This is a genomic window from Methanolobus zinderi (assembly GCF_013388255.1).
GTDB lineage: Archaea > Halobacteriota > Methanosarcinia > Methanosarcinales > Methanosarcinaceae > Methanolobus > Methanolobus zinderi.
The window spans coordinates 1,672,024-1,787,366 of the sequence record NZ_CP058215.1 but is presented as its reverse complement, the minus strand read 5'-3'; the positions used below and the strand labels follow the sequence as shown (position 1 = coordinate 1,787,366).

Here is a 115,343-nt window from a genome sequence, read left to right as displayed (position 1 = left end):
TATAGAGCGAGCGTATCTGAAGATCTACCTTATCGTTTGCGATATCAAGTGTAAAAAGTACATCAGGTCTTTCAAACTCTACTTCTTTACCGGTGCGTGCAGCAATGAGTTTTCCGACCTCTCTGTTCAGTTCCGTCTTGAACTGCTCGGCATGTGTGATCCCGCACTCGCTCCAGAGTATTTCCTCGTTCTCGGCAAGCAGGCCACTAATCTTGGTTCCTACCAGAAATGTGGAGTACTCGATATCGCCGACAGCTTCGATCGCACGGTCTGCCCAGGTATCAAGATTGTCATACAGGCCAAGGCATACCCAGCATTTTTCATCATCTGTCTTGATTCCAAGGCTCTTTCTTGCAAAAGCACTGCTTGGAGCAAGTTCTTTTAAGATGCTGTCATCTCCGCTCTCCTTTAAGAGAAGGTCTCCTTCCATGGCAAGGGAGAGCTTTACAGCCTGCCCCCTTTCCACATTTGTAAGACCCGTGGACAACTTGGCAAACTGCCTTCCCATGCAGTTATCACAGATAGGCCCTTCATTTATTATCTTTTTAGCAGTTTCAAGTATGGTCATTTGATCACTTATCTACTAGTATCTATATGATTGGCACGAAATGGTTGACCTGTAATTAATCATTTTTGGGTTGTTCCAGCCGGTCCAGGTCGTTCAGTATGATTGTTATACAGTGATCGGAATGAAGTGACAGGGGGCCGATAGATAACGTTTTACTGGCACCTTTGTTTATTATATCTTCTTCTTCCTCTGTAACACCCATATGGTCCCCAAGCACGAAAACAGCATCATCTGCAAGATCATTCACATCTCTGATGTCTTCTCCGTCCTCTCTAAGATAGTATATATTCCTGTTATCGTCAATAAATTCCTGCATGAGCTTTTCCAGCCCACCACGACGGATCCGGACTCCGGGGGTGGAACGTGTTTCGAAATCCGTTGCAACCTTCTCCAGTGCTTTTTTTATCAGTGAGCCGCTGCTTCTCTCGTCAGGGTTGAGGTACCTGAGTTCTTCTCCGTTGAAACGAACTATTTTACCGGGATCGGGTTCTCCCAGCAGGATCAGATGAACGTTGATGTCTCTCCTCATTCCATGTGAGAGGAACAATGCAGAATTTATGCATCTGCAAAGTATGTCCATGCGTCCTGCGGATCCAGGCAGGTCATTAAGGGAAAAGTCCCCGGTAGTAAGTGCTTTGTGGCCTATTATAACAAAATCTTTCATATTATATGCTCCCGGATATGGGTTTATTTTCCTTCCCTGATCAGTAACTTTGCAAGGGCTGCTGCAATGTCCCTGTAATTGTGTCCTTCCTGTGCAAGTTCTTCAACCCACTCGTCGTATCTTTCAAGGTTTCCTGACCTGATGCTCACTCTGATTGTATCCGCTATCTGTTCTTCTTTTACATTGCGGACATCCTTTTTGGAGGGGATATCTCTTGGAAGGATCTTTGTTTTAGTATGTCTCTGAATGGCTGTCAGTTTTCCGATTTCGTCCTTTGTTACAAAAGAATATGCAGTCCCCGGCCTGCCGGCCCTTGCGGTCCTGCCTATCCTGTGGACATAGGTCTCTATCTCCTGTGGCAGGTCGTAGTTCACAACCGCCTCGATATTATCGATATCAAGACCCCTGGCTGCAAGGTCCGTTGCGATGATTATGTTGATGTTCTCATTGCGAAGGTCGTCAACTGTGTTCTCACGCTTCTTCTGCTTTTTATCGCCGTGCAGGGTTCCGACTGAATGTCCGCGGGATTTCAGTTTAATGTACAGCTTATCAACCTGTTTTATCGTATTACAGAATACAAGGGCAAGCTGAAGGTTCTCTATTTCTATCAGGCGATGCAGGGCTTCAAGTTTCATGTGCTCCTTCATCTCAAAATAATACTGTTTCACTTCAGGCACTGTCATCTCCTTCCCTGTAATCTTCACGTGTTCCGGGCTCTGCATGTATTTATCGGTTATACGAAGTATGGGCTTTGGCATTGTTGCTGAAAAGAGCAGTGTCTGTCTTCTTTGCGGTGTGAGCTCAAGTATTTCCTCTATGGATTCCCGGAACCCCATCTTGAGCATCTCATCGGCCTCATCAAGGATCATTGTTTTGATGCCGTCCAGGTTGATACTCTGGCGTTCGATATGGTCTATGATCCTTCCGGGGGTGCCCACAACTATCTGAGCACCGTTTTCCAGGTCCTGTGTCTGCTGACCCATGGAACGCCCTCCGTAGACGGCTGCGATTTTCAGTCCTTTTCTGTGCTTTGAAATCGATGCAAGTTCGTCTGCCACCTGGTTTGCCAGCTCTCTTGTGGGGCAGAGCACCATTGCCTGTGTGACCCTCTTATCCTGGTCGATCATCTCTGCGAGTGGTATTCCAAAGGCAGCCGTCTTGCCGGTGCCGGTCTTTGCCTGGCCTATTACATCTCTGCCTTCCAGTATTTGCGGAATGACCTTGCTCTGGACTTCTGTCGGTTCCAGATAACCCATTTCTCTTATACTGCTTAGTGTCTCTTTTGAAATCCTGAGATCTTTGAATGTCTTATTTTCCATTTTTCTTCACTCTTTAGTGCAACAGATAATTTGAATCAGTAATTTTTCCGGCATCCGGGATATTCTACTTAGATTCCGGCAGCATATCGTTCGGATATTTCAAGGGCAATCCCGGCGACTTCTTCCGCGTCCTTTCCGAGGATCCTTATCATTGGCTCTTTGCCGGGTCCGCCTTTATCATATACTATGTCCGGCACGGATCCATATCGCTCAATCGCATCGCATGTGCCCCAGTCCATAGTATGGGTCTTTTCAGGCTCATCGGCCCTGTCAAAGGATGATACTCCAAGGTCCATTTTCCTGCAAATTTTTACGATATCTTCCGAATACTTCACGTTCACAGCGGCTCTTATAAGTGAATCATATTTCATGGCTGCCAGTATTATGCGGGCCACATGGCTGCTTGCTCCGAATTCAATATCTCCGACGACTTCAGGCTCACTTTTCAGTCTGACTATTCTTCCTGTTACCGCTGCAATATCGGAGGTCTGCCCGGCATCCGGTAATGCCATTGCAATGTTTGCCCCGACCTCCGGAATAAGTTTTCCAAAACTTGAGGATTCGGTAATATTGCTGACTGCGTTTTTCAGATTTTCCAGTACTGCATACTTCCCGGCATCTGTCAGTGTCCCTGCAAGCGGATTCACAGGTCCTGCTCCCTTGCCCACGTTCCGGCTGCCAAGAATTGCCCTGACGACGAAGTCCTTTGCAGCCTTTGCAGCCTCCGGCAGGCTCATCCCCTGTGCAAGATAACATGTAAGTGCGGAAGAATATGTGCAGCCTGAGCCGTGTGTCCCTCCTTTGACAAACTCTCCGGGAATCACGGTAAACTTCTTGGTCTCACTTTCATAGATTATATCCGAGGCGTCGAGATGTCCGCCTGTTACTATAACAGCTTTGACTCCGGTTTCGGCAATGATCTTTGCAGCCTGCTTTGCTTCTTCGATGTTTGTGATCTTAATACCTGATAACGCTACAGCTTCATTGATATTGGGTGTGACAGCATAACTACCTGGCAGCAGTTTCTCTTTCAGGGTGAATATTGCTTCTTTTCTGAGCAGGTCTCCTCCGGCCTCTGCGGCCATGACGGGGTCTACTACCAGTTTCAGGTCGTACTTGCTGACCATTTCGGAAACTGCCGATGTGATCTCGGGGGAGGAAAGCATTCCTGATTTTGCCCAGCGGACGTCCATATCAGTGCATACGGCATCCACCTGGTTTCTGATCACCTCTTCCGGCAGATCAAAGGCACTCAGCACTCCCTGCGTGTTTTGCGATGTGACTGAAGTGATGGCACATGCTCCGTGCAGGCCAAGAGCCGAGATAGTTTTGATATCTGCCTCTATGCCTGCGCCACCTCCTGAATCCGATCCTGCTATTGTCATTACGATGGTTGTTCCGGTCATGCATATGTCTCCCTGTCGATTTGCTGTTTACTTTGCTTTATATTGGTGCAGGCTTAAAGCATTGTAAGTTAAATAATAGTTGGTCGTATTTGCAGGTAAATATGTGATGATTCTTTTACTGCATGCCTCTTTACGATAGTTTTATATACTGTATTCACACCATTGGAGCATCACAAGACGTATATGTACGCAGACAAATTAGGTACGTGTAATCAGATTTATTCAGATTTATTTAATGAGGGCAAGTAATATGGGAAATAGACCTCTTGATATATTGAACAATGCGTTGAGCACTCCTGTAATCGTGAGATTGAAAGGTGCAAGGGAGTTCAGAGGTAAGCTTCAGGGTTACGATGTTCACATGAACCTTGTACTTGATGAAGCCGAGGAACTCAAAGATGGAGATATTGTAAGAAAGCTGGGTAGTGTTGTGATCAGAGGCGATAACATAGTTTATGTTTCTCCCTGAAGCAAACGTAACCTATAAAAACTAATAAGCATATCAGGGCATTCCAGCCGATATGCAAGCTAACTTATAATCAATTCAAAAGGTGATAATAAATGTCAAAAGGTACTCCCTCAATGGGTAAAAGACAGAAGCGCACGCATGTAACATGCAGGCGCTGTGGTAGTGTCTCACTTAATATTCATACAAAACAGTGTACTTCCTGCGGATTCGGGAAGACACCCCGCATGAGAAGTTACAAGTGGCAGGCAAAGTGCAAATACTAACTGCCTCTTCTCTTTTACACGCCCGGGATCAAAATGCGTGAAGAATGTGGTGTTGTGGGTGTGGTGAAACACGGTGATGAAAGCCATCCCGTACCAGCCGCGCTTCAGATGTACTATGCCCTGTATGCATTGCAGCATCGCGGGCAGGAATCCTCGGGAATAACCGTCCACGACGGCAAAGAGCCCAATACCATTAAGGGTATGGGACTTGTGCCTGAGGTTTTTAAAAAAAATGACCTGATCGAACTCAAAGGCAAAGTCGGTGTAGGTCATGTACGCTATTCTACGTCAGGCGACTCCAGACTTGAGAATTGCCAGCCATTTATCGTCAGATATAAAAGTGGCAGTGTTGCCATAGCTCACAATGGAAATCTTGTAAACAGTTCAGAGCTTCGGAAAAAACTGGAATCAGAAGGTCATCTTTTTGTTGCAAGTTCAGATACCGAGGTCATAGCACACCTTCTTGTGAAGGAGCTTTTGAAGTATGATCCGGTAGATGCTATAAGGCATGTAATGAAGCAGCTTAACGGTTCTTATTCACTTGCCATTCTTATAGACGACACACTCATGGCCGTAAGGGACCCCTTCGGGTTCAAACCTCTCTGTATAGGAACCATAGATTCAGGCTATGTTGTAGCCTCGGAAAGTGTGGCAATTGATACCCTGAACGGTGAACTGCTCAGGGATGTCAAGCCAGGTGAGCTTGTTATCTTCCGTGACGGTGAGATAGAGTCACATCAGCTTTTCAATGAGCCATGTTGTGCACATTGTGTTTTCGAATATGTCTACTTTGCAAGGCCGGACTCAATAATCGATGGTAAGCTTGTTTATAAGGTTCGGGAGCGGATAGGTGAGATACTTTCGAAAGAATATCCGGTACAAGCTGATATGGTCTCTCCGGTTCCCGACTCGGGGATCACTTCTGCAATCGGATATGCCCGTGAGTCGGACATCGATTATGAAGAAAGCCTCATGAAGAACCGTTACATAGGCAGGACTTTCATCTTACCGGGGCAGGCCATGCGTGAGACTGCAGTGCGTCTTAAAATGAATACAATTGACGAGAACATCAAAGGCAAGAGTATAATCCTGATCGATGACAGCGTTGTCAGGGGAACTACCTCAAGACGTATTATTGACATGATCAGAAAAGCAGGCGCAAAGGAAGTACATGCCAGAATTGGCAGTCCTCCTATAGTTGCTCCGTGTTATCTGGGAATAGATATGGCCTCAAGGGACGAGCTGATAGCCGCACACAAGACTATTAAGGGTGTTGAAGCTGTTATTAGTGCCGATTCCCTTGGTTATCTGAGCATTGAAGGCCTGGTTGAATCCATAGGACTTGACAGGGATGACCTCTGTCTTGGTTGTCTGACAGGAGCTTATCCTGTGGACATACCGGGAGAGAAGATGTGCAACCGCAGGCAATTAAAGATCAATGAGTTCCAGTAACTGTCCGCAAATTGTATATACAGTTAAATACTAGAAAAATATACTAATATTCAGACAGATTGTCTGTCTGTTAGTTTGAGATCTTCATTTACAAGGCCTGTACCACCCCTTGTGAATGAGGGGGTGGGGTACCCCAATCTTAAATTTCTCTATTGATCCGTTTTCATCTTTTCATTTTCAATCAATTTGACTTCAATGATTTTAAACTATCAGAGTATAATCTCCAAAAATGATATTATACACTGGTTTTATTGTATTGTCAGAAAAAGGTTTATGGGGCCGGGACCGAGAATCGAACTCGGATCGTAGCCTCCACAGGGCTACAGGATAACCGCTACCCTACCCCGGCTTGAAGAAGGGTTGTTCTTTGAAAGCACCCTATAGATGTCCGTTTCTTACATAAATCTTTCCTTTGAAAAAGATTGTGGGTGGCACGAAAAAGTAAGATTCGTTTAGAATCTCACTTTCCAAGCTTTTCAATTGCAATTTCCGCAGCTTTCTTTCCGGAGAGCATCATGCCGCCAAATATAGGTCCCATCCTCGGGGCACCTGCAACCGCGTTTGCTGCCATTCCAGTGACGATAAGCCCGGGATATACTTCCTTTGTAGTCTCCATGAGTATGCGCTCTCCCACTTCGGCCCACATGGGTTTCTCACCAACAACTCCGAGCTCGCCCAGTTGTGCACCGGGTACCTTGCGCTGAACTGTGCTGCAGACAGCTGCATCATGTCCCGTACCGTCAATGACCACCTTTGCACAAATGGAAAGTGGATCCACATGAAGCCTGTTCATGGATACGGGTCCCCAGTTGATCACCAGGCCGCAGACCGCATCATTTTCACGTATCATCACATCTTCCACATCTATCAGATTGAAGATCTCAGCACCTGCTGATGTGGCACCTGTAATGAGTCTTCCCACGGATTCAATGGAGCTTGCAACATAATATCCCTTTTCGTATTCATGGTAGTTAACACCAAAATCATCCAGAATGTGCTTTGCATCTTCCTGAATCACAATACGCGGGAACATCATTCCTCCGCCCCACATTCCTCCGCCTATCGAGAGTTTCTTCTCAAAAATAACAGTCTTAACTCCTGCATCGGCCAGGTATTTGGCAGCAACCAGGTTTGCAGGTCCTCCGCCGACAAGTGCTACATCAACATCCGTATAGTCAAGAAAGGTTTTTGAATACTCCTCGACTATGGCCCTTGTAATAACGAGCTCATCCAGTTCCATAAAAATGCCTCTTATTTTGTCAGTATTATGGTCTGATGGCAGGCATTTGTCTTAAAGATGTCGGGGACATTGTTTTCAGGCATGCTGTGGTCTGTGAAGTCCGTGCATTTCTTCAGCTTGACCCAGAACCTGCTTCCCTGACCTTCGGGATTGTCCTCCACGCCAACCTCCGCCTCGACGATCTCGGCTATTCTTTTGACTATGGCAAGACCCAGTCCCGTTCCTTTGACACCTTTTTTATTAACACGCTTGAAACGGTCGAATATAAGCTCCTTTACATCATCCGGTATCCCCTCTCCGGAGTCGGTCACTTCCACCTTCCAGTAGTAGTTGGTGTCCACGACATCAACTATAATGGGTGTGCCCTCGGGGCTGTACTTGATCGCATTGGAAATAAAATTGGCAAATATCTCCTCGATTATCGGATTGAGCATGGAATAGTAAGTTCCCTTTGCTCTCATATCAAGTGTCATCTGCCTGTCCTCGAGCTTGTGCTCGAACTGCTCGATGACATTCCTGAGAATTGCACCGATCTCCATTCTCTCAAGCCGGATGTCCTCGGTGGATTCCAGTTTGGCGAACTTGGCAGCGATCTCGATCATTTCGATCAGCTTGTCGTTGTTGCGTTTTATGCTGCTCACCATGTTCTTCTTTTTCCCGTCATCCTCAATTTCCATGAGCAGGTCCGTGAATCCTTTTATATTTCCTGCGGGGTTTAAGAGGTCGTGTCTCATTATGTCTGTGAAGAGGTCCTTGAGTTCATTGGAGTGGCGCAGCTCTTCTTCGAATTTCTTTCTCTCACTGGTGTCCATGGTGGTGCCTGCAAGTCTGGAGGGTTCACAGTCACCGGTCCACTCCACAACCTTGCCACGGCTGAGTATCCACTGCCAGTTCTTGTTCTTGTTCTGCATCCTGAACTCTGATTCAAAGAAGGGAGTTCTGTCATTCAAGTGAAGGTCGATCTCATTCTTTACGGATGGCAGGTCTTCATGGTGTATCATATTCAGCCACGAGTCAAAATTCGGCTTGATATCACGTGCTTCATAGCCAAGCATTTCCGCCCATCTGTCATTATATATCAATTCGTTCGTATGTATGTTCCAGTCCCACATGCCAAGGTCAGCACCTCTGAGTGCGAGCTCCACTCTTTCCTGTGTCTTTTTCAGGATCTCCTCGACTTCCTTGCGTTTTGTCACATCACGTACGATGGCAAGTGCATAACTGTTATTCTCATGATCTGTGAAAGTTACATTGATCTCCGCAGGAATGACTTTGCCATTTTTTGTGCTGATAGTTTTGTCAATATCAAGGAATCTGTTCCCGCATATGTCCTGTATATCCTTTTCCCAGAACCTGCTTCCGAATAACTGCTCATTCCTGTCTCCTGTAAATTGCATAAACTCGTTTCTGGAATATCCCAGCTGCCTGCAGGCAGTTTCATTGACATCAACAACAGTTCCTTTCTCAGAGTCTATCACAAAGATGAAATCATTTGATTCATCGATGAGGCTCTTAAACAGGCTGAGTTCGTTCAGGAAGGATTTATGCTGCATAGCCATTCCCACAAGTTCCGAGAGAATCTTCAGGGTCTGTTTCCACTCATCACTGCAATTCTTCGGTAAATCGGGATTCTCGATCCCTATAATACCTGTTACTTTTTCATCAAGTTCTACCGGGACAAGAATAAGTGAATCAATTCCCCGGCTCTTCATTATGTCCTTTTCTCTTGATGCCTCATCTGATAGTGAATCTGCTTCAGGGATTATGAGTATCTGCTTTTCATATATCTTCTCTGCAATCCATGGTGTACTGGACAGATTCAGGTTCTCGAACATCGCCTTTTTGTTTTCGCAGTTATTGCTGCTCCAGTGATGTGTCATATGAACAGAGTTGCCATCCCTGGCAATCAACACAAGGTAATTACGCTCACAATTACAGAACCGTCCCGTTCTCTGCAATGTCTCTTCTATCGCCCTGTCAACATCCTTGGGTGCTATAAACAGTGAGATAAGTGAGGTGAGCGTGTTCTCTATCTTTGAGTTTTGCTCCATAAGCTTCCCTATCTCTTCTTTTTCGCTTTTGAGCTCACAGATACTGGCTTCGAGTTCCAGGTTCATTCTGTCAATTCTGGAACTTGCATATATTATAGCTGCAAAGGTAACTGCTATCAGGACAGAGCTCAGGATTATCATGTCCATCTGATCCGTCACGATAAATGGCGAGATGATGATTATGCCGAAAACACATACAATAAGAAAGAATACACTATTGGCTAAATTCGGTATTTTCATACTTTCTTTTTCTTCAGAAAGCCGGGAGTCGGATTTACTCATGTTTTCATTAATATATTGACCTTCAATATATTTATATATTATTAAATATTATATTTTTTTGGGAGAATTTAATTCACGGAACCTGGACTGTATTCTTTCTGCTTAAAATTGCTGAACTCTATGTATAATATCCGGATTTAAGGGTTAAGTTTAACATCGCTTCAATTCATTCTAGACATAAATATACCTGAAAGGGATGATATTCATAGTACGGACTGCCCAGAAAGTTAATACCAAAGTAAACAGGGATCTTAGTAAGAATTCTGTTGAAAGTACCGCTGATTTTCTTTTTCTTGAACCCGCAGGCTACCCCATGGCCAGTGTTCTGGAAGAATACCCGATCATTGAGAATCCGGGTGTGTTCGAACACTATGCACGGGAACAGTGGAACGGCATGATAGCCCGTAAGGGAGAATACCTTTTTGACAGACGGATGTATCCGGACTTTGCCTACCGGATCAATGAAGTGGAACCTCCCGAATCTGTGATTGGTTTCAAGACCCGTATAATCGTCAAGGAGATCACGGTCAGCAGTGCACCCACGGTTGAGTTCACAAGTGATGTGTCCTTCGATGACGTTGTGGGACAGGAAGGTGCACGGCGCAAGTGCAAGCTCATCGAGCGTTTCCTGCAGGAGCCCGGGATGTTCGGACGCTGGGCGCCAAGAAATGTGCTCTTTTTCGGACCATCGGGTACCGGTAAGACCATGTTTGCCAAGGCACTTGCGAACAAGACCCATGTGCCTATACTTCCGGTCAAGGCCACAGAACTGATTGGTGAGTTCGTGGGTGAAGGCGCCCGCCAGATACACCAGTTATATGAGCGCGCCCAGGAAATGGCACCATGTATTATCTTCATCGACGAGCTGGATGCCATTGCACTGGACAGGAGATACCAGGAGCTGCGTGGTGACGTTGCTGAGATAGTCAATGCCTTGCTTACGGAAATGGATGGCATTGTCGAGCGTTCCGGTGTATGCACAATTGGTGCCACGAACCGCAACGACACTATTGATTCGGCCGTAAGAAGCAGGTTTGAAGAAGAGATAGAATTTACCCTTCCGGATGAGAAGGAACGACTCAAGATCCTTGAATCTAATATCAAGACATTCCCTCTTCCTGTGGAAGATGTGGATCTCAGAGAGATTGCAAAGATGACAGAAGGGCTTTCAGGAAGGGATCTTGTGAGTAAGGTTCTCAAGACAGCACTCCATAATGTGATCGTTGAGGACCGTGATTACGTAAATCAGGGTGATCTGCTCGATTCTGTCAAAAAACTAAAGGGTGTTCAGAAAATTTCAGACCCTGAAAGACTCTACATTTAAGGATTATCTTTTTAAATCTGACAAATATATCGGAGAGCTATGTCTGAGGTAAACGAATCTGACAGATTTGAATGTGTAGTCATCAATGTAATCGACTCTCTCATGTGGAAAGGAGTCGTAGTCGAGGAAACAAGGTCCGGGGGCCGTGTCTATTTCGGAAAGGTCAAGCCTGATAATTTCAACTATGGACCCGGCGACATCCTGTATCTGGGTGTGAAGAAACTTCCGTACGGGACCGAGGAAATGAGCGCGGAAGTCTCTCTTTACGATTCCGAGGACAGAAAACTTGACTGGACATTCATCTGAAGATCTGTCTTTCTTTTGATCTCATAAATCATTTTTTGTCCGGGTATGGGACTTCGATCTCCATCATATCCTCGGCAACTATGACGTTCCCGAAAACAGCTTTTGCCTCTTCAAGCAGTGGTGTCACATCATCGGAATAGCGGGAGCTGATGTGTGTTAATATCAACTGTTTTACACCTGCCTCTTTTGCAAGCAGGGCTGCTTCTTCTGCGGTCGTATGCATGGATTCGATCGCCCATTCCTGCTGGTCCTTTGACAGGGTTGCGTCGTGGATAAGCAGATCAGCATCCCGGCTTGCCTCCAGTATGCCACTGCAAGGGCGGGTATCTCCGCTGTAGACTATTTTTCTGCCAGGGCGTGCGTCACCCACGACATCTTCCGGCAGAATGGTTCTTCCATCGAGCTCCACGACTTCACCGTTGTGCAGTTTTGAGAACAGGGGTCCGGGGGGTACACCGAGTTCCATCGCCTTTTCACGGTTAAATTTACCCGTACGCTTATCTTCAACCAGGGCATATCCCAGGCTCGGTACGCTGTGTTCTGTTCCTATAACATGTATCGAGTACCCGTCCCGCTTTATTATATCCCCGGCTTCAAGGTCTATGCCTTCTATTTCAAAACGCAGTTTGTAATATCCAAGTGCACTCAGTATTCTTACGAATTCATGCACCCGGTGAGGGCCGTATATCTTCAGGGGCTCTGTCCTGCCATGAAATGACATCGTCTGTATCAGTCCGGGTATGCCAAGTATGTGGTCTGCATGAAAATGAGATATGAATATGGAGGACAGTGCCTTCATTCCGGTCTTGGCCCGCATCATCTGCTGCTGTGTTCCTTCGCCACAGTCAAAGAGCATTAGTTCACCTTCACGGTTGACCATTGTAGCCGAAGTGTTGCGGTCTTTTGTCGGGAGGGAACCGGCTGTACCGAGAAAAATTACACGAAACATGGGTTCTATTTAGTGATTGCAATATTTATCAATTGCTTTGTGGATTCGGTGATTATGATGCTCTGTATTCTCTAACTTCTTCAATTGCTTCAATTCTGCAAGAGGCGTTATGAAACCATTCGAAAAGTTCATATAGAATCTTATTATTAATGGTACGTCCATAAGTCATATTTGTTTAAAGAACAGAATCAAGTTCACTTTTCACACTGATTAAGAGGATATATCATGAAATGGCAAGGCAGATCCAAGAGGACATATACAGGTGCCAAGATCAAGGCAGCACGTGGTAAGAGAAAATACGAATTAGGCCGTGAGTCTGCTGACACACACATAGACGACACCAAGAGGAAGAACATTTCCACAACCGGTGGTAACAGGAAGGTCAGACTTCTGCAGTGTAATGTTGCAAATGTCACCGATTCTCAGGGGAAGTCACAGCAGTCAGCAATTGAGAATGTAATTGACAATGTTGCAAATGAACACTATGTCAGGCGTAACATCCTTACAAAGGGTTCAGTTGTAAAGACCGCTCTCGGCAATGCAAGAATCACAAGCCGTCCTGGTCAGGATGGTGTGGTTAACGCAGTATTGCTCGAGTAAGCGAAAAATCTCTTTATTTTTTCTTTTCTTATTATGGGGTTGCTCAATATGGACGAAAAAACACGTCATATCCTGGAATGTCTCGAAGAAGATGCGAGAATTTCACATGAGAAGATCGCAACCCTCACAGGCATGCCCGTTGGAGAGGTTAGCAGGATCATCAAGGACATGGAAAACAGCGGTGTAATACGTAAGTATAAGACCGTGATCGACTGGGACCTTGCAGGTGATGAGAACGTATACGCTATAATCGAACTGAAGGTAAGTCTTGAACGCAGCCTTGGATATCAGGCCCTTGTGGAACGCCTGTATAAGTTTCCCGAGGTCCGCTCTGTAAGACTGCTCTCAGGTCAGTATGATCTCTCGCTCACGGTTTCCGGCAGTTCCATGAAAGAGGTTGCTTTCTTTGTTGCGGAGAAGATATCAACCCTCGAGCAGGTGCAGCACACAGCCACGCACTTTGTCCTGAAAACCTACAAAGAGGACGGAGTGATCCTTTATGAGCAGGACCATCTCGCACGCCTGCCTGTAACTCCTTAACTCCATTTGATTTTGTTAACAAAGGATGTATGATGTATGAGAAAAACATGCCATCCCTCAAGATTCGTTGCAGATGTAATTAACCGGGTACCTCCTTCCGGTATTCGTCGCTATTTCGACCTTGCGTCCGAGATAGACGATGCTATATCCCTGGGTGTGGGCGAACCTGATTTTGTTACTCCGTGGCATATCCGTGAGGCATGTATACATTCCCTGGAATGCGGGGAGACCTCATATACTTCCAACTACGGTCTCATGGAGCTGCGTGAGGAGATTTCTAAATCATTTTCCGGGAAGTATAATATAAGTTATAATCCCGAGTCTGAAATACTCGTAACATCCGGTGTAAGTGAAGCACTAGATGTTGCCATCCGTTCTATCACAAATCCCGGCGATGAGATTATCATACCTCAACCATCTTATGTTGCCTATGTGCCTTCTGTGATGTTTGCAGGAGGAGTGCCTGTTCCTGTGATGAACAGTATCGAGAACAACTTCAGGTTGCTGCCTGAAGATCTTGAGGCCGCTATCACTGATAAGACCAAGGCTTTGATCCTGAACTATCCGAACAATCCCACCGGTGCCACCATGAGCCGGAAGGACCTTGAGGCCATAGCTGATGTGGTTGCGGAACATGATATAATGGTAATCTCGGATGAGGTCTATGACTGTCTGACCTACAATGGCGGACATACATGTTTTTCCTCTCTGGAAGGAATGCGTGACAGGACGATATTGCTCAATGGTTTTTCCAAGGCGTATGCAATGACGGGTTTCAGACTGGCGTTTGCCATGGCACCTCCGGAGATCATAGCTTCAATGATGCTCATCCACCAGTACTGCATGCTATGTGCGCCTATAATCGCTCAGCTTGGCGCTATCGAAGCCCTGCGCAACGGCCAGACCGAAATGGAAAAGATGGTGCGTGACTATGACAGACGACGCCACCTTATCGTCAGTGGCCTCAACAAGATAGGACTGGACTGCTTCGAGCCCAAGGGTGCGTTCTATGCCTTCCCGTCAGTCAAAAATACCGGCTTAAGCTCCGAGGAATTCGCCGAGCGCCTTCTTTTCGAGCAGAAGGTTGTCACCATTCCCGGCAATGTGTTCGGTGAGGCCGGAAACGGTTTTTTGCGCTGTTCCTATGCAACTTCCATGCAGGAGATAGAAGAGGCACTTGCAAGGATCGAGGCTTTTGTGGATGGATTGTAATATCAGATGACTAATCCGTTCATGCAATTTTTCACCATACTTTTACTGACTATTTTTTGATTTGTTTTTCACCACAAAATCATTTTAAAGAAATGTATATTATTTATATATCATAATATTATTATATGAATAGTCTATACTCTTTGAATATGTGAATTCAGAATAGGCTTTTATATGCCGGTTGGGAAAAACATAAATGCTAAAGGTACTGATTTTCGAGGACAGTGAGAACCGCAGTGTTTTCAGGAAAAAGCTTGAGGATATGGGACATTTGGTATCTGTAGTGTCTCCCGAAAGGGCCGATGTTCCCGGGCAGCTCAGCGCTCACGGACCAGATTTTGTCTGTTTTTTCGCGAAAGGGTATAATGATAAGGTTCTCGATGAATTAATAATATTCAATAAGCAGAATCAGATTCCTTTTATTGTTGCTGTATCAGATCTTGACGATTCATTGTTTGATCGCCTTGACGGCTTGAAGTTTGCTGAGTACATAAAAGAACCTTTCAGTAAAGCTGAACTCAGTTATACTATTAATAAGCTAATTGAGCTTAAGTCAGACCTTACTGAACTCCATGATCAGAAAAAAAGGTATAATGGTGTGGTCGATAATCCGCTCTATGGTTTTGCACGGCATGAGGTCATAACGAATGAACAGCTAGAACCCATTGATTACAGATTCCTTGAAATCAACAAGGTCTTTGAAAACCTAACCGGACTTAAGAGGGCTGAAATAATTGGGAAAAAAGTAACAGAGTTCCTGCCGGGTATAGGGGAAGACACCGATCTGATAGAATCATATGGAAAGGTTGCTCTGGAAGGTACGACAAAACGTTTTTCTCAATATGTCCCTGAACTTGGCCGCCATTATGATATTCATGCCTATTCTCCTGAGGAGGGACAGTTTGTCACTGTTTTCATTGATGTTACTGAAATTAAGACTGTAGAGAAGGCTCTCCGGGAAAGTGAGGAGAAGTTCCGTCTTATAGCTGAAAACTCAAATGATGTAATATGGCTGATGGATAAAAATGGTCAATTCCTTTATCTGAGTCCTTCCGTGGAAAAACTCAGGGGCTATACTCCTGAAGAGATAATCGACCTCCCACTTGATCGGAAACTCACTCCCGAATCCTTTGAATATGCCAGTGGGATACTTGGGACATTTAGCAGAGATTTCAAAAAAGGAATACTTCCGGACACTCCGCGGATAATTGAAGTAGAGCAGCCATGTAAGGATGGGTCTACCGTATGGGTGGAAATCCACATCAATCCGGTTCTTGATGAGGAAGGAAATTTCAGGTTCTTCCTGGGCATCAGCCGCAATATCCATGAGCGTAAGAGGAATGAGCAGAAGCTGGAAAAACAAAGAAATATACTGAATTCAATTTTTGATCTTGCACCTACGCCGATGCTTCTCATCAATCAGATCGGTGTTATTGAGGATATTAATTCTGCGTGTGTTGATGTCACTGGAAAGGATAAGAGCTCAATGCTTGGTCTAAGAGCCGGGGAAGCTTTTTCCTGTCCGAATTCATTTAACGGTTATGGCTGTGGTACCACAGAGGACTGCAATAGTTGTATTTTTAAAAATACTGCCCTGGAGACGATCATGAATCGCACGGGCCTTTCCAGAAGAGAGGGTAGTTTTACTATGGTCCTGCCGGATGGTTCTGAGGATGTAAGGGATGTTCTCATCTCCACTTCTTATCTTGATATGGATAACAGTGCAAGGGTAATGTATTGTATACATGACATTACTGAGAGCAAAAAAGCTGAGAATATATTAAAGGAAAGTGAAGAGCGCCTGCAGACCCTATATGGTAACATGCCCGGAGGAACTCTGATAATCGGGCGGGATTATATTATAGAAGATGTGAACCAGCGTACCTGTGAGATCACCGGATTCAAAAAAGATGAACTCATAGGACAGCCCTGCGATATAATATGTCCCAAGGGCTCTCTTTCAAAGTTGTGTCCCATCTGGGTAGAAGGTCTGGAAGGTTTCCAGGGTATGGATACTGCTGTCAAGCGTAAAGACGGAACTAAAAATCCTGTTCTGAAAAACGCCAAGAGAATTACTATTGATGGAAAACCGTGTATTCTTGAGAATTTCCAGGACATCTCTGGACAAAAGGAAGCAGAAGAGGCTTTGATAAACTCCAAGATGATCGCTGAGATGGAAAGCAGGACAAAGAGCGAGTTCCTTGCCAGTATGAGTCACGAGATCAGAACTCCGCTTAATGCGATTATAGGCTACTCTGATATGTTACTTGAAGGTATGCTGGGAGAAATGAGTGATAAACAGCGAAGGTCACTGGGACATATTTCCACAAGTGGAAAGCATCTTCTTGAACTAATCAATGATATTCTGGACCTGTCCAAAGTGGAATCCGGAAGAATGGAACTGAACTATGAGCGTTTCAATGTGGCTGAGATCATTGAAAACGTAACAGGTATTGTTACTCCCCTGGCGAAAAAGAGCAGAATAGAACTTAAAACCTCTTTTGAGAATGGGGACATGTTCGTGACTGCGGACAGAATACGCTTTAAGCAGATCCTTTACAATCTTGTCAGTAATGCCATCAAGTTCACTCCTGATAACGGAAGCGTGGAAATCAATGTAGTTGAAAGAAATGGCATGCTGGAAGTTTCGGTGATTGATACGGGCATAGGTATATCTCCGGAAGATCAGCAAAAACTGTTTGAACCCTTCAGTCAGGTGGATTCGGATATGTCCCGGCAGCATGATGGGACGGGTCTTGGTCTTTCACTTGTTAAACAGTTCGTTGAACTGCATGGTGGAAGTATTAATGTCGAAAGCGAGGTTGGAAAAGGGAGCAAGTTCTCTTTCAGCATTCCTGTTAGAATCCCGGTTGAAGAAGATAATTAGTACTTTAACTTTGATCGCACAATTCTTTTTTATTTGCTTTTGCCGGATCAAAAGAACTGGTATCCGTATATTGCGAGTTCCGCAAGTATCAGGGTAAGTGCAAAGTTTCCTGCAAGCAGGGGAGGAACCATTTTCTTCAGGGGAAAGCCCAGGATCGCAAGAACAATCGCAAGTATATCACTTGGAAGTGGGGTCAGTGAATAGAAGAAGATCAGCAATATGATCGTCCTGTCACTGACCTTCTCCACAAGCTGCAGGAATCTGTTGATGTATTTCCCATATGTGGGGGTTACACAGCTTCTCCCTTTTTTGCCGACAACGTAAAATACAATATCTCCCAGTGTCAGACCTACACTTGCAAAAATTGCAAGGTATACGGGATTCACTCCGCCGAGAGAAATTGTGACCAGCGCAGTGTAGAAGGATGTTGAAGTGAATGCAGATACTCCGCCGCTTGCTGCAAGAAGGAACACAATGAGGTATGTGTTTTGCACTCCCAGAAACTCGACTACCTTTTCAGGCGGGTAGTATACAAGTAGAACGGACCATGCAATTATGAATAATACCAGTGATATTGCAACTAAAAGATCTTTTCTTTTTGAAGAGCCTGTATTGTTGACAAGTTTACACGAATTTACATGATCGTCTGTATAATCTGTGTCACCGGTCATATTTGCAGATGGCATTACCTGGTATAGAATGACCGGTTCCCATATAATTGCTGTCTTTTATGGATATTTTTTCAGCAGTTCAATAAATTCAGTCGCTTTTTTCGTCAATCGCAGGATTTATGGATTCAGGTAAAAGGTTCTTCGGTGTTAGGTATTCCTCATGAAACATTCTTGCCATGAGCACTACATACGACAACAATAGGGGACCTATGATGATGCCCAGCAGCCCGAACAGGTTAAGACCGATGATCACTCCGATCAGTGATACAAGCGGATGGATCTTACCTACCTTTTCCTGTATTGCGGGACGGAGGAAGTTATCGACAGAACTCAGTATCACACCACCTATCAGTACTCCTGCGGCACTAAAATAATCCTGCTGCAGCAGCTGGAATATGACTGCAGGTATCCAGATGATGGGAGGGCCCACAACAGGCAGGAAAGAAAGGACCGCAGTGATAAAACCCCAGAGTACGGCACCTTCTATATCCAGTAAGTAGAATGTTAGAGCAAGTATCCCTCCCTGTACGACTGCAATTACGCCGGAGCTTATCATGGTGGTCTGTACAAGTAATCTGAATTCGGCAAGAAGACGATCTGTATTCTTTTCATTGAAGGGAAACGCTCTCTGAAGATCCTTTAAAAAAGCTGAATTCTCACCTACGAAAAGGTAGAAAAGCAGGAAATACATGATGATGAACTCAATTGCTCTTCTCCCAACTTCCTGTATGGCATCCAGTACCATTACGCTGAAGTATTTGGCAATTCCCGTAGCCAGCTCCAGCAGCCTTTCCTGCAGGTTAATCTCTACAGGTAGTAGTTCTCTGCTTACCTGAAGTACGTGGATATTGACGGCTTCCGCATAGGCAGTGATCTCATCGATATTTAGAAGGGCGTTCTGTGCCTGGAAGACGACTATTGTGAATAATACATAGAGAGGAATAAGGATTATTATTATCGATAAAATGATCATTGTAATTGCAGCTATGGAAGGCCTGACCTTAAGACGGGACGTGAGAAGATTATACAGTGGCCTGAGTAGCACATATAATATGAAAGCACCAAAAAAAGCATTTATGTAAGGATATAGTGCATAGGCAAGCACGACCGACAGTATGGCCAGTACCAGCAATGCCTGTGACATCTTCCCGAAGCTTTCCATGCTTCTCTTTTACACTATCCTGATATATAAATTAATATCATTGAATAATGAAAATATATTAGTTATATAATCTGTCAGCTGGCATCTGGATTTAGTAGTTAATGCTCATGTATGTTGTCTGTCATACATCTGTATATGCCTGTGCGTCACTGCAATGTATGGGATTTTTCTTTATATACTTGCCTGAACTTTTTCTGACCCACAGTCTTTTAAATAAGAACAACTTTGTTCTATCTTGTCAGCTTAGATCTGCTCGATGGGAGTAAGCAAAAATTGCAAAAAAGGTGCCAGTTGTCATGTCATTAATGAAACACATCAATAGTTTCCAGCGTCTTATTGTCTGGATTATAATACTGCTGATGGTAGTTGTGATCATGAGTGCGACACTTGAGATCGGATGGATTATCCTCTACGACCTTATAACGCCTCCCTTTATGATAGTTGATGTTAATCAGATACTTGATATCTTCAGTCTTATCTTCATTGTGATCATAGGTATAGAATTGCTTGAGACTATCAAAATGGTCCTCGAGGAATCAATAATGAATGTGGATGTCATTATACTGGTAGGTCTTACTGCAGTAGTTCGTAAGATATTGATAATTGATATAAAAGAGACCGAGCCGATGTTCCTTGTCGGGATGGGTGTGCTCATAGTTGCTCTTGCGGCTACATATTATCTGGTTATAGTTTCAGGGAAGCAATTCAAGTGTTCTATTGAATGAGAGGAATCATTCTTTTCTTTTTAATTTTTGACGCATGCACTTCTTTTTCTCTAAACGTATTATGGTATATATTTGATGTAATGTATATTTGATTATCTTCTTTATGCTATATACAAGAAAGTGGATAATACGATTTCGTGATTTATACTCTACTTGTTTTTGATCCAGCTCTAGCAAATATAGGTCCCTGTGATTGGATATTTCGGGCTTTGATGTGCTAGTAGAAGCACTTGTTATGGTCTGTTTGTAGATTTGGAAAAGCTAAAGCATATAGTTTTTACACAGGGTATTATATTCATGGATATTTGTTTATGATTATGTATGAAACAGACACAGTCAGCGGTGTATGATTATTTATGATTTTCTATGAAAATGTAATGTTTATTCATATTATTTCCTATTGTGTATTACGGATTTGTATGCTGCTTATGTTCTAATCACATGTCTGTTATGCTTTATTCATAACATGTTCTAATATCGTCACAATTAAGTGTTAGCTGTTCCTCATTATCATAATTATTATACAAGTTAATATAGATATGTTTATATATAGGTGTGGTATGATATAGGGCTGTACTAACACAAACATGCATGTGTGGTACCCTGTGCGCTGGTGGCATGAATTGCTATCACCGCAGCCGCTGAACCAAGAAGTTTGCTTTCAGAAGGAACGTGGATGCGATTCCTCTCTCCTATCCCCAACATACAATCCACGTTCCATGTTTCAGCTCTGATCTCCTGCAGGAAGCTTCAGTTATTCACCTGACAGTATTATTTTTCTTCAGGATCCTCCAATCACTTAAATAGCACTGCTGCCATAAACTTAAAATGGTGAGTAAGTACGTACTGTCCGAACTGTGGTGAATATAATCCCGAATATCTTGAAGAATGTCGCAATTGCGGAGCTTCTCTGGTGAAAGATCCGGGCTATGCCGGTTTCTGGAAAAGATTTGTTGCCGCGATATTCGATGCTGTGATCGTTGCTTTGATAGGCGGAATCATTGCAGTTTTCCTGGGTGCGATTTTCGGAGGCATTACCGGAAGTGTTGTGGGAGTATTCGCTCGTGAAGGCTTCTTTCCTGCATTCTTTTCCACAATGGTATTCTTTATCATGGCAATCTTTCTGCTGATCCGCTGGCTCTACTTTGCGATCATGGAAAGCTCGTCATACCAGGCGACATTCGGTAAACAGTTGCTGGATATAAAAGTCACTGACATGGAAGGAAAGCGCATCTCTTTCTGGAGAGCAATGGTCAGATACTTCGCAAAGATACTCTCGGGAATGATTTTCTATCTGGGTTATCTGATGATAGGCTTCACTGAAAAAAAGCAGGGTCTGCACGATATAATCGCAGGCACACTTGTTGTCAATGACCGGTAGTTCTTATACAGGCCGTCTGGAATTGTGAATAACTCAAATCATCCCGGAGGGTCCGGCGAAGCCGGCGTTCCCTGTCAACACGAATGAAAATGGTTCGCAGACCGTATTTCAGAATAGTTTTTGCCGGTCTTCATTATGTGTCTACCCTGATGTTTGAAGTCTACTGCTGGAATAAATCCAGCATTCTTCTGTGCATCAGCGGCGAGTCGTGCCGCATGTGACGGATGGTCATGCTGTTATTAGTTTGCTGGCTGTCTTCAGCAGGATCTCTGCAGAGCAGGAAATATTTCACTTAACCAGTTCTTTGTCGAAGTTCTCAATGAGATCGCCCATTTTCCGGTACCATTCGTCAACGGTCTTCCTTATCATCTCTTTGACCCTGGCTGGTTTGATTGCCACATATTCGTAGTAATAACCGCCGATATCTATGGATCTTGTCTCTCTGTAAACGAGGCCTGCCGAGATGAGATTCTGTAAAGAACGGTAGGCTGTGCTGCGTTCCCTTTCCAGAAGATCTCCGAGCTGTTCTGCCGTCATTGGGCCGTTTTCAAGAAGTTTCTTGTAAGTACTTATGTCAAGTTCTTTCAGGCCAAGTACGCATTTAGCCATATCTTCGCATTTACAATCTGCTCTTAACATCTCAGGGATTGAACTTGCCATTCTCTGTCCTCTCTCGAAAATATTTCTTAAAAAGGGCTGATCCTGCGCCCTTGTATGGTTTATGCAAAACCGTATATTGTCTGCGTCAATTATATATATAGTTTGCCGGGATACTTCACTCCCTTGACCCCTATAATACCCGAGAACGAACGATCAGAAAAGCCACTGGACACGGATGAGCTGATCTATCATCCTGATATGATACGTGCCAATGAGTGGGTACTCGATGAATACGAGGCCCCGGAGAGGGACGTCTGTATATTTGTTCCCTGCTCAAAAAAAAAGCCATATCATGAGAGTCCTTCTCATAAGATATTCGATAAAGTCATATTCAGTCTTCTGGATCCAGAAGATGTCCATATTGTTGTCTTCGGGACCTGTGGCATAACTCCCCGGGAGCTGGATACGAAATATCCTTTCATGGATTATAAGTTCATAATGGGAAAATGCAATGTTGCAGCCGTTAAGCGTGATTTTTTAAAGATGGAAAGTGAACGTCTTGCAAGCTATCTGGAAAAAACGCGCAATAAATACAAACATCGCATAGCATATTGCATAGGTGATTTCAGGAAGGCAATGGTAAAAGCCCTTGAAATAACCGATGTTCAGGTGACAATTGTCCCAAAGGAAGAAACCATACAGCAAAACCTACAGCTTGACAAGAAATTTATCTATGGCAGCCTGAACCAGAAAAGCTATCTCAGGGATTTTGCAGATGCAATTGCTGCTGTCACAGGTTCCACTGTGCAGGGGATTGAATTTTCTGATGAAAAGGATACTGAAGATAATGACTGGTTCAGATTATAATATTATGGGTTCTGCAGTTTTAGCTCAAAACTGATTTTTGAATGATTTCAATAAAAAGAGAAATAAGGTGGCTTTGTGCCACTTATTCGAGGTATGGCGATTGTGCGAGTACGGACATACCGTTGTCTGAGATGTTAAGCACGCGGACCTCATTGATAGTTCCGGAACCTCTCATCTTCATAACATAGATCGAGCGCTGGAGATTGTTTCCGGAGATTATGCGTCCTAGTTTGATAACGGAATCAGCTCCGTATTCTACCATCTCGTCAAGATCATACATGGAGCCCACCGTAATAACCGATGTGACATCATGCTTGCGGAACACGCTGAATACATCGTCTATGAGTGTTCTCAGCTTGTAATTGGATTCAATGGCCAGAAAGAGCGCTTCAATGGAATCGATAAATACCCTTGTGGGCTTTTCTTCTTCGATCTTGCTTTCAACAAGTTTCTTGAAACTTTTAATTAACTCTGATGGCGCAATTTCCACACTTTTCTGAAGACGCAGGCTGGGGTCTGTGATATCCACAAAGGTGAGTTTTCCGTCGTTAACATATTCCTCAAGGTCCCAGTTAAAAGATGTCTTCATTTCCCTTACAATTGATTTTGATTCCTCGGAAGTAATGATACACATGACATTCTCGCCGTTCTTTGCTCCCTCGACGATGAACTGTGTTCCGAAGATTGTCTTACCTGTACCGGAGTCTCCGGAAACTACGTTCGCAGTGCCCGCAAAGAAACCTCCGCGAAGCATTTCATCCAGCCCAGGTATTCCCGTCCCTATTCTCTCTGGTAAGTCTGCATCTGACACATATACCACCTAATGAAAAATTCAGTAGATATTGATTTCGTTCCCAAATTTAATAACTGTATTGGCTGCATAAAAGGCTACTCGTAATTGCCTTAAGTTTTGTGGTAACCTTTTTGTCTATCCCTCAATTACTTGAGCATAGTTTATTATGCCATTCTAATATAAAAACGCATGTATTTATTTATAATGAGTAGTAAAAATGTTTTGTCAACAATCAGGAATATATCCTTTGAGCATTAGGTATTCAACCGAAAAGGGCATGTGCTGCGAGCCATTATATTTAACTACTAGTTTCGATTTGCTTTTTGGAGATCAATATGACATTTACAGATGAATTGAACAGTGATGAGAAAGAGCTGCTGGATAAAGTGATCAGGGGAGAGGTATCCTTTCACCGGCTGGATTCGATGACAGATAAAGAAACTGCTATAAAGATCAGGCGAAATGCTGTGGAGGCAGCTTCTGAAACATCCTTTGAACATATACAGGATCATTCATTGAATGTGGAAGAGGTAACAAAACGCAATATCGAAAATATGATAGGTGTGGTGCAGATACCGCTTGGCGTCGCCGGACCTGTGAATGTAAAGGGTGAGTTTGCAGAGGGTTCCTACTATCTTCCGCTGGCAACCACCGAGGGTGCACTGGTTGCCAGTGTGAATCGTGGATGCTCGGTTATCAGAAAATCCGATGGTGCAAGCGTACGTATATTCCAGGATCAGATGACCAGGGCTCCTGTTTTCAAACTTGATGATGTGGTAAAGGCAAAGGAATTCGCAGAATGGATAAAACAGCCCGGTATACTGGAACAGATGAAGGAAAAGGCATCCGAGACCACAAGGTTTGGAGAACTCATTGATGTGGAACCCTATGTAACGGGAAATACTGTCTATCTGCGCTTTTCATATGATACCAAGGATGCCATGGGAATGAACATGGTGACTATCGCCACAGATACTCTGACAACACTGATCGAGGATGAGTTCGGTGCCATACCGGTATCCCTTTCCGGTAATATGTGCATAGATAAGAAACCTGCTGCAGTAAACACCATACTAGGTAGGGGAAAGACCGTTGCCGCAGATGTTATCATTCCTGCAGAACTTGTCAAAGACCGGCTAAAATGTGATCCTGATACAATGGTCGAGGTAAACTACAGAAAGAACCTCCTTGGCTCCGCACGTGCCGGCTCACTTGGTTATAATGCACATGCGGCAAATATCATAGCTGCAATGTTCATCGCATGCGGACAGGACGCAGCCCATGTGGTTGAAGGCAGTACTGCCATCACGACAATGGAAATAACAAAATATGGGGATCTCTACTGTTCCGTAACCCTGCCCGCCTTACCTGTGGGTACTGTGGGTGGAGGTACGGGGCTTGGTCCGCAGACAGACTGCCTCAATATGCTTGGTGTAAAAGGTTCGGGTAACCCGCCAGGAAGCAATTCAAAGAAGTTTGCAGAAATAGTCGCAACTGCAGTGCTGGCTGGTGAGATTTCACTGGTAGGTGCGCAGGCCGCAGGACACCTTGCCAGGGCACATGCCGAGCTGGGTCGTTAGGAGTCTGTTTGAATCAGTACAGGCAGGTTCATATTTTTAAGTTCTTGCCTGTATGGTATGAAATTGAAATAAAAGAGTAGAGAAAAGCGGGTATAGTTTTCGGATCACAACTTTTCCCTGGCTTTCTCCAGAACCGCGGAACACTCATCCATTTTCTTTTCTGCAAGCAGGATGTCTTCCGCAAGTTCGTCATAACCTGCTTCCTTCACTTTTTCAGCCCATTCCTTGAAGCTCTTGCTGTGACTGTGGTTATGCTCTATCCAGTGTTCAAGCAGATGTGTCAGCTTATCCCTGTCAATTTCTGTCGTCATGTACTCACCTGATCTCTAATCAAAGTAGATGCTGAATCTCTAAATATCTGCCGGGCTGGTTATCTCGCCTGTGATCGCAGAAGCTGCGGCAGTTGCCGGAGATGCAAGATAGATGTATCCTCCGGTTCCCATTCTGCCCTTGAAGTTACGGTTGGCGGTTGATATGCATACCTCGCCCTTTCCTATAACTCCCATATGTCCTCCAAGACAGGGTCCGCATCCGGGAGATCCGATAATTGCGCCTGCCTCAAGAAGCGTTTCGATAACACCTTTTCTTACGGCCTCGATCAAAACTTCCCTTGATGCGGGTACAACTATGGTTCTGACCGCGACTTTCTCTCCTCTGAGAATGTCAGCAGCAGCTTCGAGATCCTCAAGTCTGCCGTTTGTGCATGTTCCGATAAAGGCCTGATCTATTCTGGTTGCAGGAATGTCAGAGATATTGTGAACATTATCTACATTATGGGGACAGGCAACCTGGGGCTCCAGCTCCCCGGCATCGAAATGGTATTCCTCTGCATAGGATGCATCTTCGTCTGCGTACAAAGGTTCGTATTCTTCCACAGCACGTTCTTTGAGGTAATCAAAAGTGGTTTTATCAGGTGGTACGATGCCAGTCTTGGCACCCATCTCAATTGCCATATTACACAATGTCATCCTGCCGGCCATGGAAAGGTCTTCGATCGTGTTTCCATAGAACTCAGCAGCTTTGTAGGTAGCACCGGCAACACCAAGTGTCCCGATGATCTTCAGCGTAAGGTCCTTGGCAGAGACATTTTTGTCAAGTTTTCCTTCGGCAGTGATCCTTATGCTTTCAGGAACCCTGAACCAGAGTTTTCCGCTGGCGAATATCTCTGACATATCGGTTGCTCCCACGCCGGTTCCGAATGCTCCGAAAGCGCCATAGGTACAGGTATGCGAATCGGCTCCCACAACAAGTTTTCCCGGCAGGGCAAATCCTTTTTCAGGCATCAGTTGATGGCATATGCCTTCCCCGACATCAAAGAAGTTCTTGATATTCTGCTCTTTTATCCATCCCCGGATATCTGCCTGCAGGGCAGCGGTTGTATCAGTATTGGCAGGAGTGAGATGGTCGAATGGAATAACGATCCTTTCCGGATTCCATACCTTGTCTATCTCCATTTCCTTGAAAGATCGCACGGCAAGTACGCTGGTCCCGTCGTGGGCCATGGCGTAGTCCACATCCGCTATAACAAAGTCATTTGCTTTGACTTCTTTTCCCGCCGCGCGGCTAAAGATCTTTTCACTTATAGTACTCAAAAAAATATCTCCGTTTCTAGTGTTATAGATATGCAAGACTAGATAGCCAGTTATAAAATCTTCGATTAGAATGGCTGCTATCCGGTAAAAAATAGAGAAATTGAGGCCGAAGTCCACAATATGATCGGTGATATCCGACAGATTCAGGCAAGCCTTTTGAGCTTTTCGATGTTCTCAAGCACAGATCTGCTCTCAAGTATCACTTTTTGCTCAATGGTCTGCACAATCTCTTCAAGAGGGGTTGTCAGTCGGTATAACTTGACAGGCCTGCCTTTTCCTTCGGTCTTTTTCTCTTCGCGTATGTTAACCCAGTCGTTCTCTTTGAGATATCTCATAGCGATACTTACTTCGGGTTGTCTCAGGTTTGAAATATATTCGATTTCCCTTGATGTTATCTCATCCCCACTTGACAGGGATGCAAGTGTCAGTGCAACAGGCCTGTTTATTTCGAGTTTCCTGAGCAGTTCGACAATCTCATACTCCTTTTCGCTCATATTGTGGGGCTTTTTCTCTCTCATAATATCACCAAATGGATTTGAAGGTAAACGATTATAGTGGAATTAATTATCAGAATACGCTGCTAATGTTTCACAATTCAGCGTTGATCTGGCGGATGAAGGTGGTGTGTCCTGGACAGCACAACTCTTCAACTATTATAAGTATTTATTATATATTAATCCGTATTATAATACAATAGTGAGGCCGGAACATGTATTTTTCAGAATATATGATTGATTGTATAGCGTTCAATGCTAACGTTACACTCGACCTATCAGCTAAAGAACAGAAATATTTTGTTTCTTGTTCAATGCTTGCTTTTTTCTCATTTGAGACAAAAATCTCCCTGTAACGCCAGTCAACTAATATCGCTACCCTTAAATCCCAATAATAAAAATATTAAATGAGGGTTATTATGAAACTAAAAATGCTGATAGTTCTGGTATTGTTTATAGCTGTGGCTGCCTCCGGCTGTAGTGACAGTGAGACTACGACCTATGAAACCGAAGAAGGAGAGGAAATTGAAGTAACGTCCACTAACGGGGATGACTGGTGCCCTGTAGGCAGTTCATGGACCTCTTCAAATCCAAATACAGGTGAGCAGGTTTCCATGGTAGTTACAGGAAAAGAGATGGTTGACGGTGTGGAAATGTGCCAGGCAGAGTTCAATTCCAACAATCCGGAAGATGAGATTGCCAGGATAGAGTACATGTGGTCGGAAGATGGTGAGATCTTTAGCTGGAAGTACTTTGATGAGAATGAGAATCTCGTAAGTGAGATGAGCATGAAGGACGGAACCATGACCATGGTTGATGAGGAGGGCAATGTCAATACGATAACAACGGGTCAATAAAAGCAGATCGAAATATCGTTTTAATCAAAAAACTCTCTTTATCTTCTTTTATTTTGTTTCTATTATTGAATACAGAAATAACTATCAACTATCTTAATGTTGAATTTGAAAAAAAGTTCTTGTGGTGGGCCCGCTGAGATTCGAACTCAGGACCTCACGGTTATCAGCCGTGCGCTCCACCTAGCTAAGCTACGGGCCCAATGCGATTATAATGTCAGTCGATGATGCTATTCATCACGCGACACTCCAAATACGCATACAGATACTTTAACATTTCGCTTGCATGCATGATCAATTATAATATTATTTTGGACGTTGCTGCACGGGTATTATTCTATAGCGACAGCTTTATTTGAGATAATGGTTTTATGTGCTAAAATACTGATACTGGGCTGGTAGATCAGGGGAAGATCGCTACCTTGGCATGGTAGAGGCCTCGGGTTCAATTCCCGACCAGTCCACCATTCTTTTGCAAGTGAATCTATTATTGAATCTTATTCTTCCGTGTAAATCGGAAATCTCAGGTGAACTGTCGTACCTGAATTCTCTTTACTTTCGATTCTGATGTCTCCTCCGTGGTCCTCACATATTTTCTTACACATGTGGAGACCTATCCCTGTTCCGCTGAATTTGCGTGTTTTTGAACCATCTCCCTGATAGAACACATCAAAGATCTTTTCAAGTTTTTCTTCGCTGATGCCCACACCGTCGTCTGCAATGCTTATGCTGACATGCTTGTTATCAGACTCTGCGGTTATGCTTATTGTTCCACCGTTGTATGTGAATTTGTATGCATTGTTAAGCAAATGTATGAAAAGCTCGCTGATGTAGTCTTTATCGGCATATATCAAAGGGAGTGTTTCGCCTGGCTCGAATACGATTTTCTTCTGTGAATCGCTGTTCTCCATGGATGTGATGGATATTGCCTTATTTATCACATCTGTTAGTTGCAGGAAGTCACGCTCGTAATTGAACTCCTTTGTCTGCAGGGAGCTCAGGTAAAGTAAGGAGTCTATAAGACGTTTCAGGTGTTCACCGTTCTTGATCACAATGCTGAGTATTTCTTTCTGCCTGCCATTCAGCTTCCCGAAATATTCCTCGGACAACAATCCGCTGTATCCCACGATCGGCATAAGCGGGGTTCTTAGCTCGTGGCTTACGTTTGCAAGGAAATTCCTCTTTATCTCTTCCACATATTTCATTTCACTATTTAGCTGCTGCAATTCAACATTGAGTTTTGTAAGTTCCTCTGTGTAACTTCTGAGTTTCTCATCTGCTTTTATGTGCTCAATTATTTCCCACATCCCTTCCATCAGTAGCATGAGCTGGTGTATGTCCGATTGATCGTAATCGTTGTCCTTGTTGGCAACACCTGCAACACCAACCAGTTTCTTTCCATCGAATATGGGTACGTTAAGAGTGCGTTCCAGTTTTATGTGTCCTGGGGGATATCCTTTCTTCATAGGAGACGGAGAATCGTACTCATTGAGAACAATTGGCTTTTCCTGCCTTGCCACCTCTCCCCAGAGACCTGTATTACTCAGCTGGAATACCCTGGGGCGTTCTGCAGTTTTACACTTTTTGCCAACTTCACTTGACCAAGAATCTATAGTAAGTGTGCTTCTGTCCCTGTCCAGGAATGCAATATACCCTACCTTACTACTTGTTAGATGTACACCTTTTTCAAGAGCAAAATCCGCTATTTCTTTTACAGAAAGGTCTTTTTTCCTGTTAAGGTCAAGAAGTGCTTCAAGCCTTGATTCATTAAGGTGCAGCATTTCTTCTGATCTTTTTCTTTCGGTCAGATCGATAAAAATGAAAATACTATCCCTATCTACAATGGTGTGGTTTATGTTGACTATCCGGGTACTTCCATCTTTACATAGGATCTCCCATTCTACTGGATTCGTACCCGGTAATGGGTCTTCCATTTTGGTTTTGCATTCATTGATGGCAACTTTTCTTAATCTGGTGTCCGGTATCGTTAATCTGAAAAAGTGTTCAAGGTCCGGTATGTCTGTAAGTTCATATTTAAAGGTACCAGTGAATCTCCTGTTCAGGTATTTGCTTGTCCCGTCTTCGGATGCGATCAGAATGGGTACTGATGAGAGGTCAAGGATCTTTTTGAGGTGGTTTGCCCGCTGCTCTATTTCCGCTTGCATCCGATTATTCTTCAGGGCCATGGTCATGAGAGTGCTCAAAGTGAACAGGCTGTCTATGTCTTCAGGTTTCCATTCCCCGGTCTCACTGACATTATCAAACCCGATAAACCCCTTCAGCTCTCCGTCTATGAAAACAGGCAATGACAGAACTGACTTTATATCCTGCTCTTCCATGATCTTTTTCTCTGCGGATGCCTCTGTCGGAAGGGATGCAAGATCTTTTATGTGGATCATCTCTCCTTTCTTCAGATTGCTGAGCCACCAGGGAAACATATCTATGGAAAGGTTCCGGAGTTTTTCCTTCTGGGGTTTTACACCCACAGCGCACCATTCATGCGTATTATCCATTGTGGCCTGTTTTTCATGAAAAAGGAAAAGATAACTTCTGCTTGCATTACACAACCGGCCTGTTTCCCTGAGCGCTTCATTAATGGCTTCATCGATATCATCCGGATATGCAAAGATCGAAGCTATTCTGGAAAGGGTTTCCTGTATCTTCTTTTTTCTCTCTGTTTCTTTGTTTATATCTCCATTTTTAATCTCCCGGTTCCCTGATGGATCAAAAGAAGGTGAATGTGAAACTGAGATCAATGCCATGCCGGCGTAAGCTACGACTATCTTGCTCAAAGTCTGGAAAATTCTTTTTCCAAGCATTGGTTTCATCCCTGCGATTAGAGATAATGTTCCATACAGCAAAAAATAAACCTGTATAAAAGCAATTGAATGGATAATTTGCCTGTACCCAATATCCGTGTATATCCTCAATATTGTCTATTGAGTCCATAGTTTAAATTTTTTGTTAAAATTCTTCAGGAAACTTTTGAACAGACTTTTATACCTTCAGATCAAAGTTGCAGCTCATACTAGAAAACTTTACCTTCAGGGGATATGCCAATAAGGCGGTTCCTTCAATATAAATACGGGTGAGTCTATGAAACGAACATTATTATTGCTTTTACTTATTTCAGTTCTTGCAAGCGGTTGTACTTCGCCGGACGGTGGAGATACGGGTAGCAGCGCGGTTGTAGAGTCGGGTGACTTTGTCACTGTCAATTATGTAGGTGAACTTGAGGACGGCACGGTCTTTGATACTTCCATTGAACAGGTGGCACAGGATGAAGGTATTTATAACCCTGGCCGTAGCTATGAACCTCTGGGATTTGTAGTAGGTTCCGGTCAGATGATACCCGGATTCGATGAGGCTGTTATCGGCATGTCCGTGGGAGAAGAAAAGACCGTGGAGATCCCTCCTGAAGAGGCTTATGGAGAATACAGTTCTGAGCTGGTTTTCGATGTTCCAATGGAGCAGTTTGAAAGTGCAAATATAACTCCTGTGGCAGGTGAATCCATTGCTATCCAGGGTCGCCCCTGTACAATTGTCGAGGTCTCTGAAGAGAATGTAACACTTGACTGCAATCACCAGCTGGCCGGTGAGACATTGGTATTCACAATAGAACTTGTGTCTATAGGGGACGCCGAAGGAAACAGTAGTAGTATTGCCTGAAAAAGCAGGGATTGATATGGAAAGGGAAGAAAAGGTCGTGGTAATTCTTCTGATAATGGTCTTTCTTTCACTTTCCATTGCCTATGTATTTTTCTTTTCTGAAAATGTTCCGGATACTGCGGAGTTTTCAAGTTCTTCTCAGATCGGTGATAAGGTCATGCTTGAAGGAACCGTAGTGTCCAAACGCTTTACCTATACCGGTGATCATCTTTTACTTACCGTGGATTCTGGGTCTGATATCGTAAGTGTCTTCATACCTTCTGATAATGGTGCCATGAACGCGGGATCAAGGATAAATGAAGATGATACGGTAAGTCTGTCAGGTGTTGTTGATGAATACAATGGTGAGATCGAGATTGTTATCCGGGATGAAAATGATATCACTGTTGTTTCCGCAGCTACTTGATAACAAAATCAATTAATCGCTAAAGATTTAAACGAACAGTGCGTCATAAACAAGCATGAAAGCCTGTATTATGTGTGGAGGGGAGGGCACAAGGCTGCGTCCTTTAACATTCGCAAGACCAAAGCCCAGTATCCCTATATTGAATAAATCATCGGTTGTGCATCTGATAGAACACCTTTCCAAGGAAGGATTCAACGATATTGTGATAACCCTTGGATATATGGCTGACAAGATCGAAGAGGAGCTTGGGGACGGTCGTATCTTCGGTGTGCATATCGATTATGTTTATGAGGATGAGAAACTAGGTACCGCAGGCGGAGTAAAGAATGCGGAAAAGTATCTCAGGGATGAGCCTTTTATGGTTCTCGGAGGAGACCATGTGCTCAATCTGAACCTCAGGGAAATGTACAGATTCCACGAAATCACAGATTCCCTTGTTACAATCGGTCTTCTTTCGATAGACGACCCCCGGGAATTCGGTATTGCCGATATGGATGTGAATAACAGGATACACCGTTTCCTTGAAAAGCCCGGCTCTGGTGAGATATTCAGCAATCTTGCAAGTACGGGTATATATGTATGTGATCCTTCGATATTCGACATGATACCTGCGGACACTAAATATGATTTTGCCAAGGATCTGTTCCCGGATATGCTCAGCAGGGACATGAAAATAAACGGCCTTCTTGCACGTGGTAAATGGACGGATGTGGGAAATGCCGCTGCTTACAGGCAGGCACAGCGCTGGATGCTTGAGGAACTTCCTGGTACCACTATTGCCGGTCAGTTCAGCGCAAAGGATTCACGTATCACAGGGCCGCTTCAGCTGGGGCACAATGTTTCCGTGGGTTCCAACTCAGCTATTGTCGGTCCCATCGTAATAGGTGAAAATACGGTCATCGGGGACAATGTGCTTATAGGTCCGTACACAACGATCGGTTCCAACTGTGTAATCGAGAATGATTCAAGGATACTTTCATCCTATATTTTCAATGATGTCACCATTGGAAGCAACTGCAATGTTTCCGGTTCGATAATCGATAACGGAGCAAAGATCAGTGACAATTGTAGTCTTGAGAATGGTACCGTGATCGGACCTGCTGCTGTAATAGGCAGGAACTCAACGATCCATTCCGATATACGCATATGGCCTGAGATCAAAGTAGAGGAAGGCACGAGCGTTAAAGAGGATATTCTAAACGAATCCTACGTTTGATTCTTTTTTCCTCATAGGTCGGGTTTTTATGAACAAGGTGAAAAAATGGTTATTCATATCCTTGCTCATAAGTCTTGTTTCAGGGCTCATAGTCGTACTAGTCACCTTTGATGCCGGCACCATCGATGCGCTACTGAGTATCAGGCCGGAGTTCATCCTTGCCGGTATCCTTCTTCATGGCCTCTCCTATCTTGTATGGGGTATGCGGATCAGGGCTCTCTGTCAGTCACTTGGTCACAGGATCGGAGTCCTGAGGTCTGTGGAGATTGTCACCTCCGGTAGTTTTGCAGCCTCAATAACACCTTCTTCTCTTGGAGGAGAGCCTGTCAGGATACATCTTCTGCACCTTGACAGGGTACCCCTTGGAAAGGCATCTGCGGTTGTCATCGGTGAGAGGGTACTGGATGGTATATTCATACTGTCCCTTGCTCCGTTTTCAATGTATGTGTTCAGCAGGATACTGGATAATCCCACTTTTGATGTTCTGGTGTCACTGGCAGAGATATTCCTGCTAGGGATACTTTTCCTGTCACTGTATGCCATATGGCGCCCGGAACAGACAAAAAAGCTTGCTCACCTGGTAGTCAGGAAAATAGCTCCTGTTGTTGGTACAAGGACAGATGCAAAGCTGGAAAGCATACTTGACAGGGTGGACTCGGAGCTTGAGAACTTCCACAATAGTGTTGCCTTTTTTGTAAAAGAGGACAGGAAGGGTCTTCTTATCGGTGTATTCTACACACTCATGTTCTGGCTGGTCGAATTCTCTCTGCTATATGTCATTCTCCTGGGCCTGAACCAGTATCCGGATGTACTGGTCGTCTTTGCTTCCCAGGTACTGGTAATGGTGCTTATGGCAATCCCTGCGACTCCGGGAGCAAGCGGTATGGCAGAATTCGGTGCTACAACCATCTTCTCCGTATTTGTGAGCTCTTCCCTGCTGGGAATCACAGTTGTTGCCTGGAGGGCACTGACGTTCTACATGAATTTGATCGTGGGCAGCTTTGTCAGTTTCAGGATACTCAAGGACACCGAGTTCATGAAAAAATATCTCAGGTAGTCTTGTATCATGTCTGGTCTGCAGGTTCTATCTGCAGATAATCAATCAATTGCTCTGCGTTCTCAATTTTATCCATGAAATCCTTTTTGTCAGCAAAAGGTACCTTACTGAGTATCTTTACTGCCTGCTTTTTCCCGATACCGGGTAATTCCCGTATTAACTGAACCGGTGCTTCATTTATGTACAATGGGTAGGGTATTCCCGTGATCGAACGCTGACCATGTCCTGTTACAGTTATGTCGATGAACTTACCCAGAGACATGTTTGCGGGAATTCCCACAAGCAAGGGATAGGATCCCATCTGTCGGCCGAAGCAGATATTTTTATCATTGACCTCGCAGAGCACATCCTTCAGAACAGTACCCTGTGGCACGAGTTTCCTGAGCATGGGAAGGTCAATGTCCTTTCTTATCCTTTCCTTGTATTTCAGGAACAGTTTCTTGTTCTTTGCAACAAGCTCGTCCTGGCCATACATCCGGGTTCCGGGAAATGCCATGACCTGTCGGATATTTATTCTTCTGACAAGCAGGTCTGCATCGAGTACACTTTTTAGAAAATCATAATTTAGTTCAAAGGTCTTTTTTGTCTCTCCCTTCAGACCATGTACGAAATTGATCCCGGGAAGCAATTCCGGCAGGCCATTAGAACCTCTTTTTCTCCCGACACCATTAATGATCTCTATTGCCTGAAAAACCTCTTCTGGCATGGCCTTGAGGTCGTTGGCTCTGATAACATCCGGGTCAGCACTTTCCATTCCAAGTGCTGCAACATCTCCTGGTGTATGGTACTTTGTTATGGTATTGAATATCTCCCTGCACTCGTCAGGATATGCTGCTATGGTCGCCGGGTTGGCATTATCCATATGAAGTACCTTCAGATCCGGTGCTGCCGTACGTATGCCTTTGTAGAGTTCTGAAATAATATCCGGTTGTGGTATGGGTATGTCGCCACCCGTATCCTTTGCGTGGAAACTCAGTAGGTCTGGCTGTCTGCCTATCCTGAAATATCTTGCTCCGCTCTCATAAAGAGCAGACACCTCCGAGACAACATCTTTGACCGGCCTGTAATCGGAACTTCCGTAGAATGGCTCGGTACAGAAAGAACAGTGCGTTTTACGCCCGCATCCTCTGTATGTCTCAATCTCGCACATCACTTCGGGGTAGTCCGGATGTTTTCTTATGATGAATGCTCCCATTTGACCCCAGCGCCCTATCTCTTCAACGGACCTGTATCTGTGATCAGACTTGCGATCTGTGCCGGCTTTGTTGTTCTCCAGTATGTCGTATACAAAAGCCTCAATATCTGCCCGGGATATCAGGACATCTTCATCCCGGATTCCGATTGCATTTGCAGTCTTTCCACCTTCCTTGCTGAACCCGAGGCGTATGGGTCCTCCCAGTATTTTGATACCAGAAGCTGCACTGAATATACTGTCTATCTCGCCGGGGCTTATGGGTGTTGACCGGAGGTATTTTCCGGGAACTGTCATTCCGGAAACAACAATTACGATTTTCGCTTTTTCTATCAGCCCGGCTACACTGGATGGTGATTCGCGGATCGAGTCAATGGTAGAGTAGTGTATATTATCTTCGGAGAATCCACTTTCTCTGAGTGCTCCTGCAATGTATCTTATGTAGGGTGAGATATATGGCGGAACTCCGAAACATGCGGGCTCATCCACGTATCCGTCAACGATTATGGCGTGTTCATTCATCATGTTGTATTCTTAGTTTTATCTATATTCAGAAACGGCTAATTTATTGTATACATCTCAATATACAGTATATGCTGCATTATTTGTTTATCTGGAAGATTGCCGGTCAGGGAATATCTGATTAAATTGGCTTGCCTTCCAGACGGCGTTTCATGCCCTTTCTTGCTATTGGATAAGCCATATACTTATTCCTGTTTGCTTTGTACCTGGTCCTCTTGGTCGATCAGATATTTGTTCTTTGTGACTACAAATGTATTCTTGAGGCAAAGATAATCACTAAAAGGAAGTTTTCCGCCAAATCGTACAAAATATGATATATTCTTACTCCATTTATCGGTTAATACGTGTATGAGATGTACATACAGTATGTGTGAATTGTAATACCCAGTATGATGTGAGGCTTTCCTACATGTATGCAGAGTATGCGTGCGGAACCGCACACACTTATTATATATTCCCTTTTCTATTACTAGTAGTAGAATTAGGCACAAAGTAAAGAGGTTCTTCAATGAGAAGTGACAAGACCAAAAAAGGATTCGAACGGGCACCGAACCGTTCACTTTTGAAAGCAACCGGATTGACAGATTCTGAAATGGAAAAACCGTTCATAGCAGTCGTAAACTCATGGAATGAGCTAATTCCCGGCCACATTCATCTTGATAAGATCGCAGAGTCGGTAAAGGCCGGCATACGCAGTGCCGGAGGTGTTCCTTTTGAGTTCCATACTATTGGTATCTGTGACGGTATAGCAATGGGTCATGAGGGTATGAAATATTCTCTTCCGAGCCGCGAGGCCATTGAAGATTCCATAGAACTTGTCCTGCAGGGCCATCAGCTTGACGGGATGGTAATGATCACAGCATGTGATAAGATCACACCGGGGCACCTTATGGCTGCAGGAAACCTTGACATCCCAACAGTGGTTGTCACAGGAGGTCCCATGGTACCCGGCTATGTGGATGACGAGTATCGTGACCTGATCTCAGTCTTTGAAGGAGTAGGTGAATGCCAGGCAGAAAAGGTTTCCGCAGATAAACTGAAGATCCTTGAAGATTGCTCATGTACCGGTGCGGGTTCATGTGCAGGGATGTATACTGCAAATACCATGGCCTGCATGACCGAAGCTCTGGGTCTGAGTCTTCCCGGATGTGCCACGGCCCATGCAGTGGATGCCAAGAAGATGCGGATTGCAAAGCATTCAGGTGAACGCATAGTTTCAATGGTGCATGAAGGCCTCAATCCACGTAAGGTTGTCACACTGAAGTCATTCGAGAATGCCATCATGGTTGATATGGCAATAGGTGGCAGTACCAACACGACCCTTCACCTGCCTGCGGTTGCACACGCCTTTGGCCTGGAGCTGACCCTTGACGCCTTTGACAGGCTCAGCAGGAACACTCCTCACATCATCTCCCTGAAACCGGGCGGTACCCATTATATGCTCGATTTCGAAAGATCAGGAGGTATCCCGGCTATAATGGAGCAACTTAAGGACAGTCTTAACCTCGACCAGATAAATGTCAATGGTAAGACAGTTGCCGAGAATCTTGACGAACTTGTGATCATTAACCCTAAACTCAATGCAGAGGTCATAAAGACTGTTGATGCCCCGATCCATGAACAGGGCGGAATTGCCATACTCAAGGGCAGTCTTGCACCCGACGGATCAGTTGTCAAACAGGCGGCTGTTGATGCAAAAATGCTCAAGCACAGCGGTCCTGCTCGTGTATTCAACAGTGAGGAGGACGCAATGCGTGCAATCCTTGACGGCAAGGTAGTTGCCGGGGATGTTGTGGTCATCCGTTATGAAGGTCCCAAAGGTGGTCCGGGCATGCGTGAGATGCTTTCACCCACCTCTGCAATTGCAGGAATGGGTCTGATCGACTCCGTTGCTCTTGTCACCGACGGCAGGTTCTCCGGCGGTACAAGGGGTCCGTGTATCGGACACATATCTCCCGAGGCGCAGGAAGGCGGACCCATCGGTCTTGTAGAAGAAGGGGATATTATCGATATAGATATACCTGCCAGAAAACTTGACCTGAAGGTATCCGAAGAAGAACTCGAAAAGCGCAGGGCTTCATTCGTACCGCTTGAAAAGCCTGTCAGAGGCTATCTTGCAAGATACAGAAGGTTTGTCAGCTCCGCAAGCAAGGGTGCAATTATAGAATAAGTCTATCTTTGGGATATGGTTTCAGATGGCCTTATCCCTTTGTTACTTCTCTTTTTTTATCCTGCTCTTTGGCTTATTTCCTGGTGCATTAACTATTTGAAACTTAAAGCTTACAAGAATTATGTATGGAACGGACAGGTCTTTGCTCTATATGCGGCAGAGCGTCAAAAATGAATACATGTATGTTGTGTGGCAGACTGGTTTGTGAAAGATGCTATGATCTCTCCAGAAATGTCTGCATCAGGTGTTCCGCAACACCCGCACCCTCTGAAAAATCTCCTGATCATCTAACCTTTTAATTCATGGACGTATCAGGTAGCTATTTCCATTCTCCTCAGAAAGCTTCAGCACACCGGCTGAGATCATTTCTGATAACTTTGCTTCTATTTCATTCTCCGTGAACTGCTTTGATATCAGGCTCTTAATGATATCCTTCTTGACCTTTGCACCATGTGGCATGTACATCAGGATATTGCTTCCCAGCTTGTCAGGCTTTAAACTGCTATTTCCGGTGGGTGGTGCCGGTGGTTTTTCGTTGACCGGCTGTGTTGGTGGCTGAGCTGCCGGTGGATTAATATCCTGGCCGGGATTTTCAAATGGTGGAAGCTGTGCATTCTCCTGTGGCTGTGATTCCGGGAAAGCAGGTGCCACAAATGGTGGCTGCTCATCATCTGGCTGGTCCGAGTCTATATTGTGTATTTTGAACAGGGGTTGCTTTTCCTCGGGCTGTCCCTGTTGCATTGTCTCGAATGGTGGCGCAGCTGTCTGTTGCAGGTCAGGTATGCCGGGACTTGTAGCTTCTTCCATTCCTTCCGGTGGTTTCAGATCAGGTATTGCAAATCCCTGATCATTGTTCTCAAAGGGCGGTTTTGTTTCAGACATGAATGGAGGTGTCTGTGCGTCCGGTTCAGGAGAGCTGAGATCAGGCATTGCAAATGATTCTTCACCTGTATTCTCAAAAGGTGGTTCCATGCCAGGCATGCCCGCTGCTTCATTTCCGGTCACTTCTGCAGGAGGTTTCAGGTCAGGTATCTGGAATGGTGGCTCCTGTTGATCGGTTCCCGGTGTTTTCAGATCAGGCATGGTGAATGGAGGCTCTGACTGTGGTTCTGTCGGAGGTTTTAAATCCGGCATCGCCATGCCCTGGTCAGATTTCTCCTCCATCGGAGCTTTGAGTTCCGGCATTGAAAATGCAGGTTCCTGTTGAGCTTTACTTGTATCAATTTCCGGAACTACTGTTTCCTGATTCTGCTTATTCTCTGCAGGGGGTTTTAATTCAGGCATTACAAATCCTGGTTCCTGATGGGTTTCAACAGGTGGTTCAGGATCTGGCATTTTAGCAGTTTCGGCAATCTGTTGAGCATCCGGTGATGGTTTAAGGTCCGGCATCGTCCATTTCTGCTGTTCCTCCTGCCGCGGCCCCACGTCCGGCACTGAGAAAGTATTTTCCTGCAACGCTTCTTTCTGTGGTTTCAGGTCTGGTATTTGTGTTCCTGTATTATGATGAGATTCCTCTGTTTCCTCAAACTCGGGAGTTTTAAAAGTATTTTCCTGCTGGGTTTCAATGTCTGGCCCCATATCGGGGAGCTTAAATCCACTGTCCTCATGGTTTTCAGTATCTGTTTCAAGCTCCGGTAATTTGAATATTGGCTCTTGTTGCTGATTCTGGATTGCCGGAGATTCCGGTTCCGGTGTTTGTTGATTAATGGTCGCTATGTCAGGTGTATTTTTTTCAGGAATGGTTTCAACAGCAGGTGTAAGTTCCGTGTTATCTGCCAAAGGCTGGGTCCAGTTCTCTGCTTGTGCATCTGCGGGAACTTCAGCATGTGTTAAAAATGGTTTTGCATCTTCCTGGACCTTTTCAGAAATCTCCGGCTCCTCTGTTATGGGGAGTTCAGGTTCCTGATTTTCATTAATTATGTATGGGGTCGCCGGTGTACTGCTCTGTTCAGTAGAAAGTGTTTCCTGAAGTTCCTGATTATCTCTTCCTGAAACTGCTGCCTGTTCCCCGGCACCGCTGAGATCTGTTTCCGGTATGGTTTCAGGTTTTGGGATGTCCTGCATTAAACTGGAGTTTAACTGCGCTTCCATGTCTGACAATCTTGTAAAAAGCTCGTCAATATTTCCTTTGAGAGATGCAATGTCCCGTTCCCATGGTGTATTACTGTCAATATCGCTTATGCTGTCAAGCATATCGAGTTCTCTTTCGATCAGTTTTCGTATGAACAGGCTTTTGTTCTCCACACTTTCCAGTTTACTGAAAAGCTCATCGGACATGCTGATAGTCAGGCGTTTCATTGCAATCTCTCACCGGGTATTGAATATGTTCAGGAACATACCTATGTATGCATACATCATACATATATAATTAATGGAAATATATTTTAAAAGATGGCCGACCAAAACCTCGATATATGGCATTTATTATGCAGTTTTAAAAGAATATTTTATAATATATTCATTATAGTATATCTTTAATAAAATAGATGTCGGGGAGTGTAAGTCACATTGACTTTTTACACTCCGGACATGCACGTCCCTTTGTGGTGGGTATGAATGAATGTTTTGGCATGATGCATTTGCAGAGGGGGCAGAGTTCATTGGACTTGAAGATCTTCTCAACAGCCTGCAGATCGGCATCATAGATGTGCGTATCCCAGCCGGTAGCTATGAGGGACTCGATCTCATAGGGCAGATCCTGTTCCCTGAAAACCTTCTTTATCCCTTCCACGATCGCAGGGATATTTGCAGGGAAGCCTCCGAATGCATCCCATGAACGATACAGGATGTAGACCCTTGTCTGCGTATCATTGATAAGTTCTATCTTATATGCTATCCAGCAGGGCTGATCCTCGAACTTCGGGATATGTACTTCATTTTCCCAAAGAACTCCCACATGTCTTCTCGAACCCGGTCGCAGGTTTACCACGTTCTCTTTCAGGGTGTTGTAAGCTGTTTCTCCATACCTGAAGAGTTGTTTTGCATAACAGTAGTCAAACTTCCTTTTATCGTCCTCGGGTAGGGATATATACCAGTCAGCATACTCCTCAGTGAGTTCCTCTTTGTATTTTTTGATGAGATTCTCACCGAAGGGAACCGCAGGATTAACCTGATTCGTATTCACATCCTCTATCTGGATAGTTGCATGAACCCTTTTTGTCATTGTGTTGTAGTCGGGTTTATGCTCTTCTCCTTTTTTGTATATCTCATAGATCAGTTGCGACCATGCCGAAGAAATATTCTTTGCTTTTATCAGTACAGCTTCCATTTCCATCATTCCCTTTTTATCTGGCAGTGCCTTAAGCTGCTTTGCTGGAGCTCCTTTAAAGTCTCGTCATTGAAAATGAACGTATTTTTGCTTAATATAATTAATTAGTATACCTGTATTCATCTGCATCCTTAAACAGGCGTCTTATCGGTGTTGCTGCCGGGTATGCTCTTGTCAACAAGGGCGCTCGCAAGCATTATGGCCTTTGTGTAGTGTCCCCCTACGCGGGAGGTATCTACAAAAACATAGTCATCCATCAGGACAGGTGCACCCATTCCGTCGCCACCACCAAGGAATACAAGCGTTCTGAATATCAGGTTTCCGGATATGCCATCCGGAGCGAGGATGAAGTTTGATTCTCTTATGGCATCCTCTATGAGTATTGTATGGTGCTTTGCCTCGATTCCTATCTCTCTTATACGGTTTACAATGAAATCTCCATCCGCAAGTGTCCTGTCAACACGCCTGTTTCTTCCCAGATCTCCAAGTCTTCCTCCAGAAAGCACTCCTACCACGGGTTCGATCCCGAATCTGCGAATATGTTCGACACCAAGCTTGATGAAGTTTATCTTGTCAGCCAGCTCATCTCCTTCGTCTATGCCCACAGGTGCAATGAAGAATGGTTTTCCCTCGGCTGTTAAAAGCAGAGCAATACGATGAAGCTGATCCTGATTGAGCGCACGTTTGAGATTTGAAAGGGTTCCCGATGCCCTTGCGGTACCTCTTACAGCAGCGTCAACGTACTTGGACCTTAAAAGCTCGCCAAGTACCTTCTCGGGATCATTTGTACCTATCACCTCAAGGTCCGTACCGATTGCTTCGATCTTTTGCTTATCCCCGATCAGGACAACATGGGCGTATCCTGCATCCTGGGCATCCTTTGCACTCTTTAGCATTTTCGGAGTGGGATCCCTGACCCCTATGGCGACCCTTGCTTTGTTTTCCAGTGCTTTTTTCTCTATTATCTCAAGCAGGCCCTCGGTGTTTTTTGATCCCATGTGCTAATACCTACCATTAGTAATATCAATCAGAACAGACAAAGTTGTGCAAACATTAATTACTTTTCCTGAATATCGGATAATGATCTCTTATGACTGTTAGTATGGAATGGGCAGAAAAGTATCGACCAGGGACACTTGCCGATGTGGTGGGTCACAAAAAACCTATTGAACAATTGCGTGAATGGGCTGAGCAGTGGGTACACGGTATGCCTGAGAAGAGGGCAGTTATTCTGCAGGGCCAGGCCGGTATTGGTAAAACATCTTCTGCCCATGCGCTTGCAAGGGATTTCGGATGGGAGGCAATTGAGCTCAATGCGAGTGACCAGCGAACTGCCGGTGTGATCGAAAAGGTTGCGGGTTCAGCTTCCCGGATGCGCACGCTGACCGGGGTAACGGGTAAGCGACTGGTTATTCTCGATGAGGCCGACAACCTGCATGGAAACAGTGATCGAGGTGGTTCACGTGCGATCATCAACGTAATCAAGAATACCAACCAGCCCATTGTGCTGATAGCCAACGATCTCTACGGCATATCCTCATCACTGCGCTCACTATGTCTTGAGATCAAGTTTAACTCCATACAGACCCGTTCCATGGTCCCGGCCCTGAAAGAGATAGCACGCAAAGAAGGTATCATGTGTGGTATTGGTGTTATCGAAAAGATCGCCGAGAATGCCGACGGTGATTTCAGGAGTGCTGTCAACGACCTGCAGGCAGTGGCAATGGGACGCTCGGAGATAAACATCGAGGACATATCCACTGCAGAACGTGATAACAAGGAATCTATTTTCAAGGTGGTAGGGAAGGTATTCAAGGGCAAGAGTGTCAGATCCGCACTTGAGGCAAGCTACAGCCTCGATGAAACTCCCGAGGATTTTATCCACTGGATAGACGAGAACCTGCCGCATCAGTATAGCGGCAAAGATGAGGAGGCTATTACCTCTGATATAGTGGATGCCTATTCATATATTTCAAAAGCTGACAGGTTCCTCGGGCGTGTCCGCAGACGCCAGAACTACCGTATGTGGAGATATGCAAGCACTCTTATGACCGGCGGTACAGTGGTCTCCAAATCAAAGCTCAGGGGCGGTTTTGTAAGATACCAGTCCCCTTCTCTGTGGAGGAGAATGGGCCAGATACGATCAAAAAGGAATATGCGGGATAATATCGCTGCCAAGGTAGGCTCGCATTGTAATGAATCCATGAAGTACTCCCGTATGGGATTGACCCCGATCTATGCAAGTCTTCTTGACGATGATGATTATGCTGTTGATGTGGTCGCAACACTGGATCTTAACGTCGATGAACTTGTGCAGTTAAAGGGAAGTAAGAAGGTCACAAAAAAGATCCAGAAGATCTATGACGCTGCTCAGCAACTTAGACCCGAAATCGTTCCGGGTATTGAGTTCTCAGGCAGGCCAGTGGAAAAGGCTCCTAAAAAGAGACCTGACCAATTAAGTCTGGATTCGATCAAGTCTCCTGAAACGAAAACGGAATCTAAAGCAGAAGTTGAAATTGCCTCCGGTGAGAAACCAGTTTCCGCTCCAGGTCCCGGAGACAGGACTGTGGCTTCCGGGAAAGATGCGCCTGCCAAAAAGCAAATTCAAAAGAAACCTCAGAAGACATTGTTCGACTTCTAGTTTCTTTTGTATTTCAGTTTTTTATTGTTCTGATTAAGACTTATTTTTCCTCTAAACTGTTTCCGGGCTTTCTGGAACGAACTTGCGTTAAATGCTGGTACATTTTAGGTTCTGGATGTGCAAAAAAGACTCAGTATATTTTTATGCTTGCTTTGCGGAAATATCCTTTATGCAATGATATGAACTTTTTGTTGTAACTGTTTTTTATCTGATCTCGGCAAAATAATCATAATTGTGTGAACAAGCCTGATCTGAAATACGGCTACAAGCTCTGCTATTAAAATGTGACTGACTCAGAGGATTTGTATGATTTTATAGTGGAGTATGAGCGGGTTGGGGAGTGGGGGTTATTGTCAAAAAGAGGATAACCCGCTCATCTAATTTATAGATAGTATTGTTGGTATTTAATTGTTTCGCCACTCATCATAATGATGATAATAGTATAACTCGAGTATTGTACAGGTTGATCTTGATTATAGGATGAATCCTATGTTTTTTCCCTGTTCAACTTTATCACAGCCGTTATTCATTATTTTTTCTAAAGAAACTAATAAATATCTTGCATGCCACTACGTGTCGGTGATTAAAATGACAATCGGAGTCACTATGGTGAATGTCCTGCCCGGCCAGGAAAGGGCTGCATATAACGAGCTTAATAAAATTGAAGGAATAAAGGATATATATCATGTTTTTGGAGAGTATGATTTTGTTGTGATAGTTGAAGTCGATGATCTCGGACGTCTTAATAATATAGTTGACAATATCCGTGAAACAGCTAATGTAACCGCTACCCAGACCATTGTCGGGGCGGAACTGAAGTGAACTTTAAAATAAATTTATATTTTCCACGTTATTTATTTATCTAATAACTTTGATGTTCTTAGCAACATTAAAAGGATGATATCTTTATGGCAACCCCCATTGCAGAAGAACTTGCAAAGAGTCAGAAATCCATTAGTGTCGCAGAATTCTTTGAGAAGAACCGACAGATCCTGGGTTTTGATTCCGCACCCCGCAGTCTTATAACCACCGTCAAGGAAGCTGTAGATAACTCCCTTGATGCCTGTGAGGAATCCGAGATACTGCCGGATATCCTGTTACACGTTGAACGTTCCGGAAAGGATAACGTTGTCATCATCATCGAAGACAACGGGCCCGGTATAGTAAAGGAGCAGATCCCCAAGGTATTTGCAAAACTGCTTTATGGCTCAAGGTTCCACGCACTGAAACAGAGCCGTGGGCAGCAGGGTATAGGAATATCCGCATCCGTTCTTTATTCACAGCTGACATCCGGCCACCCGGCAAAGATCATCTCCAAGATCGATCCTTCAAAGCCGGCACACAATTACGAGCTGATGATAAATACCAGTACCAATGAGCCTGAGATCCTGAAGGACGATATTGTGGACTGGGACCGTCCGCACGGCACGCGCATTGAGCTGGAAATGGAAGCATCCTATGTAAAAGGCAGAAGGCAGTCGATATATGAGTATCTAAAGGCAACCGCGATCGTAAATCCGCATGCCAGGATCCGGCTGGTGGAACCTGACGGCAACGAGGAGATATTCGAGAGGGCAACTGACAAGATGCCAGTCCCTGCAAACGAGATTCTTCCGCATCCTCATGGGATCGAGCTTGGTACACTTATGAAGATGCTCAGATATACTGAACGTCAGAAACTATCTCCCTTTTTACGCTATTCTTTTTCCAAGATCGGGCACCTGACTGCAGAAGAGATCTGTAAGGCATCCGGTCTTGACCCGGAACTTGACCCTCATGAGATGAACCGCGACCAGGCAAGAAAACTTCTGGATGCGTTCTCCAGGGTAAAGATAATGGCTCCTCCCACAGACTGCCTTTCTCCCATAAGCGAGGATCTGATCTACAAGGGTCTTGAAAAGGAGTTCAATGTGGATTTCATTGCGACCACGACCCGCTCACCTTCTGTATTTTCCGGCAATCCCTTTGTCGTAGAGGTGGGCATAGCCTACGGTGGTGAACTTCACAAGGAGGAACGCATCGATATCATGCGTTTTGCCAACAGGGTTCCTTTACTATATCAGCAGGGAGGCTGTGTTACCACACATGCCATCGAGTCCATAAAGTGGAAACAGTACGGACTCAACCAGCCTGGTGGCGGAATACCCAGCGGTCCGGCTGTGATCCTTGTACATGTTGCTTCAACAAATGTTCCGTTCACCTCGGAATCAAAGGATGCTATTGCCGAGATTCCGGAAATTAAGGATGAGATAGAGCTTGCCGTAAAGGAGGTTTCCAGAAAGCTCAGCCGTTTCCTGAGCAAGCAGGATTCACTGAAAAAGCGTCGTGAGAAAGAAGTTATTATAAAAAAGGTACTTCCCAAAATGGCCGAAAAACTTGCCATAACGCTCGATAAGGATATTCCTGACATAAACCCTGTTGTTGCAAAGGTCATGGGTAACCTGCTTGTTGACAGGATAATTGAGAGCAATGGCAATGGTGCTGTTAAGGTCTCGATACGTGTGAGGAACTATTCCTCTAAGAAATACGACTTCAATATCCATGACATGCTTCCTTTTAAGATAGAAGGAGCTGTCCCGGAGCCCAAAGTGATATCCATGGGTAACGATTACGATCATGTATGGAAGATGAGCATTTCCGCCGGTTCTTCTAAAGTAATAGAATATTCCGTAGCAAGTACAGAAGAGAATGAGATGTCCCGTCTGCCTTCACTGATAGTTGAAGGGCTTGATGAGGAGCTTGTAACAGGTGCAAAGGCAATAAGGGGATGAGAGATATGGCAGAAAAATTATCACAGCAGAAAAAAGAGCAGGATAGTGCTGCTAAGAATCGTCTTCTTGGAATGGCCGAGAAGCTTTACAACCAATTCCTGGAAGGGTCCGTCCCGTCTGTCAATCTGCCGAGCCGTACAAAGAATAACATCGAATACTGTGACAAGAACGATGTGTGGGTGTATGGTGACCGGGAGACCGAAAGAAGCGCCAAGACCGTAAAAGGTGCCTTCCAGCTTTTAAAGACCACTCACGTTGTGGATTTCATAGTCAATAATCACCTGGGTCAGAACCGCGGATCCACTTTAAGGGAACTGTATTATATATCCGAGAACTGGGATATCGCCAAGTTCCGTGAACAGCCCGAAAGTGACAGGCTTGTTGAGGATCTGGAGATTATCTCGGGTCTGCAGAGGGAGTACTTCCATATGCGTCCGGAAGAGGACGGTGCTACCATGTTCGGACCCATAAAAATACGCGAGGAAACCAACCGTGGAGACAGGATGATGCACTGTCAGGAAGACATCGGTGAAAGCGGATATCAGATACCCTTCAATGTCGAGAACATAGAGTTCCTCGAACATGATGCTGATTTCATTATTGCCGTTGAGACCGGTGGTATGTATGCAAGGCTTATTGAGAACGGTTTTGATGAGAAGTTCAATGCAATTCTTGTTCACCTTAAGGGTCAGCCTGCAAGGTCCACAAGACGCCTGATCAAGCGCATGAACGATGAACTGAACATACCTGTCACGGTATTCACTGACGGTGACCCGTGGTCATATCGTATATTCGCATCGGTTGCCTACGGAGCAATAAAAAGTGCCCATCTTTCCGAGCATATGGCAACACCAGGTGCTCATTTTATAGGTGTCCAGCCATCTGATATCGTGGAATATGAACTCTCCACCGATAAGCTGACAGACAAGGACGTAAGCGCCCTGAGAAGTGAACTCAGTGATCCGAGGTTTGAGAACGATTACTGGAAGGAACAGATAAACCTCCAGCTTGATATCAACAAAAAAGCTGAACAGCAGGCCTTTGCAGGAAAGGGTCTTGACTTTGTGACAGATACTTATCTACCTGACCGTCTGTCGGAACTCGGGGTCATTTAAGTCCCGTTTTGTCAAATTCCCTTAACAGGCCTGAAGTGCCTGCAGATGGCAGTATCCGCAACTGCCATACCTTTTGTTTTTTGATGTTTGCAGACCCTCTTCTGCATAAATTGACATGTTCCGCAGCAATAAATATGCCTTGACAGTTTGTCCCGAATTGCTTTTTCCTTTATCAGGTCCTCTCCAAAGCCCTTTAGGTACTTTATCTCCCGCTGGCTGCGTTTCATGGAATGTGCCAGGAGTGTGCTGACGGCGGGTGGTTGCCATTGTGCATAGACCTGGTTCACAGCAAGCTTACCGGGAGCTGTTTCTGACTTTTTTGCTGCATTTTCTTTATCAGCTCTTCCTCGCTTCTGAAGCTGATCCCTGATCGCTTTTGCTTTTTCATGTTCAGGGTCATGCTTTAGTGTCGCTTTGATGAAATTAAGTGCTGCTTCATGTTTTCCCATGGATCTTAAGGCCAGGCTTTTATTGTATAATACCGGAGCCGGCTTTGACAGGTTTTTGGTTAAAAGTATCCTGTCATAGCATTTGACAGCTTCTTCAAACTCTCCTTTTTTGTGGTGGAGCATACCTTTGTTGTTCAATGCCACGATATCATAGGGATCAAGTTCAAGGGCAAGCCTGAAAAAATGCATTTTTCTTTCAGGATCTGTTTCCTTTATTCCCTGAAGTGTCCATCTCCTGGAGGTGCTTTTCTCTTCTCTGCCCATTATTGCCCTTATCCTTTGATTTTAATTCCATGTTTTACTTGTACTTCTTATTACGATATGTCTTTTAATAAAGAGCTACAAATGTTAAGTTGATTCTGTAGGATACTTGTAATTAGTCTGAACGGGGATACTGACTTTTCTTACAAGAACAGGATCATAAAGAATTAAATCATGGGCTTTTGTTCTTTAGAACTTTGCGGCCCTCTACGACCATTTAGAATGGTTTTTACAGAAATTATTAAGATAAGGTAAAACCTCGAATGAATACACCTGATTATTACAAGACACTGGGCGTATCATCGGATGCTTCTGCAGCTGAGATCAAAAGAAGATACCGTGAACTGATGGTAAAATATCATCCTGACAGGAACCATAGCCTCGGCGCTGAAGAAATGTCCAAGAGAATAAACGAAGCCTACAGTGTACTTTCCGACCCTCTGAAACGCGCCCAGTATGACCGCAGATCTTCTGAACCCTGGTGGTACACACAACAGAGCAACACATATGAGGGTGGAAGCCAGCGGACACGTACTTACCGAACCTACACTTACAGGACATACCAGTATCCTCCACGGGGCAGAAACCGCCGCAAAAGAAATGTAAGTCCGCTGGGTAGTGTTTTAAGCTTCTTTGTGAAGGTAGTCCTGATCGTAGTGGTCCTCTGGATATTGCTGCACTTTGCCATTCTTACCGTTGGAGTGGTCCTGACCCTGCTGGCATTCTACTTGCTCTGGATATTCCTTGCGGAGATATTCTATCTGCTCTATGGAAGAAGGTGATCATTCTGTGGAATCTGCTATCCAGTGAAGGTAGTCGGGATCACCTTCTATCTTTTTCGATACGATTGCAGGAAGGTCGTAGCTGTGCAGTGATCCGATAACTTTTCTTATGGCTTCGAAATTCCGGGACTTGCTCTTTATGGAAAGTGCTATCTCTTCGTCTTCCTCGATTTTTCCTTCCCATGAATATACCGAAACCACCGGATGAATGTTGACACAGGCGGCAAGCCTTTTTTCAACAAGTGTATGTGCTATTTTCTTTGCCTCTTCAAGGTCTGCTGTTGTCGTATGGATCTCTATGAACATATTACTCACCAGTTTGTATCATTGTCTTTTCTAAGGTACGCAATAAATATATACGCCATTGCCATGATTTCAATTCATGGTTACTAATGGTGTTACTTTTTTCAGGGAGGAGCAGAAATTCAGACAATTGTGGATTCGTATATTTGTTTTGTTATTGCTTGTATTTGTATGGTATGGTGCGATACAACAACTAATATTCGGAATTTCTTTTGGCAACAATCCCGCATCCGACCCGGTTATGTTCTTATTGTTGATTGTTTTTGGAATATTGTTTCCGGCTTTCATGTTATCTCTAAAAATGGTTACGGAAGTTAGAAACGATGGACTATACATCCGTTTCTATCCGATTCATCGTTCTTTCAGGAGATTTACTTTTGAAAGCATCAGGTCGTATGAAGTCCGTGATTATAGTCCATTGAAGGATTACGGAGGCTGGGGGATACGCTTCGGACCGAAAGGTCAGGCCTACAATGTCAGTGGCAGTAAAGGCGTGGTTCTGGTACTTGAAGATGGAAAAAGGCTTATGGTAGGTTCTAAGCAGCCCGATGAGCTGGCTGCGGCAATATCTCGCGGGATGGATGCTTCCTGATTTGACTCTTTGTGTCCGAAAACAATTCACTGTTTGATGTTTATTATTTGATATTCCAAACATCAAACATTCTTGAATATATATTCTCTGGTAGAGATTCTCTATATATTCGCTGTTGGCGGCCAGTTATTTATCAGATGCACATAATGAACTGTTATGCAAGAGGATCTGATTGAGTTTCAGGAAGAGGATTTCGAGTTTGCCGCGCCTCCCATGTCAAAGGACTTCTTGATCCGTGTTTTTGAAAAATATGATTTGAAATTCATAGCTTATTTCGGTGGGGACATGTTCTATGCGGAGATGACAGACAAAGAGCCTTTTGTCCCCTTCTACGGTAATACATATTATGTTGATGAGGTCGAGTTTATTATGGATTTCATGGCAAAGGAAAGAATAAGTCTTATTATGTATGAGAATGGGAATATGATGCAAAAGTCTGCTCCTGTACTATCGGATGATGGTGGATCCTGAGAATATTCTATTATGCTTTCATACATGTATGATGCTTTCATAATTATGATGGTCAGTTAATAATCCTGTAATACCTGATTATTCACTGTTCATAAAATTAAGGTACTGTATGCTTCTTTTTAAGCAAAAATAGATTTTTATAACTTGAAATCCTACTAAATCCTGGTGTGGGAATGAATATGCTCTATAGTTTAAGGGAATGGATATGCGACTGTGACAGGTTCCTGTTTCTCGCAGAGGTGCACTATCATAATAAAGACGTTGTACCTTCAAAACATCAGTTCGAACATGAAATTGACGGTCAGGTATTTGAAGAAATCATATCCAGAACGGTTATCCACTGTGAAAGAGATTCACATTGTATCAGTTTTGATTGCTGTCTTGCGACAGATGAATTCTCTCATCTAGTTGAGACCCTTGATAATATTAAATGTGAGAGGTGGGATAAGATGGATGTAGAAAGGATTGTCAGGTCCCAGGAAATACTATGCAAGTTATCCACAGCACTTGACAGGGATATCATGAAGACATATGAATCAAAGGGTTTTCCTTCCCTGTACAATATTTGTGGTGCAGATCATGCTTGATCCGACTGTATTCTCCCTTTTCTGATCTTTGTTGAAGATGTGCCGTCATCTTGGTATTCACTCAGGTCGACCACTTTGAAAATCTGCCTTATGTCATCATCCATGGCAATATCGATGTTCTTTCTATGAAATACCATAAAATGCATTCCCATTGAGCTGAAATGTTCAAGCAGGCTTTCCTTTGTTTCCCCTTCCCTGTAGTATCTCTCATTGAATGTACGGTTCAGGGTATCGGCTCCTATCAGGAAACATGATTCAGGAAACAGTATAGCTTTGTCTGCAAAAAAAGGGGCGTTTGTAAGATATATATCTCCCATGAACTCCTCTGAACTGTATTTTCCGAGTGAATCCATTCTGTCTTGCAGTGAAATAAAGTCAATGGGAGGTTTGTCGACGTTTGCAAGCGAGATCTCAAAACAGACAGGTGATCCATATTTTTTGAACGCTGTTTTTGCAATTTCAACATGTTTACTGTGACATGGGTTAAAAGATCCAGCAAAAACTATTCTTTCCTCTGGATGAGAATTATCTGATGAATTGCTGAGATTGATAGCCCGCTTTTTTGCCTCATCACCCTGCAAAAGCGTATTTACAAGGAGTTCTCCGATCTCTTCACCGACCTCTGCCGATCTGGTAACGGTATTGGCAAGCTCCGGTATCATGGAAAGCGGTAATATATTTCCGGCATCAACTTCACAAAGCTGCGCCAGGAAATGTATAATGAATAAAGAGCTGATCTTTTCTTCGGTCTCCCTGCTTCTGTTTTCGAGAAGTTTCAGATGAGCCGTGCTTGTTCGCGTAGCTGACTGGGAAGCAATGTAGATATCATGCTCTCTTCCCTCTCTCTCATTATCCTTTCTCGCAAGCTTGCAGGTCACACCGATTCCGATCATCCTGTGTGTGTCGGTGTTTTTGTCACAGAGCTTTAAGGCACGTTCAAAAGAGGCCATTGCCATCTCTCGTGCGGTCTCTTCGGAACAGTAGGTTTCGGGCTCCTTCCCTATAAATTCTGCAAGAGCATTTTTACTATATGGTACAATAGCCTCAAGTAATGTCGAAGAACCACTGCCATGCATAAGTAACTCTGAGAAGGCTCCGCTGCCACCGCCGGTAACAGAGAGCACAATTTTGTACCGGGACTTGTGTATTTTCTGTATTATACTGAGAACTTCCCTGTCCGAGAAATCATGATCTTTTTTCAATTAAGCACCTGTTGGAATCGGTTTTATTGTCCGTATATTTACTGTTCCTGTAGTTGTACATTATCTTTAAGATTTTATACCTGCTGCATTTTTGAATTGAATGAAAATTTATATATATTATAAAGTCCAGCATATATTATTGAACCTATAATGATTCCTTTGTGCTTTTTATTTGCAAGGCTTATAAAGATATAAGCTTTCATGTGTAACAATTGAGAATTATTATTGACGTTTTATTTACAGGATCCAGTAAGCATAAAACAATTCGGGAATTGAGAAAATGGTACAGATACTTGTGGTTGAAGACAACCCTGTTAATATGGAACTGACAGTCGACCTTCTCGAATCATATGGCTATGGTGTTGTTCAGGCAGAAGATGGCTTTGTTGCCCTGCAGAAACTTCAGGAAGAGAAGATCGATCTTATTCTCCTGGACATACAACTCCCCCGGATAGACGGTCTTGAGCTGCTTTCCAGAATAAAGAATGAGGATTCAACCAAGGATATCCCCGTCATAGCTCTGACTGCCCACTCCATGCGCGGGGACGATGAGCGTTTTATCTCGGCAGGCTGTATTGATTACATCTCAAAGCCAATAGATATTAAGGGTTTCAAGAAAAAACTCCAGCTCTATCTCGGTGAGCCGGAAGAGTAAAAGTTATTCAGCGGGTACGTTATCTACTGTTAACTCAAAGCTATCTTCAACGCCATTAATATTTACTGTATAGACTCCTCTTTCAAGACCATATACATCAAGGTCGATAGTTTCTTCGAAAGGTACCAGTGCCTGTGTGCAGATCGCATCTTTCGGGCGTATGGTCCTCAGACTTACATTGAATGTGTTCCCGTTTCTTTCTACCGTTGTATTCTCACTGTCTATTTCTGTGCAACCGTCCGGCAGATATCCGCTTGCTACGGCTCTTACCTGCACGGGAAATGATTCGAGGATCAATATCTCAACTTCTCCCACAGCGGCATCATTGTAGATGTATCCATTACCACTGACATTGCTATTGTTTCCCCCTGTACCATTACCTGCCGGATCCTCGGTGCATCCGAGTGAAAAGGTTGCTATGACCACTATTACTATAGTGATCAGAACCATTATGCCCATAAAGGTATTCCCACTGTTATTCATTGGCCTCCCTCAAATCTTCGTTGAAGGGAACATGTTACGTTTGTATAAATTTCTTGCTTAAACTACAAATTGAGTTGAAGTTTTAAACCCCATCTAATTCAGGAGAGGATTTTCCCCCGCATCAGGATTCTTTTGGAGCCACAGAATCGAGTTTTTCCATATACCTTTGGATTTCCCCATCAACTCTTTCCTGTGACATATTGCCTGCCCCGAATATTATGTGGGATGGAAACACTTCAAGACCTGTAAATTCCAGTGTGCAGTGTGTCAGATACCTGAGCAGCTCACGTATGTCTCCATGCGGTCCGCCTTCTGAGTACCAGGATTCTTCAGCTCCGGTACTTGTTACAACCATTGCTTTTTTCCCTTTGAGAAGGCCGGTATCGTATGCACTCTGTGTTGCGGGATTAAAAGCAAATCCCGGAGCAAAGACCCTGTCTATCCATCCTTTCATGATAGCAGGCATATTTGTGAAATATATCGGGAACTGGAATATCAGAAAGTCAGCCCATTTGACCTTTTCCATCTCATCCAGAATATCCCGGGAAAAGCTTGCATTTTTGCTTGCGTTCATCTGCTCCAGGAAAGGATTGAAGATATCATCTCTTTTAGGCTGTGTGAAGTCATCTCTGTCAAGTACAGGTTTGAACTGCATAGAATAAAGATCGGAAAGTCTTACATCATGACCATTCTTTTCAAGTGAAGTTATGGCTGCCTCTTTCAAGGTCGAATTAAATGACTTTGCTTCCTGATGTGCGAAGACGTATAATATATTCATAATAACCCCATACAAAATCTGAACTAGTCTTATATATTTATTTGGGTGGTTGTAATACCTGCATATGAATATGGATCTCAGAAGTCTGTTTATAAAAAAGATATAGTGAATTCAGAAAAAAAACTCAAAGGGACTGCTTTTGTTTCAGTGCGTCCTTCATTAAAATAAGATTTTCCACAGTATCGCCGATTCTGTAACTAAGTATGTCTTCCCGGTCCGGTATTCCTATACTGGAATGTGATGTCGGACTGTTTTCCAGGCTCATTCTTTCCAGTGTGAGGAGTATCTCGTCCAGTACATCGTCATCAAAGGGAATCTCCGATTTTCTTTCAGTAACAGTAAGTGTGAGGAGGTTCAGGTCCCTGAAATCCTGAGCTCTTATATCATAATATATGGAAATATTCTCGTCTTTCGTTGGTGGATAGATGTGTCTGAGTACATCGATAAGCAGATTCTCAATGAGTTTTCTTGAAAGCAGGAATGTGCTGATGAACAGTCCTGTCCTGAAACTTGAGTTTATCTCTGTTTTGAGGCTGTTGTAATGCTCATCTTCCAGATCGATATCGATTATCTGATTGGTTTTTTCTGTGGTAAATGATGCCCTGTTCGAGTAGATAGGATTGATCTTCACAAAACTCTCAAGATCGAAAGAGAACTCATTAAGGCGTGATGATGCGGTTCTGAGCATCTCCATCTGTTCCTTCAGTCTTTTTGAAGTCACCTCGTCCACGTAGTTCCTTACCTGGTTCTCAAGGTAAACACCGTGTATGTAGTCCTGTATGGTGTAGGTATACTCGTTTATTCCCGAACGTTTATTTGTACTGAAAAGACCCTGGAATCTCTTGCATCTGTCAGGACTGAGGCTGCAGATTATTTCCTTCGAGCGTTTATACCATTTAGTATATCCTGAGATGAAACGGCTTCTGTTTCGTGCATATTCCTTTGAGTTCCAGGCATAGTTCTGCTCAAGGATGTTCAGAAGCTTGTAACCATTATCCAGCAGTTCATTAACTTCCTGCTTTGAGATCTTTGCTGTAGTTCTTTCCATGCGACTCCTATAATATATTAAATCAATATTATATATTTATGTTTGCATTAAATCAAATAATTCCGTAATAAATCCCATAATCGTTTTATCCTATAATGATCAAATTTTAGATATATTTTGAAGAGTGGTGTTTATGGATATCTTATGGCTGGATCAATCGGATGTAAAAAGTGTGCTTGACATGTCTTCGACACTGTCGGCAGTTGAATCGGGTTTCAGGGAACACGGACTGAAGAAGGTGCAGATGCCGCCAAAATCCTATCTTTATTTCACCGAGCATAACGGAGACCTGCGGACAATGCCGTCTTTTATGGAAGAGCAGGACATCTCAGGTGTAAAGATAGTCAATGTCCATCCCGACAACAGGGAAAAAGGACTTCCCACTGTCATGGCGGTTGTGGTGCTCAATTCTACCGAGACCGGAGCACCCCTTGCGGTAATGGATGGCAGCTACCTTACAGATATGAGAACAGGTGCAGCAGGCGGAGTTGCAACTAAATACCTGGCCCGCCGGGATTCCAGGGTAGTCGGAATGGTTGGTGTTGGTGACCAGGCACGTACTCAGTTACTTGCTATTTCAGAAGTCATGGATATCGATGAAGTAAAGATCACAAGCAGGAAACCCAGTAGTTGTGATTCCTTTGAAAAGGAAATGAAGCAGGCCGTAAATTGTGATTTTACCCGGAAGGGCAGTATTGAGGATGTATGCGATTGTGATGTCCTTGTCACTACCACTCCGGTAAGAAGTCCGATAGTAAGATCAGAATGGGTGCGGGATGGCACTCATATCAATGCCATCGGTGCCGATGCAATGGGTAAACAGGAGCTGGAATCATCTTTACTGAAAAGGTCGAAGGTGATTGTGGATGATATCGTCCAGGCATCCCATTCCGGCGAAGTAAACGTATCAATCTCATCAGGAGCTTTCGCAGAGTCAGAGATATATGCCGAACTTGGAGAGATCGTTGCCGGCACTAAACCTGGCAGGGAATCCGATGAAGAGATCACTATATTTGATTCAACCGGCCTTGCAGTGCAGGACCTTGTGACCGCTAACATGGTCTATGAGAAGGCTCTGGAAAAGGGAATAGGCAGGAAGCTGCCATTGTTCTGATTCGAAGTGTAACCATTGCTCATGCTGTTGTAAAACCAATCTCATAGTATTCGCCTTTATACTTCACTGAGTAAGTGCCATTGAGGAATTCGATCGTGCGTTCCCACTCCCAGGGATTTGCATCTACGTAACTCCGGGTTTCGATGGCTTCTTTCAGTGCCGGATAAGCGTTCAGGTCTTCTTGCGTTACTGTGACAAAAGTATCAGGTTCTTCTTGCAATAAACGTGCGTCTATGGTTTTTGAATACATATGTGAGAATGCCCCGTATGCAAAGAACAAAACAGATATGATGATAAGTGCCGCAAAGGAAATTGCAAATGCTTTTGAAATAAACATTCTTGACCTCTCGCCAGTTGCAAGTATTCCTGTTCCAGTCAGGACAAAAAATACCAGGAACATCAGATAGATTGGCTGCGGCGGGTCTATGCCTCGTAGTATGTATCCGCTGAGATAGAAAGTGAATATGCCTATCAGGAAAAATATCAGGTAAGTCCTTCTTGAATTCGGTTCATGCGCTGCTTTTTTAACAAGTAAGAATACAAAAATAATTGATGCACCAAAAGCTATCAGTGAAGTGATCATCGTTGCTATTCTGTCATCATGACTTTCATCTACAGGAATTCTGTCATCGTCCATATCTAAGGCATAGTCCGAACCATTGGAAAGTGTTACAGGGTTTGAAGTATATTCTGTATGTTTTTCAGCGTCATCCTCCAAGTTTGCGTGGTTTTGTGCACTCTGGATTTTTGATATTTCATTGACTATTTCGTCCAGATCTGACAAAGAATGTTTTCCCGGCTCTCCGACTGTTACCTGGAAAGTATTGTTTTCCAGGTCGGCATCTGTCAGCATCAAGATAGCACTTTCGCTTAAGGTGAATCTTGGCTCGTCTTCTGTATCCACGTTTGTTCCGATTTCTGTTCGTATCTTGATTTCTGTGGATGATATGGGATTCATCAGCCATTCTTTGATTTTTATGGTAACAATAGAATGGTCGTAGTGTCTTTGAATTTCAGTGACTTTTCCTACTGCTATCCTGTCCGAATGTTCCACCTGGTAGGATATTTCTGCAGACTCGGCTGTAAGCATGGCATTTGCCGTCGGTACTATCAATAGTACAGTCAAACAAATAATTGCGGCATATAACAATTTTTGTGAAATAATTTTAACTCCATATCTCTCATGCTTATGCATTTTCAGACCTCTTATTCTCTACACTGAACGCTTTCAGACACTTTCCGTTGATTCCTGCCTTCTTTCCGTCTATCACTTTTCCTGCTACCTTTACTCTGTCATCTTTCATTACAGAACAAATCCCCGGGTATATGATTGTAACCTCTCTTCCTTCATATTCTGCCAAGAACACACTTTCATATTTACTTCCCAGTTCCCCGAATACGATAAGAATCGGTATCCCAACAAAGATAGTAGGTACTTTGTATATACTCGAATTTGTGAGTACACAGGCACTAAACTCTTCACATGCCTGATCTTCTGTTCCTGGTTTATCAGAATAAAATCTGCTGAATATAAGAAGTGAGATGACTATCAAAGCAGCTGTTATGCCCCAGAGAAGCTGACCTGCAAAAAGAGCAAACACTAAAAAAGTAAACATCAGGATAGCTGCTATAATTGTTTTATTTTCATTGGTAATGTTCAAAGTAATTCTCAATGTGGTACTGATTTGAAATTATATAATCATATCGAAAATTTGTATGTAAAGATAGAATTTTATACTTATGTATGGTAAGGAGTCCATTTCTTCAAATGCATCTTCCAATTTGCTAGTTGAATTCCAGGTCTAAAATTCAATTTTGACTGGAAATTTTACCGGATTTTATCTTCAGACGTTTTTTTTAAACAGATTTATATAAACATTTAATAAGCATGAACGCATATATGGGGGCAGAGATTTTTATTAAGAAAAATGAAACAAGAGAATTGAAACAAATCTTTCTTTGATTGAATTTGAGACAATGAACGAGTACACATTTTGAACGTAATTAACGCATGTTTTGATAATTTTCTTCAGGGAGAAGTAGTAGATATGGTAGAAAAACAGGGCTATGATGCAAGCAATATCCAGGTTCTGGAGGGACTCGAAGCTGTCCGAAAAAGACCCAGTATGTATATAGGTAGTATCGATGGCAGGGGCCTGCATCATCTGGTATATGAAGTTGTAGATAACAGCATCGACGAAGCACTGGCAGGATACTGTTCCGAAATAGACGTAGCAATAAATCCCGAAGGTACTGTCACGGTCCGGGACAATGGCCGTGGTATTCCTGTGGGTATGCACTCAAAATACAAGAAATCGGCACTTGAAGTGGTAATGACAGTTCTCCATGCAGGAGGAAAGTTCGATAAGGACACTTACAAGGTCTCCGGTGGTCTGCATGGTGTGGGTGTATCCGTAGTCAATGCACTTTCCGAATGGATGGAGGTTGAGGTCCAGCGTGACGGCAACGTCTATTTCCAGCGTTATGAGCGTGGCAAGCCGCTTGATGAGTTGATAGAGATCGGTGAAACGGATGGTACAGGTACCAAGATAACCTTCATGCCGGACTCCCAGATATTTGAGACCACGAATTTCGTGTACGAGACACTTGTCACCAGGCTTCGTGAACTTGCTTTCCTGAACAGGGGAATCACAATAAATATTTCCGACATGCGTGCGGAAGAACCACAGCAGGAAACCTTCCACTACGAGGGCGGTATCAGGTCATTCGTGGAGTATCTTAACCACAATCGCAGTGCACTCCATGACTCTCCTATCTACTTCGAGCGCGAGAAGGAAGGGACCGCTGTTGAGATCGCCATGCAGTATACTGACAGTTATACCGAATACGTGTATTCCTTTGCAAACAATATCAACACACACGAAGGTGGCACTCACCTGGTAGGTTTCAAGGCTGCTCTTACAAGGGTTGCCAACGACTACATCAAGAAGAACAATATGACCAAGGGTGATAACAAGCTCTCTGGTGAGGATATACGTGAAGGTCTTACAGCTATTATAAGTGTCAAGCTCACCGAACCCCAGTTCGAAGGACAGACCAAAACCAAGCTCGGGAACAGTGAGGTTAAGGGAATTGTGGAATCAATGGTCTCAGAAGGTCTTTCCGAATATCTGGAAGAGAATCCCAAGGTTGCTTCGGCAGTTCTCCAGAAAGCACTGGATGCCCAGCGTGCAAGGGAAGCTGCGAAAAAGGCTAGAGAGCTCACCAGAAGGAAAAGTGCCCTTGATGTGAGCACATTACCCGGAAAGCTGGCGGATTGTTCCGAGAAGGACCCGTCCCTTTGTGAGATCTATCTCGTGGAGGGAGATTCAGCAGGTGGTTCCGCAAAGCAGGGCAGGGATCGTAAGTTTCAGGCAATATTACCCTTCAGAGGTAAGATCATCAATGTTGAGAAAGCACGTCTTGCAAAGGTACTGAAGAACAATGAGGTTCTTTCCCTGATCACTGCTATGGGAACGGGCATAGGTGATGAATACAATATTGACAAGGCACGCTATCATAAAGTTATAATCATGACCGATGCCGATGTGGACGGAGCACACATACGTACTCTCATCCTCACATTCTTCTTCAGGCACATGAAACCTCTGATCGATGCGGGGTACGTGTATATTGCTCAGCCGCCTCTTTATCGCATAAACAAAGGCAAAGCGGAACATTACGTCTATTCCGACAGGGAACTGGACCGGAAATTAAAGGAGATAGGAGAGAAAGGAATCGGTATCCAGCGTTACAAGGGTCTTGGTGAGATGAATCCCGAACAGCTCTGGGAAACCACCATGAATCCGGATACACGCACACTTCTGCAGGTAACCATGGATGATGCCATTGCGGCAGATGAAATGTTCTCCGTTCTCATGGGGGATGACGTGGCACCACGTAAGAAATTCATTACAACGCATGCAAGGGAAGTCGCAAACCTGGATCTGTGAGGTGAGGAAAAATGGCAGATAATATCGATAACGAAAATGTACAGGATGCAGGTTCACCTGACGAGCCGGAAGACACGGTTCCTTTAGACATCCAGCCCACGGATACGGGAGAGAAGATCCTTCCTGTGCTTATTGAAGATGAGATGAAGAACTCATTCATGGACTATGCAATGAGTGTCATTGTAAGCCGTGCACTGCCGGATGCAAAGGATGGTCTCAAACCTGTTCACCGTAGAATTCTCTATGCAATGAAAGAGGCCGGCATTACCCACGACAAGGCTTACAAGAAGTCTGCCCGTGTAGTGGGAGATGTGCTCGGTAAATACCACCCTCACGGTGATACTGCAGTTTATGATTCACTTGTGAGAATGGTCCAGGAGTTCTCCCTGCGCTATCCGCTAATTGACGGTCAGGGTAACTTCGGATCCATTGACGGTGATTCCGCAGCAGCCATGCGTTACACTGAAGCACGTATGGATAAGATCGCGGACGAGATGCTCATTGACATTGATAAGGAAACGGTTGCCACCAGGCCCAACTATGATGGTTCTCTTGAAGAGCCGGTTGTTCTTCCTGCGAAGTTGCCCAACCTGCTTATCAATGGTTCGACCGGTATTGCGGTTGGTATGGCAACCAATATGGCACCCCATAATCTCACTGAGGTTATCGATGCCACACTGATGATCATTGACAATCCCGATGTAACGATTTCCGAACTCATGCAGGTCGTCAAGGGACCGGATTTCCCAACAGGTGCCACTATACTTGGAAAACAGGGTATAAAAAGTGCTTATGAGACCGGAAGGGGACGTATACAGCTTCGGGCAGTGGCCGAGATCGATGAGATCAAAAAGGACAAGTATGCTATCATTGTCACCGAGATACCTTATCAGGTAAACAAATCAAAACTCATAGAGGATATAGCTTCACTGGTGCGGGATAAGAAGATCGTAGGAGTATCCGACCTGCGTGATGAATCCGACCGTGAAGGTATTCGTGTAGTTGTGGAACTTACCCGCAGCACAAATCCCAATGTTGTGCTCAACCAGCTTTACAAACACACACAGATGCAGACGACCTTTGGTATCATCAATCTTGCTCTTGTGGATGATGTCCCGAGAGAACTGAGTCTGAAGGAAATGCTGCGCATATATCTCGATCACCGTATAGACGTTATCCAGAAGCGTACCCGGTACCAGCTAAAGAAGGCTGAGGACAGGGCACATATCCTGAGGGGTCTGAAGATCGCTCTGGATCATCTGGATGAGGTTATCTCTCTTATCAGGTCCTCAAAGGATGTCGAAACCGCAAGGAGCGGGCTTATCGAGAACTTCGGTCTTGATGAGGTGCAGGCACGTGCAATTCTTGATATGCGCCTGCAAAAGCTGACGGGTCTTGAAAGGCAGAAGATCGAGGACGAGTACAACGAACTCATCAAGCTCATTGCAGAACTGAATGAGATCCTCGCAAGCGATGAAAGGAAATATGAAATCATTGTGTCTGAACTCAAGGATCTGAAGGAACGCTTTGGTGATGAGAGGCGAACCTCCATAAACGGAACCGTTGAAGAGCTGGAAGATGAGGATCTGATCCCTGATGAGGAAGTGGTTGTGACCATTACCAATAGCGGTTACATTAAGCGTCTTCTCCTGGATACTTATTCCAAGCAGCGCAGAGGCGGTAAGGGAATTATCGGCATGGATATCAAGGATGAGGATTTTGTCACTGATATCTTTGTGGCATCAACGCATGATTATATCCTGTTCTTTACCAATCAGGGAAGGGTACACTGGCAGAAAGTATACGGAATCCCCGAAGGAAGCAGGCAGTCTCGTGGAAAGGCCATTGTCAATCTTCTGGAACTTGGTGAAGGTGAAGTGGTTACAGCCATGATACCTGTCAGTGAATTCGTTGAGGATAACTATCTCTTCATGGCAACCCGCAAGGGTACCGTTAAGAAGAGCCAGCTCTCTGACTTCAGTAATCCGAGAAAGGGCGGCATCATTGCAATGAAACTTGATGAGGATGACGCGCTTTTGAATGTTGCACTTACCGACGGCTCCAGGGAACTTGTTATGGTTTCAAGTCATGGTAAGGCTATCAGGTTCTCCGAAGAGGATGTACGTTCCATGGGCAGGGCCGCCCGTGGTGTCCGGGGAATGAAACTCGAGGCCGATGATTCGGTTGTCAGTCTGGATATCGTGGATAATGAAGCGGCACTTCTTACGATAACAGAGAACGGTTTTGGTAAGAGGACTCTCTTCGAAGAATACCGAACCATGCGCAGGGGCGGACGTGGCGTAATTACCATTGTGACAAGTCTGCGTAACGGTCCTGTTATCAATGTCAAGTCTGTAAAGGACGATGACGAGGTAATGCTGACCAGTTCAGAAGGTATAATTATCCGTATTCCTGTCAAGGATATACGTATCCAGGGTCGCAATACCCAGGGTGTCAAGATAATGAATGTACGTACCGACGACAAAGTGGTAGGAGTAGCAAGGATAAGACTGGATGAGGAATGATGTAAATGCTTTTAACCATTAACCTTATTTAATAGTCTACAATCTGGAAGGTTAATTCGAATTTATTACTAACAATTATCAGGATGATATTATGGAACTCGAAAAATTGAGACATGGTACCGAACTCATAAAGCGCGGTTTTGCAAAGATGCAGAAGGGCGGTGTTATCATGGATGTAACAACCCCCGAACAGGCACATATCGCAGAAGAAGCAGGAGCTGTTGCTGTTATGGCACTTCAGGCTGTGCCAGCCGATATAAGGAAAGCCGGAGGTGTTGCAAGGATGGCCGACCCCCAGATCGTTTCCGAGATCATAGATACTGTCACCATCCCTGTAATGGCAAAGGCCCGTATCGGACACTTTGTGGAAGCCGAGATATTGCAGTCGCTTGGTGTTGATATGGTGGATGAGTCCGAAGTGCTCACACCTGCTGACAACAAATATCATATAGACAAGACAGACTTCACAGTCCCGTTCGTATGTGGTGCAAGGAACCTTGGTGAAGCACTGCGCAGGATTAACGAAGGTGCAGCCATGATACGCACAAAGGGCGAGGCCGGAACCGGTGATGTGAGCGAGGCCGTAAAGCACATGAAACAGATCATGGGCGAGGTCCGTACACTTAAAGGTATGAGCCGGGAAGAGCTTATAGGTGTTGCACGTGCGATCGAGGCTCCGATCGAGCTTGTGGTCGAGACTGCAAATCTCCAGAGACTTCCTGTGGTCAACTTCGCTGCCGGCGGTGTGGCAACTCCTGCTGATGCAGCTCTTATGATGCGCCTTGGTGCAGACGGTGTCTTCGTAGGCTCCGGTATCTTCAAGGCAGAGAATCCGGAAAAGATGGCTGTGGCAATCGTCGAGGCCGTGAACAATTACGATAATCCCGAGATCCTTGCCAAGATCTCAAAGGGCATAGGCTCAGGTATGAAAGGTATCAGTGTCGATACCATTCCACAGGAGCAGGCTCTGCAGACGCGCGGATGGTAACTTAACTATTCCATCCCTTCTTTTTTCTTTTAAAACGTGCTAATACGTGATATTTATGCGCATAGGTGTTATTGCTATTCAGGGTGATGTTTCCGAACACGTAGAGGCCCTCGAGCGGGCTCTTGATGAGCGCGGAAATGAGGCCGAGATAGTGGCGATAAAACACAGGGGTATTGTTCCCGAATGTGATGCACTCGTCCTTCCAGGCGGGGAAAGTACTACCCTTGGAAAACTGCTGATACGTGAGGGTATTTCAGATGAGATACAGGAAATGAACGATGCCGGCAAACCCATAATGGGAACCTGTGCAGGTCTGATCCTTCTTGCAAAAGAGGGCGACGAACAGGTTGAAAGAACACATCAGCATCTACTTGGACTCATGGATACAAAGGTCAACAGAAACGCCTTTGGAAGACAGTTTGATTCCTTCGAGACAGAACTTGAACTTCCGTTCCTTGATAGTCCGTACAACGCGGTATTCATCAGGGCACCCGGAATCGTGGATTGTGGAGATGATGTCACAGTTCTGGCAAAAATCGATGATATGATCGTTGCTGCGGAACAGGAAAATGTCCTGGCACTTGCTTTCCATCCGGAACTGACACTTGATTCAAGGATTCATCAGTATTTCCTGGATAAACTTTTCTGAGTATTGTTTTCAACTTACTTTATTTTCTCTTTTCACTGATTTTAAAACCAAAACAGCACTGATGAAAAAGTATAAACTTCATCGCTGTGTAGATTTACTGTACTTTTATTTTGATACGGAGAGGTGAATCAATGGTAAAATTAACTGATGAGATGAAAGAAGAATTTGCAAAGATGAAGATATTCCCGTTCGCTACCGCTTCAAAGGACGGTGTACCCAACGTTATTCCTATTGGTATGTGCTTCCTTCAGGAAGATGATGAGACCATCTGGATAGTCGACAATTTCTTCCTCAAGACAATGGATAACCTCAGGGCAAATCCAAAGGGCGCCATCTATGTCTGGGGACCTGAGATCAACGGTTGCTTCCAGATCAAGGGTGATATCAAGATCATCGACCGCGGTGAGGAATATGATGCCATGCGCAAGATGGTAAAAGCAAAGAGCGACCGCTTCCCTGCAAGACTCCTTGTTAAAATGAAGATCACAGACGTCTTTGAGTGCAAGAGCGGACCTGATGCCGGTAAGAAGTTACTCTAAGTAGCTTCTATCTCTTTTTTTTGTTCCCAATATTTCTCAGTTTTCAATAAGTCTGATCAATATAAAGACAAGTACTCCAAGAGTTGCACCCAGGTAGATCCATCGAATATATTTCCTTGCTTCCTTTTCATCAGATTTCAATAATCCCGACAATGGATAAATGATCGAGATATCCATTATTGCGATAGGTATCAGATAAACAGGGGCCAACCAGTCCATTATAAATGGAACCGATGTCAGGAGAACAACAGAAAGGAATATGTAGCTACTTATCCGAAGAGCAAAATCCTTTCCATATTTAATGGCCAGGGAATTTGAATCTATTAGACTATCTCCCTGAATATCCATGGCATCAGCGGCAATTTCTTCTCCCAGGTCTATTAATGCGGCAATCAAAGCAAAAAACCAGACGATATTGTTGAATGGTAATCCGACGGACGCGCCGCCATAAACAAATGTCATCCCTACTGAAAGGCTTACCATTATGTTTCCGGGCAAACCGCTCCTTTTGTATCTCCTGTTATATAGAAACCCGATTATTGTCAGGATGATCACAAACAAGAGAGCAAAGAGACTTATCAGGTAACTAAAGATAAGGCCAAGGGTCATGAGGAACAATGAGAATATCAGTGCTTCTGACGGAGTAACAAGTTTTGAAGGAATTGGCCGGTGGGGTGCATTGATCCTGTCTGTCTCAACATCAAAATAGTCATTTAGCACCAGTATTGAGGCTGAAATTAAAAACACTGACATAAAAGCAAGTATGCTTTCTGAAATAGATGCAAAACTGCCCAGGGCTAAAATCTGTCCCATTACCACACATACTCCGGCGGAGAATGGAAGTTCAACTCTTGATAATTGTATCAGACCCTTTACCTTTTTGTTTACAGGATGCATTTTCAAAACATGAATATGCATTCTGCTATAAGCTTCTATCTTTATTAAATGGTAATTTCGGGGTTCGAAATATCTCAGAACTAAATAGGTAGTGTTGTAGAATAGTTTCCTGACCCTAAAACAAGAATGGAATGTGCCATGTTCTTCCATCCATGGCACATTTCGAGTAGCAATGTTTGGAGTGTTATGTTTTATTGAACATAACGACAATTCCTATGCTTTTTGGATATAAGTAATTTTCTACAATCCATAAACAGCAAAAAAAGAAGTAATAGGTGAAAAACTATAATTCATTCTTTCATTCAAGCTTTTCACCGCAGTTCATGCAGAATTTCTCACCGGCTTTTGTTTCATGTCCGCAGTTCGGACACCTGTTCTTTCCGTTGCCGATGTTCGATCGCTGTATTACGCTGTCGGATATTGTGGTATTGTTGATATTGTAGTTTGTCACCGAGTCATCAACGAACAGCTTAACATCCGTACGTTTCTCGATCTCCTCAAGGATCTTATGGTAGAATCCGGTGAGAGCCTCCTCCTTTTCAGCCCATGCCTTTATGATGAGGCGGGATTTACGCTTACCAACGACTTCCACATAAGCTGCGTATCTCAATCCGGAAACACCTTCGGCATAGAAACGTGCAACACCTGTGAAAAGTTGTTGTGTGGATGTGACCTCTGCCGGGATCATATAGAGATTCATGTCCTTGAGAATGCGTGTGCTCATGTCAAAGAGATTCTCCGCAGGTATATCCAGGTCCCTGGTATCTTCCTCGGCGATCAGCATATCACTGACATCTTCTCTCCATGTGTATTCGTCGGTCTCCACCGTCCTGAGGACCGGACACACTATATCGACCATTTTATCGGAGAGGTCCAGCTGGATATGCTTCTTCTTGCTGTAATCATAGTAGCGTATACTTCCTGAGATGATGCAATTGCCACATTCTCCGGTGGGACGTATATGGAAGGTGACCGTCTTACCCTCTCCGGGCTGGAGCATGGATATGGTCTTATCCCCTTCCTTCAGTCTGAATACGTCTGGCACGAAGAGAGTCACCCGGATATCGCCGACAGGTTCCTGTGATGGGTTCTCGACCTTTATCTTATAGAGGATGCTTGCACCTTTGTACTGGACTGCAGATTTGATCACGACATCCTTTGTTCCTGAAGAAACGGGAGCCTGTTTTTTGGGTGAAGCACTGCTGGTCTGTTGTGCTGCGGTAAAGGATCCTGCCTGTCCTGCAGCCTTTGCAGCTTTTTTCTGTTTCCTTTTCTTACCGGCTTTCCTGATTATGAATATAGGGATCAGGATAATTATCACCAGGGTAAGCAAACCAAGGAATGCATCTTCGTCTGAACTGTCTGAATAAGTGTCATCGTAATAGTAATCGGTACTGGTATCTCTGGTTTCTGCTGTTGTTCTTGTGTCTGTGGAATAATCATAAGTGTAGAGATAGACATCGGATAACAGGACATAATCGGTATAATCAACTGTGTAGATATCACGTATGCGGAACTCAAGCAGGAGGGCATTATCCTCATAGTAGAAATCGTCTCCCACAATGTAGTAGTCGTCCGAGAGAACGGTTCCGTAATAGGTTATTGTCAGTCTCGTGGTCTCACTATATGTATCCACCTCAGGCACATTGAGATAGTAGCCGTAACCCAGGTCAGCAAACTCGCCTTCCATCAACGGTATGTCGTACTCTTCAACAGAAGAGCCCGCAGCAGTCGGAATTAAAAAAGATATGATAAGGAAGAATATGAGTGAGTGTCGTATATGTTTTGATTTCATTTGCCACCCATTTGTTTTTTAAAACAGTATGTACTTTGTTTTTATATAATTTCGGGTAAGGAATTAACTAAAACAAAAGTTGTGGGAATCATTGATTTTCCGACAGCTTTCTTCCACACTGGCCACAGAAACCTGCTTCCGCAGGTACGGTAGAACCGCAACCGGGACATTTCCTGACAGAGGGTGACATTTTGTCATGTGCAGCTCCCATCAGGGCGGCATCAAGTTCCTGTCTTCTGTATGAGTCAGCACGCTCACGGTCCTCGACATCCATCATAAAACGGACCTTGTCTTCCTTTGCGATAGCCTCGCTCTGTCTGACCTTCGCAAGGGCTTCCAGTTGTGCTGCTGACATCTTCCCGTACTCGCGGCCTTCACTGACCACCTTTGCCACATCCGCTCCTCCGGTTTCCGTGATGGTTTTCAGGTATTCCATATCACGGCCGTGTTCGCGGTCCTTCATATCTTGTTCCACTTCAAGCTCCGCTTTCATTCCCCTGGCCTTTGCAAGCTTGAGTTCTTCCTTGAGGGAGATCGCTTCCCTTGCCTCACGCATGTCCGCTTCATGCTGCAGTCTTTCAAGCTCGAGCCGGGATGTCACATCCTTGTGCTGCTGCCCTCGCTCAAAATCACTCTGAGCGGCAATGCTTGCGTTATCGGCACGCAGTTCCGCAACTTCTTCACGGGACCTGCGTTCAGCATCTCCTTCGACTGCCAGTGTGTCCAGCTCGGACAGTTCTTCGGAAGTGTTGAAATCGTTTGTTGCCTGCATAACAATTCCATATGATCCAAGATCCCACTTAACAGTGTACTTAAGTGTCTCAAGTCCCCAGAGTGACAGGGTTGATTTGAGTCTCATCTCAAGCTCGTTCTCCAGTTTCAGGCGAAGATCTCTGTTTCCGTAGAGGTTTTCGACACTCTCCTTGCGGACCTCGGGTTCAAGTACCAGTGTTATGGCTTCGCTTTCAAGGCGATCATAGATATCCTCCACTGAAAGCATCCTCTCACCTTTTCTGTTCGGAGCCGTGTAGGCATACAGCATCTGGAAGAATCGCTTTGCTTCCTGTATTCTGAATCGCAGAAGTCCGCTGCAGGCTACCTTCTGATTATCCGCGGTCCAGAGCTCGGACAGTGACCATTGAAGGTCCTTCGGAGATGTATCCATGAGTGCCACATCAACGTCCTTACCAATGTTCCCTGGTTTCAGCAGCCCTCCGACTCTTAGTTTTCCTTCGTCTACGGTTTCCTGCAATTCACCGTTCTTGATCATGGCTGCTTTTTCGTTGGGTGAGAGTATTATATCCTTTCTGAAAAAACCGCTGACCCTATTCTTTGGTACGACCCGTGCAATGTCGCTTTCGCTTCTTTTCCACTTGAATGCCATTTTTGCCACCTTTTGATTTTCAGGCTATGTTCTGTTTTATATATTGGATAAGTATTATATATATTGTTTTCCATTGTATACAATAGTAATAGAATAACGGTGAAGATGAAGACTATGACAAGATCCTATCCGGTAAGCGCCAGAATATCTGAAGACAGTAAAATATATCTTGAAAGCTTAGTAGAAATGGGTATAGCGATCAACAAATCTGAAGCTCTCAAATTGTGCATCAGGTATGCAAAACAAAAAAAGATGGAGGAGGAACTCTGATGGTGTTCAAGAATCCTTTCAAAAAAGTCTCTCCAGAAGAAATGAAAACAAAGCTCTCGATATCCGAGCAAAGGCTTACGGCCCGTGAAAAGGAACTGAAGAAAAAGCAAGAAAAAGCAAGATCAGAAGCCAAGGAAGCACTTGCGAATGGAAACGATCGTGAATTCAGGGTCGCTTCAAGACGCTACTCACTGGTAGAAGGTCAGGTCAATACCATTGGCAGCATGGTGGAGATGGCACAGTCCATGTCCGATGTCATTGAGATGCAGACCGGTCTCAAAGAGGTCGTGGAGATCGGTGAGGATCTGGGACAGTGGCAGAAACAGCTTGGTTTTGATACCAATAAGCTTGAAGGCGCGGTGACCAATATCCGTACATCCATGGAAAAGGTGAATACAGCAAGCACAATGATGACATCCACAATGGATGCTGCCATGGGTGGTAATGCTGAGCTCAGTGAGATGCAGGATTCCCTGAGGTCAGAACTGCTTGCAGAACTCAGCAGCTCGGAAACCAAAAAGGATGACCTGTCCAAAAAGATAGATTCCGAGCTGGCAGAAACCGAATAACTGCTGTATGGGAACGCAGACTAAAAACACATGTGAGGTGCACATTTGACTTCAGCGATCACCCTCGCAGCCCAGGCACGTGGATATTCCAAGGCAGCAAAGGAACTTGAAGAAAGCGGCCAGCATGAGAGAGCAAGACAGCTATACCTTAAGGCGGCCAAGCTCTATAATGATGCCTATGCGTCTGCAGGTGACGAAATGGACCGTAACACCCAGCGTGACCTTGCGGAACATCTTTTTGCCAAGGCACAATCACTTAAATCATCCTCTGCAAAATACTCAAGTGGTGGTCTGGAAAGCAGTAATGGTTCTGATAACAGGGATGAATCATCCCTGTCAAAGGATGACCTGATCCTCAAAGAGATCCCCAATATCGGCTTCCCAGATATCGGAGGTCTTGAGGATGTAAAGGAAGAGATACGCAAGGCGATAATCTATCCTTTCACCCACAAGGAACTCTACCGGATGTATGGTCAGAAAGCAGGAGAGGGAATCCTGCTCTATGGTCCTCCCGGCTGTGGAAAAACAATGATGGCAAAGGCTGCGGCAAAGGAATGCGGTGCGGAGTTCATCAGTGTCAAGACCAGCAGCATCGTAAGTAAATGGGTGGGTGCATCCGAGAAGAATATCAAGCAGATATTTGATACCGCAAGGCAGAGTGAGAGAGCTATAATCTTCTTTGACGAGATCGACTCTGTAGCTGTCAGGAGAAGTGAGAGCGAAGATTATGCCAAGAGGGTTGTAAACGAAATGCTTGCCCAGATGGACGGTGTGGATACTGCAGGCGATGACCTGCTTGTGCTTGCAGCCACCAATGAGCCCTGGTCCATTGATCCTGCCCTGAGACGCCCGGGGCGATTCAGCAAACTTGTCTTCATACCCGAGCCGGACCTTGAAGCCAGGGCGGCCATATTCGATATTCAGCTTAAGGACCGCCCTATTGATGATGAAGTCGATGTCATGGCCCTGGCAGGAATGACTGATTCCTATTCGGGTGCTGACATAGCATCCATCTGCAGGGAAGCGGCAGATATCCCGCTTGGTGAAGCTCTTCGGGGTGGGGAGATTCGCAAAATAGGTATGCAGGACTTTGCCACTGTAATCGAGAAGCGCAAACCCTCGATTACAAGCTGGTATATCGGAGCCAGGAAAGCTATACAGAAAACAGGTGAGGAAGAGGTTTTCGGTGAGATATTCAGCGGATAACGGTTACAGGTTCTCATGTTCTTCCCCACACTTTTTGCTTTAGGGACTAAGACAGAAAAACAAATTATTTATATATTCTGATCTATATATTAATAGCTACTTCTAGTTGATCAAGTGTGATACAATGAGAATTCCCAAACTTCTGGCCGGTACAGTAAAATCATTCCCCTATGTCCTTTTGAACCGGGCGGGTGGATTGGCAGGAATATTGCTTCAGCTCTACCTTTTTGCATGGATCTTGTGGGCTGCTGTGTTTATCTCGGGAAATGCAGATATTATTCCTGAACTTGCCTACATCAGAAGTTTATCATACCCCGGGATACCTGCATCCATCCCACCTGTCCTGGCAGGCATAGTGCTTCCTTACCTGCCGGTTTATTTCTTCTGGATATATGACAGGACTCTGGGAGCCAGGAAAAGAAGAAATAAAGAGCTAAAAGCGTACGAATCCGTCAGAGCTGATTTCAGCCTCCCTCCCAAAATGGAACTTGGGATCGGCAGTTCGGTATCTTTCCAGATAAGTAACCCTACAAAGTCACAGGTCGAAAATATCTGGATCAGGGCAGTTTTTCCCGAATGCATACGCTGTGATTCCCCTGAGGTCTCGGCCGGTTCTCTAAAACCGGGAGCATCCAAATCCGTATCGATTTCATTTGTTCCCCTTTGCGCCGGGAAGGCCGATCTGGGACTTGTTGATTTTTATTTTGAAATGAAAGGGAAAGAGTTCAGGAAAGAACCTTTTTCCATGGGTACACATGAAGTTAGCTGCTCATATCTTACTATCAGTGCGGATGTTCCCGAAAATCTCAAATTCGGGCAACCTGCTTCCATGCAGGTCTCATTGAGAAACGATTATAAGATGTCACTGATAAAACCTGCTGTCAGGTTTTTCCTTTCAAAGGGAATCGAATCAGATTCCTCTGTTTTTACAATGGATGAGGTCACCCCGGATTCTGCCAGATCTTTAGCCTTTGATATAGTTCCGAAGATGGACCGTGAAACAAGTCTTGGTTATTTCAATGTGAGATTTCACCTGAACGGGAACGAATGCTACGTAGGGCCTGTGGATCTCGGAAAACGCGATATCGGAATACCGGACTTTGATGTCAGACTGAACATCCCGGATAATTTCCACAGGGAAGTTCCTGCCACCATCGGGATAACGGTTGATAACCACTCAGATGTGCCGCTTTCAAAGCTCAGGTTCACAAGCTGTTTTTCCTCGCAGATCGAATGTGAGTCACCTGAAGTATCCATTCCTGAAGTCCGGCCTAACTCATCAAGTTATGTATCCCTGTCCGTCAAACCGAAGACAGGCGGGAAGGTTGATCTTGGAAACATGAATATCTCTTTTGAGATAAACGGCGTTGAAGGTCATAGAGAACCGATCTATCTTGGAACTCACAATATCATTTGAACAATTTACCGGCTCTTACATCGCAATAATTTAAATGACAACTATTGCAAAGAATCAAAAGTAGATCAAGAGGATAATCATGTCTAAAATTCCCACAGACATCCAGATTTTACAGGAGCAGAATCGTCAGACTGCAATAAAGAATCTTAAAGATGCTTATGGCCTGATCGAGAAGCTTGTCCAGAAAACGTATATTGATAACGATATGGACGCAAACTCCAGTCTTCGTAATATACGGACTGATGTTTCGAGAATTATCTCTGAAATGGGAACAAAGGGACTTGGAAATTTTGACGGAAAAGAAGGTAACCTGGAAGATTTTTACGATTCAGAGGACAGATTCATCGCTACTTCAACAGCATTCCTGGAAGCTGTCAATAATTCGCTTCTGTCACAGGATACTGTGGATATTTTCCTGCTGGAGACTCAACTTGGCCAGTTTGAGAAAAGCCTTAATGAGAGAATCCTAATCGACCAAAATGTACTTGCTGAATTCAAAGAAAAAGAGATGGAAGCCGGCTTATCAAACGATAACATAGGATCGGATGCCACCTCCATGGAAAAAGAAGCTCCGGGAACAGGAAGCTTTATGGGAGTAAGCTCTGACAAATCAACTCCTTCAGAGAAACTCCCCGGTCCTTTTGGAATAAAATCCTCTGAAATATCCGGCATCAGCAATGAAAAACAAAAAACGGAAACTGAAATCATTTCCTTTTCAGATGAACCTGATACGGAAACCCTTTCCGGGATTTATAATTACTTCAATCTGCTTGAGCACAAGTATTCTCACAACCAGCCGGAAGTCTCCCATGATGGTAATTACATAGGTGACAAAAAATGGAGTTTTGATGTCTCTGACAGACGTATCATAGGGTTGGTCAAAGATGGTGTCTTCAGGGAACTTTTGCATTTTGAGACATACTGGCATCCTATGGATGACGTGAGGGAAATGATGCAGTTTGTCCAGTCACGGGCAAACGCTGTTCCGGGTGGACAGTTCCGCAGTCTCTGCCTTGTAGCTTCTGTCTGGAACAACGAAATAAAGGATTGGGCTAAAGGGTTCATGCATCCGCGCCTGGTCATCTTCCTTTATGAACTGGATACCGGTGATCTGATTTTCAACGAATCAGTTGATACCGGTAGAAACCTGTATATCTGGCATAGCTCCGGGAGAGAAATAGTGTCTCTTGAAGACGGGCTGCAGGAATTTATGGAAAATAACGAATACTTTGATGCACGGGATATCGCAGAAGAAACCGGACTGAATGTGAGAGGTGCGGAGAAATTCCTTCAGAAACTTGCAGACAGAAAGAAGATAATCAGTATAGGATTTGGCACTTCCAGCTACACAAAGTCTGGATTGTAATGCCGGAAATATGGATAATGAAAGTTAGTTAAATAAAAAAAGAGCAAAAAAGAGTGATAAATTCACTCTTCTGCTGGTGCTGCTTCTACTTCTTCAGTTTCCTCAGCTGGCTCTTCTTCGCCACCGAGGATTTTCTCAATGGTCTTGTCGCCGTATTCGACAACAACAGCATTGATCTGTACGATGTCAGGTGCGATTTCCCTTCCACGCATCATTTTCCTGCGACGTACTCCCTTTGAGACGGGTGTGTAACCAACGCCACCTGCGACAAGTACTTTCTGTCTCTTAGGACCAGGTACGTCAGGTCTCATGACCATTCCGCTCTTGTCACTGCCGCCCGTTATCTTCAATGTATATCCCTGTAATCCGACAGCTCCACCGTCTACTGTCTGACCGATGGCTTTACCGATAAACTTGTTAGCTTCTGTTCCGGTTACGTCGAATTGATATGCTTTTGTTTTAGGGTCTGATACCACAACTTTGAAATCTGCCATATTAATTCTCCTTTAGTCTATTTTTCCTTTGTATTCTAATGATATTCATGAGGTCTGATTTCCTGATCTCACTTTGCCCAGAAAGGATTTCCTCTCCTTTTGATCTCAAGAAATGCATCCAGTGTTTCTAATTCGTCTGCCGTCAATGTGTCGTAAATTTCATTTTCAAGGGTTTTGGCATGTCTTTCCGGGATATTCACAAAGAGGAAATCTTCCTCTTTTATTTGCCTGCCAACAGTCGGACCCTCTAGTGCAAGTGCAACTTCCATACCTACCCTGGCTTTGGAGATATTCTCTCCGCTTAATTGAAGGCCTTTGACCTTGCCTACAACGGTTCCATCTTCTGTAGTGACATCGACATTTGTTTTTACCACACCGCCGATGATCTTAACACCTACAACTGCAGGCTTGCTCTGCCTGAAAGTGCAGTTTGGAAGTATCTGGAACCTTCCGGGTTTTACGATATGTTCTGTCATCTCTTTCTCGGCAAGCTCCTTCTGCTCCTTTGCCCAGTCCTCGTAATCATCAATAAGTCTGTAGATGATATCACTCATAAAGGATCTGATATCGCTATCCTGCAGCTTTTCCTTAGCATCCGGAAGCACCTTTACATTGAAGCCTATGATCACCTTGTAGAATGGATCCTCAATTGCTGCAATCTCCACGATGTCACGCTGGGAAACATCTCCTACACTTGCTTTCCTGATCGGGATCTCCTCTTTCTTGAGCTCGTTTACAAGAGCTTCCAGAGAGCCTATCGTATCGGCCTTGATGGTTATTCCCATGGCATCGGTATCTATCTGGACGTCCTCTATCTCATTTTGGATCTCATCCGAGATCGCATCAATGTTTTCAGGTGTAACTACCCTCACAGGGGATCCTGCAAGAGCACTGTCCAGATTCGGTGCCGATATTTTCACACCGATTGCCGCTGTCACGGACTGTACCTGTTTGAACTTCTCCTCGGCCTTTATCTCCGAAAGAGGCCGGGGTTTTAAAAGAGCACGGACCTTGGTCTGTATTGGTTTGCCAAGACTGCCGACAACTATCATATCGCCCTTTTTCAGGGTTCCGTCATAGAGAATGACGTCTATTGTGGTTCCCAGTCCCTTTTCTTCTTTTACTTCCAGGACAGTTCCTACTCCGGGTCCGTTCGCATTATAATGCAGATTACCCTCAAGGAACCTCTGTGCAAGGCCCAGAAGTACCATAAGCACATCGGGAATACCTTCCCCTGTCATGGCACTTATTGGTATTATTCCTATATTACGCTGGAAATCACTTACCCTGTCATGTCTTTCAGAGTTAAAACCTGCTTCGTAAAGTTCGCCCACGATCTCATAGAATTTTCTGTCAAGTTCGGCCTTTACGTTATCAGCCTGCTTGTTATAGGAAACAATGAATGGAGCGTTCTTCTGTGCTTCCCAGCCATGTATCCTGTCTATCTTGTTGGCAACAACCACAAAAGGAGTCTTGAACCTTTTAAGTATCTGCAGACTCTCGATGGTCTGTGGCATGAAACCCTCATTGATGTCAATGATAACAATAGCCAGATCCGCAAGTGATCCTCCACGACTTCTCAATGAGGTGAAGGCATGATGTCCTGGCGTATCAATAAAAAGAAGACCTGGTACGATGAACTTGTTCCTCAGGTCAGGGTTGCCACATTTGTTTACGATGATATCTATGGGAACCTCGGTGGCACCTATATGCTGGGTAATAGCTCCTGCTTCACCCTCTGCTACGGTACTACCTCTTATCCTGTCAAGTAGTGTGGTTTTCCCATGGTCCACATGTCCCATCACGGAAACTATTGGTGTACGTAAATCCTGCTTAACTGCCATTGCAACCCCTTCGAAAATAAGTTACTATAATAAGCTATCAGTGTAAAGGTTTTCCGGGATCCGTTGGATCTTGGATCAAAGTTCCCGGAAAGCTTTTTGATCACTCGTAGAGGCAAACCTCGTCGATCTTAGCGTAATCTACGATCTCTGATTCGCTGAAGTGTATAGCTATTTCACGCTTTGCCGCTTCAGGGGAATCCGATGCGTGTACGACATTTCTTCCTGTTTCTATCGCAAAATCCCCTCTTATTGTACCGGGGAGTGCATCAACAGGATTTGTTGCGCCGTTCATTTTACGCATGATGGAAATTGCATCTTTCCCTTCGACTACCATGGATACGCAAGGGCCGGATGTAACATATTCCATAAGTGCACCGAAGAACGGCCTTTCGACATGTTCCTTGTAGTGCTCCTTTGCTTTATCTTCTTCCATAAAGCCCATTTTCATAGCCGATATCTTCAGACCGCGTTTCTCGATCCTTGCTACGATCTCTCCGATGAGTCCTCTCTGTACTGCATCAGGCTTTATCATAATGTATGTCTGTTCCATGTCCGACACCACATTATGCTTTCTTCAGGTAAACTCTTCCCTGTTCTGTCCAGACAGTACGTCTTGGCAGTCTTCCAAGATCGAAATTCTTCTCGCACTTTGAAGAACAGAATAGGAACGATGACCCATCCTTTTTTATAAATATCTTGCCGGTTCCGGCTTCAAGGAAGCTACCGCAAAAAGAACATTTTCTCTGTTCCATCATGATCACCTTGTGGTCAGTTTCTTTGCTTCTCTTGATGTTTCTACTAACATCAGTATGTCACCGACTCTGATCGGACCGACACAGTTACGGGTGATTATACGACCCTTGTCACGTCCTTCGAGTACACGGCACTGTATCTGGCTGGCTTCACCATGCATGCCGGTATTTCCGATGACATCAATGACTTCAGCCGCATAGCCTGTATCTTCATCTGCCATATCGATACCTCACGTTAAGTATTATTTCAGTGCGCTTACTTTCTCTGCAATATCATCTATGAGTGAGCTTCCCTTTCCGGAATCCACGATTGCCACAGCTGCACAGGCAACACCTATGCCACAGGCTGCACCAAGTTCCTTCTGCTCTTTTACATAGATGTATGGAGTGTTCTTCTCTTCACAGAGTGGTCCGATGTGTGCGACAACTTCTGCAGGACTAACATCCTCTGCGATCACGGCAAGCTTTGTAATACCTCTCTCGACTGCTTTTGTGACTTCGTTGGTACCTTTTTTTAGTTTGCCTGTGTCTCTTGCAAGTTCTACACTCTCAAGCGCTTTGTTAGCTAATTCTTCTGGAACGTCAAATTTTGCTGCCATTTTATTATCTCCTTCGAAACCATGTTACTTACATGGTTTTTCATTATTCATTGCAGATCAGGCTTGAGCCTGAACTAATTTGGCCAATATAGGATTGTTACTAATTGATAATCAATAACTGACAATGTAATTACGCCAAAGTAATGGCTACCAATCGCTGCATTCAGATATATACCTTTCGGAAAACGACGATCGTTTCCACAAACAATCTTTTAATGTATAAAGCTTGTGGCAAAAAGAAAAGGTGAGAAATATCTCACCTGAACTGCTCCGTAATAAGTCCGTAGATATTCGAAGCATTGGTAGTTATTACGACCTTTGTGATGTTGCCATCTTCATAGGTGGTGGTGTTATAGTACAGATCCCTCTCCGTACTGTTTGCTTCCATGGCGGTAATATTGCTGAGGATGCTCTGGTCCGGTTCGACGAACACCTCTGTCCTGGAATAATTTCCGTCATTCATATTCCGGTATTCAAGGTAGTACTGGTCCACCAGCTCATCACCCTTTACGAGTGTCGAGTACTCGGCCCCCGGTTCCACATACTGGAGTGCTGTGTCAAAATCACTTGAACTCTCGTTGCTTCCTGATGCGACATCGATTACATCTTCAAGGGCATCCCTTGGTCCGAGCAGCATGGGTGTACCAACAACATTATACAGTTCTCCGCCACGGGACAGGAGGTAGTAGCCGTTGTATGGATCTTCTGTAAGCATATACTCGAAGTTGATGACCTCGGGGTTCATCGTATGTGCTTCAAAAGCAAAGTCCCCTGTAGCACTGTATGCGGAGTATCTTTTCACTATCATCGAGTTGTAGATCGAGTACAGCTCGGTGATATTCGGTGCCATTACCTGAAGCGGAGTATTGTAGACCCTTGAATAGTCCACATAAGAAACCACTGCAACTCCTTCAGGTGTGATTTCAAGCCCGTCCTCTATGGAATTCAGCTCATGTTGCATTTTTGTCCCGGGTATTGTCTCAAAGCCCGGAGCATTTGCAAGGTCTTCCTGAATATCAGTCTGTTCTCCATTTCCATTGGAATTGCCCATCAGACTTGCAGCAAAATATGAAAAAATGGACAGTACCATTATAGCAGCCAGAAAAATGGCCACATATTTCTGATTCATTTAAATCCTCGTATATTGATGAAAACTATGTTTATGTATACAAGACAGATTATATTGCGTTTTCTCCTATCTTGGCGATCGTCTCGTCGATATCTGCCTGGAGTTCGTCGGGAATGCCCTGTATTCCCACATCAAGGAAACCTCTTACGATCATACCTACAGCATCTTCCTCTGAAAGACCGCGGGCCATCAGGTATTCGATCTGCTCGCGTGCAATCCGTCCTACTGCGGCCTCATGGGATAGTTCTATATCCTCTACATTTGCCTCCAGGATGGGTATTGCCCTCTGTGTGCCTCCCCCGATTACAAGACCATGGCATTCAAGGTGACCTTTTGCACCGTTGGCGTTACCTACCATTTCTCCTCTTGCAATGGACACTCCACCGGTTGTGATCGTTCTTGAGATAAGTTCTGCAGATGTTCCTTCAGCTTCAAAGATCACCCTGCTTCCCAGATCAAGCTCGGATCCCGGATGTGCAACAGCTATGGTATTGAGTCTTGCAAAGGCGTCCTTGCCTTCCAGTATAACAGTTGGATACGACTGGATGGATTTCACGGGCTTGAGGGTTACATAGTTGCTTATGTACTTACCTCCTTCCTCCACATGTACCACTGTTCGCGGCCTGACTCCGATCTCTTCCGCCCAGTTATGGATCATAGTAAAGTTCAGCGTAGCACCCTTTTTCACATACATCTCGGAAATTCCAAGATGCAGACCCCTGTCAACTCCGTGTTTTGTCGAGCAGCCGGTGATGACGTCGAGTTCCGCTCCCTCTTCGACTACTACTATATTATGTACGGTCTGTGAGACCTGCTTCGAGCCTATGAGAAGGCATGTCTGAACAGGCATCTTTGACTTCTTGCCGGCAGGAGCACGGATAAAGTAACCGTCAGCTTCCTGCAGATAGCTCATTGCAGTATACTTATCAGCATCAGGCTTCACAAGTTTCCATGCATAATCCTCTACCCAGTCATGAACTTTCATGGCGTCTTTCAGGGACATGAGTTCAACGGCATCCTTCTCACGTAGGGATGTATGGGTAATGGCGTTATCGATCATTATGAGGCTGCCGGATCTGTTGTCTTCCCCGGGAGTAAAACCGACATTCAGGAGTGTTCTCTGATCATCTTCATCAAGCTCTTTCATATCTTCGGCATACTGTACGTCAGATGTGGCAATACCGTATTCCTCAAGATCGAAATCTTCTCCAAAGCTGGCAGACTTCTTGAGAGCATCTTCAGCTTTTTTTCTCATATCTCCATCAGCTTGCATTTGATACACTCCTGATATCCCTGTTCTTTTATTTCGGTGAGCATTTCACGTGGGTTGCCTGAGCACATTACAGTTCCGTTACAAAGGATGTAGGCCCTGTCAGTCTGCATATAATCGAGCACCTGTCCTGTATGTGTGATCACGAGTGCGGATTTCCCGTGTTTGCACCTCTCTCCCGGGCATTTACAATTTTTTGTGAGCAGCTTGTTGATTGTGGTCCCCAGCAGCTCAATGCTTGCAAGGTCTACTCCCGATTCCGGCTCATCCAGCAGCAAAAAGTCGGGATTCTGTGCCGAGAGTTGCAGCAGCTCTGATCTCTTTATTTCCCCGCCTGAAAAACCTACATTGATGTCTCGATCGAAAAAGCGTACCATGTCGATCGACTCAGCAAGTTCTTTAGTATCGCTGAGGTCATTTGAGATAACTCCCAGCAGGTCCTGAAGTTTGACACCACTAAGGTTCGGGGGTCTCTGGGTCATAATGCCCATACCCATCTGTGCCCTCTGGGATACCGACAGGTTGGTGATGTCTTCTCCCTTGAAAATGATTTCTCCGTCCACAACTTTATAGCCACTGAATCCCATCAGTGTCATAAGAAGAACGGACTTTCCTGCTCCATTAGGCCCGAAAAGAACATTGGTGTGGCCGGCTTCGACGTCAAGGTCTACACCTTTTAGTACTCTGCGACCTCCGACTTCGACAGTTAGATTATTGATCTCCAGCATAAGCGTGGTCTCCCTTTAATTTTTTAAGTTTGTGAGAATAATAGGCATATATTGAAAGTCAGTACTCTTAATACTGCTATAAGTTAAAAACTTATTGAGGACAGAAAACACCGTTTTTATGAAAATAGACGTGATTGCACACTGATAATTGATGTGAGAACGATTCTTGGAATCGTTTCAACGCGATAAGTCTTACAGTGTATCGACCAATTACGTTAATCCATTGAATAAAAGTAGTAAGATTACAATCCCAGCTCTCTTGCAATCTCCTGGAACTCTTTTCCCTTTTCGGTTGTCTGGTAGAGGTTTTCTTTTTTCTCTATCAGTCCTTTTTCCTCCAGCATGGCAAGGTATCTGTTGACAACCTCGAAGTTCAGGTTTGCACGATATACGATATGTGTTTTTTTCGCTCCTTCCATGGCAGCCCTCAGAATTTCTACGCTAATTGCAGTTCGACTTCTTCTAATACTAATCACATCCCTGTCAGATCAAACTTATCACGTATTTCAGACACGTGTTTGTTTTTTGAGGAAATGATCCTTCTGAGAAACCGGAAGCAACACTCTTTGCTTTTTATCCAGGCATACTGTGCAGACCTGCATCCCCATCAGCAGGTAATCTATCTCAGATATCTAATTATCTTCCCGAAAGCAAATTGATTTGCACGGGCCGTGAATCTCCCCCATTCAAGAATCCACTATGAGGGTCATGATGTCCTTGTCCGGGACCGATCCTGCCAGATATGCCATATACCTATACTACGATAATGAACTTGCTCCCATATTGTTCATATACGTATTCGGTTATCTAAAGCGTTCTACGCACCATCTGATCGGCCTTGTTGACAGTTCCTGAATTCCAATTGCTTATTCAGGAACGACTATTAACAACCCTGATAAAGAATATGGGGTATAGCATTATAAAAAGATAAGAAATATTCTTTAGTAATTTAGATTAGAAACAATATTACTGCTTATTTAAAAGAAACAATTCTTTTTTCAAAATCAATATCTAACGGATACATCTATCTCTTATATGTCCTATACTTCCCTAACTATTGACATTCACACAAAAAAAGAGCTTGAAGTTGTTTTTAGTTAACTACTGGTGTGGTATGCTGTTAGTATCAGCTCTACTGATGATTGTTATAAAAAAATACTGTCTTTATGCATAATTTTTCCTACGTGCACTATATTTTCATTTAGATGAGATATGTATATAAACAATATACTCATATATTGGATTCACGTAGTTTAAACCACTATGAAGTTCTCTATATAGAGAACAAAAATAAGGAAAAGGGAAACAGACTGTTGTATCAAAATCCTGTTTCCCGATTCTAACTCTTCCCTTTTTCAGGTAAGGTGGTACTTGGTGGTAATGTAAACTAAGTTCTCATACATAACGCTGAGACTACTATTGACCACCATAATAACTTTGTTACATATGTAAATATAAGTTAAGGAAGCATTTTTCCTTAACTGGTATACATAGGATACTTTCTAATTACGATTGTCATCAATGGTAATTGTTGTGTTTGATATCGCTTCATTCTTTCAAATAGTAAGATTTAAAGAAACCATATCAGAGCTTTTTCAATGCAGACCTGGCAATATAGTTGCTTACCAGAGTATAGACAAAGATTATTATCCCGAGCCATAACATAGGCTCTCCTATTTCCTCCTGTCCAAAATAGGAAAGTGCAAGCCCTAAACTTAATATGATCACATTGATCTTAAGCAGTTTCTTGTTCCTGTGGAGTACAGCAAGATTCTTATGCTGCTCCCGGATTGTTTCTTTCTTTTCCTTTTTCATATGGTTCACTCTACTTTGATTATCATTTCTGCTGCTTTACGCAGTCTGTTCCTGACGGCGGCTCCCACTCCCCTCTGGCTGAAAGAACCGTCTGCGATTATAACATCAACTTTCTGCTCATCCAGACTTCTCAGCCCTGAGAACAGGTTAAGCGCTATCTCATCAGGTCTGTCCCTGCTTCCAAGCAGGAAAAATGCATCACAGTCCGGTGCATCAGACCTGTCTGTAAGAAGCAGGCCAACCCTGGCACCCCTGGTCTTGAAGTCACAGAACATCTCCCTTATCTTCGCATTAACCGGTTTGCTGTCACCTTCTATAAGGAGCACAACAGCATTGGGTGAGTAATGGGTATATTTCATGCCGGGTGAGCGGACCTTTTCTATATCCTGATGAACCCTGTCCTCATATCCGATTCCTATTCCGCCTATCTCTTCTTCTATGTCTTCCTTTGAGATCATGCCCGGTCTGAGTATGGCAGGTGGTTCAGAGCTCATATCGATAACAGTGGATTCAACCCCGACATTCACGGCCCCTGCATCTATTACAGCATCAATACGGCCGGAAAGGTCTGCTACAACATGGTCTGCGGTTGTAGGGCTTGGTTTTCCCGACAGGTTTGCACTTGGTGCTGCAAGTGGTCTTCCTGATACTCTGATCAGCTCTAAAGCGATCCTGTTATCAGGCATCCTCAGTGCCACAGTATCAAGTCCTCCGGTAGTGATATCGGGAACGACTTCCTTGCTTTGTAATATAAGAGTCAGAGGTCCGGGCCAGAATTTGTCCATCAGAGTATACGCTTTTTGCGGGATATGCTTTGCCAGGTCTCCGACGCCCTCTTTTGAAGCAACATGTACTATTAGGGGATTGTCTGCAGGTCTTCCCTTTGCTTCGAAGATCTTCTCCACAGCAGCCGGATTCAATGCATCTGCTCCGAGCCCGTAAACTGTTTCGGTGGGAAATGCAACGGTCCCCCCTTCTTTAATTATTGCAGCAGCTTCTTCTATTATTTCTCCGAGCTTGCCTTTATCAATATGGAAAACCTGTGTTCTGGATGTCATGGTAGGGTGTTTTAAAAGGAATGGAGACACTTGTGTCTTCCCGGGTGCACTTGAACCTGGATCAATGGGTATTACTTATATAGTATGTGATCAATTTTAAAACTCTGGGCCTGTGATATCAATTAAGGTTCGTATTAAACAAACATGGAGATAAGTTTTTTGTCCGGAATGAACGTATCTTTCTGGAAAGCGGAGTTAGGCTGCTCCAGGTCAGAACAACTAATTTCAAATAGTTCACAATTGTGGCTCTTCCTCACTTATTTTCGGTTTATTGAAATGACAATACTTATATACCATTATGACGTCTACTCGCTAAGTGAGCGGGTCTGTTTTTAACCCCACTCCCACACTAACCCCCACTCCCACACTAACCCCCACTCCCCAACCCGCTCACAATCATTCTATGGGGATAAACTTAAAATAGGGCTAATTTTAGCTGATTATCCTGTTTGCATTTTGCTTAAAATTACTTCTTATGATTGTTACAAACATAATTTCCGCACTTTCATGTGTCCTTTATTGCTTATATTTGCTGAAATCAAACAGCTTTTTGAAAAAAAGATTGCCCCGGAATTCGGGGTCGCCATAAAATATCTCTATTCCTGCTCTTTTCTATCCCGTGTGTAGACCTTGCCGTATTCGTCTATGACCGACTCTTCACAAAGGCCAACGCCATGCCGGTGGGCTGCGCGACTTATCATGTGAGCTGCTATGGGGGCTGTGAGCAAGAGGAAAAGACCCACTGTTATGGCTTTGACCCCTATCGGGGAAAACCCTACCTTCAGCAGGAGACTGAGCATAACACCGAATGCGCCCAGAGTACCTATCTTTGTTGTGGTGTGCAGACGGTTGTATACATCTGGCAGCCTCACAAGCCCGAGCATACCAAGGAACACAAAAAAGAGTCCTATGAGAAGAAAGGCATTGCTCAACAGGTCAAGTGCTGTTTCTATTAGGCTCACAGAACCACTCCTTCATCGAGATATTTGGCTATTGTAACGGTTCCGACAAATGCAATGATGGAAAGTACCAGTGCCACGTCCATGAAGAATACAGAACCCTGGTCAAAAGAATATACACCCAGCATCACAACTATTACAGTTGTCATGGCATCGAGTGCTATCACTCTGTCGGGTATTGTGGGTCCCTTTATTATCCTGTATATGCATGGGATTATGGCGAGCACCATTATAATTATTGCTAGGGTAAACATTGAGATCATTCGAATGCCTCCAGTACGTATTTTTCCAGGTCATCCCTGATGGATTCGGCTACTGCCTCAGGATCTGATGCATCGATGGCATGAACGTAAAGGACCGATCTGTCATCGGACATATCGATGGTCAGTGTACCCGGTGTCAGGGTGATTGTATTTGCTATGGTGGTTATACCAAGATCGGTCTTTGTCCTGATAGGTACTGCGATGATGCCTGGTTTTATGTCAATTTTCGGTTGGAGCACTATCTTTGCCACTACAATATTGGCTTTTATGATCTCCTTGATAAGGACATACAGATACCTTGCCTGTGCAGGCAGTTTCTTTATGCCTTTACTGATGGAGAAATCACGCTCAAAGTGGTAGAGTGGCTTGAACGGACGTATGATAAAGGGCGCGAATATAAGTCCCAGTATAAAGTTGTTGACATTTATCGTACCATGGACAAAGCACCATATCAGTCCGAATACTGCAGCGAAGAATATATAGCGTTTCATCTTACCACCCTCGTGAGTACCGCTTCAATGTATGGTTGCGGATCAAGTATCTGTTCTGCTGTTGCAGTTGCAAGTGATATCAGAGGCTCGGCATAGAGTCCGAAAACAATGATGGACAGTGCGAGCACTATAATAGGTGCCATGATCAGGGGAGATGCCTTATGTGAAGAATAGTCCCCGTATTTCTCAACATCCCTCTTCTCACCCCAGAACATCAAAAGCCATGCCCTGAACATGTAGAATAGGGTGAATATTGCAAATATTAGCGCAATTCCTATCTCAAAGTAATACTCACCGATGATACCGGCATCAAAGAGTACGAACTTGGCAATAAATCCGCCTGTTGGGGGAAGGCCTGCAATGGACATGGCCCCTGCCAGAAAGAGCAGTGCCACCATCGGGGTGCTGTCAACCATGCCTCCCATCTTGCGCATGTCCCGGGTGCCTGCATGGTGGATTATGGCTCCTGAGCTCAGGAACAACATGGACTTTGCAATCGCATGGTTCACAAGGTAGATCAGTGCTGCAGCAATTGCATAAACACCGCCAAGGCCAATTCCGAGGAATACATAACCTATCTGGCTCACGCTGGAGTACGCAAGCAGACGTTTCACATCAGTCTGTGCCACTGCGGAGATTGCACCGATGATAATGGTAGCAAGTGCCAGATATATTATCACGGGCTGGAATATGTACAGTGTGTCCCTGAAGATCAGGAAGAAGACACGCAGCATTCCATAGGCACCAACCTTGATGAGTACACCGCTCAGCATGGCGCTGATGGGTGAAGGTGCCGTGGGGTGCACATCAGGCAGCCAGTAATGCAGCGGGAAGATTGCCGCCTTGTTACCGAAGACCACGATGAACATAAGAGCGATTGCGAACACATGCCAGGGAAGGGTTCCTGCATCGCTCATTGCACTGAGCTTTACGGAGATATCAGCCATGTTGAGCGTACCGGTGGTCGCGTAAAGAGAAGCCACGGCTATCAGCATGACAATTGACCCTAGCATGTTCAGTACGAGATATTTGAATGTAGCTTCCATCTTGTCGGAGCTCTTTGTAACTCCTCCCTGCTCGTTGGCAACCACCAGGGCACATGATGAGAGCAGCAGTATCTCGAAGAATACGAAGAGATTGAATATGTCCCCTGTCAGGAAGGATCCGTTAAGACCTGCCAGCAGCAGGTTGAACAGCGGATAATATGTAGCACTGAGTGATCTCTTCTCTATATAGTCAAATGAGTAAATTAGTGAAAGGAAGGAAATACAGGTTGTAAGAACAACCATGCCTGCACTTAGCAGATCGGCCACAAGCAGTATGCCATACTTGCCCCATTCACCAACCTCGTATACCTGTATTCCGGTGTTCCATACCTGCAGGAGTAGCATTACACTCAGAACTACAAGTCCGGAGGACACCAGAATGTTCAGCCCTTTCTGAAGCTGTGGATTTGACCTGAGCATAACCATGATCGCTGCCATAAGTATCGGGACGGCGATCAGGATTATCGGCAGATGTTCTGCTATCGGACTCATCCCCAGAGCCTCCTGAGTTCTTTGATATCAGTTGTCCCGTATTCCTCATAGATACGATAGGCAAGTATCAGTATGAATGCGGTAACGGCCAGGCTGATGACTATTGCAGTAAGTACCAGAGCCTGAACAAGCGGATCAACAAAATTCACAGTATGACCTGCGGCAGTCACAGGTGCCAGTATGTTCTCGGCCAGAGCATCATTGAAAATTGTTCCTGTAGCCTCCGAGGCTCCATGTCCGCCGTCTTCTGTAATGATCGGTACTCTTGCTCCCGCGAAGGCTCCGGTTGATACGATCAACAGGTTAACAGCATGTGAAAGTACGCTTAGGCCTATGATAATCCTCAATATGTCCCTGCGGAGTACAAGGAATGTGCCAATACCAAAGAGTATGGCAATTGTTAATGAAAGCAGGGTATTGTTCATTCGTCATCACCCACGTTTTTGAAAATAAAGAGCAGACTACCAATTACAACGAAATATACTCCGATATCGAAGAGACCTGCGGATACGAGTTCCACCTCTCCGAAAAAAGGAAGATGCACGAACTCCACGGCACTTCTGAAGAAGTTATGTCCGAAGGGTATTGCAGCAAAGGCTGTCAGGGACGCAAGTATCAGACCAAAGGCAAACCACTTGCCCCAGTCGGGATCGAAGAAGGACTTGATGTAGTCAAGTCCGAAGACTACGTATGTCAGCGCGATCACAGAAGCGAACATCACCCCTCCGATAAATCCTCCTCCCGGATTGTTATGCCCTGCCAGCAGCAGGGAAATGGAAAAGAGGATCACCAGTGGTAAGCATATCTTGGTAACTGTTTTTGTTATGGTTGTGGTCATTCTTCCTCACCTCTGCTGTGTATCAGGTTATAAACACCGAATGCTGCCAGACATAAGACCGAAATCTCTCCTAGTGTATCATAACCTCTGAAATCAACAATGATCACGTTGACAATGTTATGACCTCCGGCCAGTGGCAGGCTGTTCTCTATGAAGTAATGGGAAAGACTCTCAAAGGGTGCCACGATTCCCTGTGTGGCATTTATCAGCAGTACGAATACGGTCAGAGCCACTGCCGAAGCTATCAGCAGGTCTCTTGTCAGCACTGCCGGTGTTACATGTTCCCTGAACTTCTGCGGTATCTTAACTATTGCAAGAAGGAATATTATTGTGGAGAGTGTTTCCACAAGTATCTGGGTCAGTGCAAGGTCAGGTGCCGAGAGGTAGATGAACAGCAGACTCACAAGGTAGCCGAGTCCCGAAAGGGATATTATGGCAGGCACATATCTTGGAAGCAGTGCTGCACCCAGACCTGCGATGATCATGAACAGGAACAGTATACCTTCATAAGGCGGTATGTCAAAGTTGAGTGTCGAAGGTATGATATCCGCCGTAAGCAACACTACAGGTATCATGAACAGTGCAATCATTAGGAGCAGCAGGGCTATAACATAGGTCTTGATGTTCCCTGGCTGCATCCTTGATGAGAAGCCGAAGGTGACGTTCTTTGCGTTGTCCACCGTGGCATCATAGAGATAATTTACACTTAGCATGGGATGCCGTGAATTGAACCTGTTCTGCCAGGCAGCAATGCTGTCGTAACGTGTGTATATCAGTATTCCCAGGATGAACGTTGCTATTGTCATCATCAGGGCAGGCGTGAACCCGTGCCAGAGTTGTACGTGCAGGTCAACCGGTTCGAGAAGTATGGACTCGGTCGCAGGCTGAACGATATAGTGTGAAGGTATTGAAGGCACAAGTCCGAACAATATGATAAGCACTGCCAGAAAAGCAGTTGGAATGATCATGGTCCAGCCCGGGTCATGTATGTGTTCCGGGAGACCATGTGACGGGCGTTTTCCGAGGAAAATGCCGTCAATGAGTTTGATGGAATAGGCAAAGGTTAACACACCTCCGAGCACAGCCAGTGCCGGGATAAGATATGTGAAAGGACCTCCGAGCAGGTGTCCCATCTCATAAGATGCTTCATAGAACATCTCCTTGCTCAGGAATCCGTTCAGCGGTGGTATCCCTGCCATTGCAAGGGCACCTATGGTCGCAAGGATGAAGGTTATCGGCATCTCCTTTCGCAGTCCTCCCATTTTCGTGATATCCCTCGTGGCCGTTTCATGGGCAACTATGCCTGCCACAAGGAAAAGTGATGCCTTGAAGGTTGCGTGATTGAGCAGGTGGAATGTTGCTGCAGCCACTCCTATTCCCGGGTGGTGGAGGGTGGTGTAACCGTACATGGTCATCAAATATGCAAGCTGACTGATGGTGGAATAGGCAAGTATTCCTTTGATGTCTGTCTGGCGGAACGCCAGGAAACCTGCCATGATCATTGTGATTATTCCTACACCGCTTACTAGGATAAACCAGGCATCGGTTCCGGAGAATATAGGGTGTATCCTTGCTACGAGGTAGATTCCCGCCTTGACCATGGTGGCCGAGTGCAGGAACGCACTGACAGGAGTTGGTGCCTCCATTGCGTTGGGTAACCACACGTAGAAGGGTCCCTGTGCTGATTTTGATGCAGCACCAATGAATATCAGGATAAGTGCTAGAAGGAAGAGTTCGTGTCCTTTTATGAACTCGATCATGGATTCGCTGTGCAGGATTGTGGGTATATCAAAAGTGCCTGTTATTGCGTGCAGCACTAAAAATCCCGCAAGCATGAAAAGCCCACCTGTTGCCGTTATAAGCAGGGATTTGGTTGCCCCGTAGACGGACATGGGCCTGTTGCGCCAGTATCCGATAAGCATGAATGATGTGATACTGGTAAGTTCCCAGAATATGAACAACTGGATGAGATTTGCTGAGAACACCATTCCGAGCATGGAGCCCATGAAAAAGAGAAGCTGCTGGTAATAGCGTGGGAGGTCTTCTCTCTTGGACATGTATCCATTGGAATATGACATGATTATGATGCCGATAGTAGAGACAATTATACCGAACATCACACTGAGCCCGTCTCCGTAGAACGACAGGTCAATACCCAGTGAGGGTATCCAGGTTATGGAGCCCTGTATGCTCTCTCCGTGTATGACAGTTGGTGCAACCTGTGCCACAAGTACAAGACTCAGGAAAGCAACCGCTGCTGCATACCATCCTATTCTGTTCTTCAAAAGTTTTTCAACCACTGGCAATATACCGGCCAAAATGAATGGCAAAAAAACCGCTAGAGTAATTGCTGTAAACGAATCCATGCCATTGTAGATTTAACTACCTATATATAATGTTTTTTAATGAGACTTATTATTCGTGATGGATTTAATTCTCATTTCTGTTCTCTTTTTTCAGCTTTATATACATAAAAATCATGCTTTAGAGCAAAACAGGGCTCGATAATAACACTTATATATGTGATCTTTTCTTCCCTTCCAGTATACTATCGTGCTTATTATCCCCCAAAGTTATTCAAATATGAATACAATATCGCACAGTATGTTCAAGGGAGTAATATTCGACTCAGATGGTGTGCTTGTGGACTCCATGTCCTATCATGCAAAGGCCTGGGTGAAGGTCTTTGAGGATGAAGGTATCGATGTTTCCGAGGAAGAGGTCTATGAGATAGAGGGCTCGAACCATAAGGGTGTCATTGATATTTTTTTCAAAAAGGCCGGTATAGAGGCTGATGAATCCACCTATGAAGAACTGCTGCAGAAAAAAAGAAAGCTCTTTATGGAGATGAACGAGGCAGAAGCATTTGATAATATGCGCGAGTGCCTGGAACTTCTGCATGGAAAATATAAACTTGCCGTAGCTTCAGGTGCCGACAGGAAGATCGTATCCAGTCTCATGGAAAAATTCTATCCTGATATCTTCGATGTCGTGATATCCGGAGAAGATGTCAGCAATGGAAAGCCCGACCCGGAACCCTATCTGAAAGCTGTGGATAAACTGGGTCTAAAGAGAGACGAATGTCTTGTTGTGGAGAATGCTCCGCTGGGAATAAAATCTGCTAAGAATGCAGGTCTGTATTGCGTTGCAGTGGCTACCTATCTGGAAGCTGAGAAAATGTCAGAGGCCGACAGGGTGTTCGGGGACCACAGTGGTCTGACAGATTACCTGAAAGAGCTGGCCCTGGCTAAAGAGTGAATTATCTTCCTGGCTGGAAATAAAAAGAGTGAAAATGTACGGTTATACCAGCCGTACAGTTTCAAGGTTTGTCAGTGCCCGGGTCTCGAGCCTGTTCTTCTTGTGGATCGAGCTTGCAAGGTCAAGGCATGAGCGCTCGTCTCCGTGTTCGGTATAAACCCTTTCCGGACGTGGTTTCATCCTCTTGATGTAATCCATGAGCTGTTTCCTGTCGGAGTGACCTGAGAATCCGTCAACGACCTCAACTCTCATGTTCATTGTTACTACGTGTGTTCCGTTGCTGCTGGACAGGGGTATCTCCTTCCATCCTTTCTGTATCCTTCTACCAAGGGTTCCGTCTGCCTGGTAACCTACGAACACAAGTGTGTTGTTCTCGTTCTCCGCGAACGCCTTGAAGTATTCTATGACAGGACCTGCATTCATCATACCTGATGTTGACAGGATAACACATGGATGAGGTTCTTCTATTATCTTCTGGCGCAACTCATTGGAATCCACAGGTTTGAAACATTCGGCAAGGAAAGGATTCTCTCCCTTCTGGAAGATAAGCTTACGCAGGTCGTTATTGAGGTATTCCGGATATGTTGCATGGATTGCCGTAGCTTCCCAGATCATACCGTCAAGATAGACCGGAACGTTGGGTATCTCGCCTTTACGTATCGCGTCCTCGAGAACGATCATGACCTCCTGGCTCCTACCCACGGCGAATGCGGGAATGAGCACAACTCCTTCCTTTTTGAGTGTCTCCTTTATGATTGTCTTGAGGTTCTTTTCGGCATCTTTCAGAGCCGGCTGCATTGCATTGGAATTGCCGTAGGTGGATTCCATTACCACACTCTCCACACGGGGGAACCTATTGACCGCGGGATCAAAGAGCCTGGTCTTCTCGAACTTGAAGTCACCGGTGAACACTACATTGTGCAGACCGTCTCCGATATGGAAGTGAGAGACCGCGGAGCCCAGAATGTGTCCCGCATTGTGGAAGGTCAGCTTGATGTCCGGTGCAATGTCAGTAACTTCTTCATAATCCAGTATGATCGTGTGTTTTAAGACTTCCCTTACATCTGCGGATGCATAAGGCGGCCTTTTGCCTTCCTTGGCAGCCACGTCTATGTAGTCAAGCTGCAGGAGTGCCATGAGATCACGTGTTGGTGGTGTGCAGTACACTGGTCCTTCAAAACCATATTTGTAAAGCAGTGGGACAAGTCCCTGGTGGTCAAGGTGGGCGTGTGTGAGCACCACGGCATCTATCTGGTTTATCGGGAAAGCTTCAGGTACGTAGAGGAATGGTGTCATATCATCCTCTGAAGCTACATTCACACCACAGTCGATCATGATCCTTGATTCCGGGGTTGAGACAATAAAGCAGCTGCGTCCTACTTCTCTTGCTCCTCCCAGGGATGTGATCCTTACCCACTGGTCCTTGGAGGTACATCCTCTGTGTATCTTTCTCCCCACGGCTTTCAGGATGTCCTTTCTTTCCTTGTGGTTGGTACGCATGAATTCACGGATGTTCTTGACTGTCCGTGACTTGATAGGTGGAGTCCTGACAACTTTGGGTGTCCAGCCGATCTTCTTTGTGATCTCCCTGAGTGTCTCTCCATGTTTACCGATCACAAGCCCCGGCTTTTCCGCTTCGATGATGACCTCACCCACATCGGGGTCAAAATGATAATTAGAAACTATGGACTCTGACGGAACCGTCTCTTCTATTTTCTGTATCGATTCCTCGGGAGGCATCAACACTTTCGGATCAGGACGAACCACTATACGTGTTCTCAGGATCTTTGCGAGATTTCTGACAATATTTCCGTTATCAGCAAACTTCTTTGGTTCTTCGGTGTAAACTACGAGTTGCGGGCCTTCAAATTCAACATCAGAAATAGTTGTGCCACTGGGCAACTTCTCTTCAATCTTTTTCTTAAGATCAGATAATACTTCTTCTACCGCCATTAAAACAGCCTTCCTGTAAAAAATGAAAAATGTGAGTTATAGAAATTTGGATTTTTAAAAATTATATTTAAAAAATATATAGTTGATGTCAGTTGAGCTCTTCCCTCAGTTTCTTAACTTCCTCTGATTCAAGTCTCTTGTAATTGTTCTCACTTATGACTACTACATCGATTCCGTTGCCGGATGCGGAGTCTCTCTTCATAGCATTATGCAGTGCCCTGACAGCCAGTTCGGTACCTGCCTCGGTATCCATGTTCTCTTCGAATCTGTCTTCGAGCACACCGTAAGCTATCGGTGAACCTGATCCGGTTGCAACAACTGCCTTTTCGTCGATGTTACCGCCAAGTGCATCAATGGAGTATAATGCAGGGCCGTTCTTGTCGTATCCTCCGACCAGTAACTGCACCATCATAGGATAGTACCTCTGTCCTGCTAAAAGATTTGATAAAAGAGTGGTCAGACCCTTAATGGTCATTGATTCTTTGCGTCTCATCTTGTAAAGCTTGGATTCGACGCTGATAATACGTACGATCTGCTGGGCATCTCCCACAGAACCGGCAGTTGTCATGGCTGCAAGATCATCTACCTGGTAGATCTTTTTCGCAGTCTTACTTGCAATAAAATGCCCCATCGTTGCCCGCTGTTCGGTTGCAAGAACTACACCATCATTGCAAACTATCCCAACTGTCGTTGTACCTTTTAAATACTTATCATCGGTCATCAGTTATACCTCTAACTAAAAATGAGAAAATCAACGTGATAAAAACGTGTTATGCATTCCTCTGCACAGTATCCCATTAGTGATTTCTATATAAATAATTATCCCTTGTGTTCTATACAATGCCGATCTCATCGGCAAGTCTTTTGACACGTTCAATACTACTGGTATCGATATTCTTTCTTCGCATAAGTGCTAGCTTCTCGTCCAGGCTTATCTTCCTCGTTCCCTTTGTAAGATTATCGGCATGTGCAACAAGCTTCTCTTCCAGGGTGCGTGGTATATAATCGTCTTCGGGAAGTCCGAGTTCCATCGCTTCTTCCTGTGTTATGCCTGCACCTATGTGTTTTTTAATTATCAGCACAAGGCGCGGGTCAAGCCCTTTATCTTCTGCAAGCCTGGCACCGACAACAGCATGCATCATGCCATGGGTTTCAGCCCTTCCGAGATCATGCAGCAGGCCGCCGATCTCAACAAGTTCAAGGTCAAGATCCTCACCCCGGGACAGAAGTTCTTTTCCCATCAGGGTTGCAAGGCCGGATACTGCAAGACAGTGTGCTATTACCTTTTTACTGCAGCCGGCATTCTCGAGTATTTCTAACGCCTGCTGGTGCGTGATCATTATGATTCAAGCTTTTCAAGGCGCTTCTGTATCTTTTCAACGAATACGATATTGTCCTCGAACATCATATCCTCTCCGCAGAAGGGGCAGAGGAACTCACATTCGGTAGCCTCGTTGAAATTCATACGTGTACATCCCTCGGGACAGGCATAAAAAACATTATCTTCTTCAAAATCAAGACGTGTCTTGAGGTTTCTGATTATTCTCTTCTTCTCTTTGGCAAGCTGTGGCTCGATATCTGACATGTCAAGGGTCCAGAGATATGTTAGCCATCCGCTGCTGGAGTCCCTTTCCCTCCTGCAAACTGCCAGTTTGTTTTCGTTGAGAATAAAAAGAGTTCTTCGGACTATGTTCAGAAGTATACCCGTAGCTTCTGCGATTTCCTCATCCGTAACCTCACCTTCGGGCATATTCTTTATCATTTCCAGGCCATCTTCGCCCACAAGCCTGATAAGATATCCCCTGACAACCGGATTATTCAGATCTATCAAAAAGCATTCACCTCATAAAATGCATATCCATGTATAATATTGCAATATTAACTTTTGCTAAAAACTCTCATTTAATGTTCTGTACATAAGTACTTTCTGTTCTCGGGCCATTTTCTTGTGGTGAGTCTAAATCCAGACACTCCCGTATAAACATAACGCTGCTTCTGGCTTCCCTGATCACTTCTTCTCTGCAATTTCCTGTGGACAGTACAGAGGTCAATGGCTCATCCGGGCCTACTATGTCTCCTGTATTTGGCACATCGACGCTACGCTTTTCCAGTATCTTCTCATGCAGGTGAGCACTTACTTCAATATTCCTGTCTCCGTAGATTATAGCCCTTGCCGCATATTCTCTGTTCCGGGGCTCTTCCGGCAGTTTGCCCTCAAACGCCTGCATATGTGCTTCAAACAAGTTAAGACCAGTGGACAACTCGACGGTATCAAGGCTTCCCTGGAACCTTGCATTTACTTCTATGATAACAGGACCATTCTCTGTTATAAGGAAATCCACTCCGCTGGATCCGACGAGTCCAAGTTCTAATATAAGATTTTCAGCTATATTTTTCATTTGGTCACTGAAAGGTGTGTATAAGGGTGTGATGTTCCCGCAGTATGCAAATGGCAGTCCTGTAAGCCAGGGAATCCCTATCAATTGTTCGTTAATGGCAACTGCAGATGCCCTGTCTTCTGTTGAAATTACAGAAACACTTGCAGGAATTCCCTGAAGGTAGTCCTGGAATACCAGGTCCTTCTCTGTTAGTTGTATGTGCATTCTGTTAAGAGAATCAAGATAGGATTGCAGATCATTCCAGTCATACAATACCCTGTTCAAGATTCCTCCGCCGGAACACGCAGGTTTTACCATGATCGGGCTGTTTATGTTTTCGATCTCCGATAGGGAATATGTCTGAGGATGCGGAAGATTCAGAGAGCTGAGCAACCTTGCGAATCTGGACTTATCAGTCACCTCTTTCATGATATCATGATCATTGCACAGGATGGGATAGTTTTTCGGAAAACTTATGGTTTCAAAGCCTGATGCAGGTATTATTGCATCAAATTCTATCCCGAAGCTGTCGATTATCCCACAGAGATCTGAAATTTCGATGTTCTCTGCATGGAATCCCTCTCCGATATCAAGTTTAATGGCCGCTCTGGCACACTCAAGCATGTCATGGTCACAGAAGGCATCAATGGCATACATGTTGTAGCCGGCGCGATTTCCGGAACATATGATGTTGCGGGTGCTGAATCCGATGACAAGTATGTTCTTCATGATCGTGAGGGCTTAGTCAGTGTCAGGACTATCTTCAGTCAGCACAACTATACCGTTGCTGGTTTTAATTGCAGGGACCTCGTCTCCCGCCTCTGCACTGAACAACAATGGCTTCTTGATGGTGACGGTTTCGTAGTTTTCCGGGTCAAGTACCATTAGTTCATCATCTTCCGTTGCGACCACAACGGTTCTGACCGCATCCTCCCTGCGTCCGACGAGTTTCGCATCCTGTATCTCATCAGGCTTTGAAAGATACTTTGAACCGCTTATAAGGTTCGTCCCCGTAACATTCTTCCCGAATTTGCGGACCTCAATTACATTTTCCCCGAACTCGATGATGTCCCCGGGCATAAATTCCGGCAACCTTAAAGCAAATGTTATTCTGTAGACGTCCTTTCCGTCCTTCCTGGTAAAAAGGTTTGGTGATTCTGAAAAAGTTCCTCCAAGCTCGGATACGACTTCCTTGCAGATATCACGGCTTGCGTTTGCCGAGCCCATGTAGAGGTCGATACCTTCCCTGTCATCGATAGAATTTGAAATGAATGCCATCCTGTCACCCTTTTTACGCATTCTTTTTAGAATGGAGTTAACAATAGCCATGCATTCCTTCTTTTCTTCATCGTTCAGGCGGCGGTTGGTAGCCCTTATCTGGAGTATCGACTCGAAATATCCTCCTGAGATCCGGCTGCACATATCACATGCCATGCGGCCTATACGCACCTCTGTCTCTACTTGCTGATGCAGTCTTTCCCCGATTATTGTGGCGTCGACTTCCACTCTTACACGGTAGAGATGTGGCGTCATCTGCCTGGGCTCTATATAAAGCTCGATATCCTCCGCTTTTTCATGGATCAGCAGCTCGTCCTCAACGGTCCGGATCACGATCTCATCGATGTCGTAATCATTTGTCCATCTGCCCCTATTGAAGTGTGCTCCGCAATTTGAGCAGACCTGCGCATGCAAAACCTGTGGTACTTTTACAAGGTCCGAGCTCTCAAAGAAGCATTCCTGGCAAAGACTATCAATAAGTCTTTTCGTGTCTTTTCCGCATTTAGGACAAATGGTATAATTCATCGTCTCTGAATCCCTGCCTGGACTAATAATGTTTTCCCTCTTCTGCAACGTATGTTCAGCGCAAAAGCTTATACTCCGGACTGCCTGCACCGATCCTGGCCGCATAATCTACATGGATTACAGGGTCAATGCCCCACACATCGCTGATCTGCCCGCTTTTGTCATGCTGCATCTTCTGGTTGATAAGATCGATACTTGCCATGTCCAGGGCCACAGGATCCTTTGAAGCAAGTATGCCGATGTCACCTGTAAAGGCAGGTGCAGAGAAATTGAAACAATCGCAACCAGGGGTCAGGTTAAATATCCAGTTGATGTATCCGATCCTGCCCTCAAGGTGTTTTATGGGTCCGAGTGCGGCTTCACCAAGGCGGGCCTGCATCTCGTTGAAAAAACCAGCTGGTGGCACGATGGCACCATACCTGCAGCTTTCAGCACAGGAAAGCTCACCTTTACAGAGGTCCCTGTCAACGCTTGCTTTGCCATCTTCAACTGTTATTGCTCCCCAGGGACAGAGCTTTACGCAGTTATTACATCCGACACATTTCTCAGGGTCAATGTCGGGCCTGCCAACCTCATGTACCTGTGTCTTGCCTGCCTTGTCCAGACATCCCATTCCCAAATTCTTGACCGCTCCCCCGAAACCCGAGGCTGGATGCCCTTTACAGTGGGATAGCATTATCATGGAATCTGCCCTGGCGATGGCTGAGGCCACCGTTATATCTTCCACTTTCTCGCCACCGATACTGGTAAGCACACTATCATCTCCGGTAAGTCCGTCTGCACAGATAAAAGGTGCTCCCATTCCTGCATGTGAGAATCCGTTGATCGCAGCAGTGTCGATCACATCAGCTCCGTTGAACCTCTTTCCGCTATAGAGGACTGTGGTATCGGTAACAAAAGGAATTCCTCCTGCATCCTTTACAAGGTCGACTATCGTTCTGACCAGTACCGGATGTACATGTGTTGTATTTCCGTACTCTCCCGGATGGATCTTTACCGCAACAAGGTCCCCCTCTTTCACAGGTGATATTTTCGGGAACAGCTCTATGATCTGATCTATCTGGGTCTCATCACTGGCAACATTTTCTGAAGGTTTGAAAAATACATCACTCATATATAGTCCTCAATTACACTCTATGATAATTGATGCTACATATGTGCACTGTCCGTATTTTAGTCTATGGCAAAGCCTTTTTTGCCTTCAGACCAGTATGAGCTGGCTTTCGTTTTCCACTTTTGTATCTGCAGGCAGTATAAAGGAGAAACAACTGCCTTCCCCGCAGCTTTCAAACCAGATGCTTCCATCATGCAGTTCAACGAATCTCTTTGTAAGCATCATTTCCAGTTCAAGTGCATCATTTTCCCCGGATGAGCTTTTATTGTTCTCACTCAATATTCCGGTTATCTTTTCGATATCATAGGACGAGAAAATATTCTGTTTTTGTTTGATTGAAACTTTTAGCATATTACTGACCATGTCCAGTTCGAGGTCCATGTCCAGCCTTTCTTCGGATTTATTAAGTATGCAGTTTATCAGATTGTAAACTATCTGTTTGAACTTGCTTCTGTCAGCGTGGATAGTTCCTATCTCCGTATGGGTGATAACTTCCATATGCACGTTGCGTCTCAACAATAGTGGCTTTAATGCCTCGCTTACCTCAACGACCGCTCTGATTATGTCGAAGTATTCGGGCTTTATTTCGATATCCTGGGTTTCCATCATGGAAAGGCTCAACAGGTCATTTATCAGTTCTAACAGCTTTTGTCCGCTCGAGTGGATATAATTTACATAGCGGGCCTGTTCATTGTTAAGCTCGCCATATGTCCTGTCTTCCAGAACGTTGGAGAATCCTATTATGGAATTGAGGGGGGTCCTGAGTTCATGACTCATGTTAGCAAAGAAATCATTTCTGGCCCTGTTTGCAACCGCGATCATCTTTGCATCAAGGAGGGAATCCTGCATTCTTTTCTTCTCGGTAATATCCAGGGCGATACCCCTGATACCCGTGACTTCCCTGCCTTTTATCATAACAGTAGAGGACATAATTACGCTGATCATACGGCCATGCTTTGTCAGGAGTTCGTACTCCATTGAAGGTAACTCCTTTGCCGCAAGCAATTCTGTGAACCTGCTTCTGAATTTTCCTTTTTCGGAATCCGGGATAAGCTCGGAGATATTCAATCCTCTTTGCAGGTCCTCCTTAGAGAAACCAAGCATTTGAAGACCGCTTTTATTGATATAGGTGAAATCCCCTCTCAGATCGCATTCGTATATCATTTCCGGTAGAAGTTCTGCCATGTCCTTGAACCTTTTCTCGCTGATGCGCAATTCGTTCTCTATGCGCTTTCTTTCCTCTAGCTCCCTGAGTGAACGTTCATGATACAGGCACGCTTCCAAAGAGACCGTGAACTTGGACACTACATTTATGAGCTTGCTGAGAATAATGTCATCGCCAGTTTTTTTCTCGAAAGCGGAATATACCTTCAGAAAGCCGATATCTCCAAGCGGGAAGATGAAATAGATTCCTTTGTTGATATCCTTTTCAGAGATCAACATCTCAAAGTGATCATCCTCGTTACTTATCATTACCGGCTCTTTATCTTTTATAAGGGTGAAGGCAGGACTCGATATGTCGATGGTATTTTCACATGCCCTGTATTCCGGATTTGCATAAACGAGTGTGGCTTTGTGATTGTGTTCTCCTGTAAGGTACTTGTTCTTGATCCAGACCGATGCAAAAGCAAAGTTTTCCCTTGCAAGCAGTTTGTTCAGGAATGCATCACAATTCTCTTTCAGGTCAAGGGAAGTTCCGATGGACAGTGAGAGCTCATATAATAGTGAAATATCCTTTACGATCTCCTGGTAATGATCATTCATAGAAACGCCCCACTACTACTGTGAAATTGAAGAATTCCAGTATTCCGTCTATATAGGAGGAAATCTCTCCGACAGAGAGAACACCTTCCGGTTTTGCCTCATCCTCAGTGATCTTTGAGTTTATCGAACCCAGTTCGGCATCAAATCCGTCTCCAAGGAACTTATATCTGCCAACACATTCCACAATAAATGAATTTCTGGCCTTCCTTTCAGGATATATGGCTTCCTGTGCTGCTTTTGAAGCTGCTGCTATCATGTTGTCCTTCTTACTTCTGAGGATGCTGAGAGCAGCGTTTTCCGGCATTTCTCCGGCACAGATCAGCTCTCCCTTTTCGCTTACATTTGTAATTACGCGTGCAATGTATTCCTTGTCCTTGCAATAGATGCCGAGTGCGAAATCATCCATATGTTCTGAGAATTCTTTATCGCTCCATTTTTTACCGATCTTATCTTCGATAATACCTTTATATTCCTGATACGCGTTCTTCCAGTTCAGCTCCTGTATGGCATTATTTCCGGATCTTGTAACAAGGACAGGGCCGGAGACAAATTCGAGTCCGTGACTGACTCCCAATCCGGTTTCCATCTCAATGGGGACAATTACCGCAGCATCCTTGAAAATGCCTTCAGGAGTAAATATGCACTGTTTTTGCTCATAATGCGAAGAGCCGGCTCCTGCTCCAAGGTAATTTACCGAGTTCCCCAGGTTGTTGAATGTTCTGTGTAACAACTGCGTTATATTTGCCGTCATTCCGTCGATCAGGATTATTAATGTGTGTTTTTTGCCTGTATCTTCAAACAATCTTCCTTCAAAATCAGGAACCTTGAAGTTCTGATCATCAAGCCCTTTCACAAGTTCCGGCTTCTCCAGAAGGGGAAATTTCTGCAGGATAGTCCCGGAGTGATGTACCCCGGTTCCGTATATCAGGCCCGGGAATATGCCTCCGAAGAACTGGATATTGCTTTTGTTAAGTTTCCTGATAAGCTCATATACATCGGTATTTCCCTCTTCTCCCAGCAGTATCATCGCTATTTCATTATCATTGTCGATCATGTCAGTGATTTTTGTGGCTATATCTTCTGCTGAGGAACTCTCGATGTACATACGGATCTGTTGTCTCCGGTTAAAAGATGCGATCATCCGGATTTTCCGGATGTGGCCGGGAAGCCGGATTTTACCATGCTGATTATCTTGACTTTAAAATAGGTAAAACCTACATCTATTTATTACTTGTGTAAATGTTGCTTAGGATTTAAAGTTTTGGGATGCCTAAAATTTTCAATAAATCGTCCGCTTGTATCGAAGTGGTGGTATGTTTGTATATATACTATATAGATTCTTGTAGAATATATCTATTATTTACATCAAATCTATATGTTCTCTGATGAATTCTGCATCTGAAGTAAAGAGAAAGGAGAAAGAAATATGCGAAACATTAAAAAGTATGTACAGTCATATACTGATACAAAAACAGATAATGACATTAAATATATTGTAAAGGGTAGGTACAATAAATCCGTTGATGCGGAAGATCTTGAACTGATCAGATTCATGATCGGTGGGATTGCCGCAAAATAACGGATTGGGGTAATGCTTCACTTATCGGGAGTGATAATTGTGAGTAAAAATGTTAGTGTATCTTGTGAGCATTGCAATACGGAACTAAAACGACAGCTCTTGGGTTCGAATGTCTTTTACTATTGTAAATGCTGTGGAAGGATAACTTCTGCAAAGGATATGGTCACAATTACAGTTAAAAATGACAGAGTGGGAACATGTGTATAATAGAAACCATCGGATATTCGGAAGAGAACAAAAAGACCTATTGCAGCGATTGCATAATTTTCAGGAAAACAGGTAAATGCGAATACCTGAAATATCTTGAATCAAAGGTCAGGGCTGATCTTACAAAGGATACCCATCCTGAAATCATGGTCGACGACTGTGGCTTTTAAATTCCACTTATTTTTGAAGTGTGGGATTTATTTATTGATTAACCAATCCACGTAAGCCACAAGTTCCTTTTTCTCCCAGTCATGCAGTCTCTTCGGACTGTCCTTGTGGGATGCGCCAAAAAGGTCCTCAAGCTGCTCATGATCAAGTACGTGTAGTTTGTACTTCCCCTTTTCACTGTTGCGGATAAAATAACCTGGTTCCATGGAATCGGATTTTTTCCACATGCTTATCCTATCATAGTCCCACAGGTTTGTGGCCCACTCAGCAAGCGTTAAGATATACTCGTCACTGACGTCTTCCACATCTCCTATTATGGTACAGTGTTTTCCGTCCTTTGTTATCTCAAGGCTGTCGGGTTTTCTTATGATAGTTTCCATGCTTTTCCACACATTAGAATCGGATATGAGATATAATAATCTTATGATTTAACTTTGCAGTCCGCAACTATATTTTAAGGGTTGGGATCTCCTGCATGTTTATTAAAAGAGAAGGAATTCCGTGCAGAGCTGCACGGAAAACCAGTTTTCAAACAGAGTTATTTCTTCTCTGGTGGCCAGTTCTTTTCCATCCATCCTGGAATCCTTCCGGAATCCGCAGGACCGATCAGCACATTGGCACCTGTGGCATCCTCAACATCACCCTGCAGGCGTGCTGCAAGTCCCGGGAGAACTATGGTGTTGTGTGATGTGTCCTTCTTCAGATCGAAACCGGATTCCTCGATTCCTTTCTTGATCTTATCGGCAGTGAGCTGTCCGCCTGCAACCGCTGCCTCCACACCGATACCTTCTGTATCTATCGCCCAGAGGTAACAGTCGATCTTATTGGATGATATGTCACTCTCTACAGTGTAGTATGTAAGAGCGAAGTTGGTTGTGACAAGTACAGGTGAATCCTTTGTTGGTTCCCCTACCTCATACATACCCGGATCAACAGTCACAGGCTTTCTCGGATCAGTGTAGATGGTGTCACGGATGTGCAACTCCGGCAGCATTGCATATGGCTCTGTGCTGTGGAGTATCATAATATCACCGTATTTTACAGTGAATACTGAAGCCACCACGGTTTCCCAGTAGGATGCACTTACGGGATCGTCATGTGCCATCCACGCTGTGAAAGGCACGGCCATGATCGGATATGCGATCTCGCGATCACCCTCGATACCGGCCCTGCGTACCTTGATAAAGTTGTTGAAGGTCTTTCTGAGACGCTCGCCTGTCGGGAATGTTCCGGGGTCGAGTACGAGTTTCTCTGTACCCATCTCGGCAAAGGTCTTTGCCATGGACTTGAGAAGATCAAGGTCATCAGGTGCAAAGAGTGTTACAGGTACATCATATTCCAGAACAAGGTCTGCAATTTCCTTCCAGTTGTCCTTGTTTGCTGCGTAAAGAAGTGGATTGATATCTTTGGCAACCTCAAGACCTGCTCTTAGCACTTCAGGATTGAATGAACAGAGAACAAGTGGCAGATCGGTTGTTTCCATAACCTTCTTGACGGCAGCGGCAAATTTTTTCGGGTCATCGGATGTGGAACGTATGGCTATCATATCCACTGTGAGGAAATTTCCGACATAGAACTTCTTGAAGTCCTGGATGTATTTCACTCTCTCCACAAGATCCTTCTCATCCATGGTGTCCCATACATCGTATGCGAGTGCGTTCTGGTTGAAGAATGTGAGCTTGTGTCTGTAGAGTACATCGTCTCCGCCGATCTTCACGACATTCTCACCGACACCTATCTCGACTTCCCTTATCTCGGGAGCAAGAAGTGCATCAAGTTCTTCATACTTCTTTTTGAACTTGTCCTCGAGGATTGGTGTACATTCTGTGAGGTCCTTTGACCTGTCGATAAGGTGCGCTGCAAAGGCCATACAGGTCTGCTCGCCACATTCGCCACAGTTTGTTCCTGGCAGGTACTTGTAAGCTTCAAGTGGGCTGTTGATCTTCATCTATTACACCTCCGCTCCGATCCAGTTGGTGATATCAATCTCTTCGGACTCGATGGAGCCGTAGAGTGTCTGTGTTATTTCCTTGAGCACCTGTACGGATGTCGGGTGCATCATCATGAACATATCGTTACCTGCAAGTGAGAGTGTAAGACCTGTGACGATCTCCCAGATCGGTCCACGGTACTCCCTTGGTCCCCAGTCAGAGTCCTGGTTGAGCGGGGATGAGACCATCCATGCCTCACGGGCACCCCATGCGTTGGTGGTACCGGATGACATCGGGAATGTGAGTTCGTCGTCGCCCATAAGACCTGCAAGTCTTATACGCTCCATGTTGGTGTACGCATAGTCAAGACCATATCCCAGCGCTGCTGTTGTCGGGTCCATGACCAGACTTTCCCTGGGCAGGTTGCACTGTTTCATAAGCTTCCTGTTGAGTTCCTTCTGGGCGTTGATCTCAAGCTGTGTCCAGGAAAGGACCACATGTCCGTAATCGATTGCAGCCTTTGCTATTCTCTCGTAGTCAAGGTTCAGGCTGGCTGATGCGAGCAGAACTCTTTCGCCCTCTGCAACCTCTGCAGCCTTCTCAAGTACCTCAGGGTCCTTGTCAGGGTTACCTGATCCTCCGATAACGATGGGTACGTCAACTGCCTGAAGTACGTCTTCAACTACCTTTGCAGCTTCCCTTGCGGGTGTATCATTGATAAGCGGGTCTGTTGATATGAGGTGAATTGTTACCATATCCGCATTGAACTCACGTACTGCCTTCTTTGCCCATTCGGCAGGGTCGTTCATAACATCTTCATAGTTGACCTTTACAGACTTTGCCATACCTATCGGCATGTCGAAAACGTCAAGTGTAACGTGGTTCCTGTGTGGCATCTCCGCATCGAAATAATACGGCAGTGCGTTCTCTCCACCTAGGGTAACAGTACTCTTCCTTGAGCCACCGTCTCCTGAACTTGCGCCAAGTGTAACTTCCTGGATCTGGTTCTTCCAGCTCTCTTCCTTTGTAACCTCGAATTTTGAAGCAAGGAGTTCCTGTATTCTCGGGGATGGCTGAAGTTCCTGTGGTGTCTCGGCCATTCCGAAAGCAGATGCGAACAATTGATCTGCAGGGAATCCCAGTATCCTTCCTATGTTTGCCATGTGCAGGGAAATCTGGGATATTTCTTGTCCCAGTGCATAGGCCAGTGCAGGATTAAGTCCTCCGCCTCCTGAGATGTTGAGTTCGATGTCACCTTCAATGGTCACACCTTCGAGTGACTCCACATCGAGGTCCTGCAACAGATCACTGATCTGTGATAATTTCATTTTCTTTGTCATGTGCATTCCACCTTATGATATTTTTACAAACCAAGTTTCTGAGCGATCTTCTCCACTTCCTGTACTGCAACAGATTCGTCCGGAAGATCAAATAATGGTTCCCCGGCAAGATCTCTTTCCACAATCATGTCGTCAACGGGGATCATTCCTATAAGTTCAAGACCGAGTTCTTCAGCAGTACCGGAGATCCTCTCACGGTTTGCATCTGTGACCTTGTTTGCAATAACGTAGATGTTAGATATATCTGTTTCAAGCTCACCAACAAGTTCCCGGATCCTCTCAGCAGTTCTCAGACCTCTGCGTGAGCCGTCGGTGACAACGATGAGGTCATCCACATTTCTGAATATCTTCCTGCTGAAATGTTCCAGCCCGGCCTCGGCATCTATAATGAGTACATCATAGTTGCTTACAAGCTTGTCCATGATTCCGCGAAGCAGGTTGTTGACATAACAGTAACAACCTGAACCTTCGGGTCTTCCCATGACCAGCAGGTCATATCCCGGCATCTCTTCAAGTATCTCATAGAGCTTTCCTTCGAGTATGGATTCCTTGTTGATGTCAGGCGGAAGGTTGTCACGCTCATCGTGCATGTATTCCTTGATATCGCCGATCGTCTTGCTGGTTTCGCATCCGAGTGTTTCCGGGAGGTTTGTATCGGGGTCCGCATCAACCGCAAGGACCACCTTGTCACCTCTTGTAAGGTGGCGAATGAGAAGACTGGTGGTTGCAGTCTTCCCTGTTCCGCCTTTACCTGTCACTGCAATAATCTTAGCCACAGAAAACCTCTCTTAGTCCTGCTTTTTAATGATTATCTTGTCGATGCTGACCTTGGCATTCTTCAATATAACCTTTACACCGCCGGATCCGCCGCCACCCATCATTGGCATGGTCGGGGTGAAGTTAGCAGGCATCTGCATCTGTGGAGCAGCGAATCCTCCCTGTGGAGCTGCTGCTTCAGTCTCTTCTTCCTCTTCAGGTGCTTCTTCCTCTTCTTCTACCCACCTTTCAAGTATGGGGTGGTCCTTGTTCTTGAGGAAGGTTCTGAGGCTGTCGACATCCGTTGCATCCTCTTCGGTTGCGATCTTGTCGCGGATGTCTTCCGGAATGTCGTTTGCTACCTTGTCCTTGAGCATCTTCGGCATCCATACGACCCTGTCCCAGCCACCATCGGACTGGATGAACTTTGGTGAACGGAAGTAGTTGACACCCACACCAAGGAAACCTACGACCTGCTTACCTCCGCCAGTCTGTCCTGCCATGGTTGAGAACTGCAGGCCGTTTGGTGCTGTTCCTGCGAAATCCCTGTCGATCCAGCCGATACCGTCAACCTCAGGAATATAGAATCCCACTACCTCGAAACATCCGCAGGATGTGTGTGGGTACTCGAAAAATGAATGCAACTTAATACGGTCATATTCACCGCTGGAGAGCCTCTTGGCAGCTTCATTGACACCGGTGTATTCTCCGGATTCGTCGTCAATGACATCTCCCTTTGGAATTGCGAACTGGGGACCTTCGGGGTCTACCTTTGCTGCCGCCCTGCCGTCAAACCAGTTGATAGCACCACAAAGTGATATCCTGTCAGGTGTGACAACACAGACGTTTGTAGGAGCGAATGATGCACAGAGGGTACATCCGTAGAATGTGTCGACATCTTCATCGTGAAGGTCACGGGTTCTGTCATCTCTTGCTTTGTAGACTGCTCTTGCGTTGTCAACTTCTTTCTCGATCTCGTCCATATCTGTGATATAGATGGCTTCCACGGACTCTATGAACGGAAGTTCGTTCTTGAAGAGCATCATGATTGCCTTTGCAACGGATTCGAAGGAAGTAAGACCTTTTTCCACTGCTTCCTTGCTGACCCTCATCCAGACGTCGTCTCTCTGGTTCAGGTGCATGAAACCCTGTATGTAGTTCTGGAATTCGTGGTTCCTTCTTTCCACAATGGACTCAAGGTCAGCTTCCACAAGCTCTCCTGCGATCTTGTAGATCATTGCAAGAGGATATCTGGAACCTTCTTCCATGTCCGAGATGTCAGGACCGATCAGTGTGAACTTACCGTCCTCGACCTCGTCCATCTCTGCTGCCCTTACAAGTTCGAATCCCTTGGATTTGGGACCTGCAAGTTCTGCGTACATACCGTCTTTTCTAATCCTCTCTCCTTCAAACATAGGAGATATCTCAAAAGGAAATTCATCTGCCATGATTAGTTCTCCGTATTGTAAGCATTCATTATAAGTTCTCTATAAATTCGTCAAGCGCTTCGATCTGAACCTCGGGTTTAATGTTTCCGAAAGACAATGTAGCATTCTGCATGAAATGTCTTTCAAGGGTGAGTGTCTTCAGATCGGTGAAGTTCTTGAGACCTGATAATACCTGGTCAAGATAATACTTCTTGTGTCCGAGGAATACTATAGTATCATATGGTCCTTTTCCGTCAAGGCCGCCCCACTTCTCATCTCCGAGGAAATGTGCCAGTGAGTGGACATTGATGTACTTTGCACCTATGTCCTTACCATTAAAAGCAGTTATGGAGTGTCCGGTTGCTGCAACCGGTACACCCTTCTTGGCAATCGCTACTATTCTGTCGGTGAGTTTCTCGTCACCGACGATCTCTGATCCTATTACAAGAAGTGGTCTCTTTGCCTTTGAGACCATCTTGCCTGCCACAGCAGGCTTGACAGGCTTTGCCGTTTTCCTGCCCCATGTGGTGTAGATCTGTGTGTTCTTGGTTGTTTCCACCATTTAGCATTCCCCCTTGCAGAGTCTCTTTACATTTGTAGGCTGGGCGGAAACATCCGCTTTCATGGTCGGTCCTGAAAGGATCTTCTTACGCTTCCAGTCGATCTCCCATCCATGATCCTTCTCAAGGATCTTGAGCAGCTCCTCACGCTTTGCAAGAGGCAGATCGGTCTCTGTCCTTACGAACTTGTACCAGTCCTCTGGCATGTGGCCAAGATACTTCTGGCTGAGCTCCATGTAATGGGTCAGCTTGATCATCCTTCCCATGCTATTGTCGGACGGGCGGATACAGTTCTTTGCAAGCATCGGGAAGAGTTCCTCGATTGATTCCGCGGTTGTGAGCAGGAATTCAGGTGAAGCCGGGATTGGCATCTCGGATCCGTCTCTTGCATCATAGACCTTCCATGCTTCCTCATCATATGGCTTACCAATGAGTGCTCTTCTGTATTTTGAACCGTGTGGTCCGACGATTACGGGAATTCCGAGCCTGTTACATCCGGATCCGATGGCAATCGCCTTCTGGGAATATGCTCCCCATGCGACACCTACGGCACCGATACGGTTTGTGATGTAGTCAGCGATCTCCTCGTAGTTACCGGAAACATTCCTCTGTGCAAAAATTGCAGCTACTTTGATGGCTGTTCCTGTTATGTGTGAGTTGGAGACACATGATCCTACATTTATGAGGTTTCCTGCAAGGAACTTGGCGGGATATTTCTCATAGAGGGTTTCACCGTCGTCGTTCTTGTACATGCCGAGGTCCATTGCGGAGCATCCGGACATTACAACGATATAGTTCCTCTTGAGCATCTCGTCTGCTACCTTGTAGAGGTCCTTTGTACCGCCAGGATAGTTGGAACATCCGACCATTGCGATGATACCGGGTGTTGTTCCGAGTACGAGGTTGACACCTTCCTCACGGATCTCAGGATCACTGATCTGACCTCTTCCGGCACGCACAAGTCCCCTCTCCTCACCGATAAGTTTCCTGGATGCCTGTTCGATCATGTTGAGAACAGGTAGGTCCTTCGGACATGCCTGGTCACATCTTCCACATCCGACACACAGGTCATGCAGGTACTCGAACTGTGTGAAGTCGCTGGCAGCACCTGCCGTCATGGCTGACATGATCGGAAGGTTTGCGGGACAGTCCAGTTCACATGCGCCACACTGGACACATTTTGCCGAAAGTTCCTGAAGCTCCTCGTCGCTTGGAAGTGCCTTGATACCCTTCTCATCACGTATCTTTGCCATTTTCATGGTGAGCTCAGGGGCAACCTCTCCAAGCGTATCGAAGTCAAGGATAAGTGCTCCGGGTTCCTTTCCGCTTGAAAGGTCTTCTATAATATCTGCGGCACTGTCATTTGACCTGTTCTTCAGGCCGTACATGATCTTCTCATTTGTAGTGATAACAGGGATTGAGAGCTTCTGTGCTTCATCAAGGACATCGGCCCTGACACACTGCTCGTCAACAACGATCACATCAGGAACACCTGATCTTATCATCTTGAGTTCCTTTGCAAGTGTACCGATGACCTTGGCTCTTGGCTCGCCGCCATTCTCAACCTGATAACGTGTCATGTCAATAGCAGTACAGCAGAGACCGCCAAGCTCTATCTTGTCTTCGAGTCCGTGTTCATGGATGTAGTCCATGATATAGGTCACACCGGATACGTTGTGTCCGATAACAAGGAGTACCGGCTTGCTAGCATCGATGCATCCCATTCCTATCTCCACAAGTGGTGTGTCTGTTTCTGCCTTTGGCATTCCGAGACATGACATCTGGGCAAGGTCGGATACTTCCATACCAACGTGGTCAAGCATTCCGCCGTGAAGGATCTTTGATTCAAAGTCAATGGCTGCTCCTTCCTGTCCTGCATGTATGGTAGCAAGCAGCTGGTTGACCTGCTCTTCTACATAGTCCATAACCTCTTCCAGGTCTCCAAGGGTTTCGGGTTTGATGCCTGTTACTGCCTGGGTGTTCGGTGCAATGAGGTTTGAAGGACCAACATCTATTGGCTTGTCGCGTCCGTATTTATCAATAAGATGATGAAGTATGTGGCGTCCGTGTGCTGAGTGGGCTGCTGTACCGGTGATTACCCTGAGAAGTGTCTCACGTGCCTGGTGTGCTTCCATGTTGATACCACAGGCACCTTCCTTGTTACCGGTCAGGTCACATTTACCAAAGGTACAGTAACAACACTGGTCACATACCGGGGTGTAAACCGGCTGGTAGCGGGAAAGTATCTTGTAGTCCCAGTCTCTGAGGCCGGAGATCCCGGGCTTTGGAGTAGGACCAAGGTCAATGCCTTCTTCCTCCGCTTTTTTCTCTATGGCACCTACTATTTTGCCGATTGTGATCTGGACATTTTCCAGATCATCAATGGAAATCTGTCCAGTTGGTGTATCGCTCATTTTGTATCTTATCCTCCTTTAGGTGTATTACTAAAAAACAAAATCGTATTAAGAAGTCTTATTTTCTTTTCAAGCCGTAATAAATTTGAAACTGTATTCCGGGTGTTCTAATACAACAATCCCATATAAAAAAGTTTCCGGATTTATCACGATTATATGTGATAGAGTTTTATAGTTCCACATATGGAAAAAAATATATGTCAATGGTTTTTTTGGTAGAAATGTGATAAGCAATTTTCACATATAAGCTTTCCTATATCTTTAATGATTATTCTTGATAATACATGACACACAGGCTGTTCCCCGGAAATAGTTTTATTTGATGCGAACCTTATTGGGACTGAATATTTTAACACGGTGAATGTTTTGGACAAAAAATGCTGGATATGCGGCAGGGAAGAATACATCCCTTTCCAATGCCGCTTTTGTGGGAAAGTGTTCTGCTCCCGACACCGACTCCCGGAACAACATGCATGTGAAGGCCTGGAGTTTGTAAAGGAACGCGGCTCTCCCGGTAGAAATGCCAATACCCGCACCATGCCTGAGGCAGACGATGTTCTCAAGGATATGTTCAAGGATACTGCAAAGTATGCTGCGAAAAGTGCAGTAAGGGGTGTAGGGTCCAATATAAAGTATTCAATGAAAAGCAGCCCTTCAATGGCTATAATAGTTATCTGTGTAATATCATTTATATTGCAGGTGATACCTGGCTACTTTGAGGCTCTGATGCTGGTTCCCGGTATGGTATTTGCCCGTCCCTGGACGCTGATCACTCATATGTTCCTGCATGTGGGCTTCTTCCATCTCTTCTTCAACATGCTGGTCCTCTTCTTCTTCGGACCCGAACTTGAAAGAAGAGCGGGTAAAGGTGCGTTCCTGGGTGTGTTCTTTGCATCGGGTATAATAGCGGCTCTTGGTTATTCCCTCACGAGCAGTGAACCTGTTGTGGGGGCTAGCGGTGCCATACTTGGTGTGTTTGCCGCACTTGCGGTGATAGCTCCTGAAATAAAGGTATATGTATATTTCATTCCCATGAAGATATGGCATGCTCTGGTGCTCTTTGCGCTGGTTGATTTCCTATTCCTGGGATCAAACGACATGGTTGCACATACTGCTCACCTGTTTGGTATTGTGGTGGGCCTGTTCATGGGCTACAGGATACGCCAGCAGAATAAGAGAAATATATGGAACAATCCTAATAGCTACTATAGAAGGTGATTGCTCCTGTCTGAGAAGGATATAAGCCATCTCAAACGTTTTTTTCCGCGACCAAAGGAGAATGAGGAGATTCCGGTCCATTTAATTGATATGCAGAAAAAACTTGCAGGCTGGTCTCCGGGTCTGAAGCGCTCGGTCTATGTGGATGATTTCAAGGATACAGAGGACCTTAAAAGGGTACGGGAGGTAACCGTGCTCAGAGTCTACAACTGGTTATCCGACGGGGAGAGCCTTATAGAGCTGTCCGAGATGGAGAGGTCCCAGTTTGAGGAGGTAGTGGATATGTTTATAAAACATGGCGGTGAAATCCGTTACACCAGAATTAAGAATGGCGGGAGACTGGTTAACTATTTCAGGCTGGAAAAGGATTCTGTTCCTGAAGTTAGTGTGAAGGAAAAACTACTTGCAGATATTCTGTAAGACGGACAGAGTTTGCATTTATGTAAACTTTTAGTAAGGATTATATGCTATCATTGTCAAACATTTACACGTTATTATATTGTCTATAGTAAATATATAGCATGTGTAATTGCAACTTCAGGGTTGCGTGTAAGCATTATAACAGTTATTATCATTATAGAGAGGTATCATGGCCAACGTTAAAACCGGACTGAACTCCATTGTCAAGTACCTTAGTACAAAGAAGGAAACTGGCAGACGCAGCATAGGCCTGCTTGTTGACGGTCCGAATGTACTCCGTAAAGAGTTCAATGTGAATCTCGAAGAGATAAGGGATGTTCTTAAAGAATACGGAAATGTAAAGATCGGCAGGGTTTTTTTGAATCAATATGCATCGGATAAACTTGTCGAAGCCATTGAGAACAATGGTTTTGAGCCGATCATATGTTCAAGTGATGTGGATGTCCGGCTTGCGGTGGAAGGAATGGAACTTGTGTGCAATCCCACCATTGACACTCTGGCACTGGTGACACGGGATGCGGATTTCAAGCCACTGCTGAACAAGGCGAACGAACACGGCAAAGAGACCATCATATTCGGTGTGGAGCCCGGATTCTCAACAGCATTGCGAAATTCTGCGGATTATGTGATAGTCCTTGAGAACGATCAGATGAACTATTACGAAGAATATCTCACAGAAAGCAAAAGTCGGGATGAGGATATCGATGATGACATCGTTCCCGGATCGCGCAGAAAAAAAGATGCTATGATGGATTACTAGTTCCGGGAAAGGTCCGCAACCATTTCATCAAGCCTGGACGGGGGTATTCCCTTCTTTGCTTCCGTACAGTTCTTTATTTTGTCGAGCAGTACACAGAGTTGCTCTTTTTCGAGTTCATAACCCATACTTTTTACAATACCCTTCAGAGCCTTCATTCCCGTATGTTTGCCTACTATGAGGTGGCGCTCTCCTCCGACCATTTCCGGACTGAAGAGCTCATAGGTCCTGGGTTCTTCAAGGATTGCACACACATGTATGCCGGACTCATGTGAGAATGTATGCTCGCCCACGATGGCCTTGTTAATTGCAGGTTTGATTCCAGAGAATTCGTTGACCATCTTTGAGAGTTTCGTCAGTCTGGTAGTATCGTATCTTTCGATGCCGTACTGGACCCTCAGTGCAACAAGCAGTTCCTCAAGGGATGCATTGCCTGCCCTCTCACCGATCGCATTGACTGTGGTATGGAGCTGTTTTGCACCTGCTTCCGCGGCAGCCAGTGTGTTTGCGGTGGCAAGTCCGAGATCGTTGTGACAGTGTATACATATCGGAGTGTGCACCACTTTTTTGATCTCGCTCACAAGATAATATGCTGTGCTCGGATTGAGTATACCGATAGTGTCTGCGATACTCACATAATCCACCTTATAATCCTCTGCGGCAACAAAAGCTTTCTTCAGGACATCAACATCGGTCCTTGTACCATCTTCCGCAGCAAACCTTACACCAACTCCATGATCCTTGGCATACTCAATAGCGCTCATTGCGGACGTGAACATCTCGTCGTAGCTTTTGTGATATTTGTGCTTGAGATGGAGATCTGACATAGCGATGAAAATACTGATAAAATCAACATCACAATCAACCGCTGTCTCCACATCACTGATCTTTGAGCGTGCAAGACAGCATGTCTTTGCATTGAGTCCCATATTGGAGATTTCTTTGACAATATCTTTTTCAGCAGGTGACACCACCGGGAACCCGGCTTCGATAATCTCAACCCCTACATTGTCGAGTTCAGTTGCAAGTGCTATCTTCTCATCTCTTGTGAACACAACTCCGGGTGTCTGCTCACCATCTCTCAGGGTGACATCACATATTTCGATATCAAGTGGTGGCAGGTTAAGATAATCGATGAGTTTGTTCCTTGAATAAGCTTCGACTTCTGACATATTCTCAATTCCTGTAGACGACGAAATCCCCAATACTGAATATAAATTTTAGGTTTTTTAGCCTTCTTTTCCGTTAAAAGCCTGTCGCCAAACAGTAATCTTTATTTAGGAAGTAAAAGGCAGCTGACTGCAAGTTCCGGTCAGAATTGAGGAATTCAAGCATTTATGTCCGGTTGCGCCCTGACCCGGCCATCTATGAAAGTTTGCTCTGGACCTTTTCGTAAAAACCATTGATTGAACTGCTGACAAATCTTGCAGGATTCTGTGCTTTGGTAAGAACGACCCTGTCACTGGCCTTGATGTTGTAAGAGTGCTGACCATCGATTACGATGGCAGCTTCCTTTTCGGGAATTAACATTTCCACCGATATCCTGCTGCTTGCAGGTACGACCCACGGGCGTGCTGAAAGCTTGAACGGTGCAAGGGGTACGATCAATGATGCATCGACCCTGGGATCAACTATTGGTCCGCCCGCACTCATCGCATAGGCTGTGGATCCTGTAGGGGTTGCGAAAACAACACCATCGGCACGCAGTTCCTCGATCATTGAGTCATCCACGGATACCCTGAAGGTAAGTATCTTTGCAGGTCTTGCGGTGATAAGCACAACCTCGTTGGTTGCAGGAAGCAGCGCTCTCCCATTAAGATAAACTCCGAGCCTGCTGCGTTCTGTGTAGGTAAACCCTTTCAGTACATCGTTTATGGCTGTGAGGGCATCCTCCGGCTGTACATCAACAAGGAAACCCAGGGTTCCCAGGTTGATCCCAAGGGTGGGCAGAGGGTCT

At 44.8% G+C, this 115,343-nt stretch carries 113 protein-coding genes, 3 tRNA genes and 1 pseudogene (2 of these 117 only partly in view); 47 read left to right on the top strand and 70 right to left on the bottom strand.

The genetic code is table 11. The features are described from left to right. The 4 genes from HWN40_RS08770 to thiD form a co-directional block, all read right to left on the bottom strand. Positions 1–568, bottom strand: the beginning of a protein-coding gene (locus HWN40_RS08770; RefSeq protein WP_176965381.1) for a tRNA pseudouridine(54/55) synthase Pus10. The gene continues 725 nt to the left of window position 1, outside the view; only the first 568 of its 1,293 coding nucleotides appear in the window; it begins with the start codon at positions 566–568; its stop codon lies off the left edge, out of view. A 55-nt stretch (positions 569–623) separates the two neighbouring features. After that, positions 624–1,232, bottom strand: a complete 609-nt coding sequence (gene trmY, locus HWN40_RS08765; RefSeq protein ID WP_176965380.1) for a tRNA (pseudouridine(54)-N(1))-methyltransferase TrmY — start codon at positions 1,230–1,232, stop codon at positions 624–626. A 23-nt stretch (positions 1,233–1,255) separates the two neighbouring features. Continuing rightward, a complete protein-coding gene (locus tag HWN40_RS08760) occupies positions 1,256–2,551 on the bottom strand; it encodes a DEAD/DEAH box helicase (protein WP_176965379.1) in 1,296 nt (431 codons plus the stop codon). A 68-nt stretch (positions 2,552–2,619) separates the two neighbouring features. After that, positions 2,620–3,957, bottom strand: a complete 1,338-nt coding sequence (gene thiD / locus HWN40_RS08755; RefSeq protein WP_176965378.1) for a bifunctional hydroxymethylpyrimidine kinase/phosphomethylpyrimidine kinase — start codon at positions 3,955–3,957, stop codon at positions 2,620–2,622. 250 nt (positions 3,958–4,207) lie between these two features. On the opposite strand from thiD, the gene HWN40_RS08750 reads away from it, so the two are divergent. From HWN40_RS08750 to purF, 3 genes are all read left to right on the top strand, one after another. Then, entirely contained in the window at positions 4,208–4,426 is a 219-nt protein-coding gene (locus HWN40_RS08750) for an LSm family protein (protein ID WP_176965377.1), read from the top strand. 92 nt (positions 4,427–4,518) lie between these two features. Continuing rightward, positions 4,519–4,689, top strand: a complete 171-nt coding sequence (locus HWN40_RS08745) for a 50S ribosomal protein L37e (RefSeq protein WP_176965376.1) — start codon at positions 4,519–4,521, stop codon at positions 4,687–4,689. A gap of 33 nt (positions 4,690–4,722) precedes the next feature. Continuing rightward, positions 4,723–6,141 carry an amidophosphoribosyltransferase gene (gene purF / locus HWN40_RS08740; protein ID WP_176965375.1) on the top strand — a complete coding sequence of 473 codons (1,419 nt, stop codon included), beginning with the start codon at positions 4,723–4,725 and terminating at the stop codon, positions 6,139–6,141. A gap of 274 nt (positions 6,142–6,415) precedes the next feature. Here purF and HWN40_RS08735 read toward each other — a convergent pair. From HWN40_RS08735 to HWN40_RS08725, 3 genes are all read right to left on the bottom strand, one after another. Beyond that, positions 6,416–6,490 (bottom strand) — tRNA-His (locus HWN40_RS08735). Positions 6,491–6,601: 111 nt separating this feature from the next. After that, positions 6,602–7,381: a sulfide-dependent adenosine diphosphate thiazole synthase gene (locus HWN40_RS08730; protein WP_176965374.1), complete on the bottom strand. Its 780-nt coding sequence runs from the start codon at positions 7,379–7,381 to the stop codon at positions 6,602–6,604. Positions 7,382–7,392: 11 nt separating this feature from the next. Next, on the bottom strand, positions 7,393–9,714 hold the full coding sequence (locus tag HWN40_RS08725) for a sensor histidine kinase (RefSeq protein WP_176965373.1): 2,322 nt from the start codon (positions 9,712–9,714) through the stop codon (positions 7,393–7,395). 196 nt (positions 9,715–9,910) lie between these two features. On the opposite strand from HWN40_RS08725, the gene HWN40_RS08720 reads away from it, so the two are divergent. Continuing rightward, the gene (locus HWN40_RS08720; RefSeq protein ID WP_176965372.1) at positions 9,911–11,038 is read left to right on the top strand and encodes an AAA family ATPase; all 1,128 of its coding nucleotides are present in this window, start codon (positions 9,911–9,913) and stop codon (positions 11,036–11,038) included. A 39-nt stretch (positions 11,039–11,077) separates the two neighbouring features. Continuing rightward, entirely contained in the window at positions 11,078–11,344 is a 267-nt protein-coding gene (locus HWN40_RS08715) for a hypothetical protein (protein ID WP_176965371.1), read from the top strand. Positions 11,345–11,372: 28 nt separating this feature from the next. Here HWN40_RS08715 and rnz read toward each other — a convergent pair whose 3' ends face one another. Next, a complete protein-coding gene (gene rnz, locus HWN40_RS08710) occupies positions 11,373–12,293 on the bottom strand; it encodes a ribonuclease Z (RefSeq protein WP_176965370.1) in 921 nt (306 codons plus the stop codon). Positions 12,294–12,518: 225 nt separating this feature from the next. Between rnz and HWN40_RS08705 the strand changes: the two genes are divergently transcribed. The 4 genes from HWN40_RS08705 to HWN40_RS08690 all read left to right on the top strand — a co-directional run bounded on the left by HWN40_RS08705 (position 12,519) and on the right by HWN40_RS08690 (position 17,532). Beyond that, the gene (locus HWN40_RS08705; protein ID WP_176965369.1) at positions 12,519–12,893 is read left to right on the top strand and encodes a 30S ribosomal protein S8e; all 375 of its coding nucleotides are present in this window, start codon (positions 12,519–12,521) and stop codon (positions 12,891–12,893) included. A 48-nt stretch (positions 12,894–12,941) separates the two neighbouring features. After that, on the top strand, positions 12,942–13,433 hold the full coding sequence (locus tag HWN40_RS08700; protein ID WP_176965368.1) for an Lrp/AsnC family transcriptional regulator: 492 nt from the start codon (positions 12,942–12,944) through the stop codon (positions 13,431–13,433). Positions 13,434–13,469: 36 nt separating this feature from the next. After that, positions 13,470–14,645 (top strand): aminotransferase class I/II-fold pyridoxal phosphate-dependent enzyme, encoded by a 1,176-nt coding sequence (locus HWN40_RS08695; protein ID WP_176965367.1) that lies wholly within the window; start codon positions 13,470–13,472, stop codon positions 14,643–14,645. Between the two features lie 196 nt (positions 14,646–14,841). After that, positions 14,842–17,532: a PAS domain S-box protein gene (locus HWN40_RS08690; protein WP_176965366.1), complete on the top strand. Its 2,691-nt coding sequence runs from the start codon at positions 14,842–14,844 to the stop codon at positions 17,530–17,532. Between the two features lie 47 nt (positions 17,533–17,579). Here HWN40_RS08690 and HWN40_RS08685 read toward each other — a convergent pair whose 3' ends face one another. Further along, positions 17,580–18,218, bottom strand: a complete 639-nt coding sequence (locus tag HWN40_RS08685; protein ID WP_246275881.1) for a VTT domain-containing protein — start codon at positions 18,216–18,218, stop codon at positions 17,580–17,582. A gap of 73 nt (positions 18,219–18,291) precedes the next feature. Further along, on the bottom strand, positions 18,292–19,365 hold the full coding sequence (locus HWN40_RS08680; protein WP_176965365.1) for an AI-2E family transporter: 1,074 nt from the start codon (positions 19,363–19,365) through the stop codon (positions 18,292–18,294). A 296-nt stretch (positions 19,366–19,661) separates the two neighbouring features. Here HWN40_RS08680 and HWN40_RS08675 point away from each other — a divergent pair, with 296 nt between their 5' ends. After that, positions 19,662–20,090, top strand: a complete 429-nt coding sequence (locus tag HWN40_RS08675; RefSeq protein ID WP_176965364.1) for a phosphate-starvation-inducible PsiE family protein — start codon at positions 19,662–19,664, stop codon at positions 20,088–20,090. Between the two features lie 576 nt (positions 20,091–20,666). On the opposite strand, the gene HWN40_RS13655 is transcribed toward HWN40_RS08675, so the two are convergent. After that, positions 20,667–20,795: a hypothetical protein gene (locus HWN40_RS13655; RefSeq protein WP_281361322.1), complete on the bottom strand. Its 129-nt coding sequence runs from the start codon at positions 20,793–20,795 to the stop codon at positions 20,667–20,669. A gap of 208 nt (positions 20,796–21,003) precedes the next feature. Here HWN40_RS13655 and HWN40_RS08670 point away from each other — a divergent pair, with 208 nt between their 5' ends. Then, on the top strand, positions 21,004–21,471 hold the full coding sequence (locus HWN40_RS08670) for an RDD family protein (RefSeq protein WP_218165466.1): 468 nt from the start codon (positions 21,004–21,006) through the stop codon (positions 21,469–21,471). Positions 21,472–21,759: 288 nt separating this feature from the next. Here the strand turns inward: HWN40_RS08670 and HWN40_RS08665 are convergent, their stop codons facing one another. After that, entirely contained in the window at positions 21,760–22,131 is a 372-nt protein-coding gene (locus HWN40_RS08665) for a helix-turn-helix domain-containing protein (protein ID WP_176965363.1), read from the bottom strand. Positions 22,132–22,254: 123 nt separating this feature from the next. Here HWN40_RS08665 and HWN40_RS08660 point away from each other — a divergent pair, with 123 nt between their 5' ends. Beyond that, on the top strand, positions 22,255–22,938 hold the full coding sequence (locus HWN40_RS08660) for a DUF5591 domain-containing protein (protein ID WP_176965362.1): 684 nt from the start codon (positions 22,255–22,257) through the stop codon (positions 22,936–22,938). 82 nt (positions 22,939–23,020) lie between these two features. Here HWN40_RS08660 and HWN40_RS08655 read toward each other — a convergent pair whose 3' ends face one another. Then, positions 23,021–23,749 carry an RAD55 family ATPase gene (locus HWN40_RS08655; protein WP_176965361.1) on the bottom strand — a complete coding sequence of 243 codons (729 nt, stop codon included), beginning with the start codon at positions 23,747–23,749 and terminating at the stop codon, positions 23,021–23,023. A gap of 317 nt (positions 23,750–24,066) precedes the next feature. On the opposite strand from HWN40_RS08655, the gene hmgA reads away from it, so the two are divergent. Continuing rightward, positions 24,067–25,311, top strand: a complete 1,245-nt coding sequence (gene hmgA, locus HWN40_RS08650) for a hydroxymethylglutaryl-CoA reductase (NADPH) (protein WP_176965360.1) — start codon at positions 24,067–24,069, stop codon at positions 25,309–25,311. A gap of 104 nt (positions 25,312–25,415) precedes the next feature. Here hmgA and HWN40_RS08645 read toward each other — a convergent pair whose 3' ends face one another. The 3 genes from HWN40_RS08645 to mreA all read right to left on the bottom strand — a co-directional run bounded on the left by HWN40_RS08645 (position 25,416) and on the right by mreA (position 27,421). Next, positions 25,416–25,622, bottom strand: a complete 207-nt coding sequence (locus HWN40_RS08645; protein ID WP_176965359.1) for a DUF8180 domain-containing protein — start codon at positions 25,620–25,622, stop codon at positions 25,416–25,418. A gap of 39 nt (positions 25,623–25,661) precedes the next feature. Next, positions 25,662–26,903, bottom strand: coding sequence for a 3-isopropylmalate dehydratase large subunit (locus HWN40_RS08640; protein ID WP_176965358.1), 1,242 nt, complete (start codon positions 26,901–26,903; stop codon positions 25,662–25,664). Between the two features lie 143 nt (positions 26,904–27,046). After that, positions 27,047–27,421, bottom strand: coding sequence for an MreA family transcriptional regulator (mreA, locus tag HWN40_RS08635; protein ID WP_176965357.1), 375 nt, complete (start codon positions 27,419–27,421; stop codon positions 27,047–27,049). Between the two features lie 395 nt (positions 27,422–27,816). Here mreA and HWN40_RS08630 point away from each other — a divergent pair, with 395 nt between their 5' ends. Then, positions 27,817–28,254, top strand: a complete 438-nt coding sequence (locus HWN40_RS08630; RefSeq protein WP_176965356.1) for a membrane-binding protein — start codon at positions 27,817–27,819, stop codon at positions 28,252–28,254. Between the two features lie 122 nt (positions 28,255–28,376). Here the strand turns inward: HWN40_RS08630 and HWN40_RS08625 are convergent. Then, positions 28,377–28,453, bottom strand: a tRNA-Ile gene (locus HWN40_RS08625). A 190-nt stretch (positions 28,454–28,643) separates the two neighbouring features. Between HWN40_RS08625 and HWN40_RS08620 the strand changes: the two genes are divergently transcribed. Then, positions 28,644–28,718: transfer RNA gene (locus tag HWN40_RS08620), tRNA-Ala, on the top strand. A 30-nt stretch (positions 28,719–28,748) separates the two neighbouring features. On the opposite strand, the gene HWN40_RS08615 is transcribed toward HWN40_RS08620, so the two are convergent. Next, positions 28,749–31,070 (bottom strand): sensor histidine kinase, encoded by a 2,322-nt coding sequence (locus HWN40_RS08615; RefSeq protein WP_176965355.1) that lies wholly within the window; start codon positions 31,068–31,070, stop codon positions 28,749–28,751. Between the two features lie 277 nt (positions 31,071–31,347). Between HWN40_RS08615 and HWN40_RS08610 the strand changes: the two genes are divergently transcribed. From HWN40_RS08610 to HWN40_RS08595, 4 genes are read left to right on the top strand one after another with little or no spacing between them, the layout of a single operon-like run. After that, positions 31,348–31,920 carry an FKBP-type peptidyl-prolyl cis-trans isomerase gene (locus HWN40_RS08610; RefSeq protein WP_176965354.1) on the top strand — a complete coding sequence of 191 codons (573 nt, stop codon included), beginning with the start codon at positions 31,348–31,350 and terminating at the stop codon, positions 31,918–31,920. A 16-nt stretch (positions 31,921–31,936) separates the two neighbouring features. Continuing rightward, positions 31,937–32,326 carry an OB-fold nucleic acid binding domain-containing protein gene (locus HWN40_RS08605; protein ID WP_176965353.1) on the top strand — a complete coding sequence of 130 codons (390 nt, stop codon included), beginning with the start codon at positions 31,937–31,939 and terminating at the stop codon, positions 32,324–32,326. A 55-nt stretch (positions 32,327–32,381) separates the two neighbouring features. Then, positions 32,382–33,542 (top strand): nucleotidyltransferase family protein, encoded by a 1,161-nt coding sequence (locus HWN40_RS08600; RefSeq protein ID WP_176965352.1) that lies wholly within the window; start codon positions 32,382–32,384, stop codon positions 33,540–33,542. 28 nt (positions 33,543–33,570) lie between these two features. Next, entirely contained in the window at positions 33,571–34,599 is a 1,029-nt protein-coding gene (locus tag HWN40_RS08595; RefSeq protein ID WP_176965351.1) for a lysylphosphatidylglycerol synthase transmembrane domain-containing protein, read from the top strand. Between the two features lie 7 nt (positions 34,600–34,606). Here HWN40_RS08595 and HWN40_RS08590 read toward each other — a convergent pair whose 3' ends face one another. Beyond that, the gene (locus HWN40_RS08590; RefSeq protein WP_176965350.1) at positions 34,607–36,316 is read right to left on the bottom strand and encodes a radical SAM protein; all 1,710 of its coding nucleotides are present in this window, start codon (positions 36,314–36,316) and stop codon (positions 34,607–34,609) included. A 505-nt stretch (positions 36,317–36,821) separates the two neighbouring features. Here HWN40_RS08590 and ilvD point away from each other — a divergent pair. Next, on the top strand, positions 36,822–38,483 hold the full coding sequence (ilvD, locus tag HWN40_RS08585) for a dihydroxy-acid dehydratase (RefSeq protein ID WP_176965349.1): 1,662 nt from the start codon (positions 36,822–36,824) through the stop codon (positions 38,481–38,483). 300 nt (positions 38,484–38,783) lie between these two features. Here the strand turns inward: ilvD and HWN40_RS08580 are convergent, their stop codons facing one another. The 3 genes from HWN40_RS08580 to mtxX all read right to left on the bottom strand — a co-directional run bounded on the left by HWN40_RS08580 (position 38,784) and on the right by mtxX (position 42,749). Further along, positions 38,784–40,781, bottom strand: a complete 1,998-nt coding sequence (locus HWN40_RS08580; protein WP_176965348.1) for a hypothetical protein — start codon at positions 40,779–40,781, stop codon at positions 38,784–38,786. 205 nt (positions 40,782–40,986) lie between these two features. After that, the gene (locus HWN40_RS08575) at positions 40,987–41,751 is read right to left on the bottom strand and encodes a thymidylate synthase (protein WP_246275880.1); all 765 of its coding nucleotides are present in this window, start codon (positions 41,749–41,751) and stop codon (positions 40,987–40,989) included. A gap of 131 nt (positions 41,752–41,882) precedes the next feature. Further along, on the bottom strand, positions 41,883–42,749 hold the full coding sequence (gene mtxX, locus HWN40_RS08570; RefSeq protein WP_176965346.1) for a methanogenesis marker protein Mmp4/MtxX: 867 nt from the start codon (positions 42,747–42,749) through the stop codon (positions 41,883–41,885). Between the two features lie 92 nt (positions 42,750–42,841). On the opposite strand from mtxX, the gene HWN40_RS08565 reads away from it, so the two are divergent. The 4 genes from HWN40_RS08565 (at position 42,842) to HWN40_RS08550 (ending at position 48,278) form a co-directional block, all read left to right on the top strand. After that, positions 42,842–44,392 carry a replication factor C large subunit gene (locus tag HWN40_RS08565; protein WP_176965345.1) on the top strand — a complete coding sequence of 517 codons (1,551 nt, stop codon included), beginning with the start codon at positions 42,842–42,844 and terminating at the stop codon, positions 44,390–44,392. A gap of 588 nt (positions 44,393–44,980) precedes the next feature. After that, complete coding sequence (locus HWN40_RS08560; protein ID WP_176965344.1) at positions 44,981–45,214, top strand: Lrp/AsnC ligand binding domain-containing protein; 234 nt, start codon at positions 44,981–44,983, stop codon at positions 45,212–45,214. Between the two features lie 86 nt (positions 45,215–45,300). Further along, the gene (locus HWN40_RS08555; RefSeq protein WP_176965343.1) at positions 45,301–47,163 is read left to right on the top strand and encodes a DNA topoisomerase VI subunit B; all 1,863 of its coding nucleotides are present in this window, start codon (positions 45,301–45,303) and stop codon (positions 47,161–47,163) included. A 5-nt stretch (positions 47,164–47,168) separates the two neighbouring features. Then, complete coding sequence (locus HWN40_RS08550) at positions 47,169–48,278, top strand: DNA topoisomerase IV subunit A (RefSeq protein ID WP_176965342.1); 1,110 nt, start codon at positions 47,169–47,171, stop codon at positions 48,276–48,278. 11 nt (positions 48,279–48,289) lie between these two features. Here the strand turns inward: HWN40_RS08550 and HWN40_RS08545 are convergent, their stop codons facing one another. Further along, positions 48,290–48,991, bottom strand: coding sequence for a tetratricopeptide repeat protein (locus tag HWN40_RS08545; RefSeq protein WP_176965341.1), 702 nt, complete (start codon positions 48,989–48,991; stop codon positions 48,290–48,292). 260 nt (positions 48,992–49,251) lie between these two features. Here HWN40_RS08545 and HWN40_RS13555 point away from each other — a divergent pair. Then, positions 49,252–49,452: pseudogene (locus HWN40_RS13555) on the top strand (DnaJ domain-containing protein); the annotation flags it as partial. Positions 49,453–49,770: 318 nt separating this feature from the next. On the opposite strand, the gene cutA reads toward HWN40_RS13555, so the two are convergent. After that, positions 49,771–50,076, bottom strand: a complete 306-nt coding sequence (gene cutA, locus HWN40_RS08535; RefSeq protein WP_176965339.1) for a divalent-cation tolerance protein CutA — start codon at positions 50,074–50,076, stop codon at positions 49,771–49,773. Between the two features lie 76 nt (positions 50,077–50,152). On the opposite strand from cutA, the gene HWN40_RS08530 reads away from it, so the two are divergent. From HWN40_RS08530 to HWN40_RS08520, 3 genes are all read left to right on the top strand, one after another. Beyond that, complete coding sequence (locus tag HWN40_RS08530) at positions 50,153–50,665, top strand: DUF6141 family protein (RefSeq protein ID WP_176965338.1); 513 nt, start codon at positions 50,153–50,155, stop codon at positions 50,663–50,665. Positions 50,666–50,821: 156 nt separating this feature from the next. Further along, a complete protein-coding gene (locus HWN40_RS08525) occupies positions 50,822–51,136 on the top strand; it encodes a hypothetical protein (RefSeq protein WP_176965337.1) in 315 nt (104 codons plus the stop codon). 173 nt (positions 51,137–51,309) lie between these two features. Continuing rightward, complete coding sequence (locus HWN40_RS08520) at positions 51,310–51,723, top strand: hypothetical protein (RefSeq protein WP_176965336.1); 414 nt, start codon at positions 51,310–51,312, stop codon at positions 51,721–51,723. On the opposite strand, the gene HWN40_RS08515 is transcribed toward HWN40_RS08520, so the two are convergent. After that, the gene (locus HWN40_RS08515) at positions 51,714–52,925 is read right to left on the bottom strand and encodes a hypothetical protein (protein ID WP_176965335.1); all 1,212 of its coding nucleotides are present in this window, start codon (positions 52,923–52,925) and stop codon (positions 51,714–51,716) included. The two genes, HWN40_RS08520 and HWN40_RS08515, sit on opposite strands and share 10 nt — an antisense overlap. Positions 52,926–53,205: 280 nt before the next feature. Here HWN40_RS08515 and HWN40_RS08510 point away from each other — a divergent pair, with 280 nt between their 5' ends. Beyond that, entirely contained in the window at positions 53,206–53,580 is a 375-nt protein-coding gene (locus HWN40_RS08510; protein WP_176965334.1) for a response regulator, read from the top strand. Between the two features lie 3 nt (positions 53,581–53,583). Here the strand turns inward: HWN40_RS08510 and HWN40_RS08505 are convergent, their stop codons facing one another. From HWN40_RS08505 to HWN40_RS08495, 3 genes are all read right to left on the bottom strand, one after another. After that, a complete protein-coding gene (locus HWN40_RS08505; protein WP_176965333.1) occupies positions 53,584–54,063 on the bottom strand; it encodes a hypothetical protein in 480 nt (159 codons plus the stop codon). A gap of 121 nt (positions 54,064–54,184) precedes the next feature. Next, positions 54,185–54,841, bottom strand: coding sequence for an NAD(P)H-dependent oxidoreductase (locus HWN40_RS08500; protein WP_176965332.1), 657 nt, complete (start codon positions 54,839–54,841; stop codon positions 54,185–54,187). Positions 54,842–54,965: 124 nt separating this feature from the next. After that, positions 54,966–55,889 (bottom strand): hypothetical protein, encoded by a 924-nt coding sequence (locus HWN40_RS08495; protein WP_176965331.1) that lies wholly within the window; start codon positions 55,887–55,889, stop codon positions 54,966–54,968. A gap of 133 nt (positions 55,890–56,022) precedes the next feature. Between HWN40_RS08495 and ala the strand changes: the two genes are divergently transcribed. After that, entirely contained in the window at positions 56,023–57,003 is a 981-nt protein-coding gene (ala, locus tag HWN40_RS08490) for an alanine dehydrogenase (protein WP_176965330.1), read from the top strand. Positions 57,004–57,022: 19 nt separating this feature from the next. On the opposite strand, the gene HWN40_RS13550 is transcribed toward ala, so the two are convergent. Next, positions 57,023–58,117 (bottom strand): DMT family transporter, encoded by a 1,095-nt coding sequence (locus HWN40_RS13550; protein WP_246275879.1) that lies wholly within the window; start codon positions 58,115–58,117, stop codon positions 57,023–57,025. A gap of 73 nt (positions 58,118–58,190) precedes the next feature. Next, positions 58,191–58,664 (bottom strand): hypothetical protein, encoded by a 474-nt coding sequence (locus tag HWN40_RS08480; protein ID WP_218165465.1) that lies wholly within the window; start codon positions 58,662–58,664, stop codon positions 58,191–58,193. 387 nt (positions 58,665–59,051) lie between these two features. Here HWN40_RS08480 and gyrB point away from each other — a divergent pair, with 387 nt between their 5' ends. From gyrB to HWN40_RS08455, 5 genes are all read left to right on the top strand, one after another. Next, a complete protein-coding gene (gene gyrB / locus HWN40_RS08475) occupies positions 59,052–60,956 on the top strand; it encodes a DNA topoisomerase (ATP-hydrolyzing) subunit B (RefSeq protein ID WP_176965328.1) in 1,905 nt (634 codons plus the stop codon). A gap of 11 nt (positions 60,957–60,967) precedes the next feature. Beyond that, positions 60,968–63,481 (top strand): DNA gyrase subunit A, encoded by a 2,514-nt coding sequence (gene gyrA / locus HWN40_RS08470; RefSeq protein WP_176965327.1) that lies wholly within the window; start codon positions 60,968–60,970, stop codon positions 63,479–63,481. A 91-nt stretch (positions 63,482–63,572) separates the two neighbouring features. Then, positions 63,573–64,469 carry a pyridoxal 5'-phosphate synthase lyase subunit PdxS gene (pdxS, locus tag HWN40_RS08465; RefSeq protein ID WP_176965326.1) on the top strand — a complete coding sequence of 299 codons (897 nt, stop codon included), beginning with the start codon at positions 63,573–63,575 and terminating at the stop codon, positions 64,467–64,469. A gap of 55 nt (positions 64,470–64,524) precedes the next feature. Beyond that, on the top strand, positions 64,525–65,118 hold the full coding sequence (pdxT, locus tag HWN40_RS08460) for a pyridoxal 5'-phosphate synthase glutaminase subunit PdxT (RefSeq protein WP_176965325.1): 594 nt from the start codon (positions 64,525–64,527) through the stop codon (positions 65,116–65,118). 131 nt (positions 65,119–65,249) lie between these two features. After that, positions 65,250–65,657: a pyridoxamine 5'-phosphate oxidase family protein gene (locus tag HWN40_RS08455; protein WP_176965324.1), complete on the top strand. Its 408-nt coding sequence runs from the start codon at positions 65,250–65,252 to the stop codon at positions 65,655–65,657. A gap of 36 nt (positions 65,658–65,693) precedes the next feature. Here the strand turns inward: HWN40_RS08455 and HWN40_RS08450 are convergent, their stop codons facing one another. The 3 genes from HWN40_RS08450 to HWN40_RS08440 all read right to left on the bottom strand — a co-directional run bounded on the left by HWN40_RS08450 (position 65,694) and on the right by HWN40_RS08440 (position 69,733). Next, positions 65,694–66,704, bottom strand: coding sequence for a UbiA family prenyltransferase (locus HWN40_RS08450; protein WP_246275878.1), 1,011 nt, complete (start codon positions 66,702–66,704; stop codon positions 65,694–65,696). Between the two features lie 148 nt (positions 66,705–66,852). Then, positions 66,853–68,349 (bottom strand): zinc ribbon domain-containing protein, encoded by a 1,497-nt coding sequence (locus HWN40_RS08445; RefSeq protein WP_176965323.1) that lies wholly within the window; start codon positions 68,347–68,349, stop codon positions 66,853–66,855. An 88-nt stretch (positions 68,350–68,437) separates the two neighbouring features. Next, positions 68,438–69,733 (bottom strand): SPFH domain-containing protein, encoded by a 1,296-nt coding sequence (locus HWN40_RS08440; RefSeq protein ID WP_176965322.1) that lies wholly within the window; start codon positions 69,731–69,733, stop codon positions 68,438–68,440. A 105-nt stretch (positions 69,734–69,838) separates the two neighbouring features. On the opposite strand from HWN40_RS08440, the gene HWN40_RS13480 reads away from it, so the two are divergent. The 5 genes from HWN40_RS13480 (at position 69,839) to HWN40_RS08420 (ending at position 74,561) form a co-directional block, all read left to right on the top strand. Next, positions 69,839–70,003, top strand: coding sequence for a hypothetical protein (locus HWN40_RS13480; RefSeq protein ID WP_218165464.1), 165 nt, complete (start codon positions 69,839–69,841; stop codon positions 70,001–70,003). Next, positions 70,003–70,572, top strand: coding sequence for a hypothetical protein (locus HWN40_RS08435; RefSeq protein ID WP_176965321.1), 570 nt, complete (start codon positions 70,003–70,005; stop codon positions 70,570–70,572). Before HWN40_RS13480 ends, HWN40_RS08435 begins: the two co-directional genes overlap by 1 nt. A 45-nt stretch (positions 70,573–70,617) precedes the next feature. After that, the gene (locus tag HWN40_RS08430) at positions 70,618–71,778 is read left to right on the top strand and encodes an AAA family ATPase (protein WP_176965320.1); all 1,161 of its coding nucleotides are present in this window, start codon (positions 70,618–70,620) and stop codon (positions 71,776–71,778) included. 124 nt (positions 71,779–71,902) lie between these two features. Then, the gene (locus HWN40_RS08425) at positions 71,903–73,195 is read left to right on the top strand and encodes a hypothetical protein (RefSeq protein WP_176965319.1); all 1,293 of its coding nucleotides are present in this window, start codon (positions 71,903–71,905) and stop codon (positions 73,193–73,195) included. 79 nt (positions 73,196–73,274) lie between these two features. Then, positions 73,275–74,561, top strand: a complete 1,287-nt coding sequence (locus HWN40_RS08420; RefSeq protein ID WP_176965318.1) for a hypothetical protein — start codon at positions 73,275–73,277, stop codon at positions 74,559–74,561. Positions 74,562–74,623: 62 nt separating this feature from the next. On the opposite strand, the gene HWN40_RS08415 is transcribed toward HWN40_RS08420, so the two are convergent. The 10 genes from HWN40_RS08415 to sso10a all read right to left on the bottom strand — a co-directional run bounded on the left by HWN40_RS08415 (position 74,624) and on the right by sso10a (position 81,853). Continuing rightward, positions 74,624–75,055, bottom strand: a complete 432-nt coding sequence (locus HWN40_RS08415; protein ID WP_176965317.1) for a 30S ribosomal protein S6e — start codon at positions 75,053–75,055, stop codon at positions 74,624–74,626. Positions 75,056–75,123: 68 nt separating this feature from the next. Continuing rightward, positions 75,124–76,899: a translation initiation factor IF-2 gene (gene infB / locus HWN40_RS08410; RefSeq protein ID WP_176965316.1), complete on the bottom strand. Its 1,776-nt coding sequence runs from the start codon at positions 76,897–76,899 to the stop codon at positions 75,124–75,126. Positions 76,900–76,999: 100 nt separating this feature from the next. Continuing rightward, positions 77,000–77,449, bottom strand: coding sequence for a nucleoside-diphosphate kinase (gene ndk / locus HWN40_RS08405; RefSeq protein ID WP_176965315.1), 450 nt, complete (start codon positions 77,447–77,449; stop codon positions 77,000–77,002). Between the two features lie 13 nt (positions 77,450–77,462). Continuing rightward, positions 77,463–77,654, bottom strand: a complete 192-nt coding sequence (locus HWN40_RS08400) for a 50S ribosomal protein L24e (protein WP_246275877.1) — start codon at positions 77,652–77,654, stop codon at positions 77,463–77,465. A gap of 2 nt (positions 77,655–77,656) precedes the next feature. Beyond that, positions 77,657–77,872: a 30S ribosomal protein S28e gene (locus HWN40_RS08395; protein WP_176965314.1), complete on the bottom strand. Its 216-nt coding sequence runs from the start codon at positions 77,870–77,872 to the stop codon at positions 77,657–77,659. A 21-nt stretch (positions 77,873–77,893) separates the two neighbouring features. Beyond that, on the bottom strand, positions 77,894–78,250 hold the full coding sequence (rpl7ae, locus tag HWN40_RS08390; RefSeq protein WP_176965313.1) for a 50S ribosomal protein L7Ae: 357 nt from the start codon (positions 78,248–78,250) through the stop codon (positions 77,894–77,896). Positions 78,251–78,506: 256 nt separating this feature from the next. Beyond that, positions 78,507–79,379: a hypothetical protein gene (locus tag HWN40_RS08385; RefSeq protein WP_176965312.1), complete on the bottom strand. Its 873-nt coding sequence runs from the start codon at positions 79,377–79,379 to the stop codon at positions 78,507–78,509. 49 nt (positions 79,380–79,428) lie between these two features. Then, a complete protein-coding gene (locus tag HWN40_RS08380; RefSeq protein ID WP_176965311.1) occupies positions 79,429–80,652 on the bottom strand; it encodes a SufB/SufD family protein in 1,224 nt (407 codons plus the stop codon). After that, the gene (locus HWN40_RS08375) at positions 80,631–81,377 is read right to left on the bottom strand and encodes an ABC transporter ATP-binding protein (RefSeq protein ID WP_176965310.1); all 747 of its coding nucleotides are present in this window, start codon (positions 81,375–81,377) and stop codon (positions 80,631–80,633) included. Before HWN40_RS08375 ends, HWN40_RS08380 begins: the two co-directional genes overlap by 22 nt. Positions 81,378–81,619: 242 nt before the next feature. Next, complete coding sequence (sso10a, locus tag HWN40_RS08370; protein WP_281361320.1) at positions 81,620–81,853, bottom strand: Sso10a family chromatin protein; 234 nt, start codon at positions 81,851–81,853, stop codon at positions 81,620–81,622. Between the two features lie 223 nt (positions 81,854–82,076). Here sso10a and HWN40_RS08365 point away from each other — a divergent pair, with 223 nt between their 5' ends. Next, a complete protein-coding gene (locus HWN40_RS08365) occupies positions 82,077–82,232 on the top strand; it encodes a hypothetical protein (RefSeq protein ID WP_218165463.1) in 156 nt (51 codons plus the stop codon). Positions 82,233–82,961: 729 nt separating this feature from the next. On the opposite strand, the gene HWN40_RS08360 is transcribed toward HWN40_RS08365, so the two are convergent. The 9 genes from HWN40_RS08360 to mbhE all read right to left on the bottom strand — a co-directional run bounded on the left by HWN40_RS08360 (position 82,962) and on the right by mbhE (position 90,705). After that, on the bottom strand, positions 82,962–83,192 hold the full coding sequence (locus HWN40_RS08360) for a hypothetical protein (protein ID WP_176965308.1): 231 nt from the start codon (positions 83,190–83,192) through the stop codon (positions 82,962–82,964). Positions 83,193–83,197: 5 nt separating this feature from the next. Continuing rightward, positions 83,198–84,250, bottom strand: coding sequence for an L-threonylcarbamoyladenylate synthase (locus HWN40_RS08355; RefSeq protein WP_176965307.1), 1,053 nt, complete (start codon positions 84,248–84,250; stop codon positions 83,198–83,200). A 596-nt stretch (positions 84,251–84,846) separates the two neighbouring features. Beyond that, the gene (gene mnhG / locus HWN40_RS08350) at positions 84,847–85,212 is read right to left on the bottom strand and encodes a monovalent cation/H(+) antiporter subunit G (protein WP_176965306.1); all 366 of its coding nucleotides are present in this window, start codon (positions 85,210–85,212) and stop codon (positions 84,847–84,849) included. Next, positions 85,209–85,472, bottom strand: coding sequence for a cation:proton antiporter (locus HWN40_RS08345; RefSeq protein WP_176965305.1), 264 nt, complete (start codon positions 85,470–85,472; stop codon positions 85,209–85,211). The genes mnhG and HWN40_RS08345 overlap by 4 nt, the downstream gene beginning before the upstream one ends. After that, positions 85,469–85,963, bottom strand: coding sequence for a Na+/H+ antiporter subunit E (locus tag HWN40_RS08340; RefSeq protein ID WP_176965304.1), 495 nt, complete (start codon positions 85,961–85,963; stop codon positions 85,469–85,471). Before HWN40_RS08340 ends, HWN40_RS08345 begins: the two co-directional genes overlap by 4 nt. Then, positions 85,960–87,501 (bottom strand): NADH-quinone oxidoreductase subunit M, encoded by a 1,542-nt coding sequence (locus HWN40_RS08335; RefSeq protein WP_176965303.1) that lies wholly within the window; start codon positions 87,499–87,501, stop codon positions 85,960–85,962. The genes HWN40_RS08340 and HWN40_RS08335 overlap by 4 nt, the downstream gene beginning before the upstream one ends. Continuing rightward, positions 87,498–87,926, bottom strand: coding sequence for an NADH-quinone oxidoreductase subunit K (locus tag HWN40_RS08330; protein ID WP_176965302.1), 429 nt, complete (start codon positions 87,924–87,926; stop codon positions 87,498–87,500). The genes HWN40_RS08335 and HWN40_RS08330 overlap by 4 nt, the downstream gene beginning before the upstream one ends. Next, positions 87,923–88,339 carry a monovalent cation/H+ antiporter subunit B gene (locus HWN40_RS08325; RefSeq protein WP_176965301.1) on the bottom strand — a complete coding sequence of 139 codons (417 nt, stop codon included), beginning with the start codon at positions 88,337–88,339 and terminating at the stop codon, positions 87,923–87,925. The genes HWN40_RS08330 and HWN40_RS08325 overlap by 4 nt, the downstream gene beginning before the upstream one ends. After that, positions 88,336–90,705, bottom strand: a complete 2,370-nt coding sequence (gene mbhE, locus HWN40_RS08320) for a hydrogen gas-evolving membrane-bound hydrogenase subunit E (protein WP_176965300.1) — start codon at positions 90,703–90,705, stop codon at positions 88,336–88,338. The genes HWN40_RS08325 and mbhE overlap by 4 nt, the downstream gene beginning before the upstream one ends. A gap of 238 nt (positions 90,706–90,943) precedes the next feature. Between mbhE and HWN40_RS08315 the strand changes: the two genes are divergently transcribed. After that, a complete protein-coding gene (locus tag HWN40_RS08315; RefSeq protein WP_176965299.1) occupies positions 90,944–91,597 on the top strand; it encodes an HAD family hydrolase in 654 nt (217 codons plus the stop codon). A 42-nt stretch (positions 91,598–91,639) separates the two neighbouring features. Here HWN40_RS08315 and HWN40_RS08310 read toward each other — a convergent pair whose 3' ends face one another. The 9 genes from HWN40_RS08310 to HWN40_RS08270 form a co-directional block, all read right to left on the bottom strand. Then, complete coding sequence (locus HWN40_RS08310; RefSeq protein ID WP_176965298.1) at positions 91,640–93,550, bottom strand: beta-CASP ribonuclease aCPSF1; 1,911 nt, start codon at positions 93,548–93,550, stop codon at positions 91,640–91,642. An 88-nt stretch (positions 93,551–93,638) separates the two neighbouring features. Beyond that, the gene (gene psmB, locus HWN40_RS08305; protein WP_176965297.1) at positions 93,639–94,271 is read right to left on the bottom strand and encodes an archaeal proteasome endopeptidase complex subunit beta; all 633 of its coding nucleotides are present in this window, start codon (positions 94,269–94,271) and stop codon (positions 93,639–93,641) included. A gap of 112 nt (positions 94,272–94,383) precedes the next feature. Further along, positions 94,384–94,890, bottom strand: coding sequence for a TIGR00295 family protein (locus HWN40_RS08300; RefSeq protein ID WP_218165462.1), 507 nt, complete (start codon positions 94,888–94,890; stop codon positions 94,384–94,386). Further along, complete coding sequence (locus HWN40_RS08295; RefSeq protein ID WP_176965296.1) at positions 94,890–95,381, bottom strand: transcription factor; 492 nt, start codon at positions 95,379–95,381, stop codon at positions 94,890–94,892. The genes HWN40_RS08300 and HWN40_RS08295 overlap by 1 nt, the downstream gene beginning before the upstream one ends. A gap of 67 nt (positions 95,382–95,448) precedes the next feature. Then, positions 95,449–96,657 carry an ATP-grasp domain-containing protein gene (locus HWN40_RS08290; RefSeq protein ID WP_176965295.1) on the bottom strand — a complete coding sequence of 403 codons (1,209 nt, stop codon included), beginning with the start codon at positions 96,655–96,657 and terminating at the stop codon, positions 95,449–95,451. A gap of 12 nt (positions 96,658–96,669) precedes the next feature. Next, complete coding sequence (locus HWN40_RS08285; RefSeq protein WP_176965294.1) at positions 96,670–97,731, bottom strand: 60S ribosomal export protein NMD3; 1,062 nt, start codon at positions 97,729–97,731, stop codon at positions 96,670–96,672. A 55-nt stretch (positions 97,732–97,786) separates the two neighbouring features. Next, on the bottom strand, positions 97,787–98,845 hold the full coding sequence (locus HWN40_RS08280) for a DUF362 domain-containing protein (RefSeq protein WP_176965293.1): 1,059 nt from the start codon (positions 98,843–98,845) through the stop codon (positions 97,787–97,789). Positions 98,846–98,932: 87 nt separating this feature from the next. Next, positions 98,933–100,609, bottom strand: coding sequence for a sensor histidine kinase (locus HWN40_RS08275; protein WP_176965292.1), 1,677 nt, complete (start codon positions 100,607–100,609; stop codon positions 98,933–98,935). After that, positions 100,602–101,714, bottom strand: a complete 1,113-nt coding sequence (locus HWN40_RS08270; RefSeq protein ID WP_176965291.1) for an FIST C-terminal domain-containing protein — start codon at positions 101,712–101,714, stop codon at positions 100,602–100,604. Before HWN40_RS08270 ends, HWN40_RS08275 begins: the two co-directional genes overlap by 8 nt. A 321-nt stretch (positions 101,715–102,035) precedes the next feature. On the opposite strand from HWN40_RS08270, the gene HWN40_RS08265 reads away from it, so the two are divergent. Both HWN40_RS08265 and HWN40_RS08260 read left to right on the top strand, forming a co-directional pair. Further along, positions 102,036–102,188: a hypothetical protein gene (locus tag HWN40_RS08265; protein ID WP_176965290.1), complete on the top strand. Its 153-nt coding sequence runs from the start codon at positions 102,036–102,038 to the stop codon at positions 102,186–102,188. A gap of 197 nt (positions 102,189–102,385) precedes the next feature. Continuing rightward, on the top strand, positions 102,386–102,565 hold the full coding sequence (locus HWN40_RS08260) for a hypothetical protein (RefSeq protein ID WP_176965289.1): 180 nt from the start codon (positions 102,386–102,388) through the stop codon (positions 102,563–102,565). A 27-nt stretch (positions 102,566–102,592) separates the two neighbouring features. Here HWN40_RS08260 and HWN40_RS08255 read toward each other — a convergent pair whose 3' ends face one another. The 7 genes from HWN40_RS08255 to cdhA form a co-directional block, all read right to left on the bottom strand. Then, positions 102,593–102,943, bottom strand: coding sequence for a hypothetical protein (locus HWN40_RS08255; protein ID WP_176965288.1), 351 nt, complete (start codon positions 102,941–102,943; stop codon positions 102,593–102,595). Between the two features lie 158 nt (positions 102,944–103,101). Then, positions 103,102–104,511: an acetyl-CoA decarbonylase/synthase complex subunit gamma gene (gene acsC, locus HWN40_RS08250; protein WP_176965287.1), complete on the bottom strand. Its 1,410-nt coding sequence runs from the start codon at positions 104,509–104,511 to the stop codon at positions 103,102–103,104. Between the two features lie 3 nt (positions 104,512–104,514). Next, positions 104,515–105,834 (bottom strand): CO dehydrogenase/acetyl-CoA synthase subunit delta, encoded by a 1,320-nt coding sequence (gene cdhD, locus HWN40_RS08245; protein WP_176965286.1) that lies wholly within the window; start codon positions 105,832–105,834, stop codon positions 104,515–104,517. Between the two features lie 23 nt (positions 105,835–105,857). Beyond that, on the bottom strand, positions 105,858–106,610 hold the full coding sequence (locus tag HWN40_RS08240) for an ATP-binding protein (RefSeq protein WP_176965285.1): 753 nt from the start codon (positions 106,608–106,610) through the stop codon (positions 105,858–105,860). 12 nt (positions 106,611–106,622) lie between these two features. Continuing rightward, positions 106,623–108,038 (bottom strand): CO dehydrogenase/CO-methylating acetyl-CoA synthase complex subunit beta, encoded by a 1,416-nt coding sequence (gene cdhC, locus HWN40_RS08235; RefSeq protein WP_176965284.1) that lies wholly within the window; start codon positions 108,036–108,038, stop codon positions 106,623–106,625. A gap of 28 nt (positions 108,039–108,066) precedes the next feature. Beyond that, the gene (gene cdhB, locus HWN40_RS08230; protein WP_176965283.1) at positions 108,067–108,579 is read right to left on the bottom strand and encodes a CO dehydrogenase/acetyl-CoA synthase complex subunit epsilon; all 513 of its coding nucleotides are present in this window, start codon (positions 108,577–108,579) and stop codon (positions 108,067–108,069) included. After that, positions 108,580–110,991: a CO dehydrogenase/acetyl-CoA synthase complex subunit alpha gene (gene cdhA, locus HWN40_RS08225; protein ID WP_176965282.1), complete on the bottom strand. Its 2,412-nt coding sequence runs from the start codon at positions 110,989–110,991 to the stop codon at positions 108,580–108,582. 357 nt (positions 110,992–111,348) lie between these two features. Between cdhA and HWN40_RS08220 the strand changes: the two genes are divergently transcribed. From HWN40_RS08220 to HWN40_RS08210, 3 genes are all read left to right on the top strand, one after another. Continuing rightward, a complete protein-coding gene (locus tag HWN40_RS08220) occupies positions 111,349–112,209 on the top strand; it encodes a rhomboid family intramembrane serine protease (protein ID WP_246275875.1) in 861 nt (286 codons plus the stop codon). Between the two features lie 90 nt (positions 112,210–112,299). Next, a complete protein-coding gene (locus HWN40_RS08215; RefSeq protein WP_246275874.1) occupies positions 112,300–112,629 on the top strand; it encodes a hypothetical protein in 330 nt (109 codons plus the stop codon). 169 nt (positions 112,630–112,798) lie between these two features. Then, on the top strand, positions 112,799–113,389 hold the full coding sequence (locus tag HWN40_RS08210) for a TIGR00288 family NYN domain-containing protein (RefSeq protein ID WP_176965280.1): 591 nt from the start codon (positions 112,799–112,801) through the stop codon (positions 113,387–113,389). Here the strand turns inward: HWN40_RS08210 and HWN40_RS08205 are convergent. Together HWN40_RS08205 and HWN40_RS08200 are read right to left on the bottom strand one after the other, a co-directional pair. Then, positions 113,386–114,558: a homocitrate synthase family protein gene (locus tag HWN40_RS08205; RefSeq protein ID WP_176965279.1), complete on the bottom strand. Its 1,173-nt coding sequence runs from the start codon at positions 114,556–114,558 to the stop codon at positions 113,386–113,388. The genes HWN40_RS08210 and HWN40_RS08205 overlap by 4 nt on opposite strands. Before the next feature lie 193 nt (positions 114,559–114,751). Next, positions 114,752–115,343: the 3' portion of an NAD(+)/NADH kinase gene (locus HWN40_RS08200; RefSeq protein WP_176965278.1), read on the bottom strand. Its footprint extends 242 nt past the window's final position; the window shows 592 of its 834 coding nt (coding positions 243–834); its start codon lies off the right edge, out of view; the stop codon is at positions 114,752–114,754.

Excerpts from the sequence above, each read along its gene's own strand:
- trmY (WP_176965380.1), bottom strand. The coding sequence starts at position 1,232 with ATGAAAGATTTTGTTATAATAGGCCACAAAGCACTTACTACCGGGGAC.
- HWN40_RS08760 (WP_176965379.1), bottom strand. The coding sequence starts at position 2,551 with ATGGAAAATAAGACATTCAAAGATCTCAGGATTTCAAAAGAGACACTA.
- thiD (WP_176965378.1), bottom strand. The coding sequence starts at position 3,957 with ATGACCGGAACAACCATCGTAATGACAATAGCAGGATCGGATTCAGGA.
- HWN40_RS08750 (WP_176965377.1), top strand. The coding sequence starts at position 4,208 with ATGGGAAATAGACCTCTTGATATATTGAACAATGCGTTGAGCACTCCT.
- HWN40_RS08745 (WP_176965376.1), top strand. The coding sequence starts at position 4,519 with ATGTCAAAAGGTACTCCCTCAATGGGTAAAAGACAGAAGCGCACGCAT.
- purF (WP_176965375.1), top strand. The coding sequence starts at position 4,723 with ATGCGTGAAGAATGTGGTGTTGTGGGTGTGGTGAAACACGGTGATGAA.
- HWN40_RS08730 (WP_176965374.1), bottom strand. The coding sequence starts at position 7,381 with ATGGAACTGGATGAGCTCGTTATTACAAGGGCCATAGTCGAGGAGTAT.
- HWN40_RS08725 (WP_176965373.1), bottom strand. The coding sequence starts at position 9,714 with ATGAGTAAATCCGACTCCCGGCTTTCTGAAGAAAAAGAAAGTATGAAA.
- HWN40_RS08720 (WP_176965372.1), top strand. The coding sequence starts at position 9,911 with ATGATATTCATAGTACGGACTGCCCAGAAAGTTAATACCAAAGTAAAC.
- HWN40_RS08715 (WP_176965371.1), top strand. The coding sequence starts at position 11,078 with ATGTCTGAGGTAAACGAATCTGACAGATTTGAATGTGTAGTCATCAAT.
- rnz (WP_176965370.1), bottom strand. The coding sequence starts at position 12,293 with ATGTTTCGTGTAATTTTTCTCGGTACAGCCGGTTCCCTCCCGACAAAA.
- HWN40_RS08705 (WP_176965369.1), top strand. The coding sequence starts at position 12,519 with ATGAAATGGCAAGGCAGATCCAAGAGGACATATACAGGTGCCAAGATC.
- HWN40_RS08700 (WP_176965368.1), top strand. The coding sequence starts at position 12,942 with ATGGACGAAAAAACACGTCATATCCTGGAATGTCTCGAAGAAGATGCG.
- HWN40_RS08695 (WP_176965367.1), top strand. The coding sequence starts at position 13,470 with ATGAGAAAAACATGCCATCCCTCAAGATTCGTTGCAGATGTAATTAAC.
- HWN40_RS08690 (WP_176965366.1), top strand. The coding sequence starts at position 14,842 with ATGCTAAAGGTACTGATTTTCGAGGACAGTGAGAACCGCAGTGTTTTC.
- HWN40_RS08685 (WP_246275881.1), bottom strand. The coding sequence starts at position 18,218 with ATGCCATCTGCAAATATGACCGGTGACACAGATTATACAGACGATCAT.
- HWN40_RS08680 (WP_176965365.1), bottom strand. The coding sequence starts at position 19,365 with ATGGAAAGCTTCGGGAAGATGTCACAGGCATTGCTGGTACTGGCCATA.
- HWN40_RS08675 (WP_176965364.1), top strand. The coding sequence starts at position 19,662 with ATGTCATTAATGAAACACATCAATAGTTTCCAGCGTCTTATTGTCTGG.
- HWN40_RS13655 (WP_281361322.1), bottom strand. The coding sequence starts at position 20,795 with ATGTTGGGGATAGGAGAGAGGAATCGCATCCACGTTCCTTCTGAAAGC.
- HWN40_RS08665 (WP_176965363.1), bottom strand. The coding sequence starts at position 22,131 with ATGGCAAGTTCAATCCCTGAGATGTTAAGAGCAGATTGTAAATGCGAA.
- hmgA (WP_176965360.1), top strand. The coding sequence starts at position 24,067 with ATGACATTTACAGATGAATTGAACAGTGATGAGAAAGAGCTGCTGGAT.
- HWN40_RS08645 (WP_176965359.1), bottom strand. The coding sequence starts at position 25,622 with ATGACGACAGAAATTGACAGGGATAAGCTGACACATCTGCTTGAACAC.
- mreA (WP_176965357.1), bottom strand. The coding sequence starts at position 27,421 with ATGAGAGAGAAAAAGCCCCACAATATGAGCGAAAAGGAGTATGAGATT.
- HWN40_RS08630 (WP_176965356.1), top strand. The coding sequence starts at position 27,817 with ATGAAACTAAAAATGCTGATAGTTCTGGTATTGTTTATAGCTGTGGCT.
- HWN40_RS08615 (WP_176965355.1), bottom strand. The coding sequence starts at position 31,070 with ATGCTTGGAAAAAGAATTTTCCAGACTTTGAGCAAGATAGTCGTAGCT.
- HWN40_RS08610 (WP_176965354.1), top strand. The coding sequence starts at position 31,348 with ATGAAACGAACATTATTATTGCTTTTACTTATTTCAGTTCTTGCAAGC.
- HWN40_RS08605 (WP_176965353.1), top strand. The coding sequence starts at position 31,937 with ATGGAAAGGGAAGAAAAGGTCGTGGTAATTCTTCTGATAATGGTCTTT.
- HWN40_RS08600 (WP_176965352.1), top strand. The coding sequence starts at position 32,382 with ATGAAAGCCTGTATTATGTGTGGAGGGGAGGGCACAAGGCTGCGTCCT.
- HWN40_RS08595 (WP_176965351.1), top strand. The coding sequence starts at position 33,571 with ATGAACAAGGTGAAAAAATGGTTATTCATATCCTTGCTCATAAGTCTT.
- HWN40_RS08590 (WP_176965350.1), bottom strand. The coding sequence starts at position 36,316 with ATGATGAATGAACACGCCATAATCGTTGACGGATACGTGGATGAGCCC.
- ilvD (WP_176965349.1), top strand. The coding sequence starts at position 36,822 with ATGAGAAGTGACAAGACCAAAAAAGGATTCGAACGGGCACCGAACCGT.
- HWN40_RS08580 (WP_176965348.1), bottom strand. The coding sequence starts at position 40,781 with ATGAAACGCCTGACTATCAGCATGTCCGATGAGCTTTTCAGTAAACTG.
- HWN40_RS08575 (WP_246275880.1), bottom strand. The coding sequence starts at position 41,751 with ATGGAAGCTGTACTGATAAAAGCAAAGAATATTTCTTCGGCATGGTCG.
- mtxX (WP_176965346.1), bottom strand. The coding sequence starts at position 42,749 with ATGGGATCAAAAAACACCGAGGGCCTGCTTGAGATAATAGAGAAAAAA.
- HWN40_RS08565 (WP_176965345.1), top strand. The coding sequence starts at position 42,842 with ATGACTGTTAGTATGGAATGGGCAGAAAAGTATCGACCAGGGACACTT.
- HWN40_RS08560 (WP_176965344.1), top strand. The coding sequence starts at position 44,981 with ATGACAATCGGAGTCACTATGGTGAATGTCCTGCCCGGCCAGGAAAGG.
- HWN40_RS08555 (WP_176965343.1), top strand. The coding sequence starts at position 45,301 with ATGGCAACCCCCATTGCAGAAGAACTTGCAAAGAGTCAGAAATCCATT.
- HWN40_RS08550 (WP_176965342.1), top strand. The coding sequence starts at position 47,169 with ATGGCAGAAAAATTATCACAGCAGAAAAAAGAGCAGGATAGTGCTGCT.
- HWN40_RS08545 (WP_176965341.1), bottom strand. The coding sequence starts at position 48,991 with ATGGGCAGAGAAGAGAAAAGCACCTCCAGGAGATGGACACTTCAGGGA.
- cutA (WP_176965339.1), bottom strand. The coding sequence starts at position 50,076 with ATGTTCATAGAGATCCATACGACAACAGCAGACCTTGAAGAGGCAAAG.
- HWN40_RS08530 (WP_176965338.1), top strand. The coding sequence starts at position 50,153 with ATGGTTACTAATGGTGTTACTTTTTTCAGGGAGGAGCAGAAATTCAGA.
- HWN40_RS08525 (WP_176965337.1), top strand. The coding sequence starts at position 50,822 with ATGCAAGAGGATCTGATTGAGTTTCAGGAAGAGGATTTCGAGTTTGCC.
- HWN40_RS08520 (WP_176965336.1), top strand. The coding sequence starts at position 51,310 with ATGAATATGCTCTATAGTTTAAGGGAATGGATATGCGACTGTGACAGG.
- HWN40_RS08510 (WP_176965334.1), top strand. The coding sequence starts at position 53,206 with ATGGTACAGATACTTGTGGTTGAAGACAACCCTGTTAATATGGAACTG.
- HWN40_RS08505 (WP_176965333.1), bottom strand. The coding sequence starts at position 54,063 with ATGAATAACAGTGGGAATACCTTTATGGGCATAATGGTTCTGATCACT.
- HWN40_RS08500 (WP_176965332.1), bottom strand. The coding sequence starts at position 54,841 with ATGAATATATTATACGTCTTCGCACATCAGGAAGCAAAGTCATTTAAT.
- HWN40_RS08495 (WP_176965331.1), bottom strand. The coding sequence starts at position 55,889 with ATGGAAAGAACTACAGCAAAGATCTCAAAGCAGGAAGTTAATGAACTG.
- ala (WP_176965330.1), top strand. The coding sequence starts at position 56,023 with ATGGATATCTTATGGCTGGATCAATCGGATGTAAAAAGTGTGCTTGAC.
- gyrB (WP_176965328.1), top strand. The coding sequence starts at position 59,052 with ATGGTAGAAAAACAGGGCTATGATGCAAGCAATATCCAGGTTCTGGAG.
- gyrA (WP_176965327.1), top strand. The coding sequence starts at position 60,968 with ATGGCAGATAATATCGATAACGAAAATGTACAGGATGCAGGTTCACCT.
- pdxS (WP_176965326.1), top strand. The coding sequence starts at position 63,573 with ATGGAACTCGAAAAATTGAGACATGGTACCGAACTCATAAAGCGCGGT.
- pdxT (WP_176965325.1), top strand. The coding sequence starts at position 64,525 with ATGCGCATAGGTGTTATTGCTATTCAGGGTGATGTTTCCGAACACGTA.
- HWN40_RS08455 (WP_176965324.1), top strand. The coding sequence starts at position 65,250 with ATGGTAAAATTAACTGATGAGATGAAAGAAGAATTTGCAAAGATGAAG.
- HWN40_RS08450 (WP_246275878.1), bottom strand. The coding sequence starts at position 66,704 with ATGGAAGAACATGGCACATTCCATTCTTGTTTTAGGGTCAGGAAACTA.
- HWN40_RS08445 (WP_176965323.1), bottom strand. The coding sequence starts at position 68,349 with ATGAAATCAAAACATATACGACACTCACTCATATTCTTCCTTATCATA.
- HWN40_RS08440 (WP_176965322.1), bottom strand. The coding sequence starts at position 69,733 with ATGGCATTCAAGTGGAAAAGAAGCGAAAGCGACATTGCACGGGTCGTA.
- HWN40_RS13480 (WP_218165464.1), top strand. The coding sequence starts at position 69,839 with ATGAAGACTATGACAAGATCCTATCCGGTAAGCGCCAGAATATCTGAA.
- HWN40_RS08435 (WP_176965321.1), top strand. The coding sequence starts at position 70,003 with ATGGTGTTCAAGAATCCTTTCAAAAAAGTCTCTCCAGAAGAAATGAAA.
- HWN40_RS08425 (WP_176965319.1), top strand. The coding sequence starts at position 71,903 with ATGAGAATTCCCAAACTTCTGGCCGGTACAGTAAAATCATTCCCCTAT.
- HWN40_RS08420 (WP_176965318.1), top strand. The coding sequence starts at position 73,275 with ATGTCTAAAATTCCCACAGACATCCAGATTTTACAGGAGCAGAATCGT.
- HWN40_RS08415 (WP_176965317.1), bottom strand. The coding sequence starts at position 75,055 with ATGGCAGATTTCAAAGTTGTGGTATCAGACCCTAAAACAAAAGCATAT.
- infB (WP_176965316.1), bottom strand. The coding sequence starts at position 76,899 with ATGGCAGTTAAGCAGGATTTACGTACACCAATAGTTTCCGTGATGGGA.
- ndk (WP_176965315.1), bottom strand. The coding sequence starts at position 77,449 with ATGGAACAGACATACATTATGATAAAGCCTGATGCAGTACAGAGAGGA.
- HWN40_RS08400 (WP_246275877.1), bottom strand. The coding sequence starts at position 77,654 with ATGATGGAACAGAGAAAATGTTCTTTTTGCGGTAGCTTCCTTGAAGCC.
- HWN40_RS08395 (WP_176965314.1), bottom strand. The coding sequence starts at position 77,872 with ATGGCAGATGAAGATACAGGCTATGCGGCTGAAGTCATTGATGTCATC.
- rpl7ae (WP_176965313.1), bottom strand. The coding sequence starts at position 78,250 with ATGGCAGCAAAATTTGACGTTCCAGAAGAATTAGCTAACAAAGCGCTT.
- HWN40_RS08385 (WP_176965312.1), bottom strand. The coding sequence starts at position 79,379 with ATGAATCAGAAATATGTGGCCATTTTTCTGGCTGCTATAATGGTACTG.
- HWN40_RS08380 (WP_176965311.1), bottom strand. The coding sequence starts at position 80,652 with ATGCAAGCTGATGGAGATATGAGAAAAAAAGCTGAAGATGCTCTCAAG.
- HWN40_RS08375 (WP_176965310.1), bottom strand. The coding sequence starts at position 81,377 with ATGCTGGAGATCAATAATCTAACTGTCGAAGTCGGAGGTCGCAGAGTA.
- HWN40_RS08365 (WP_218165463.1), top strand. The coding sequence starts at position 82,077 with ATGAGGGTCATGATGTCCTTGTCCGGGACCGATCCTGCCAGATATGCC.
- HWN40_RS08360 (WP_176965308.1), bottom strand. The coding sequence starts at position 83,192 with ATGAAAAAGGAAAAGAAAGAAACAATCCGGGAGCAGCATAAGAATCTT.
- HWN40_RS08355 (WP_176965307.1), bottom strand. The coding sequence starts at position 84,250 with ATGACATCCAGAACACAGGTTTTCCATATTGATAAAGGCAAGCTCGGA.
- HWN40_RS08345 (WP_176965305.1), bottom strand. The coding sequence starts at position 85,472 with ATGATCTCAATGTTTACCCTAGCAATAATTATAATGGTGCTCGCCATA.
- HWN40_RS08340 (WP_176965304.1), bottom strand. The coding sequence starts at position 85,963 with ATGAAACGCTATATATTCTTCGCTGCAGTATTCGGACTGATATGGTGC.
- HWN40_RS08335 (WP_176965303.1), bottom strand. The coding sequence starts at position 87,501 with ATGAGTCCGATAGCAGAACATCTGCCGATAATCCTGATCGCCGTCCCG.
- HWN40_RS08330 (WP_176965302.1), bottom strand. The coding sequence starts at position 87,926 with ATGAACAATACCCTGCTTTCATTAACAATTGCCATACTCTTTGGTATT.
- HWN40_RS08325 (WP_176965301.1), bottom strand. The coding sequence starts at position 88,339 with ATGACCACAACCATAACAAAAACAGTTACCAAGATATGCTTACCACTG.
- mbhE (WP_176965300.1), bottom strand. The coding sequence starts at position 90,705 with ATGGATTCGTTTACAGCAATTACTCTAGCGGTTTTTTTGCCATTCATT.
- HWN40_RS08315 (WP_176965299.1), top strand. The coding sequence starts at position 90,944 with ATGTTCAAGGGAGTAATATTCGACTCAGATGGTGTGCTTGTGGACTCC.
- HWN40_RS08310 (WP_176965298.1), bottom strand. The coding sequence starts at position 93,550 with ATGGCGGTAGAAGAAGTATTATCTGATCTTAAGAAAAAGATTGAAGAG.
- psmB (WP_176965297.1), bottom strand. The coding sequence starts at position 94,271 with ATGACCGATGATAAGTATTTAAAAGGTACAACGACAGTTGGGATAGTT.
- HWN40_RS08300 (WP_218165462.1), bottom strand. The coding sequence starts at position 94,890 with ATGATCACGCACCAGCAGGCGTTAGAAATACTCGAGAATGCCGGCTGC.
- HWN40_RS08290 (WP_176965295.1), bottom strand. The coding sequence starts at position 96,657 with ATGAAGAACATACTTGTCATCGGATTCAGCACCCGCAACATCATATGT.
- HWN40_RS08285 (WP_176965294.1), bottom strand. The coding sequence starts at position 97,731 with ATGAATTATACCATTTGTCCTAAATGCGGAAAAGACACGAAAAGACTT.
- HWN40_RS08280 (WP_176965293.1), bottom strand. The coding sequence starts at position 98,845 with ATGAGTGATGTATTTTTCAAACCTTCAGAAAATGTTGCCAGTGATGAG.
- HWN40_RS08275 (WP_176965292.1), bottom strand. The coding sequence starts at position 100,609 with ATGAATGATCATTACCAGGAGATCGTAAAGGATATTTCACTATTATAT.
- HWN40_RS08270 (WP_176965291.1), bottom strand. The coding sequence starts at position 101,714 with ATGTACATCGAGAGTTCCTCAGCAGAAGATATAGCCACAAAAATCACT.
- HWN40_RS08265 (WP_176965290.1), top strand. The coding sequence starts at position 102,036 with ATGCGAAACATTAAAAAGTATGTACAGTCATATACTGATACAAAAACA.
- HWN40_RS08260 (WP_176965289.1), top strand. The coding sequence starts at position 102,386 with ATGTGTATAATAGAAACCATCGGATATTCGGAAGAGAACAAAAAGACC.
- HWN40_RS08255 (WP_176965288.1), bottom strand. The coding sequence starts at position 102,943 with ATGGAAACTATCATAAGAAAACCCGACAGCCTTGAGATAACAAAGGAC.
- acsC (WP_176965287.1), bottom strand. The coding sequence starts at position 104,511 with ATGAAGATCAACAGCCCACTTGAAGCTTACAAGTACCTGCCAGGAACA.
- cdhD (WP_176965286.1), bottom strand. The coding sequence starts at position 105,834 with ATGACAAAGAAAATGAAATTATCACAGATCAGTGATCTGTTGCAGGAC.
- cdhC (WP_176965284.1), bottom strand. The coding sequence starts at position 108,038 with ATGGCAGATGAATTTCCTTTTGAGATATCTCCTATGTTTGAAGGAGAG.
- cdhB (WP_176965283.1), bottom strand. The coding sequence starts at position 108,579 with ATGGTGGAAACAACCAAGAACACACAGATCTACACCACATGGGGCAGG.
- cdhA (WP_176965282.1), bottom strand. The coding sequence starts at position 110,991 with ATGAGCGATACACCAACTGGACAGATTTCCATTGATGATCTGGAAAAT.
- HWN40_RS08215 (WP_246275874.1), top strand. The coding sequence starts at position 112,300 with ATGCAGAAAAAACTTGCAGGCTGGTCTCCGGGTCTGAAGCGCTCGGTC.
- HWN40_RS08210 (WP_176965280.1), top strand. The coding sequence starts at position 112,799 with ATGGCCAACGTTAAAACCGGACTGAACTCCATTGTCAAGTACCTTAGT.
- HWN40_RS08205 (WP_176965279.1), bottom strand. The coding sequence starts at position 114,558 with ATGTCAGAAGTCGAAGCTTATTCAAGGAACAAACTCATCGATTATCTT.